Here is a 115,343-nt window from a genome sequence, read left to right as displayed (position 1 = left end):
GGCCAGGCCCTGCTCCTCGTCGGGGACGCCGGAGGTGACGGTCAGGCCGTAGGAGACGATCGCGCCCAGGTGGCACATGCTGGCCAGCGAGACGGCGGCCGTGGCGAGCCAGACCGACGCGCCGCCCTCGCCGAGCCCCAGCAGGGCGGCGCCCAGCAGACCCTGCCCGGCGAGCGCCCCCGCCAGGGTGCGGCGGGCGCCGAAGCGGCCGATGACGCGGGGGGCGTACGAACCGGCCACCACCGACAGGACGCCCTGCACGCCGAAGACCAGGCCGGTCTCGAAGGCGGTCAGGTGCAGGACCTCCTGGAGGTAGAGGGTCAGGACGAAGACCACCGTCGACATCATCGAGAAGGTGACGAGGCCGCCCAGGTTGCCCCAGGCCACCGTGCGGCGGCGGAGCATCGGCAGGGAGACCAGCGGGGCCGCGGTGCGGGACTCGACGACCGCGAAGGCGGCCAGGAGCAGCAGGCCCGCGACGAGGGTGACGAGGACGTCGGTGCGGGCGAAGCCGTGTTCGGCGGCCGTCGACAGGGCGTAGATCAGGGACAGCAGGCCGCCGGTGACGGTGACGGCGCCGGGGACGTCCAGGCGGGGACCCTCGGAGGTGCGGGACTCGGGGAGCAGGCCGGGGGCGAGCGGCAGCACGATCAGGGCGAACAGGGCGAGCAGGCCCATCGTCGAACGCCAGCCCAGCAGGTCGGTCAGCACCCCGCCGGCCACCATGCCCACGGTGAAGCCGAGCGAGAGCAGCGTGCCGGAGATGCCGAGGGCGCGGTCGCGGGCCGGCCCCTCCGGGAAGGTCGTCGTCAGCAGGGACATGCCGGTCGGGACGATGGCCGCCGCGCCGAGGCCCTGCAGGGCGCGTCCGGCGAGGAAGGAGGCCGGGTCCCAGGCGAAGGTCGCCAGCAGCGAGGCGGCGCCGAAGAGCGCGAGGCCGGTGAGGAACAGCCGGCGGCGCCCGTACAGGTCGCCGATGCGGCCGAAGAGCAGCAGGAACCCGCCGGACGGCAGCGCGAACGCGGTGACCGCCCACTGGAGGGCGGACGGGCTCATGCCGAGGTCCGCGCCGAGCACGGGCAGGGCCACGTTCAGGACGGAGAAGTCGAGCGAGACCATGAACTGGGCCGCGCACAGCACGAACAGGACGAGCCGGTCGCGGGGCGCGAGCCGGGGAGCGGCGGGCTTCGCCACGGAGGTCGGGGAGGTGTCGATCGCCATGGTCAAGAGCCTGCGGGCGCCGGAATAGCCTTGGGGAGCGGCAAGTTGTCCTGGTGGTGGCACCACCAGGAGTGGCTACGGGGGGAGTACGTACGTGCCGGACGTGATCGTGAGGGCCCGCGCGGCGGGCCGGGATCGGCGCCGTAGTGAGCTGCGGGAGTTTCTGATGAGCCGGCGGGCCCGGGTCTCCCCGGCCGAGGTCGGGCTGCCGGACGGCGGGGCGCGGCGCCGGACGCCGGGGCTGCGCCGCGAGGAGGTGGCCGTACTCGCCGGGGTGGGTGCCTCCTGGTACCAGTGGCTGGAGCAGGGCCGCGACATCTCCGTCTCCCCGCAGGTGCTGGACGCGGTGGCCCGGGTGCTGCGGCTGAGCAACGCCGAGCGCCGCCATCTGTACGTGCTGGCGGGTCTGAACCCGCCGGCGGCCGAGGTGGAGCCGGCCAAGCGGGACATGTGCGAGGGGCTGCGGCGGCTGATCGACACGTGGATGCCGTATCCGGCGCACATCATGGACCGGTACTACAACTGCGTGATGTACAACGACGCGGCGGCGACGGTGCTCGGCATGCGGCCCGGGACCACGTGGAACTGCATCGTCGACTTCTTCACCGACCCGCTGTACCGCTCGCGCAGCCGCAGCTGGGAGCAGAACGCCCGCACGGTCGTCGCCCAGTTCCGTGCCGCCTGCGCGGCCCACCCCGAGGACGAGGGATTCCAGCAGGTGCTGGCGGAACTGAAGGCGGTCGGCGGCGAATTCGCGACGCTGTGGGAGGAACGGGACATCGAGGACGCCGGGCAGATCCGCAAGGAGCTGGACCATCCGCTGGTCGGGCTGCTCAGCCTGGAGTCGACGGCGTTGCAGGTGCCCGCGCGGCCCGATCTGACGATCGTGCTGCACACACCGCTGGACGAGGCGAACAGCGCGGCGAAGCTGGAGTGGCTGGCGTCGCCGGAGGGCCGGCGCGGGGCGATGTACCCGGTGGCGGGGTGACCGGTCCGGCGCCCGGCGCGGCTACGTATGCTCGCCTCATGACCGAGACTCCCGCCCTCGACCCCGAGGACCGCAAGATCGTCACCCTGGCCCGCTCGGCCCGGGCCCGCAACGGCGTCCCCGAGGGCGCCGCCGTCCGCGACGAGACCGGCCGCACGTACGTCGCCGGCACGGTCGCCCTGGACTCCCTGCAGCTCAGCGCCCTGCGTACGGCGGTGGCGATGGCGGTGGCGTCCGGCGCGACGTCGCTGGAGGCGGCGGCCGTGGTGACCGCCGCGGAGTCGGTGGCGGACGAGGACCGGGCGGCGGTCCGGGACCTGGGCGGGGCCGGGACGCCCGTGCTGCTCGCCGGGCCGGACGGCACGGTCCGTGACACGGTGAGCGCGGGCTGACCGTGCCCGGCCCCGTGGACGGACGTGGTGCGTCGGGGCTCCGGGGATCAGGGACAATGGGCGCCATGAGCGTTCGTACCCAGTCATCCGAAGAGCCGGCCGAGGCTGTCCACCGGGCCGGCTTCGCCTGCTTCGTGGGCCGCCCCAACGCGGGCAAGTCCACCCTCACGAACGCTCTGGTCGGGCAGAAAGTGGCGATCACCTCGAACCGTCCGCAGACGACCCGGCACACCGTGCGGGGCATCGTGCACCGCGAGGAGGCCCAGCTGATCCTGGTGGACACCCCGGGTCTGCACAAGCCGCGCACGCTGCTGGGCGAGCGGCTGAACGACGTCGTGCGCACGACGTGGGCCGAGGTGGACGTCATCGGTTTCTGTCTGCCGGCCAACGAGAAGCTGGGCCCCGGTGACCGCTTCATCGCCAAGGAGCTGGCGGGGATCCGCAAGACGCCGAAGGTCGCGATCGTCACGAAGACCGACCTGGTGGACGGCAAGACCCTGGCCGAGCAGCTGATCGCGATCGACCGGCTCGGTGAGGAACTGGGCATCACCTGGGCGGAGATCGTCCCGGTGTCGGCCACGGCGAACAAGCAGGTGGACCTGCTCGCCGACCTGCTGACCCCGCTGCTGCCCGAGGGCCCCGCGCTCTATCCCGAGGGCGATCTGACCGACGAGCCCGAGCAGGTCATGGTCGCCGAGCTGATCCGCGAGGCCGCGCTGGAGGGCGTGCGGGACGAGCTGCCGCACTCCATCGCGGTGGTCGTGGAGGAGATGCTCCCGCGCGAGGACCGCCCCGCCGACAAGCCACTGCTGGACATCCACGCCAACGTTTTCATCGAGCGCCCGAGCCAGAAGGGCATCATCATCGGCCCCAAGGGCAAGCGCCTGAAGGACGTCGGCATCAAGTCGCGCAAGCAGATCGAGGCACTGCTCGGTACTCCGGTCTTCCTGGACCTGCACGTGAAGGTCGCCAAGGACTGGCAGCGCGACCCCAAGCAGCTGCGGCGCCTCGGCTTCTGAGCAGCTGACCGCCTCCGGCCACGGCACCACCGGCTCTACGCGGCCCGCCCAACACGCCGGCCACGCGGCGGTAGCCGCACATCGACACAGCCTGGACCTGCACGTGAAGGTCGCCAAGGACCGGCAGCGCGACCCCAAGCAGCTGCGGCGCCTCGGCTTCTGAGCAGCTGACCGCGTCCGGCCACGGCACCGCCGGCTCTACGCGGCCCCGCCCAGCACTTCTGAGGCTGACCCGCGGCGCGTCCGGTCAGGCCGGGGGGCGGAAGCCGATGGTCGGGACCGCGCGGCGGCGGGGCCATGGGGCGAGGGGGGCGTCGGGGACCAGGTCCGCCAGGAACGCGTACCGGCGCAGGGCCGTCGGGTCCTGGCCCTCGACCGACTGGACCTTGCGCCACCAGGTCGCGATCTCGGACCAGCCGGGCGCCGACAGGGAGCCGCCGAACTCCTGGACGGAGAGAGCGGCGGTGAGGCCGGCGAAGGCGAGGCGGTCCGCCAGGGGCCAGCCGGCCAGGGTGCCGGTGACGAAGCCGGCGACGAAGACGTCCCCCGCGCCGGTCGGGTCCAGGGCCTCCACCTCGATGGCCGGGACCTCGGCGCTCTCACCCGTGCGCCGGTCCACCGCGTACGCGCCGTCCGCGCCGAGGGTGACCACCGCGAGCGGCACGTGCTCGGTCAGGGCGTGCGCGGCGGCGCGGGGGCAGGTGGCGCCGGTGTAGCGCATGGCCTCCTCCGCGTTCGGCAGGAAGGCCTCGCAGTGCGCGAGGTCGGGCAGCCCCGCCAGGTCCCACGCCCCGGTGTCGTCCCAGCCGACGTCGGCGAAGACGCGGGTGCCGCGCGCGGCGGCCCGGGCGATCCAGGGGGCGCTGACGCCGGGCGTGAGGGAGGCGACGGCGGCACGCGCGCGGGGCGGGCAGTCGGGGGACATCTCCTCGGGCGGCGGCTCGTGGCCGTGGGAGACCATCGTGCGCTCCCCCTCGTACGCCATCGAGACCGTCACCGGCGAGTGCCAGCCGGGGACGGTGCGCGAGGGGGTCAGGTCGATGCCCTCGCCCTGCGCGAGCGCGTCCCAGCAGTAGTCGCCGTAGTGGTCGTCGCCGAAGGCCGCGGCCAGCGAGGTGCGCAGGCCGAGGCGGGCCAGCGCGGTCGCCATGTTCGCGACGCCGCCCGGGCTCGACCCCATCCCGCGTGCCCAGGACTCGGTCCCGCGCACCGGGGCGGAGTCGAGCCCGGTGAAGACGACGTCGAGGAAGACGGTGCCGGTCAGATACACGTCCCAGGGCGGGTCCTGCGGCCTGCGCAGGGCGGCGAGGGGATCGACCTGGTGGTGGCGGTGCGATCCCTCGTCCGGGACGTGGCGGTGCGTCCTCTCGTCGGCCGGCATGGCGGGCATGGCGGGCACGTCGGACGCGGTGGACACGGTGGACGCTGTCACGGTGCGCTCCCTGGCATGGTGCGGATCAGGCCAGTGTGCACCACGCCACTGACAACCCGGGGGCGTTCGCGCCGGTGGCGTCAGGCCGTGGCCGGTCCCGGCCGCGCGCTCCGGGCGGCGCCCGGTGCGGTCGTGGGCGAGGTCTCCGGCGCCGGGGCCGCCGACGCCCTGTCCGGCCGGGCGCGGACCCGGTCGTTGCGTCCGCCGCCGCGCACCAGCAGCACGCTCAGCGCGGCCAGGAAACCGACGCAGGTCAGCCCGACCAGGCCGCCCTTGGTCGAGCCCGTCGTGTCCTCGATGATACCGAAGGCGGTGGGGGCGACGAACCCGCCCAGATTGCCGATGGAGTTGATCAGGGCGATGCCGGGGGCCGCGGCGCGGGCGTCGAGATAGCTCTGCGGGATCGTCCAGAAGATCGGAGAGGCGGGCTTGAAGCCCATCGCGGCCAGGCACAGCGCGCCGAGCCCGACCCACGGCGAGACGAACACGGCCAGCAGGGTGCCGCAGCCGCCGAGCAGGAGCAGGACCACCAGCACGGGCCGGCGTTTGCCGATGCGGTCCGAGACCCGGCCGCTGACGAACAGGGCGACCAGCGCGCACAGCCAGGGCACGGCGGTCAGCAGCCCCACCTGGAAGTCGTTCACCCCGCCGATGTCGTCCACGATCGACGGCAGCCAGAAGGTCACCGCGTACAGGGCGACGTTGATGGCGAAGTAGATCCACAGGAAGAGGAGCATCTGCGGGTCGGCGAGCAGCTTCCAGCGGGAGACCTTGGCCGCCTTCTCCCCGCGCCGCACGTCCCGCGCGTCCTGTTCGGCGTCGATGGCCGCGACCAGGCCGGTCTTCTCCTCGTCGGTCAGCCAGGTCGCCTGCTCGATGCCGGAGTCGAGGAAGCGGTAGACGACGAAGCCGAGGACGACGGAGAAGATGCCCTCGATGAAGAACATCCACTGCCAGCCGGCGTGGCCCCAGATCCCGTGCATCTCCATCAGCGCGCCCGAGATCGGGCCGACGATGACGGTGGCGGTGCCGGAGCCCATCAGGAAGACGGAGGTGGCGCGGCCCCGGTGGGAGTCGGGGAGCCAGCGGCTGAAGTAGTAGATGACGGCCGGGAAGAAGCCGGCCTCGGCGACGCCGAGCAGGAAACGCAGGGCGTAGAACATCTCCACGCTGTTGACGAAGGCCATCGCGGTGGCGACGACGCCCCAGCTGATCATGATGCGGGTGAGCCACACCTTGGCCCCGAACCGCTCCATGAGGATGTTGGAGGGGACTTCGAAGATGGCGTACGCGATGAAGAAGACGCCCGCGCCGAGCCCGAACGCGGCGGCCGACATGCCCACGTCGGCACGGAGTTCGTCCTGGGCGAAGCCCAGATTGACGCGGTCCATGTAGTTCGCCACGAACATGACGAAGAAGAGGGGGACCACGCGGCGGAAGATCTTGCGGACGGCGGACTGTACTGCGGGGGAATACACCTCGGGAGTTGCTGCTGCGGACACGAGCGGCTCCGGTCGTGGCAGGGGTGGGGGAAGGGGGACCAGGGGGACGGTTCACCAACGGGGGACGGACGGGGTGACCCACTCCGGGTCGGCGACGCGCATCGCCGCCGCGTCGTCGCGGTCCTTGTACGTGCCGTCGTCGTCGAGCCAGCGCCGGTGGAGGAACGCCAACTGGTCGCGGTCGAGTTCGACGCCGAGGCCGGGGGCGTCGGAGACGGTGACCTTGCCGCCGTCGAAGGTGAGCCGTTCGGTGAGCACGTCCTCGGACTGCCAGGGGTAGTGGGAGTCGCAGGCGTGGTGGAGGTTCGGCACGGTGGCCGCCACGTGGGTCATGGCGGCGAGGCTGATGCCGAGGTGGGTGTTGGAGTGCATGGACACCCCGACGCCGAAGGTGCGGCACACGGCGGCCAGTTGCTGGGTGTTGCGCAGCCCGCCCCAGTAGTGGTGGTCGGAGAGCACGACCTGGACGGCGCCCTTGGTGAACGCCTCCTGGATCTCGGCGAACGTCGTCACGCACATGTTGGTGGCGAGGGGCACGCCGGTCTTCGCGGCGACCTCGGCCATGGCCGGGGTGCCGAGCGCGGGGTCCTCCAGGTACTCCAGGACGTCCCCGAGTTCCGCGGCGACCTTCAGCGAGGTCTCCACGGACCAGGCGCCGTTGGGGTCCAGGCGCAGGGGGTGTCCGGGGAAGGCCTCGGCGAGGGCCCTGATCGCGGCGATCTCCTCCTCGGGCGGGAAGACGCCGCCCTTGAGCTTGAAGGAGGTGAAGCCGTACCGCTCGGTGAAGGTGCGGGCCTGCTCGACGACGCCGGCCGGGTCGACGGCGGCGCCCCAGTCGTCCTTCTCGCTCGCCACGCCCGCCGGGTGGTCGGCCCACTTGTAGAAGAGGTACGCGCTGTACTCCACGGCGTCGCGCACCTTGCCGCCCAGCAGCGCGTGCACGGGCAGGCCGAGCGCCTTGCCGAGGGCGTCGAGGCAGGCGACCTCGAAGCCGGAGACGACGGACAGGCGCAGCTTGTCGGCGGTCTGGACGCCGCGCAGCCCGCCGACGTCGACCTGGCCGGAGACCCGGGAGGAGTCGACGGCGACCTCGTCGGCGGTGGTGAACAGACCGTTCAGGTCCGAGACCTGACGGCCGACCAGCTTGTCGGCGAAGGGGCGGGCCAGCTCCAGGTACTTGGCGTCGCCGTAGGTCTCGCCGACCCCCGTGATGCCGTCGGCGGTCTCGACCTCGACGATCAGGCGGGGGGTGTACGGCTGGTGGACGCCCTGCGTGTTGAGCAGGGGCGGGTCGGCGACCAGGATCGGCGTCAGGTGGACGGCCGTGATGGTGAGGTCGCGGGTCACAGGGCGGCTCCTACGAGGTCGAGTCCGGCGGTGAGCAGGGTCTTGAGGGCGGCGAGGTCGGCGGGCGACGGCTCGGTGAGGGGGGCGCGGACGGGGCCGACGGGGCAGCCGCGCAGCCGGGCCGCCGCCTTCACCAGGGACACGGCGTATCCGGGGACGCGGTCACGCAGTTCGACGAGGGGGACGTAGAAGTCGCGCAGCAGCTTGTCGGCGGTGCCGCTGTCGCCCTCCTGCAGTGCGGCGAGGAAGGCGTTCGCGATCTCGGGGGCGAAGGCGTGCACGGCGGAGGAGTAGGCGGGGACGCCGACGGCGGCGTAGGCGCGGGCCTGGACCTCGGCGGTGGCGGCGCCGTTGAAGAAGAGGAAGTCCTCGGGGGCGGCGAGGACGAGGCGCTGGAGACGGTCCAGGTCGCTGTGGCCGTCCTTGAGGCCGATCACGCCGGGGACGCGGGCGATGCGCCGGAGGGAATCGGCGGTGTAGGCGACCTGGCCGCGCTGGTAGGCGATCAGCGGCAGCCGGGTGCCGGCGGCGATCCGCTCCAGCTGGGCGACGAGGCCCTCCTGCGGGGCGGCGGTGAGGTAGTGCGGCATGACGAGGAGGGCGTCGGCGCCGGCGTCCTCGGCGATGCGCGCGAACCGCAGGGCCTGCGCCCAGCCGTAGCCGGTCCCGGCGACGACGGGCACGCGTCCGGCGGTCTCCTCGACGGCGATGGTGACGACCTGCCGGTACTCGTCCTCGTCCAGGGAGAAGAACTCGCCGGTGCCGCAGGCGGGGAAGAGGGCGCCGGGCCGGGCGGCGAGGCGGTCGGCGACGTAGGCGCGGTAGCCGTCGGGGTCGAGGGAGCCGTCGTCGTGGAAGCTGGTCAGAGGGAAGGACAGCACGCTCGTCGCCATCCCCTCCCGCAGCCGTCGGACCAGGTCCGTCCGGGCGGCGTCCGCGGGGGAACCCGTACTCATCATCCGTCCATCTCCGTATGTAGACGTCATCCACGTATGGAGATGGAGATTAGATAGGCGACCGGGTGGCGTCAATGGGTCGGCGGCATCCGCTTACGATCGGCACATGTCGGAGACAGGGGGCGCGGCCGGTGGCGTCCGTGAAGTGAAGTCGGCGGCGCGCACGGTGGAGCTGCTGGAGGTGCTGGCCGCCCGCGGGGACCGTCCGGCGCGGCTGCAGGAGCTGGCGGACGAGCTGGGCGTGCCGCGCAGCTCGATGTACGCGCTGCTCCAGACCCTGATCTCCCGCGGCTGGGTGCGCACCGACGTCACCGGCTCGCTGTACGGCATCGGCATCCACGCCCTGCTCACCGGCACCAGCTATCTCGACTCCGACCCGCGGGTGCGGGTGGCGCGGCCGTATCTCGACGAGGCGTCCGAGGCGCTGGGCGAGACGATCCACCTGGGGCGGCTGGACGGGCGCGACGTGGCCTATCTGGCGACGCGGGAGTCGCACGAGTACCTGCGCACGATCAGCAGGGTGGGGCGCCGGCTGCCCGCCCACGTGGGCGCGCTCGGCAAGGCGCTGCTGGCCGAGCGGCCGGACGCGGAGCTGCCCGAGGGGCCGTACGAGGCGCTGACCCCGAACACCCTCACCAGCAGGGAGTCCCTGGCGGCCGACCTCGCCCGGACCCGGACGCGCGGCTACTCCGTGGACCGCGAGGAGGGCGTGCCGGGAATCGTCGGCTTCGGCTTCGCACTGCGGTACGAGGTCCCGGCGCTGGACGCGATCAGCTGCTCGGTGCCGGTGGCCCGGCTGACGCCGGATCACGAGGCGCGGATCGTCGCGGTGATGAGGGAGATCAGGGCCAAGGTGGAGGCGTCGATTCCGGCCGGGGGCGGGTCGGTCCACTGGCGTTAGCGCCCACTGCTACCCGAGCCTGAAACCCCCAAACGCATATGTGACACACAACACACCCCCTCGCCTGTTTCGGGCCTCCCCGCGCTTGATACAAATTGCGCGCGCGTTCCTGTCCGTCGACGGTCGTCGCCCCCCTCCCTCCCACCGTCCCTTTCGCATGCCCTGGGAACGCCCGTGTTCGCCCCCCGCTCCACTCCCTGGCCCCTCGTCGCCCTTTTCACGGCCGGGTACCTGCCTCCCTACCTGCTGCCCACCACCGTCGGCAGGCTCGACACCGGCCTTGCGCTGACCGCCACTCAGGCGGGCGCCGTCGGCAGCGCGCTGCTGCTGAGTTCGGCGACCGCCGGCTTCCTGCTGGCCTCCCGGGTGCAGCGGGTCGGCGCCCGGACGCTGGCCCGGTTCGGGCTCGCCCTGGCCGTCCTCGGCTACGGCGCCGCCTCGCTCTCCACCACCGTCTGGGCCGTCGTCGCCGGCGCCGTCCTCGGCGGCTTCGGGTCGGGTACGGCCACCACGGTCGCCGCCACCCGCATCGCCGCCGAGAAGGACCCCCACCGCGCCTCCACCGCGGGCCTGCTGAGCGTGTCCGCGCTGGCCGGCGCGGTGTACCTGACGGTGCCGCACCTCGGCCGGTCGCACGCCCTGCCGCTGGCCGCGATCGCGCTGACCGCCCTCGCGGTGTGGCCGCTGACCGCCCGGCTGCCGGGCGGGACGGCCACGTCACCGGACGCGCCCGGCACGGACCTCACCACCCCGCTCCCCCGCCGCCGTTCGGGCCTGGTCCTGGCCGCCACCGTGCTGTGCTGGTCCCTCGCGCAGAACTCCCTGTGGGGCGTCAGCGGCCGGATCGGGCTCACGCAGGCCGGCCTGGGCGACGCCACCCTCGGGGTCGTCTTCGCCGTCGCGCTGGGCGCGGGTCTGGTGGGCGTGCTGGTGGCCGGCGCGCTCGGGCCCCGGCTGGGGCGGGCGATGCCCGTCGGGGCGGGCACGGTGCTGATCGCGGGCTGCATCGCGGTGAGCGCGTCCGCGACCACGCCCACGGTCTTCGCGGCCGGGGAGATCGCCTGGAACACGCTGTACCCGGTCGTGCTGTCGTACCTGATCGGCCTCGCCGCCTCGCTCGACCCGCGCGGCCGGTGGGCGGTGCTCGTCGGCTCGGCCTCCTCGCTGGGCACGGCGGCCGGGCCGCTGACCGGCAGTGTGCTGTCGGCGCAGGCCGGCTACGCGGGCATGGGCCTGATCCTCGGCGCCGGTCTGCTGCTGGTCGCCGTGCCGATGACCGCCGTCGCGCTGCACACCGGCGGGCGCCCGCTGCTGGCCGGCGCGATCCGCCGCCGCGGCGGTACCCCGGCCGCCCTGGTCGCCGCCGCGACGGGCGCGCCCAGCGGGGCCGTGCCGGAGGTCGGGGCCGCGGAGCAGCCGGTCGTGGAGATCGACGTCGACGCCCCGGCCGTGGCCGTCCAGGGTGCCTACGACACGGCGGGACCCCGGCAGGCGGCGGCCACACCGGGGTCCGGAACGCGCTGAGGCCTACGCCGTCGGGAACTCGTACGCCGCCACCTCGGCGAGGTACCGCGCCCGCAGCTCCTCGTCGTCCTCCAGGAAGGAGGCGAGGAAGGAGTTGCGGGCCAGCTCCCGCAACCGCTCCTCGGTAAGGCCGAGGGCCTGGCGTACGGCGTCGAAGTTGTCGCCCGCGTAGCCGCCGAAGTAGGCCGGGTCGTCGGAGTTGACGGTGCACATGAGGCCCGCGTCCAGCATGGCGGGCAGCGGGTGGTCGGCGAGGGTGTCGACCGTGCGCAGCCGGACGTTGGACAGCGGGCACAGGGTCAGCGGCACGCGGTCGCGCACCAGCCGCTCGACCAGCGCCGGGTCCTCCACGCAGCGCAGCCCGTGGTCGATCCGCTCGACGCCGAGGACGTCCAGGGCCTCGGTGACGTACTCCGGCGGCCCCTCCTCACCCGCGTGCGCGACCCGGCGCAGCCCGAGCGCGGCGGCGGCCTCGTACACCTCGCGGAACTTGACCGGCGGGTGCCCGACCTCGGCCGAGTCCAGGCCGACGCCGGTGATCCGGTCCAGGTACGGCTTCGCGGCGTCGAGGGTCGCGAGGGCCGACTCGGCGGACTCGTCGCGCAGGAAGCACATGATCAGGCGGGTGGACACGCCGTGCCGGTCCCGGCTGGTGCCCAGCGCCCGCCACAGGCCCTCGACCACCGTGCCCATCTCCACGCCCCGGGCCAGGTGGGCCTGCGGGTCGAAGAAGATCTCCGCGTGCCGCACGCCCTGCGCGGCGGCGCGGGCGAGGTAGGCGTTCGCGAGGTCCTCGAAGTCCCGCTCGGTGCGCAGGACGGCCATGAGCTCGTAGTACAGGTTCAGGAAGGACTGGAGGTCCTCGAACCGGTAGGCCTCGCGCAGGGCGTCCGTGTCCGGGTACGGCAGGGACACCCCATTGCGGGCGGCCAGCTCGAAGGCCAGCTCCGGCTCCAGGGTGCCTTCGATGTGGAGGTGCAGTTCAGCTTTGGGCAGGGGCATCAGAGCATCGTACGGCGGTTTCACCGACGTTTCGGAACCGGGACTCTCAGTAGGTCGTGGGCCACGGTCAGCTCCCCCTCGTAGCCGGCCGCGCGCGCCTGCCGCGCGAACTCCTCCGGGTCCGAGTAGCGCTGGCTGAAGTGGGTGAGGACCAGGTGGCGTACGCCCGCGTCCCGGGCGACCCGCGCGGCCTGACCGGCGGTGAGGTGGCCGTGGTCGGTGGCGAGCGCCTCGTCCTCGTCGAGGAACGTGGACTCGATGACCAGCAGGTCGCAGCCCTCGGCGAGCGCGTGCACGCCCTCGCACAGCCGGGTGTCCATGACGAACGCGAACCGCTGGCCGCGGCGGACCTCGCTGACCTCGTCGAGTGCGACGCCGTTCAGCGAGCCGTCGCGCTGGATGCGGCCCACGTCGGGGCCCTTGATGCCGTGCGCGGCCAGGCGGTCGGGCAGCATGCGGCGGCCGTCGGGCTCGGTGAGGCGGTAGCCGTAGGACTCGACGGGGTGGGAGAGCCTGCGGGCGTCGAGGGTGTAGGCGGGGGTGACGGCCAGGGGGCCGTCGGTGTCGACCGGGGCCTCGGTGAGGGCGACCGTCTCGCGGTAGGCGGTGGCGTACCGCAGGCGCTCGAAGAAACGCTGCCCGGAGCGCGGGTAGTGGGCGGTGACCTCGTGCGGCACCTGGTCGAGGTTGATGCGCTGGATGACGCCGGCGAGGCCGAGGCTGTGGTCGCCGTGGAAGTGCGTGACGCAGATCCGGTTCAGGTCGTGGGCGGCGGCCCCGGCGCGCAGCATCTGGCGCTGCGTGCCCTCGCCGGGGTCGAACAGGATGCCCTCGCCGTCCCAGCGGAGCAGGTAGCCGTTGTGGTTGCGGTGCCGGGTCGGGACCTGGCTGGCGGTGCCGAGGACGACGAGTTCGCGTACGGACATCGGGGTGGGGCCTGCTTATCCGGGGGGCCATTCGAGGCCGCGGCCGCCGAGGACGTGGGCGTGGGTGTGCCAGACGGTCTGACCGGCGCCGGTACCGGTGTTGAAGACGATGCGGTAGCTGTCCAGCTTCTCCTCGTCGGCGACCGCCTGGGTCTCGCGCAGGAGGTCCGCGGCGAGTTCCGGGGCGCCGGCGGCGAGGGCGGCGGCGTCCTTGTAGTGCGCCTTGGGGATCACCAGGACATGGGTGGGGGCCTGGGGGTTTATGTCGCGGAACGCGACGGTCGTCTCGGTCTCACGGACGATGGTCGCCGGGATCGTCCCCGCGACGATCTTGCAGAACAGGCAGTCGTCCTGCGGTTCCCCTGACATGGGGCCTCCTCACACCGGTGATCTTGTACAGGGGCATCGTATCGACCGGGCGCTCAGTCCGAGGCCGGCAGGCTGGGCGGGGTCTTCGCCGGGGTTTCCTCCAGGGCTGCCAGTGCCAGACGGATCGCCTCGTCCAACTGGGGGTCGCGGCCCGCTGCGTGGTCCTGGGGGCGTTGGGGGACCTCGACGTCGGGGTCGACGCCGTGGTTCTCCACGCCCCAGCCGTAACCCTCCAGCCAGAAGGCGTACTTGGGCTGGGTGATCAGCGTGCCGTCGACCAGCCGGTAGCGGCTGTCGATGCCGATGACGCCGCCCCAGGTGCGCACGCCCACGACCGGCCCGATGCCGAGCGCCTTGATCGCCGCGTTGACGATGTCGCCGTCGGAGCCGGAGAACTCGTTGGCGACGGCGACGACCGGGCCGCGGGGCGCGTCCAGCGGATAGCTGGCCGGCCGCATGCCGCGGGGCAGGTCCCAGCCGACGATGCGCCGGGCGAGCTTCTCCACGACCAGCTGGGAGGTGTGCCCGCCCCGGTTCTCGCGGACGTCGACGACCAGACCCTCCCGGGCCACCTCGACGCGCAGGTCGCGGTGGATCTGCGCCCAGCCGGGGGCCTGCATGTCGGGGACGTGGAGGTAGCCGAGCCGGCCGCCGGACTTCTCGTGGACGTAGGCGCGGCGGTCGGCGACCCAGGCGTGGTAGCGCAGCGGCTCCTCGTCGGCGAGGGGGACGACGACCGCGTGCCGCAGCTCTCCGCCGCCGGCCGGGGAGATGGTCAGCTCGACCGGCTTGCCCGCGGTGCCCACCAGCAGCGGACCGGGCCCGGTGACCGGGTCGACGGGCTGTCCGGCGACCGCGACGATCGCGTCCCCGGCGCGCACGGCGACGCCGGGTGCGGCGAGCGGGGAGCGGGCGTGCGGGTCGGAGGTCTCCGAGGGCAGGACGCGGTCGATGCGCCAGGCGCCGTCCTCGTGCCGGGAGAGGTCGGCGCCGAGCAGTCCCTGCCGGGCGCCGCCGCCGTGACCGCCGCTCGGGGTGACGTAGGCGTGCGAGGTGCCGAGTTCGCCGTGCACCTCCCAGAGGAGGTCGACCAGGTCGTCGTGGGTGGCGAGGCGGTCCAGGACGGGGCGGTAGCGGTCCAGGACGCCGTCCCAGTCGACGCCGTTCATGTCGGGACGCCAGAAGTGGTCCCGCATGATGCGGCCGGTCTCGTCGTACATCTGCCGCCACTCCGCGGCCGGGTCGACGGTCTGCCGTACCCGTCCCAGGTCGACGGTGATGTTGGTGTCGCTGTCCTCGTCGCCGGAGGCCCGCCGGTCGCTGGGCACGACCTTGAGCCGTCCGTCGGTCCACAGCAGCACCCGCTTGCCGTCGCCGCTGACCTCGTAGTGGTCGGCGTCGCCGGCGAGGTGCTCGACGCGCTGCTGGGCGAGGTCGTAGCGCTCCAGCTCGGTGTGCGGGTCCGGGTCGTCCGGGGTGGCGCGGGAGGCGCCGAGGACACCGGTGAGCGGGTGGCGCAGCCACAGGACGCCGTCCTTGGCGGCGCGCAGCCGGGAGTAGCGGGCGGCCTCGACCGGGAAGGGCACGATGCGGTCGGCGAGGCCCTCGATGTCGATCCGGGTGGTCGGGGTGCCCTCGCTGTCGGGGGTCTCGTCGCGGTCCGGGGTCTCGAAGGGGCGGCCGTGGCGCTGCGGACCGAAGGGCGAGGGGGTGGTCGCGGCCAGCGTGATCAGGTACGGGCGGGCGCCCTCGACGAAGGCGAGGTCGAAGACGTGCTCGTCGTAGACCGGGTCGAAGGAGCGGGTGGAGAGGAAGGCGAGGTGCTTGCCGTCCAGGGTGAAGGCCGGCGAGTAGTCCTTGAAGCGCAGCGGGGTCGCCTCGCTCACCGACAGGTCGGTGGTGTTGGCGAGCTTGAGCTGGCGCAGCGGGTCGGGGCCGGGGTGCGACCAGGCGAGCCAGGCCGAGTCGGGCGAGAAGACCAGCCCGGAGGCGTCACCGTTCTCGCTGCGGTCGACCTCGCGGACCTCACCGCTCTCGCGCTCGACGAGCAGGACCCGCCCGTCGTGGGAGGCGACGGCGGCGCGGCTGCCGTCGGGGGCCATGGCGAGGTTCAGCACCCGGCCGAGCCGGCCGGCGGCGATGCGCCGCGCGGTGGCGCCGGGCGCGAGGCCGGTGGCGGGCGCGAACTCCAGGGCGTCGTCGCCCTCGGCGTCCGTCACCCACACCACCCACTCCTCGCCGTCGGCGCGGAAGGTGCGCGGCAGCCGGGTGCGGACGCCGGGCGTCGCCGCGAGCGCGCGGGCCGGACCGGCGCGGTGGGTGACCCAGTGGACGCCGCCGCGGACGGCGACGGCGCTGCCGCGCGCGGTGTGGTCGGGGGAGGCCGAGCCGAACCAGCGCGCGGCGTTCACCGGGTACGCCTGGAGGTCGACGCGCGCGCCACCGAGCCGGATGTCGAGCCGACGCGGCTCGGCACCGTCCAGGTCGTCCAGCGTCCACAGTTCACCGGCGGAGGAGTACACGACGCGCGTGCCGTCGGTGGCGGCGTGCCGGGCGTAGAAGCCGTCGAGCGCGGTGTGCCGGCGCAGGTCGGCGCCGTCGGCGAGGGAGGAGTAGAGGGCGCCGGTGCCCTCGTGGTCGGAGAGGAAGGCGATGCGCTCGCCGACCCAGAAGGGGTACTCGATGTTGCCGTCGAGGTCGGCGTGCAGCCGGACGAACTCGCCGTCGTCGGCGGCGTCGATCCACAACTTGCCCGCGGTGCCGCCCCGGTAGCGCTTCCACCAGGCGGCCTCGCGGCCCATCGGCGCGGACAGCAGCACGGTGTGCGGGCCGTGGGCGACGTCGCCGACGGGCCCGTACGGCAGGGTGGTGGCCGGTCCGCCGTCGAGCGGGACGGCGCGGGCCCAGCTGCGGCGCAGGCTGGCCTGTCCGTAGGTGCTGAGGGCGAGGACCCGTCCGTCCGGGGTCCAGCCGCGGACCTGGGTCCTGATGCTGCCCCAGTGGGTGAGGCGCTTGGCGGGGCCGCCGTCGGCGGGCGCGATGTGCACCTCGGGGGCGCCGTCGCGGGTGGAGGTCCAGGCGACGGTGGTGCCGTCGGGCGAGATGCGCGGGTGGTTCACCGGCACGTTGTCGGCGCTGACCCGCCAGGCGCGGCCGCCGTCGAGCGGGGCGAGCCACACGTCGTCCTCGGCGGTGAAGGCGACCAACTCGCCGTGCGGGTGCGGAAAGCGGAGGTAGGCAGGCGCTGCGGGCTGTGTCACCCCCTCAGCCTATGCAGGGGCGCCGCCCGCCGACAGAGGTTTGGATCACTTACCGGCCACCGGCCGCCGGGCTACTTGCCCTCCACGGGGCGGCAGTGCGGGTCGTCCGGGCACCAGACGGTCCGGGTGACGGTCACGGTGGGTCCGGGCTGCTGCTGGGAGGGCCGGTTCGCGGGCGGGGCGCTCGTGGCGTCGCAGTTCCCCAGCCCCTTGACCCGGAACCACTCCTTGCCGTCCACCTTCGCGGTCAGGTTCCCGCGCACGCAGGCGCCGTTGACGACCCGGGTCACCTCGCCGTCGACGGTGATGTCCTGGCCGCCGTCGGTCTTGCCCTCGCAGTGGACGGAGGCGACGTTCTTCTCGGTGGCCGAGGCGCTCCGTCCAGTGTCCCCGAAGGACGACGTGCAGGTGAGCCACCGCACGTCCGCGTCCCGCCGGTCGAGTTCGCGCGTCACGGTCTGGTCGGTCGTGTACGCCACGGACGCGGAACTCAGCCCGTCCGGATCGCACGCGACGACACCGCCGACGGCGACGACCGCGCCGCCCGCCACCAGTGCGACACGCCGCCCGCGCGGCCGGCTCACCCGGTGCGAAATACGCCTCAATGCCCCCATGCACGGCAGCCTGCCACCGGCGTCGGCCCCGCGGTAGGGCGCATACGGCCACTCCTCACCACCGTGAACGGTTGTGCCGTGAACGCCGGTTCGGACCGGTCGGCCTCCGCCGGACCGCCCGTCGGGGCGGGTGGGCCGACGCCGTCAGGACCAGCGGCCGGTGCGGGCGAGGAGTACGGCGGTCGCCGCGGTGCCGGCGGTGGAGGTGCGCAGGACGCTGCGTCCCAGGCGGTAGGGGTGCGCACCGGCCTCGGCGAAGAGCGCCAATTCCTCGGGGGACACGCCCCCTTCGGGACCGACGACCAGCACGATGTCGCCGGAGGCGGGGAGTTCGGCGGCGGCCAGCGGCGCGTCGCCGCTCTCGTGGAGTACGGCGGCGAAGTCTGCGTCGGCCAGAAGTGAGGCAACCTGCTTGCTCGTCGCCGCGTCCGCGACGTCGGGGAAACGGACCCGGCGGGACTGCTTGCCGGCCTCCCGGGCCGTCGCCCGCCACTTGCCGAGCGCCTTCAGACCCCGGTCGCCCTTCCACTGGGTGATGCAGCGGGACGCCGCCCACGGCACGATCGCGTCGACGCCGACCTCGGTCATCGTCTCGACGGCCAGCTCCCCGCGGTCGCCCTTCGGCAGGGCCTGGACGACGGTGATGCGGGGCTGTTCGGCGGGCTCCTCGCGCACGCCGTCCGCAACGGTGACCACCAGGCGGTCCTTGCCCTCGGCGGCCTTCACGACGCCCTCGGCCCAGCGGCCGTGCCCGTCGGTGAGGACGACGTCCTCGCCCGCCCGCAGCCGCTTCACCGAGACGGCGTGCCGCCCCTCGGGGCCGTCCAGGACGTACTCCCCCGCGGCCGGGTCCCCCGGCTGGAGCGAGTCGACCACGAACACCGGTGCCGTCATCGGGCGTTGCCTCCCGTCGTGTACTGCGACAACGCTGTCCCGGCGGACGCGAGTTCGGCCGCCAGCACCTCCACCAGCCGGCCGGCGGGCAGGTCCCGGGCCATCCGGTGGCCCTGGCCCGCCCAGAGCGCCATGCCCTGCGCGTCACCCGCCTTCGCCGCCGCCTTGCGCAGCGGCGCGGTGAGGTGGTGCACCTCCGGGTAGGCGGCGGGGGCGTACGGGCCGTGCTCGCGCAGGAAGCGGTTGACCAGGCCGCGGGCGGGGCGGCCGGAGAAGGCACGGGTCAGCTCGGTGCGGACGAACAGGGGGTTGGTCAGCGCGTCCTTGTGCAGGGCGTGCGCGCCGGACTCGGGGGTGGCGAGAAAGGCGGTGCCGAGCTGGGCCGCGCTCGCGCCGGCCGCGAGCACCGCGGCGATCTGGCCGCCGCGCATGATGCCGCCGGCGGCGACGATCGGCAGGCTCACCGCCTCCCGGACCTGGGCGACCAGCGACAGCAGTCCGGTGCCGACGACGCCGCCGGTCTCCGGGTGGTCCCGGTGGGTGCCCTGGTGTCCGCCGGCCTCGGCGCCCTGCGCGATCACCGCGTCGGCGCCGGACCGCTCGACGGCCCGGGCCTCCTCCGCGGTGGTCGCCGCGACCAGGGCGAAGGTGCCGACGCGGTGCAGGGAGTCGACGACCTCACGGCTGGGGACACCGAAGTGGAACGACACCACCGGCACCGGGTCGTCCAGCAGCACCGCGAGCTTGGCCTCGTAGCCGTCGTCCCGGCCGCAGTCGGGGTCGCCGAGCTCCGTCTCGTACCAGGCGGCCTCGCCGGCCAGCTGATGGGCGTAGACACCGACGGCGGCGGGGTCGGCCGTCTCGGGCTGCGGCATGAAGAGGTTGACGCCGAAGGGGCGGCTCGTCAGTCCGCGCAACTGCTTGATCTCCTGGTACATCCCGTCCGCGGTCTTGTACCCGGCGGCCAGGAATCCCAGCCCTCCCGCTTCGCAGACCGCGGCGGCGAGCGCCGGCACGGAGACGCCGCCCGCCATGGGCGCCTGCACGATCGGGTAGGGGAAAAGATCGGTCAGTGCGGAGGACATGACCGCATGGTGTCACGTCCTCCGCACAAGTCCGAATCCGGGCTTCCGGCGGCATACGCCAGGAGCATCCGCATCGAAAAACCCCTGGCGGCACGCCACGAAGGCCGCCTCCCCGGGCCCCCGGCAGGGCCTGCGGGCGCCGCAGCGACAAGGCCGCGGACGCCCCCTCGGCTCAGCGCATCAGCGCCCGTTGAACGCGTCCTTCAGCCGGGAGAAGAGACCCTGCTGCCCAGGCTGACTGTGCCTGCCCGGGGGCAACCCCCGGACCCCCGGCCAGGACCTGCGGGCGCCGCAGCGACAAGGCCGCGGACCCCCCTCGGCTCAGCGCATCAGCGCCCGTTGAACGCGTCCTTCAGCCGGGAGAAGAGACCCTGCTGCCCAGGCTGACTGTGCCTGCCCGGGGGCAACCCCCGGACCCCCGGCCAGGACCTGCGGGCGCCGCAGCGACAAGACCGCGGACGCCCCTCGGCTCAGCGCATCAGCGCCCGTTGAACGCGTCCTTCAGCCGGGAGAAGAGACCCTGCTGCCCAGGCTGGAACTGCCCCTGCGGACGCTCCTCGCCGCGCATCTTGGCAAGCTCCCTCAGCACGCGTTCCTGCTCGGGGTCGAGCTTGGTCGGGGTGGTCACCTCGACGTGGACGATGAGGTCGCCCCGGCCGCCGCCGCGCAGGTGGGTGACACCCCGGCCGTGCAGCGGGATCGACTGGCCGGACTGGGTGCCCGGGCGGATGTCGACCTCCTCCATGCCGTCGAGCGTCTCCAGCGGCACCTTCGTGCCGAGGGCCGCCGCCGTCATCGGGATGGTGACCGTGCAGTGCAGGTCGTCGCCGCGGCGCTGGAAGGTCGAGTGCGGCAGCTCGTGGATCTCGACGTACAGGTCGCCGGCGGGACCGCCGCCGGGGCCGACCTCGCCCTCGCCCGCGAGCTGGATCCGCGTGCCGTTGTCGACACCGGCGGGGATCTTCACGGTCAGCGTGCGCCGGGAGCGGACCCGGCCGTCGCCCGCGCACTCCGGGCACGGGGTCGGGACCACGGTGCCGAAGCCCTGGCACTGGGGGCAGGGACGCGAGGTCATGACCTGGCCCAGGAAGGACCGGGTGACCTGCGACACCTCACCGCGACCGCGGCACATGTCACACGTCTGGGCCGCCGTGCCGGGCGCCGCACCCTCGCCGTTGCAGGTGTTGCAGACGACCGCCGTGTCGACCTGGATGTCCTTGGTCGTACCGAACGCGGCCTCGTCCAGCTCGACCTCGATACGGATCATCGCGTCCTGGCCCCGGCGCGTGCGCGAGCGCGGCCCGCGCTGCGACGCCGTACCGAAGAACGCGTCCATGATGTCCGAGAAGTTCCCGAAGCCACCCGCGCCGAAGCCGCCCGCGCCACCGCCGGCCGCCTGCGAGAGGGGGTCGCCGCCGAGGTCGTAGACCTGCTTCTTCTGCGGGTCCGACAACACCTCGTACGCGGCGTTGATCTCCTTGAACCGCTCCTGGGTCTTCGGATCGGGATTGACGTCCGGGTGCAGCTCGCGGGCGAGCCTCCGGAACGCCTTCTTGATCTCGTCCTGGGACGCGTCGCGGCGTACGCCGAGTACGGCGTAGTAGTCCGTGGCCACCTACGACTCCGCCAGGATCTGTCCGACGTACCGTGCCACTGCGCGTACCGCTCCCATCGTTCCCGGGTAGTCCATGCGGGTCGGTCCGACCACGCCGAGCTTGGCAACCGCCTCGCCGCCCGAACCGTAGCCCACCGACACGACGGACGTGGAGTTGAGTCCTTCGTGGGCGTTCTCGTGACCGATCCGTACGGTCACGCCCGGATCCTTCGCCTCGCCGAGCAGCTTGAGGAGCACGACCTGCTCCTCCAGCGCCTCGAGGACGGGTCGGATCACCAAGGGGAAGTCGTGCCCGAAGCGGGTCAGATTGGCGGTGCCGCCGATCATCAGCCGCTCCTCGTTCTCCTCGACCAGCGTCTCCAGGAGAGTGGAGAGCACGGTGGAGACCGTACCGCGGTCCTCGGCCTCGAAGGCGTCCGCCAGATCCTCCACCAGGCTCGGCACGTCCGTGAACCGCCTCCCCGCGACCCGGCTGTTGAGCCGCGCCCGCAGGTCCGCGAGGGACGCCTCACCGAACGGCGCCGGGCAGTCGACCATCCGCTGCTCGACCCGCCCGGTGTCCGTGATCAGCACGAGCATCAGGCGCGCGGGCGCGAGCGAGAGCAGCTCCACGTGCCGCACGGTCGAGCGGGTCAGCGACGGGTACTGCACGACGGCGACCTGCCGGGTCAGCTGCGCGAGCAGCCGCACCGTACGGGCCACCACGTCGTCGAGGTCGACGGCGCCCTCCAGGAAGTTCTGGATGGCACGCCGCTCGGGCGCGGTCATCGGCTTGACGCCGGCCAGCTTGTCGACGAAGAGCCGGTAGCCCTTGTCGGTCGGGATGCGCCCCGCGCTGGTGTGCGGCTGGGCGATGAACCCCTCGTCCTCCAGGGCCGCCATGTCATTGCGCACGGTGGCCGGCGAGACGCCGAGGTTGTGCCGCTCGGTGAGGGCCTTGGAGCCGACCGGCTCCTCGGTGCCGACGTAGTCCTGGACGATGGCGCGCAGCACCTGCAGCCTGCGTTCACTGAGCATCGGCGCACACACCTCCCGAAGTCGTCCGCCCGGCGTCCTCTCTGGCACTCACGGCGCGCGAGTGCCAGACTTCCCCGGCCCAGTGTACGGCCGTGGGGTACGCCCCCGGCAAGGCCGGTTCCCGGCCGGTACCGCGTCGCCGTGCCCGAGGGGGCGCCCACCGATAGCGTCGCCGTCATGAGCGTGACTTGGGAAGACCTGGGGTGGGAGAGGTTGGCCACCGGGGTCGGCCGACGCCGGCTGCCGGGATGGGACTGCACCGTGGGGCTCGTGGTCGGCGCGGGCGCGGCCCTGATGGTGGACGCCGGGTCGAGCCTCGGTGAGGGCGCCCGGGTGCGCGCGCAGGCGCAGGAGCTCGCCGGTCACCGTGTGACACATCTCGCGCTGAGCCACCCGCACTTCGACCACGTCTTCGGCGCCGCGGCGTTCGCGGGCGCGGAGGTGTACGGCGCGGTGGGCACGGACGCGGTGTTCGCGCGGGGCGGACACGGGCGGGAGGCGCTGCGGTCGGACGCGGTGGCCGAGGGCCTGGACACGCGGCCGGCGGAGGAGGCGGCCGACGCGCTCGTCCGGGTTCCCCACGAGGTCTGCGGCGAGTGGACGCTCGACCTGGGCGGCGGCCGGCAGGTCCTGCTCGCCAACGTGGGCCCCGGGCACACCGGCCACGACCTCGCGGTGCTGGTGCCGGGCGAGGTGGAGGTCGTCTTCTGCGGCGACCTGGTCGAGGAGTCCGGCGAGCCGCAGGCGGGCCCCGACGCCGTACCGTCGCACTGGCCCGCCGCCCTGGACCGGCTGCTCGACCTCGGCGGTGAGGACGCGCTGTACATTCCCGGTCACGGAGCGGTGGTGGACGCGGCGTTCGTCCGGGCCCAACGGGACGCGCTCGCCGCCCGGTTCGGCGTGTCGCGCTGATCACCGCTCACCCGCTCCTCGTATCGTCATCAGAATGCGCCAGTACTCCGCCGACCTGACCCCTTCGTGGAAGAAACCGCAGCCGGTACCGGAGGTCCCGGCCGATCCCGGCCTGGTGGTCGAGGAGCCCGGCACCGGGTTCTGCGGCGCGGTGGTCGGCTGCGAGGCGGGCACGGTGACCCTGGAGGACCGCTTCGGCAAGCACCGCGTGTTCCCGATGGAGCCGCGCGGCTTCCTGCTGGAGGGGCGGGTGGTGACGCTGGTACGGCCGTCGTCCGGTCCGGTACGGCCCACCCGTACGGCGTCCGGTTCGGTGGCGGTCCCGGGGGCACGCGCGCGTGTGGCCCGTGCCGGGCGCATCTACGTCGAGGGGCGGCACGACGCCGAGCTGGTCGAGAAGGTCTGGGGCGACGACCTGCGCATCGAGGGCGTGGTCGTGGAGTACCTGGAGGGCGTGGACGACCTCCCGTCGATCGTCGCCGACTTCGCCCCGGGGCCGGACGCGCGGCTGGGGGTCCTGGTGGACCATCTGGTGCCGGGTTCGAAGGAGTGGCGGATCGCGGAGTCGGTGACGAGCGAGCACGCGCTGGTCGTGGGCCATCCCTACATCGACATCTGGGAGGCCGTGAAGCCGTCGTCGCTGGGCATCGACGCCTGGCCCCGCGTCCCGCACGGCCAGGACTGGAAGACGGGCGTGTGCCGGGCCCTGGGCTGGCCGCCCGAGAACACGGGCGCGGTGTGGCAGGCGATCCTGGCGCGGGTGGGCTCCTACAAGGACTTGGAGCCGGAGCTGCTGGGGCGGGTCGAGGAATTGATCGACTTCGTGACGACCTGAGTTTTTCACCCCCGCCGCCCCTTCCCGTCCCGTCCCCGGACGGGCTGAATCCAGCCCGTCCGGCGTTTGCGGACGAGGCCGTTCAGGCGCCTTGTCAGTCCACCAGGTCCCGCACCACCGCGTCCGCCAGCAACCGCCCCTGCAGGGTCAGTACGGCCCGCCCCTCTTCGTACGGCCCCTCCTGGAGCAGCCCGTCCGACAGGGCACGGCGAGAGGCGGCGAGTCCCTCCTCGCGGAGGAGAGAGAGCGGGACACCCTCGCGGAGCCGCAGCTCCAGGAGAATGCGCTCGACCCGCCGGTCCTCGCCGGTCAGCACCTCGCGGCCCGCGCCGGGCGACTTCCCCGCCGCCAGCGCCCCCGCGTACGCCCCCGGATGCTTCACGTTCCACCACCGCACGCCCCCCACGTGGGAGTGCGCCCCCGGCCCCGCGCCCCACCAGTCGGCGCCCCGCCAGTACAGCTCGTTGTGCAGGCAGCGCCCCGCGTCGGACGTGGCCCAGTTCGACACCTCGTACCAGTCGAAGCCCGCCGCCGACAGCGTCTCCTCCGCGATCAGGTACCGGTCGGCATGGACGTCGTCGTCGGTCATGGGCACCTCCCCGCGCCGGATGCGCCGCGCGAGCTGGGTGCCCTCCTCGACGATCAGGGCATACGCCGAGACATGGTCGGGTCCGGCGCCGAGCGCCGCGTCCAGCGAGGCCCGCCAGTCGTCGTCGGACTCGCCGGGGGTGCCGTAGATCAGGTCGAGGTTGACGTGCTCGAAGCCGGCCGCACGGGCCTCCGCCACGCACGCCTCGGGACGTCCCGGCGTGTGGGTGCGGTCCAGCACCTTCAGCACGTGCTGCTTCGCACTCTGCATGCCGAAGGAGATCCGGTTGAAGCCGCCCTCGCGCAACGCCGCCAGATAGGCGGGGTCGACCGACTCCGGGTTGGCCTCCGTCGTCACCTCCGCGTCCGCGGCGAGGCCGAACTCGTCGCGGATCGCGCGCAGCATCCGTACCAGGTCACCGGCGGCCAGCAGGGTCGGCGTACCGCCGCCGACGAAGACCGTGCGGACCTCGCGGGGGTCGTCGCCGAGCACCTTGCGGGCCAGCCGGACCTCGTCGACGAGGGTCTCGGCGTAGTTGTCACGGGAGGCGAGGACGCCGCCGGTGCCGCGCAGCTCGGTGGCGGTGTAGGTGTTGAAGTCGCAGTAGCCGCAGCGGGTCGCGCAGTACGGGACGTGCAGGTAGAAGCCGAGGGGGCGGTCGGCGGCCCCGGCGAGCGCGGACGCGGGCAGGGCGCCGTCGGCGGGGACGGGTTCGCCGTCGGGGAGTGCGGAGGGCATGCGTTCCATTGTCCCGTACGGCCGCGGTTGCCCCGTACGGCGTGACTACTCGGCCTGCAGCACCAGCAGCGCCAGGTCGTCCTCCGGGGGCCGGGACCCGAACTCGTGCACCAGTCGCCGGATGCGCTCGGCGACCAGCCCGGCCTCCAGCCCCGCGCACCCGGCGAGCACCGCGGCGAGCCCGTCCCCGTCGTCGAACTGGCGGGAGCCGCTGCGCCGCTCGGTGATCCCGTCCGTGACGCACAGCAGGGTGTCGCCGGAGCGCAGCTCGAAGGTCTCGCTGGTGTACGTCGCGTCCTCGACGACGCCGAGGAGGGTCTGCGGCTGCGCGACGGTGCGGACGGTGCCGTCGGGCGAGAGGAGCAGGGGCAGCGGGTGCCCCGCGGAGGCGAGGGTGCAGCGGACGCCGCCGTCGAAGGGGGCCAGTTCGCCGTAGAGGAGGGACAGGAACCGGGTCTGCGGTCCGTCGCCCGGGGCAACCGGACGGCCGCCGACGGCGACCAGGGCGCGCGCGGCGGCGTCCGCGGCTTCCGTGGCGTCGTCGAGGAGGAGCTGGTTGAGGCGATCGAGGACGTCGGGGACGCCGTACTGCTCGCGGGCCAGCAGCCGCAGCCAGGGCCGGGCCAGCCCGATGACGACGGCGGCCTCGGGGCCCTTGCCCTGGACGTCGCCGACGGTGAAGCACCAGCGGCCGTCACCGGCCGGGAAGAGGTCGTAGAAGTCGCCGCTGGGTCCCCCCTTGTCGCACGGTTCGTAGACGAGGGCGCTGCGCACGCCCGGGATCTCCGCGACGGCGCCGGGCAGCAGGCCGCGCTGGAGGACCGCGCTGATGGTGGCCTGCCGGGCGTACTGGCGGGCGGCGCCGATGGCGAGGGCGACCCGGCGGCTGAGGTCCTCGACGAGGCCGCTGATCTCCTCGGGGAAGCGGAGGACGCCCGAGCGCCCGATGACCAGGGTGCCCAGCGGCCGGCCGCCCGCGACCAGGCGGTAGGCGAGCGCGGCGCCGTGCGTGCCGAGGGCCTCGTCGGGCCAGGGGTGGGCGACGGGGCCGGAGCGCCACGGGTCGTGGGGGCGGGGCGGGTCCTTCTCCAGGGCCCGGCGCAGTTCCTCGATGTGACTCTCGCTGCCGTGCCAGACGCGGGCGAGCCGCGCTCCCACGGCGGTCCCGGGATCGTCGCTCCAGGCTCCCCGGCCCAGGGACTCGTCCTCCAGCCAGACGCCGCACCAGTCGGCGAGGCGCGGCACGATCAGCTGTCCGGTGAGGGAGGCGATCAGGTCCTCGTCGAGCTGCCCGGCGAGGAGGTCGGAGGCCTCGGCGAGGAAGGACAGGGCACCGCGGCCCAGCCATTCCCGGTCCCGGACACCGCGCCGGGCGGCGCCGGTGCCGGTGGTGGCGGGCGTCGCGTCGTCCCGCCAGTCCTCCGGCCACTGCGGGAGGTCCCATTGACCGGGGTGGGTCGCCCGGTCGGGGTCGGTCACGCGGACGGGGCCTGCCGCCGGGTCAGGGCCTGCCAACGCGTCGGGAGCTGCCAACGCGTCGGGGCCTGCCGCCAAGTCGCCCCCGGTGTGCACCTCGACCTGCTCGGACTCGGCGACCCCGGCGGCCTCGGCTGCCTCCCGGCCCGCGACCGGAAGCCGCGCCCACACCGTCTTGGCGCCCGGGCGGTACGTGATGCCCCAGGACTCCGAGAGCGCGGCGACGAGCCGCAGACCGCGCCCGTACTCGGGGCTCTCGCGCGGCACCTCGTTCTCGCCGCCGCTCCCCGGGGCGCGGGAGGGATGGCGGTCCGTGACCTCGACGACGAGTGTGCCCGTCTCCCCCAGCCGGCAGGACATCTCGAGGTCGGTGCCCGCGTGCACGACGGCGTTGGTGACCAGCTCGCTGGCGACCACGAGGACGTCGGCGGCGAGCTGCTCGGTCAGCCGGGCCGTGCCGGGCAGCCCTAGCGCGACCCAGTCCGCGAGCGCCGCGCGCACCACCGCGCGCGCCGCGCCCGGCGCCAGTGGGCTTCCGAGCAGGACGGCGTGCGCCCGCGCGCACTCCTGGGCGGATGCCTCAGCAGTGTGCGCGTGCGCACCACTCGCACAGGAGACTGTCTCCCGTTGGGTCGGAATGGCCCCCATGGACGGCTCCCCGGGCAGTTCGTGCGAATACCTCGCAGTCGTTGCCTGACAGAGTGACAGACCGACCCCGTCCATAAGCGCGGAGTTACCGAAGTCGGCCGCCACGAGTGAGAACCGTGCTAAGCGGACGTTCGAAGCCCGCCGCTGCGCTACGCCTCCCGCGCGCCCTCGTACATCTCCTCGATCAGGTGCTTGTACTCCCGCTCCACGACCGGCCGCTTCAGCTTCAGGCTCGGGGTGATCTCGCCGTGCTCCACGTCGAGGTCCCGCGGCAGCAGGCGGTACTTCTTGATGGTCTGCCAGCGCTGGAGGCCCTCGTTGAGCTGCTTGACGTAGCCGTCGACCATCTCGACCGTCGCCGGTGCCGCGACGACCTCCGCGTACGACTTGCCCTCCAGGCCGTTCTCCTTCGCCCACTCCAGGATGGCGACCTCGTCGAGGGCGATGAGCGCCGTGCAGAAGTTCCGGTCGGCGCCGTGGACCAGGATGTTGGAGACGTAGGGGCAGACCGCCTTGAACTGGCCCTCGACCTCGGCGGGCGCGATGTACTTGCCGCCGGAGGTCTTGATGAGGTCCTTCTTGCGGTCGGTGATGCGCAGGTAGCCGTCGGGCGAGAGCTCGCCGATGTCGCCGGTGTGGAACCAGCCGTCCGACTCCAGGACCTCGGCGGTCTTCTCGGGCAGCTTGTGGTAGCCCTCCATGATGCCGGGGCCGCGCAGCAGGATCTCGCCGTCGTCCGCGACGCGCACCTCGGTGCCGGGCAGCGGCTTGCCGACGGTGCCGGTGCGGTAGGCCTCGCCGGGGTTCACGAAGGACGCGGCGGAGGACTCGGTGAGGCCGTAGCCCTCCAGGATGTGGATGCCGGCGCCCGCGAAGAAGTACCCGATCTCCGGCGCGAGGGCGGCCGAGCCGGACACGCACGCCCGCAGCTGCCCGCCGAACGCGTCGCGGATCTTCGCGTACACGAGGGCGTCGGCGACCTTGTGCTTGGTGGCGAGGCCGAAGGGGGCGGTGCGGGTGCCGGTGCGCTTGAAGTTGTCCTGGGTGACCTTGGCGTACTCGCGGGCGACCTCCGCCGCCCACTGGAAGATCTTGTACTTGGCCCCGCCGCCCGCGCGGGCCTTGGCGGCGACGCCGTTGTAGACCTTCTCGAAGATGCGCGGGACGGCCGCCATGTAGGTCGGCTGCACGACCGGCAGATTCTCGATGATCTTGTCGACGCGGCCGTCGACGGCGGTGACGTGACCGGCCTCGATCTGACCGGAGGTCAGCACCTTGCCGAAGACGTGCGCCAGCGGCAGCCACAGGTACTGCACGTCGTCCTTGGTGACCAGGCCCGTCGCGGCGATCGCCTTCGCCATGTACGACCAGTTGTCGTGCGGCAGGCGGACGCCCTTGGGGCGGCCGGTGGTGCCGGAGGTGTAGATGAGGGTGGCGAGCTGGTCCTTGGTGAGGGCGCCGACCCGCTTCTTGACCACCTCGGGGTCCGTCTCGAGGCGGGCCGCGCCCCGGCGCTCCAGCTCGTCGAGGGTGAGGATCCAGTCCTCGCCGGTGTCGGCGCCGGTCGCGTCGATCACCACGACATGGGTGAGGTCCGGCAACTCCGCGCGCTTCTCCCTGGCCTTGGCCAGCTGGGCGGCGTCCTCCGCGATCAGCACCCGGCTCTCGGAGTCGGCGAGGATGTACGCCGACTCGTCGGCGTTGGTCTGCGGATAGACCGTGGTCGTCGCCGCGCCGGCGCACATGATGCCGAGGTCGGCCAGGATCCACTCGAGCCGGGTGGAGGAGGCCAGGGCCACGCGCTGCTCGGGCTGCAGACCGAGTTCGACCAGACCGGCCGCGATCGCGTAGACCCGCTCGGCGGCCTGGGCCCAGGTGAGGGACTTCCAGTCGTCGGGGCCCTCACCCGAGGCCGGCGGCACCGGGTAGCGGTACGCCTCGGCGTCCGGCGTGGCCGCCACCCGCTCCAGGAAGAGTCCGGCCACGGAGGGCGGACGGTTCTCGATCAGTGTCTGTGTGTCGCTCACGACATCCTCCGGGCCCGCGACGGTGCGGCTGGCTCGTTGCGGCTGGCTCAGGTGCGGCTGGTTTCACTCTCGGGCGGTTGTTCAGGGCGCTGCTTCGGGTGCTTCTTCGGGTGCTTCTTCAGGCGCTGCTTCAGACGTTGTTTAACTCGCGAGTAACTATCGGGCAGGCATCAGAGTAAGGGGCGACCGGCCTGCGCGTAAGTCTCCGCGCCCTGTCATTTCGTACGAGAGCCACCCGTGACATGCGAAGGGGCCCGCCGCGCTTTTGCACGACGGGCCCCTTCGTGTCCGTTTTGCCGGGGTGGACGGAGTGGATCGGACGGACCGGCCCGGTTACTTCTTGGCCTTGCCCGGCCCCGCGCTGTCATCGCTGGACAGGACCGCGATGAAGGCCTCCTGCGGAACCTCCACGGAACCCACCATCTTCATCCGCTTCTTGCCTTCCTTCTGCTTCTCCAGCAGCTTCCGCTTACGGGAGATGTCACCGCCGTAGCACTTGGCGAGGACGTCCTTGCGGATGGCGCGGATGGTCTCGCGGGCGATCACCCGGGAGCCGATGGCGGCCTGGACCGGCACCTCGAAGGCCTGCCGCGGGATGAGCTCCTTGAGCTTGGCGACGAGCCGTACGCCGTACGCGTACGCCTGGTCCTTGTGGGTGATCGCCGAGAAGGCGTCCACCTTGTCGCCGTGCAGCAGGATGTCGACCTTGACCAGGCTGGAGGTCTGCTCGCCGGTGGGCTCGTAGTCCAGGGAGGCGTAGCCGCGGGTCTTGGACTTCAGCTGGTCGAAGAAGTCGAAGACGATCTCCGCGAGCGGGAGGGTGTAGCGGATCTCCACCCGGTCCTCGGAGAGGTAGTCCATGCCGAGCAGGGTGCCGCGCCGGGTCTGGCACAGCTCCATGATCGCGCCGATGAACTCGGTCGGGGCCAGGATCGTGGCGCGCACGACCGGCTCGTAGACCTCGTTGATCTTGCCCTCGGGGAACTCGCTCGGGTTGGTGACGGTGTACTCGGTACCGTCCTCCATGACCACGCGGTAGACCACGTTGGGCGCGGTGGCGATCAGGTCGAGGTTGAACTCGCGCTCCAGCCGCTCGCGGATCACGTCGAGGTGGAGCAGGCCGAGGAAGCCGACGCGGAAGCCGAAGCCGAGGGCGGCGGACGTCTCCGGCTCGTAGACCAGCGCGGCGTCGTTGAGCTGGAGCTTGTCCAGGGCCTCGCGCAGCAGCGGGTAGTCGGAGCCGTCCAGCGGGTACAGGCCGGAGAACACCATGGGCCTGGGGTCCTTGTAGCCGCCGAGCGGCTCCTCGGCGCCCTTGTGCTGGCTGGTGACGGTGTCACCGACCTTGGACTGGCGGACGTCCTTCACACCGGTGATCAGGTAGCCCACCTCGCCGACGCCGAGACCGTCGGCGGCGAGCATCTCCGGCGAGTTGGTGCCGATCTCCAGCAGCTCGTGCGTGGCGCCGGTGGACATCATCCGGATCCGCTCGCGCTTGTTGAGCTGGCCGTCGATGACACGGACGTACGTCACGACACCGCGGTACGAGTCGTAGACGGAGTCGAAGATCATCGCGCGGGCCGGGGCGTCCTTGACGCCGACCGGGGCCGGGACCTCGGCGACGACCTTGTCCAGCAGCACGTCGACGCCGAGCCCGGTCTTCGCGGAGACCTTGAGCACGTCGTCGGGGTCGCAGCCGACCAGGTTGGCGAGCTCCTCGGCGAACTTCTCGGGCTGCGCGGCCGGCAGGTCGATCTTGTTCAGCACGGGGATGATCGTGAGGTCGTTCTCCATCGCCAGGTAGAGGTTGGCGAGGGTCTGGGCCTCGATGCCCTGGGCGGCGTCGACGAGGAGGATGGTGCCCTCGCACGCGGCCAGCGACCGCGAGACCTCGTAGGTGAAGTCGACGTGCCCGGGGGTGTCGATCATGTTGAGGATGTGCGTGTTGCCCTTGTCGTGGGTGGGGGCCCACGGCAACCGCACCGCCTGGGACTTGATCGTGATGCCGCGCTCGCGCTCGATGTCCATGCGGTCGAGGTACTGGGCGCGCATCTGCCGCTGCTCGACCACACCGGTCAGCTGGAGCATCCGGTCGGCGAGCGTGGACTTGCCGTGGTCGATGTGCGCGATGATGCAGAAATTGCGGATCAGAGCCGGGTCGGTACGGCTCGGCTCGGGCACATGGCTAGGGATCGCGGGCACGCAGGGTCCTGATTCTTGAGGCGTCCGCAGTGTCTGCGGTCTCGGGTCGGATCGATACGTAGCTTCCATGGTCCCACGGGTGGGGCGCTGGGATGGGTTTGGGAGGGGTTGAGGCCGGGTTTGGGTGGGCTGAGCAGCCGCTGGTAGTGTGGGGGGCTGTGTCTCATGCCCTCTCAGCGCGAGGCACTCCTTCAAGAAATCATCGGCACGGGACCTTCGCGGCCTCGTGCCTGAACCTGCAAAGGCTCATTCGTGGCGAACATCAAGTCCCAGATCAAGCGGAACAAGACCAACGAGAAGGCCCGGCTGCGCAACAAGGCCGTCAAGTCCTCTCTGAAGACCGCGATCCGCAAGGCCCGTGAGGCCGCTGCCGCGGGTGACGTCGAGAAGGCCACCGAGTACCAGCGCGTCGCTTCGCGCCAGCTCGACAAGGCCGTCTCCAAGGGCGTCATCCACAAGAACCAGGCCGCCAACAAGAAGTCGGCGCTGGCGCAGAAGGTCGGCGCTCTCAAGGGCTGAACCCCTTATCTGGTCTGATCGCCGGAGGGACCCAGAGCGGGCCCTCTCTCATCCGCTCCCGTCCGGCACCCAGGATCCATGCGCGGCCTGCGTTCGCCACGCGGGCATGGATCCGCGAGCTTGATCCGAAGGCCCCGGTGGCCGTCCTTCCCCAGGACGGCGCCGGGGCCTTCGGTGTGAGGTGAGCGGGGCGTCTGCCCCCGGGTCAGGTCGGTCCCGCGACCCGGTTCAGGTCCGTCCCCGCGAACGCGCCGCCTGTGCGATGGTCACCACGCACTTCTCCAGGGCGTACTCGGGATCGTCCCCGTTGCCCTTCACCCCGGCGTCCGCCTCGGCCACCGCGCGCAGGGCCACGGAGACGCCGTCCGGGGTCCAGCCGCGCATCTGCTGCCGGACGCGGTCGATCTTCCACGGCGGCATGCCGAGCTCACGGGCGAGGTCGGCGGGGCGTCCGCCGCGGGCGGAGGACAGCTTGCCGATCGCCCGCACGCCCTGGGCCAGCGCGCTGGTGATCAGCACCGGTGCCACGCCGGTCGCCAGCGACCAGCGCAGCGCCTCCAGGGCCTCGGCCGCACGTCCCTCGACCGCCCGGTCGGCGACCGTGAAGCTGGAGGCCTCGGCGCGTCCGGTGTAGTACCGCCCGACGACCGCCTCGTCGATCGTCCCCTCGACGTCGGCGGTCAGCTGGGACACCGCGGAGGCCAGCTCCCGCAGATCGCTGCCGATCGCGTCGACCAGCGCCTGGCACGCCTCGGGGGTGGCCGACCGCCCGGCGGTGCGGAACTCCGCCCGGACGAAGGCCAGCCGGTCGGCGGGCTTCGTCATCTTCGGGCACGCCACCTCGCGCGCGCCCGCCTTGCGCCCCGCGTCCAGCAGGCCCTTGCCCTTGGCGCCGCCCGCGTGCAGCAGGACCAGAGTGATCTCCTCGGCGGGTGCGCCGAGGTAGGCCTTCACGTCCTTGACCGTGTCGGCGGACAGGTCCTGCGCATTGCGTACGACCACGACCTTGCGCTCGGCGAAGAGCGACGGGCTGGTGAGCTCGGCGAGTGTGCCGGGCTGCAGCTGGTCGGGGGTCAGGTCGCGCACGTCCGTGTCGGCGTCGGCGGCCTTCGCGGCGGCCACCACCTCCTGCACGGCACGGTCGAGCAGGAGGTCCTCCTGGCCCACGGCAAGGGTCACCGGGGCGAGAGGGTCGTCATTCGCAGTCTTCCTGGCCATCGCGACAAGCATCGCACGCACCGGTGACAACGGACCCCGTCCGCCGCCACACCTGCGCTACGGCTCCTCGCGCCAGCCGTCCCACTCCCCCGCGAACTCGTCCAGCTCACCGGGGTCCAGCCGGTCCCGCTCGTCGCGCAGGACGACGAGCCACTGGGCGTCCTCGGCATCGTCCTCGCCGGCCAGGGCGTCCCTGACGAGCTGCGGTTCCTCGTCGAGTCCGAACCGCTCCCCGAGCGCCTCGGCCACCTCCTCCGCGGCGTCGCGGTCGGGCAGCACCAGCACATGTCTCACGTCACTCACGGGTGCCATTGTCGGGCAGCGGGCGGCGGCCGGATCGCCGGGTCACCCCTTGGGCACGATCTGCACGTCGAGGTCGATCGTGATGCTGGGCCCGACCACGGCGATGCCGCGCGCCAGCATCGTCTGCCAGCTCACCGTGAAGTCGTCCCGGTGCAGCTCGGTGGTGGCGCGGCAGGCCGCCCGCGTCTCGCCCTCCATCCCGTTGCCGAGGCCGAGGTACTCGGCGTCCAGCGTGACCGTGCGCGTCACACCGTGCAGGGAGAGCGCTCCCGTGACGGCCCACCGGTTGCCGCCGCGGTGCGTGAACCGGTCGCTGTAGAACTCCAGGGTCGGAAAGCGCTCCACGTCCAGGAAGTCGGCCGAGCGCAGGTGGTCGTCGCGCATCTTCACGTTGGTGTCGATGGACGCCGCGTCCATCACCACGTGCATCGCCGAGTGCTCCATCTCGTCCGCGATCCGCACCGCGCCCGCGAAGGAGTTGAACCGGCCGTGGATCCGGGCCAGCCCGATGTGCCGGGCGGTGAACGCGATCGAGGAGTGCGCCGGCTCGATCTCCCAGTCGCCCGCCGCCGGCAGCTCCGGCGGCTGGGCCACCTGCAACGTCACGTCGCCGAGCGAGGCCAGCGAGTCCTCGGTGACCGTCATGGAGGCCCGGTAGGGCGTGTACCCCTCGGCGGACACCGCCAGCCGGTAGTCCCCCGCGGGCACCGTCGCCACGAACGACCCGAACGGGTCCGTCCCGCCGCCGACCACCTTGCGCCCCATGGCGTCGCTGACCGCGAACTCCGCGTTCGGCACCGGTTCGTTGACGGGGTCGAGGACCCGGCAGCTGAGCACCCCCGCGTTCGACGGCGTCTGCACCGCCGCCAGGGGACCCGTCCGTTGCATCCGCTTCGTTCGGCTTCCCAGCCAACGGCCGATCATCTGCGACACCCTCTGCGCGACGTGAGAAATCTAGTTGACGGTGAAACATTCGATCACCGATGAGGCTTTCGAGGCAACACGGGACCACATCGCGGGAAACCAACGTATGTGCTGGTAGTACGCACGAGTAGCCCCGTGTGGCCTGAATTGATCACTCAAGGCGGGATTTCTCACAGCGGGAACCGAGGGTCGTCACAGCCAGGACCAAGGGCCCTCCCTGTCACTGCCACGCCTCCTCACGGTCGGGCCACGACGGGCACACGGTCGAGGCCGATGCCGAAGTGGTCCCGGTACGCCGCGAGCACCTCCTCGTCCGTCGCCAGTTCGCGCTCCTCCCGCGTGCCGTCGGCGGCCGTCGACGTGAGCCTGTGTCCGCTGAGCGTGATCCTCCCTCCGTCCTCCGTGACCCGGGAGCAGACCGGCGCCGTGAGGAAGTGCGACCTGGGCGAGGTGCTGTGCCACCACGCCCCGGACACGAAGTCGCCGAGCACCCGCGGGCGCAGCTCCACCCGGTACACGGGCTTCCCGTCGCGCAGCACGTCCAGGTCGGCGGCCCGGGCCGTGTCGTGCCCGCCGCGCACCCCGGCCGCGTCCGGCCCCGCCTCGACGACGTGGAAGGTGCCCCCGGGGTCCTCCTGCTCACCCCGCTCCGCGAACGCCAGCGGGCCGTGGCTGTGCGCCCCGAACCCGACGTCGGCCAGCCAGTCGCCCCCGTCCACCGTCCGCACCCGCAGCGCCAGATGGTCGTACGGGATACCGAGCCCGGCCCCGTCGTCCTTGTACACCCGGGCCGCGAGCAGCGTGACCCCGTACCCGAGCGCCGCGAGCAACGCCCCGAAGAGGCCGTTGAGTTCGTAGCAGAACCCGCCCCTGCGCGCGCCCACCACCTTGTCCAGCAGCCGCTTCTCCTCCAGCACGATCTCCTCGCCCAGATGGACGGACAGGTTCTCGAACGGCACCGTCCGCAGATGGCGCAGATGCAGGTCGCGCAGGGCGTCGACGGTGGGCCTCGCCGGATACTCGGCTCCCAGCCGGCGGAGGTAGGCATCTGTCTGTGTGGAATCCATGGCCTCAGTCTCCCGCCACCCGCAGCGCCTCACCCGTGCCGGTGACCGCCAGTGCCCCGTCCCGGTCCGTGCGCAGCACCATCGCGCCCTGGGCACGCAGTGCCGCGACCGTGCTGGGCGCCGGGTGCCCGTACGTGTTGTCGTCGCCGCAGCTGATGAGCGCGAGCCGTGGGGCCACCTTCCGTATGAGGTCGGGGTCCTGGTGGGCGGAGCCGTGGTGGGCCACCTTGAGGACGTCGACGTCTTCCAGCGCCGCTGCCGCCGGTGATCGGGCCAGCTCCTGCTGCGCCGGGGGCTCCAGGTCTCCGAGCAGCAGCAGACGCAGCCCCGCCGTCCGCACCAGGAGGGTGACACTGGCGTCATTGGGCCCTTCGGTGCGCGTCGGCGGGCCCGGCGCCGCGGTCGGCAGTGAAGTCGCCGGTGAGGTCGCCGATGGGCTCGCCGGTGGAGTCGGCGGGCTCGGCGGTGGCCACACCACCTGCCAGGACAGCGGACCGGCCCGACGTCCCTCTCCGGCGGCTGCGTGCCGCAGGGGGATCCGCCGGGCCGCCGCCTGCCTGCGAACGGACTCGGCCTGGTCCGCGGGTTCCTCGAGGGCCGTCGTCTCGATCGCGCCCACCGAACGCCCCCGCAGCACCCCCGGCAGCCCCGCCACGTGATCGGCGTGGAAGTGGGTCAGCACCACGAGCGGGACGCGCGTGATGCCGAGCGAACGCAGACAGTGGTCGACCAGTGCGGGGTCGGGCCCGGCGTCCACGACCACCCCCGTACCCTCGCCCGCCGCGAGCACCAGGGCGTCGCCCTGCCCCACGTCGCACATCACCATCCGCCAGCCCGGCGGTGGCCACCCCGTGATCACCCGGGCCAGCGGTGCCGGCCGTACCACCGCCAGAGCCAGCAGCACCGCACAGGCCCCGCACCACCAGGGGTGCCTCAGCAACCGCCGCCCGGCGAGCACGACGCCGACCGTGACGAGGGCGAGCAGCGCCGCCCCGGCCCAGCTGCCCGGCCAGTCCACTCCCGCGCCGGGCAGCGCGGCGCCGCTGCGGGCGATCCCCGCGATCCATCCGGCGGGCCACCCCCCGCACCAGGCCAGCGCCTTGGCCACCGGCATCGCCACCGGTGCCGTCGCCAGCGCGGCGAAGCCCAGCACCGTGGCCGGCGCGACCGCGAACTCCACCAGCAGATTGCACGGCACCGCCACCAGGCTCACCCGCGCCGACAACACGGCGACGACCGGTGCACACAGGGCCTGCGCCGCCCCCGCGGCGGCCAACGCCTCGGCGAGGCGCGGTGGAACCCGGTGCCTGCGCAGCACCGTGCTCCACCGTGGGGCGAGCGTGAGCAGCGCGCCGGTCGCCAGTACGGAGAGCAGGAAGCCGTAACTGCGGGCCAGCCACGGGTCGTAGAGCACCAGCAGCAGCACGGCCGTCGCCAGCGCCGGAAGCAGCGATCTGCGCCGCCCCGTGGCCAGGGCGAGCAGGGCGACGGCCCCGCAGGCCGCGGCCCGCAGCACGCTCGGGTCGGGCCGGCACACGACGACGAGGCCGAGCGAGAGCGCCCCGCCGAGCAGCGCGGTCGTCCGCAGGGAGATACCGAGGCGGGGGGCCAGACCCCGACGCTCGCTGCGCTGAGCCAGCCCCGGCGGTCCGAGCAGCAGGGCGAGCACGATCGTGAAGTTGGCTCCGGAGACGGCCAGTGTGTGCGCGAGGTCGGTCTCCTTGAACGCCTCCTCCAGCTCCGGCGTGATGCGCGAGGTGTCCCCGACGACCAGCCCGGGCAGCAGCGCCCGCGCGTCCGCCGGCAGCCCGTCGGTGGCCTCCCGCAGTCCGGCGCGCAGCCGCCCCGCCAGTCGTTGCGCTCCCGACGGGCCGGCCACCACCTCCGGTGCCTGCCGGTCGCCCCGTACCCGCAGCACGGCCGCGACGCGGTCCCCGCTCGTTCTCGGGAGCGCCGTCCGGGCGGTGACCCTGACCCGGGTGGTCGGCAGCAGGCCCAGCCAGCGTGAGGCAGCCGGCCCCGCCCGGGAGAGCGGCGGCCCTCCGGCGGTGTCCGCAGGCCGCGCATCCGGGTCCGCAGGCCGCACGTCGACCAGCACCGGCGTCCGTGTCCTCGTCGTGGTGCCGCCCGCCTCCGTCACCCGTCGCACCTCGGCTTCGATCAGCACGGTGGGCGGCATCGCACGGTTTCCCCGGACGCGGGGGCGGGTGAGGCGGGGGTCGGCGGTGACCTCCACCTCGGCGGTGACGGTGGCGTACTGCCGCGCCAGCGTCGGCACCGGCCCCCGACGCAGGTCCGCGCCGTGCAGCGCGGCCGAGGCGGCGGCCGCGGCGACGCAGAGGAGCAGGGCGGCAACCGACACAGGGAGGCGCCTGCGCGTCGGTCGCCGCCGCCGCGTCCACAGCAGCAGAGCACCGGCCGCCGTCAGAGCTCCGGCCACGCCGCTCACGGCCCATACGGTCGGCACGTCGAGCGTCAGCGCCGCCGTACCCCAGGCGGCGAGCGCGGGCGGTACCAGCCGCAGGTCGGCGGGTGCCTCCTGCCGGGGGTGGGCGGCGCCGAGCCGATGGCCGGAAGCGACGTGCACCGCCGCACGCGCGGGCGACGCCCCCGCCGCTCCGGCGGTACCCGCCACTCCGGACGCCCTCGCTGCTCCTGACGCTCCCGCCGTCCCTTGCGACCCCGGCGACCGGTGGCCGCCGGCGTGCCGCCTCGGCTGCCCCATGTCCGTACCGGGGCGCGGGGGCGTCCTCATGGCCGCACCAGATCCCGAAGATCGGCGAAGCGGCGCTCGCCGATGCCGTTGACCTCGCGCAACTCGTCCACCGAGCGGAAGCCGCCGTGCTGTGCGCGGTAGTCGATGATGTGCTGGGCCAGCACGGGGCCGACGCCCGGCAGCGTGTCGAGCTGGTCGGCGGTGGCCGTGTTGAGGGACACCGGCGCCGCGGGAGCCGCGGGACCGGCCGGGCCGCTCGCCGCGCCCGGTCCACCCGGGGCGGCCCCCGGGACCGGCGCGGACGCCCCGACGATCACCTGCTCTCCGTCCACGAGGAACCGGGCCCTGTTCAGCCCCTCGGTCTTCGTGCCGGGTCGTACGCCGCCGGCGGCGCGCAGGGCGTCCGCGACCCGTGAACCGGCCGGGAGACGGTGGACCCCGGGCTTGCGTACCTTGCCCCCGACGTCCACCACGATCTCGGCCCCGGCCGTGGCCCCCGCACCGGCCTTGGCACCGGTCGAGGCCTCGGGCGTGCCGGTCTCGGACCCCTTTCCCGCCGCCGCGCTTTCGCCGGCCGGGCCGAACGCCGCTCCCTCCCGCACCATCTCCGGTGCCGCCACAGGCTGGGTGCGGCCGGTCCAGAAGTGCTGCACGGCGAAGACCGCCGCGACGACGAGCAGCACCGTGAGCGCGGCCACGCTGCGCCGCTCCAGTCCGCACCGCGTCTGCAGCCACACCGGCATCCGCTCCCGCAGCGCCGAACCGGCCCGCCTCCTCCAGACCGCCGCGGCATCATCGACCGCGTCCGGCGCGTGGTGCTCCTCCTCCCTCCGAGCCGTGGCCGTGGCCGTGCCCTCGTCCTCGGCGACGCCGGACCGCCCGCCGGCCCCGGCCGGCGGTGGCGCCAGCCCCGACTCGCCCCACTGACCGGCGCGTTCGTCGAACAACGCCTCCGCACGTCGGCGCAGCTCCTCCGCCGACGCATGCCGGTGCCCGTGCCGCGCCCGGCCGCGAACGCGGGGAGAGCGGCGGTGGCGGAGGCGGCCGTCGGAGGCGGGAGCGCGACCCGGGCCGCTGGTCGCGGATGCGGTGCGTGAACGTGATCGAAGAGCCATGCGACGAGGATCGGACACCTCGGCACATCCGCGATGATCATGCTCGATTCCCGGGGACTACCACCGGGTTGTGGACAACTCCAACCCCCACACGGGTGACACACGGCACCCCGGAAGCCACACAAGGAAACACAAGACGCCCACCGGGCCGCCCCTCACCGCGGCGAGACCACAACCCCCAGCAACCCGGGCCCCGTATGCGCCCCGATCACCGCGCCGACCTCGCTCACATGCAGGTCGGCCAGCCCGGGCACCCGCTCTCCCAGCCGCTCCGCCAGGGCCGACGCCCGCTCGTGGGCGGCGAGATGGTGGACGGCGATGTCCACGGGTGCGCTGCCCGCACGCTCGGCGACGATCTCCTCCAGCCGGGCGATGGCCTTGGACGCCGTGCGGACCTTCTCCAGGGGCTCGATGCGACCGCCGCCCAGTTGCAGCAGCGGCTTCACCGCGAGGGCGGAGCCGAGCAGGGCCTGGGCCGCCCCGATCCGACCGCCGCGCCGCAGATAGTCGAGGGTGTCGACGTAGAAGAAGGCAGAGGTGCCCGCGGCTCGTTTCTCCGCGGCCGTGACCGCCTCGTCCACCGTGCCGCCGGCCTCCGCCGCCTCCGCCGCGGCGAGTGCGCAGAAGCCGAGGGCCATCGCGATCATGCCGGTGTCCACGACGCGCACCGGGACGGGTGCCTCGCGCGCGGCGACGACGGCCGCGTCGTGCGTACCGGAGAGTTCCGCGGAGAGGTGGAGGGAGACGATGCCGTCGACGCCGGACTCGGCGATCCTGCGGTAGGTCTCGGCGAAGAGTTCCGGGCTGGGGCGGGAGGTGGTGACCGGGCGCCGTTTCTGCAGGGCCTGCGCCAGCGACCGGGTCGAGATCTCGGTGCCCTCCTGCAGGGCGCGGTCGCCCAGGACCACGGTCAGGGGTACCGCGGTGATGCCGTGCCGCTCCATCGTCCGGGCCGGGAGATAGGCCGTTGAATCCGTGACGATCGCGACATGGCGGGACATGAGCTGGAGGTTACCTGCCGTAGCGCGCGTACGGCAGCCCGGCCCCGGGGAGCGGGCGTCCGCGGGCCCCGGTCAGGTCGTGCTCTCCGGACGGGGTTTCTTCTGCCAGGGGTACACGGTGCCGGGGCCGGGCGGGGTGATGGCGGGCCGCGCGGGCTCCTCCACCGGACCCTGCTGCTCCTGACGTCCCTGCTGCGGGTTCTGCGGCCAGGTCTGGCCGGCGGCCGGGGTCTCGGCGGCCGGGGCCTCGGGCCAGGGCGCGGCGGCGGGCTCCGTCCCGGTCTCCGTCCAGTGCCGCAGGGCGCCGGCCTCGACGTCGATCTGTGCGCTCAGCGAGTCCAGGTCGTCGTCGGCGAAGCGGCGGGCCCGGTCCCGGGCCGCCCAGCGCAGCGCCTCCGCGGACCGCGTGATGCGCTCGGTGCGCTCGCGCAGCGCGGGGAGGCGCTCGCCGAGCGTGGCGCGGTCGGGCTCGGACTCCAGCCGCCTGAGCTCGCCGTCCAGTTCGACCCCGTGCGCGCTGAGCCGCTCGAACAGGGCGAGGGACTCCTTCAGGGACTCGTCCTCGGCCACGCCCGCGTGCAGCGCGTCCTGCGTGGCGCGCATCGACGTGCGCAGCGTCAGCCGCAGCTGGGCGAGCTCGCTCGCGGGGCCCACCTGCACGAGGGACTTGGCCCGCAGCGTGTGGTCCTCGACGGTGCGGCGGGCCTGGGTGATGTGACGGTCGGCGCTGCGCTTGGCCGCGCCGACGGCCTTCACCGTGGCGTAGGCGCCCAGCACGAGGGCGAGCACGAAAAGCAGGGCGAAGACGGTGATCACTGCTTCCACGAAGCTCCTCCTCCGAGCGTCCGAGCATCCGGCCCGGGGACCGAAGGCCGTGGCACGGCACCCGCCGCGCTGCTCTTCCACGGTAAACGCAGCGGGCAGGCCCAGGGTTCCAACAGAACCCCGAACCTGCCCGCACCGGACCCTGAACCGGCCCGTAAGGGACTACCCCGACCCACCCGGAGAGCGAGCGGATCCTCCCGGCCGCCTAGGCCGGGACGATGTTCACCAGCTTGGGCGCCCGCACGATCACCTTGCGGATCCCCGCCCCGTCCAGCGCGGCCACGACCTTGTCGTCGGCCAGTGCCGCCTTCTCCAGGTCGTCGTCGGAGATGGAGGGGGAGACCTCCAGCCGCGCCTTGACCTTGCCCTTGATCTGGACGACGCAGGTCACGGTCTCGTCGACGACGTAGGCCGGGTCGGCGACCGGGAAGTCCTGGTGGACCACCGAATCCGTGTGCCCCAGCTTGCGCCACAGCTCCTCGGCGACGTGCGGGGCCAGCGGCGCGACCATCAGCACCAGGCGCTCGGCGACCGAGCGCGGAACCACACCGCCCACCTTCGTCAGGTGGTTGTTCAGCTCGGTGACCTTGGCGATGGCGGTGTTGAACCGCATGCCCTCCAGGTCCTGGCGCACACCGTCGATGGCCTTGTGCAGGGCACGCAGCGTGTCCCCGTCGATGTCGGCTTCCGCGACGTCCGCCACCGTCACCTCGCCGGTGTTCTCGTCGACGACGTTGCGCCACAGCCGCTGCAGCAGCCGGAACTGGCCCACCACCGCGCGCGTGTCCCACGGCCGGGAGACGTCCAGCGGACCCATCGCCATCTCGTACAGGCGCAGGGTGTCGGCGCCGTACTCGGCGCAGATCTCGTCCGGGGTGACCGCGTTCTTCAGGGACTTGCCCATCTTGCCCAGCAGCCTGGAGACCTGCTCGCCCTGGTAGTAGTAGGAGCCGTCGCGCTCCTCCACCTCGGCGGCCGGCACCGCGATGCCGCGGCTGTCCCGGTAGACGTAGGCCTGGATCATGCCCTGGTTGAACAGCTTGTGGAACGGCTCGGCCGAGGAGACGTGCCCCAGGTCGAACAGGACCTTGGACCAGAAGCGCGCGTACAGCAGGTGCAGTACGGCGTGCTCGGAACCGCCGACGTACAGGTCGACGCCGCCGTGCGGCAGACCCTCGCGCGGGCCCATCCAGTACTGCTCGATCTCCGGGGCGACCAGCTGCTCGCTGTTGTTCGGGTCCAGGTAGCGCAGCTCGTACCAGCAGGAGCCGGCCCAGTTGGGCATGGTGTTGGTCTCGCGCCGGTACGTGCGCGGACCCCGGCCGTCCCCCAGGTCCAGGGTGACGTTCACCCAGTCCTCGTTGCGCGACAGCGGCGTCTCGGGCTGTGTGTCCGCGTCGTCCGGGTCGAAGGTGCGCGGGGAGTAGTCCTCGACCTCGGGCAGCTCCAGGGGCAGCATCGACTCGGGCAGGGAGTGGGCGATGCCGTCCTCGTCGTAGACGATCGGGAAGGGCTCGCCCCAGTAGCGCTGGCGGCTGAACAGCCAGTCGCGCAGGCGGAAGTTGACGGTGCCCTGGCCGGTGCCGGAGCGCTCCAGCCACTCGGTGATGCGCGCCTTGGCCTCGACCACGCCCAGGCCGTCCAGGGAGACGTCCGCACCGGAGGAGTTCACGATCCTGGCGTCGTACGAGGCGAACGCCTCGTCCCACGTCGACGTGTCCGTGCCCCGGCCGTCGGTCGGCTCGACCACGCAGCGGATCGGCAGCTCGAAGGCGCGCGCGAACTCGAAGTCGCGCGTGTCGTGCGCCGGGACGGCCATGATCGCGCCGGTGCCGTAGCCCATCAGCACGTAGTCGGCGATGAAGACCGGGACCTGCTCGCCGTTGACCGGGTTGGTCGCGTAGGTTCCGATGAAGACGCCGGTCTTGTCCTTGGCCTCGGCCTGCCGCTCGACGTCGGACTTGGCGGCGGCCTGCGCGCGGTACGCGGCGACCGCCTCGGTCGGGGTCGCGTGGCCGCCGGTCCACACCTGGTGCGTGCCCTCGGGCCACGCGGCCGGGGTGAACTTCTCGACCAGCGGGTGCTCGGGCGCCAGCACCATGTAGGTCGCGCCGAACAGGGTGTCCGGGCGGGTGGTGAAGACGGTGATGTGCTCGCCGTCGACGGGGAAGTCGACGCGGGCGCCCTCGGAGCGGCCGATCCAGTTGCGCTGCTGCAGCTTGATGGCCTCGGGCCAGTCCAGCTCGTCCAGGTCGTCCAGCAGCCGGTCGGCGTAGGCCGTGATCCGCATGTTCCACTGGCGCAGCTTGGACTTGAAGACGGGGAAGTTGCCGCGCTCGGAACGGCCGTCGGCGGTGACCTCCTCGTTGGCCAGCACGGTGCCCAGGCCGGGGCACCAGTTGACGGGCGCGTCGGAGGCGTAGGCCAGGCGGTACTCACCCAGGACGTCGGCGCGCTCGGCCTCGGTCAGCCGGTCCCAGGAGCCGCCGCCGGGCAGCGCGCGCTCACCGGACTCGAACTGGGCGACCAGCTCGGCGATCGGCCGGGCCTTGCGCGCCTCCTCGTCGTACCAGGAGTTGAAGATCTGCAGGAAGATCCACTGGGTCCACTTGTAGTACTCCGGGTCGATCGTGGCGAACGACCGGCGCTTGTCGTGGCCCAGGCCCAGCCGGCGCAGCTGGCTCTGCATGTTCTTCATGTTGGCCTCGGTCGACACGCGCGGGTGCGTGCCGGTCTGCACGGCGTACTGCTCGGCGGGCAGGCCGAAGGCGTCGAAGCCCAGGGTGTGCAGGACGTTGTGGCCGGTCATCCGCTGGAAGCGGGCGAAGACGTCGGTGGCGATGTAGCCCAGGGGGTGACCGACGTGCAGGCCCGCACCCGAGGGGTACGGGAACATGTCCATGATGAACTTCTTGGGCTTGGCGACCAGCTCCGGGTCGCCCGCCAGGTCACCATCGGGGTTCGGCGCGGCGTACGTCCCCTCGGCGTCCCAGAAGTCCTGCCAGCGTGCCTCGATCTCGGCGGCCATGGCAGCCGTGTAGCGGTGCGGCGCGGCGTCCGCCGACACAGGGGCGGTCGCCGCGGGGTTCGTCTCGCTCATGATCCTCAAAGCTCCATCGATCGTCTCTGCCAGCGGCTGCGACATTCAAGACCGGCTGTGACTGCCGGGAAATGAAAAATCCCCTCGCACAGGAGGGGACGCCGCGCCGATTCCGGCCACCGGACTACGACCGGGGTCGGGACTGATCAGCGCGGCTCGCTAAGCAGAAGGCGTACGGCACGCATGGCGTCAGGGTACCGCAGTCGCCGAGCGGCCCGCGACGGGCTTCCGAGCCGCGGGCACCGCCGCAAACCTGAACCAAGGTCAAAGGTTACTTCGCGTAACGACTGCTAAGGGACATCACAACGGACGCATTGTCGTTTGATAACAACGCAATAACTCAAACCCCGTACTCGCGGGTATGGCGCCACTTAGAGTGCGGCAGCGGGACCGCTTTCCCGAACCGCTCGGAGTTGCCCCCATGAACCCTCCCCTGATCCATCCCCGCAGTAACAGCTCGCCCGCTGCCCGCGCGTCCCTGACGCGGGGAGGCCTGCCGTGGTGACGAACGACAGCACGGCGGACGACACCTTCGCGGCGTTCCTCGACTTCGGCGCCGGCGTCCTCTCCCTCGTCCTCCTCAGTTGCTCGGTGATCTGGGGGCTCGTCGCCCAGGACCGGATCGTCCTCGACACCCGCCAACGCATCCTGGCCCAGGCGGTGCACCGGACCACCGCGGTCGCCTCGGTCGTGTTCCTCCTGGTGCACATCGGGGTCAAGCTCGCGCTGGACCACACCACCTGGGTCGCCGCGGTGGTCCCCTTCGGGCTCCTGGCCACGGAGGACGAGCAGTTCGGGGGCAGGGCCGTCCTCATCGGCTTCGGCACCCTGGCCAGCATGCTCATGGTCTTCGTGTCCGTGACCGGCGCCCTGCGCAACCGTTTCGCGTCCCCGGCTCCCGTGGCAGCCCGCTGGCGGGCCATGCACATGCTGGCCTACCCGGCCTGGTGCTTCGCCCTGCTGCACGGGCTCTACGCGGGTCGCGCGGCGAAGCCGCTCTTCACGGTCCTGTACGGCCTGTCCCTGCTCGGCGTCATGGCGGCCCTGGCGCTGCGCGCGGCGCCCCGCCCGGTCAAGCGCAGGGTCGCCGACCGGATCGCCGGCTTCTTCGGGACCTCGGAGCGGGTGGCCCGCGAGGAACTGGAGGAGAGCCGGGCCCGGGCGACGGCGGGTGCCGTGCTGCCGGGCTACGAGGGCCGCAAGGCACCCCGGCCGGGCACCCCCTCCGCACCGCTGTACGAGCCCGCGGAACGCCTCACTCCCCCGGAGCCCTCCAACGGCTTCGCGGCGGCCTACCGTGCCGTGTCCGGCTCCTCGCGCGCGCGGCGGCAGCCGTTGACGGCCGAGGCGACCGCTGCCACCCGGCTGCCGCCGGACCTGCGGCCCACCACGGCGATGCCGTTCGCCGACACCGCTTCCAGCACCTCGGGCAGCTGGCCGATCCCGTCCCCGCCCCCGGTCGGCGAGGCACCCCCGTCGGCCTACGACCCGCTCAACGACACCGGACACACCATCCCCGTCTACGGCAATCCGGGCGCGTCGGGCTACGGCTCGAGTGACGTGTACGACACCGGTGAGACGAACACCGTCCACGACACGTACTACCCGAATGACACGTACAACAGCGGTCCCGCCACTGAACCAGCCCCCGGTGCGTCCCCCGGCTCGTCGCCCTACGACGCGGCCCACGACTTCGGCGCACCGGGTTCCGGCGAACCTTGGAACACGCCTTCCGGAGGCATGAAGTGAACGAGGCCCTGCCCGACGTCCCAGAGGTCCGCGTCGTCGGGCTTCCCCAGCTCACGTCGGGCTTCGACCTTGTCGAGCGCCTGGATCTGCCCATGCACCTGAAGGTGCACGGGCCGCTCGAACCGCTGGGCGGCGAACAGCTCGCCCAGCTCTCCGAACGCATCAACCTGAAGGGCCGCGGCGGCGCGGGCTTCCCCTTCCACAAGAAGCTGCGCTCGGTCGCCGAGGCGGCGATCAAACGCGGCGTACGGCCGGTCGTGGTCGTCAACGGCAGCGAGGACGAGCCGGCCTGCCGCAAGGACACGGTGCTCATCAACCGTGCCCCGCACCTGATCCTGGACGGCGCGCTGCTGTGCGCCGAGGCCATGGGCGCCCGCACGCTGGTCATCGGGGTCACCCGCGAGTCCACCCAGCGCTCCATGGAGGCCGCCCTCGCCGAACGCGGCCTGAACAACGGACGCCGCTCCGCCCTCCGCGCGCGCGTGCAGCGCAATCCGGTGCGCATGGTCACCGGCGCGGCGGCCTCGCTGATCCGCTCCATCGACGGCGGCCCGGCGATCCCGCCCGGCCGCAAGGTCAGCGCGTCCCGCAGCGGCGTCGGCGGCGCCCCGACCCTGCTGTCCAACGCCGAGACGTTCGCCCAGCTGGCGATCGCCGCCCGCATCGGCCCCGAGCGCTACGGCAACACCGGCCTGTACGACGAGCCGGGCACCGTCATGCTCACGGTCTCCGGCGCGGTGGCCCGCCCCATGGTGATCGAGGTGCCCACGGGCGTGCCGCTGCGCTACGTCCTCCAGCTCGCCGGCGCCCCGCCGGTGCCGCAGGGCGTGCTGACCGGCGGCTACCACGGCAAGTGGATCGACGCGGCGACGGTCGACGAGGCGATCGTCTCGCGCAACTCGCTCCAGCAGGTGGGCGGCTCCCTCGGCGCGGGCGCGATCCTGCCGATCAGCCAGGACACCTGCCCGCTGGGCGAGTCGCTGCGGGTGGCGCAGTGGCTGGCCCAGGAGAGCGCGGGCCAGTGCGGCCCCTGCTACCTCGGTCTGCCGGCCGCCGCGCGCGGCCTGGAGGACATCCTGAACGGCGGCGGCCCGGCCGCCCTGGAGGCGGTCAAGCAGGTCGCGAGGAACGTGAAGCGGCGCGGCGCCTGCTCGCACCCGGACGGTTCGGCGATGTTCCTGGAGTCGACCGTCAAGGCGTTCACGGACGATCTCGCCGCCCATGTCCTCGGCAACGGCTGCGGACGGCCCGTGGAGGGCGTCCTGCCGCTCTTCGAGGGCGGCGGGGCCCCGACCGGCATCCCGGGCGGCGGGGAGGAGAACGGCCCCAGTCGGCAGAAGATCTACGTCGACTGGACCCTGTGCCGGGGCCACGGTCTGTGCGCGGACATCCTCCCGGAGGTCTTCCAGCTCGGCGCCGACGGCTTCCCGACCGTCGCGCAGGCAGACGTACCGCGGTTCGCGGAGGCCAAGGCGGTCCGCGCGGTGCGCCGCTGTCCGGCGCTCGCCCTGCGCATCGAGGAGGACACCCGCGGGCAGGTCGGTTCCTCGCGCACCAACCTGCCGGTCCTGTCCCAGGGCCGCGGCCGCCGGGCCCTCGGCCGCTGACATACGAACGAACCCCCCGGATCGGTGATCCGGGGGGTTCGTGCTTCCTGTGGAGCTAAGGAGAATTGAACTCCTGACCTCCTGCATGCCATGCAGGCGCTCTACCAACTGAGCTATAGCCCCTTGTTTCCTGCGTTCCGCCCGGTTTCCCCGGCGGCGACGCCAACATTACACGGTCCACCGGGCACAACACCAAATCGTTTCCGGTTTGCCCGTTTCGCCCTCTTGTGACGGTCGTTACGTCGTCACGAGGACGTTCATTACGCCGTCACGAACGAGTAGAACCGCTTGAGCGTGCAGTGCTCCTCGAGCAGCCGGCCGTAGATCGGCTCGCCCTCCAGTTCGCGGTACGTCTCGATGGGGTCGCCTTTTATGATCAGCGCCCGCGCGCACTCCTCGCACCAGTACTGGTAGTCCGGGTTGACCGGCTCCATGTCCCGCACGATCGGGGTGCCGCTGCCGCACCAGTCGCACTTCCGCCTGTGTGCACCCATCGCTCAGCTCCAGCTGTGGCCGCAGGCCGTGCACACGTACGAGATTCCGCCGTTGTCGCCGAGCACTTGGGCCACGTGTGCGGAACCGCAGGAAGGGCAGCTGAGACGGGTGATGGTGTTCCGTGCCACCGCTCCGCCGAGGAGGTGACCGACCTCCTCGAGGATGCTCGCAGGCATCGCCACTCCCTCCCGTCGGGCCGCGGTCCCCTTCCGGCCGTTTGATTCTGCCACGACCGGGCCAATACGGTCAGCGACGCCTCAGTACCAGTCCGGACACGGAGTCCCACAGGCTTCCCACAGGGGTATACGCCTGTGGGAAGCCTGTTGCTCAAGCGGGCGCAAACGAAAATCCCGCCCCCCGAGGGGGACGGGATTCGTCCGTGGGCTGTGGAGCTAAGGAGAATTGAACTCCTGACCTCCTGCATGCCATGCAGGCGCTCTACCAACTGAGCTATAGCCCCTTGCTGCCACCCGGCCGGAGCCGTGTGGTGTTTCGCCCCGCTCGGCGGGGCGAACAAGAAGAACTTTAGCCTGCGACCTGCCGGAAAGTGAAATCCGGGTCCCGGGGCCCGCCACCCACGGCTAGTCGTCGTCGCCGAGCACCGGTTCCGGCAGCGTGCCGGCGTTGTGCTCCAGCAGACGCCAGCCGCGGGCGCCCTGGCCCAGGACGGACCAGCAGCAGTTGGTCAGGCCGCCGAGGCTCTCCCAGCTGTGCGGCTCCAGCCCGAGGAGCCGGCCGATGGTGGTGCGGATGGTGCCGCCGTGGCTGACCACGACGAGCGTGCCGTTCTCGGGGAGCTTCTCGGTGTGCCGGAGCACCACGGGGGCGGCGCGGTCGGCCACCTCGGTCTCCAGTTCACCGCCGCCGCGGCGCACCGGCTCGCCGCGCTTCCACGCCGCGTACTCCTCGCCGTGCCGGGCGATGATCTCGTCGTGCGTCAGCCCCTGCCACACACCCGCGTAGGTCTCCCGCAGGCCTTCCTCCAGGGTCACCTCCAGGCCGGTGAGCGCGGCAAGCTCGGCGGCCGTGCCCGCGGCACGCATGAGGTCGGAGGCGACGATCGCGTCGGGCCGCAGATGGACGAGCAGCTGGGCGGCGCGGCGGGCCTGGGCGACGCCGGTCTCGGTGAGCGCGACGTCCGTGGAGCCCTGGAAGCGGCGCTCCACGTTCCACGAGGTCTGGCCGTGCCGCCACAGGATGACGCGCCGGCCGCGGCCCGGCTTCCCGGCCGTCACCTCACCGGTGGCGCTCATCGCCAGTCCCCGTCGGTCTCCGTCGCCTCCTCGGCGGCCTGGAGCCGGGCGTGCTCCTCCGCCTTGCCGCGGGTCTCCTTGGCGTCGGCGGGCAGCTCCAGCTCGGGGCAGTCCTTCCACAGCCGCTCCAGGGCGTAGAAGACGCGCTCCTCGCTGTGCTGGACGTGGACGACGATGTCGACGTAGTCGAGCAGGACCCAGCGGGCCTCGCGGTCGCCCTCGCGGCGCACCGGCTTGGCGCCGAGCTCCTTGCTGAGCCGCTCCTCGATCTCGTCGACGATCGACTTGACCTGGCGGTCGTTGGGCGCGGAGGCCAGCAGGAAGGCGTCCGTGATCGACAGGACGTCGCTGACGTCGTAGGCGATGATGTCGTGCGCGAGCTTGTCGGCCGCCGCCTGCGCGGCGGCGTTGATGAGTTCGATGGAGCGGTCGGTCGCGGTCACTGCCTGGCTTTCGGGTCGGCGGTCGGTTGACCTCAAGGGTCTCACGACCGCCGACGGCACCCCACGTGACAACGACGCGGCCGACTACGACGCCGGTTCGTAGTCCTGGCCGAGGACCACCGAGACCTTGGCGTTCGCCGGGACCTCGCCCTGGGTGACGGAGTCGGTGGGCAGGCCCAGGGTCTTGGCGACCTGGACGGCGTCCTCCTTGTCGGCGGCCTCGGCGTAGACGACCTTCGACGTCGCCTCGGTGCCGGAGGCGGCGGAGCCCTCCAGGAAGGTGAAGCCGCCGTTGAGGAGGACGACGCGGGCCTTGCCGCCGCGGTCCTCGACGCCGGTGGCGTTCTGGACGGAGACGCTGACGGCCGCGTCCTTGTCCGGGCTCTTCGCGGTACCGCCGAGGACCTCCTTGACGACGCCCTCACTGGCCTCGGCACTGAGCCTGCCGTCGCCCTCCACGGGCAGCAGCGTGGTCGTGAAGTCGCCGCCCTTGGCGAGGTCGGAGAGACCGGCGAGGAAGGAGCCGAGGTCCTGCTCGGTCAGCGGCGGGTCGAGGATCAGCCCCAGGGTCTGGATGGTGGTCGTCGCGGCCTGCGGGTCCGAGGACAGCTTGCGCAGCACCCCCTGCATGACCTGCCCGAACCGCTGCAACTGGGCGTCGGCCTTCTCGCCGGAGCCGCGGTGGGTGGCGTAGGCGACGGCCATCTTGCCGCTGAGGGTCTGGCCCTCGCCCTTGTGCACGAGGGGGGCGGCGCCCTTGTCCTTGGCCTCCGGGTCGGGGACGTCGGTGTCGGTGTCGACCTCGATGTTGCCGACCAGGTCGACGAGGATCTGGAGGTAGGGGGTGTCCAGGCGCCAGGTGCCCTCGATGTCGGTGCCGAGGACCGAGTCGAGCGCGGTGCGGGTCGCGTCGGGGCCGGCGTCGTCGACGGACTTGGCGAGCGTGGTCGTGCTGCCGTCGTCGCTGGTCAGCGAGAGGGAGTTGGGCACCAGTACGGCGGTGCCCCGCTTGGTGGTGGTGTTGTCCACGAGCAGCGCGGTGGAGGTGGCGCCGCCGTTGGTGTCGTGCAGGTGGACGGCGATCACGTCACGCTTCTGCGCACCCGCCGCCGTCGTCGTACCCGGCTCGGAGTCGGACGAGGACAGGCCGGGCAGCTTCCCGGCGTACCAGAGGTAGCCGACGCCGCCGACCGCGACCAGCGCCAGGACGACGGCCAGGGCGACGACACGCGTGCGTGCCCGGCGCCGGGCCTCCTCCCGGCGCTCGGTGCGGTTCTCCGTGAACTTCATCCAGTCGATGACGTCCTCGGAGTCGTCGGTCGGCTCCTCGACGAAGGCGAACTGCTCGGTGTGGTACTCGCGGCCGGTTTCGGCGGGGTCGGCCGCCGGCGCTCCCGCCTCCGGCTCGTCGGGCGGGCCCGCCTGCTGCGGGATGTGGGCGGTCTGCTCGGCGACCCGGGGCTGCGGACCACTCGTGGCGGCCCGGCCGTAGGGGTCGTACGACGGCTGCGCGGGCGGGCCGCCCTGGGGGGTGCCGAAGGCGTGGTCGTCGCCGTACGCCGGGTACTGCCGGCCGGTGTCGTAGCCGGTCCCGGAGCCGTAGGCGTCGTAGGGGTCGTACGGCTGCTGGCCCTGGGGCTGCTGGGCGCCCGTGGCGTACGGGTCGTAGCCGTAGCCCTGCTGCCCGTACTGCTGTCCCTGCTGCTGCGTGTACGGGTCGTACGGCTGCTGCTGGCCCTGGCCCTGGGGCTGCGTCTGGGCCGGGCGGTACACCGGCCGGCCGTACTCGTCGTAGCCGACGAGTTCGTACGGGGTGTCGCCCCCGTACCCCGCGTCGTATCCGTCGTTCACCGGTGCCCCTCTCGGCTCACTCGCCGCGGTACAGCTGGCGCTTGTCGATGTAGCGCACTACTCCGTCCGGCACCAGGTACCAGACGGGATCGCCCTTGGCGACTCTCGCACGGCAGTCCGTGGAGGAGATGGCGAGGGCGGGGACCTCGACGAGCGAGACGCCGCCCTTGGGGAGTCCGGCGTCGGTCAGCGTGTGGCCGGGCCGGGTGACGCCGATGAAGTGGGCGAGGGAGAACAGTTCCTCGCTGTCGCGCCAGGTGAGGATCTGCGCGAGGGCGTCGGCGCCGGTGATGAAGAACAGGTCCGAGTCCGGGTTGAGCGCCCGCAGGTCGCGCAGGGTGTCCACGGTGTAGGTGGGGCCGCCGCGGTCGATGTCGATGCGGCTCACCGAGAACTGCGGGTTCTCCACGGTCGCGACGACCGTCATCAGGTAGCGGTCCTCGGCCGCGGAGACCGTGCGGTGGCTCTTCTGCCACGGCTGCCCGGTGGGCACGAACACCACCTCGTCGAGGTGGAACTGCGCGGCGACCTCGCTGGCCGCCACCAGGTGCCCGTGGTGGATCGGGTCGAAGGTGCCGCCCATGACGCCGAGGCGTCGTTTGCCCGAGCGCGCCGGGCCGTTGCCCGGTCCGGTGGCGCGGGCGGGCACCGCGCGGCTGTGCGTGTCACGCGCCGGCGTGTGCGCCGTGTCGTGCGCCGGGCCGGTAGGCATGTCCTGCTCTCCCATGCGTGCAGACCCTACCGGCCCGGCCTGAGGGCTCCTGCCGGGCCCACGGCCCCCGCGCTCAGCGGTCGCGGTTGAAGCGAGTGGTGATCCACAGCAGGAGCATCAGGATGACGAACGCGCCGATGCCGGTGACGTAGGGGCTGAGGCTCTCGTGGTTGCCGCTGTGCTCCTCGCCGCCCTCGGCGGCAAGGGTGACAAACTGGGCAGCGGTGCTGTGGAAGCTCATCTTCGGCAGGACCTATCCGGTGTGGGCGGGATAAAGACGTCGCCTCATCGTATGCGGGCGCCTCTCCGGCGATCACGCCGACTCCGCCGTTGGGGACGGGTCAGCGGCGGTCCACGACGGTCCCGGAGGGCCCGGGGAACCTTTGGATCTCCTCAGTCGTCCTTCCGCTTGTACCCCCGCAGCAGGAACCACGCGGACAGCACACAGCCCAGCACCATCACGATCAGAACGATCCGGAGCAGATTTCCCGGCCCTTGCTGCTCGGCCGCGGTCGCCGCCGCGGTGAGCCAGTCGGTGTGGGGGGTGTGCGCCATGACAGGGACTCCTTCGCTGTACTGCCCGTCCACGGTAACTCCGCCTAGGCTGGGCTCGGCCTCGGGGGCCGCAGAACACATGCACAGGCCAGACGCCGCACACAGGCCATACAGACGCACCTGGGGGATGACATGTCCGAAGGCCACCAGCACAACGGGCACGAGAACGTGCCGAGCAGGCAGCGCAGGCGCTTCCCGGGCATCTCCTCGCGTGCGTACGAGCACCCGGCCGACCGCAGCGCGCTGGTGGCGCTGCGCAAGCTGAGCGGCTTCGACACGGTCTTCAAGGCGCTCAGCGGCCTGCTGCCCGAGCGGAGTCTGAGGCTGCTGTTCCTGTCCGACTCGGTGCGCGTCTCGGACCGGCAGTTCGCCCATCTGAACGTGATGCTGCGCGACGCCTGCTACATCCTGGATCTGGAGAAGGTCCCCCCGATGTACGTCAACCAGGACCCGACGCCGAACGCGATGTGCATCGGCCTGGACGAGCCGATCATCGTCGTCACCACGGGCCTCGTCGAGCTGCTGGACGAGGAGGAGATGCGGGCGGTGATCGGGCACGAGGTCGGGCACGCGCTGTCCGGGCACTCGGTCTACCGGACCATCCTGCTGTTCCTGACGTCCCTCGCGGTCCGGGTGGCCTGGATCCCGCTGGGCAACCTCGCGATCATGGCGATCGTGACCGCGCTGCGCGAGTGGTTCCGCAAGTCGGAGCTGTCGGCCGACCGCGCGGGTCTGCTGGTCGGCCAGGACCTCCAGGCCTCCATGCGGGGCCTGATGAAGATCGCGGGCGGCAACCACCTGCACGAGATGAACGTGGACGCGTTCCTGGAGCAGGCCGACGAGTACGAGGCCGGGGGCGACCTGCGCGACTCCGTGCTGAAGATCCTGAACGTGCTGCCCCGCACCCACCCCTTCACCACGGTGCGGGCCGCCGAGCTGAAGAAGTGGGCCGCCTCCCGCGACTACCAGCGGATCATGGACGGCCACTACCCGCGGCGCGACGAGGACAAGGACACCTCGGTCCGGGACTCCTTCCGCGAGTCGGCGTCCAGCTACGCCACGCACGTCCGCGGCTCCAAGGACCCGCTGATGAAGCTGGTGAACGACATCGCCGGCGGCGCCGGTGACCTCGGCGACCGGATGCGGCGGGGCTTCGGCGGCTTCACGTCCTCCCCGCCGAGGCCGCCCAGGGACGCGGACGGGCCCGAAGGCTCCGGGGACACCGGCAGCGGCCCGAAGTCCCCGGACGACCGCCCGCCGCACGACGGCGCCTGAGCGTCCGCCTCACACCGCCGGCTGGGCGCTCTTCGCAAGGGTGCCGCACAGGCCCCCGGCGTCGTCCGTGGTGTACGGGTCGGTGTCGGCGGGGCCGCCCGTCCTGGCCGTCTGGCCCGCGAGCAGCGGGCGGAGGTGGTTGGCCGAGTCCTCGGCACAGGAGAGCGGTCCGGCCTGCACGTACGAGGCGACGAGCTGGGTCTGGTGCAGGCGCAGGTCGTCCCGGTCGAAGCGGAAGTGCAGCTCGCGCCGGACGGTGAACAGCGACGCCCGGGCCTTTTCGTCGCCGGGGGGCCGCAGCGGGTAGACCATGGTGTGGTCGGCGGTGACCTCCAGGGTGGACGCGTCGCTCTCCACGGCCCGCAGGCTGCCCCGTACCCGGATCTCGTCGTCGGTCGGCTCCGCCCGTGCCGGGTCGAAGCGCACCAGCCATCCGGTGGGTGCGTGCCGGCCGTCCGCGGCGGGCCGCTCGAAGCTCGCGTCGAACTGGGCGAGCTGGTCCGGATCCAGCAGCACCCGCACCGAGCGGACCTCCTCGCCGCGGAGCACGCCCGGGTCGAGCGCCGAGCGGACGATGTAGTCCTTGGCGGTGGTCAGCGCGCTCATGACCTGGTCGTCCGAGAAGTGCGCGGTGCGCCGGGCGCCCGGCAGCGGGACGCCCTCGGCGGCGGTCCGGAAGTGCGCGGCGGGGCTGCGCTCGTACAGCAGGGCGACGTCGGCGGCGCCGGGCACCCTGCCCTGCGGGGCCAGCGGGACGACGGTCATCCGCACCGGCTCGGCGGCCCGCACGGAGGGGCTCTGGGCCGGGTGCCGTACGCCCATGTAGATCGCGGTGCCGAAGGCGACGGCGATCAGCACGACGAGGATCAGGGCCTGGCGGGACAGCCCCCGGCGCAGTGGCGCGCGGCGGCGGACGGCCGGGGCATGGTCGGCGATACGTTCCTGGGCGGAGAACTCCTGGAGGCGGGCAGCTCGTATGAACGACTCGTCGAAGACGACGGATCGGTACTCGTCCTCTCCGCCTCCGGGCCCGCCCTCGGGCGGCCCTCCAGGCGGGTCGCCAAGCCCTGCCATACCTTCAGGGTAGGTCTGGGGAAGGGCCCGTAAACGCGTCGGTGCAGGACAAGTTGGGCCGGCTTCGCGCCGCCGCACGGCAGGTCAGGGGCTGCGCGGAATCACCGGTACGGCCGGCTGGGAGTAGTCGGCGGAGGCCGAGGGTGCCACCGGGCCGCCCTGCTCGGAGCCGGTCGAGGCGGGCGGCGGCACCTGCTCGGTGCTGCTGCCCGCGGAGGCGCCCCGGTAGACGGCCGCAAAGGCCAGCGCGACCATGCCGACACCCATGACGAGGGCCAGCATCCAGGCGACGGGCCGGTGCCAGCGGACCTGCTTGCCGGTGGCCGGGGGTGCGCCGTACGGACGGTCGAGGAGGTCGCGGTCGTCGTCCGGGTCGTCGAAGTCGGGATCATGGCCGAAATCGCCGTACCCGTCGTCGAAGCGCTCGGCTCTGCTGCGGCCGCGGCGGGCCGCTTCCGCCTCGGTGGCCTCGGCTCTGGCCTGCGCGGCGGCCAGGAGGCGTTCGACGGCGGACGGCTCGTGCACCTCCGCCGCACGTACGAAGGCCTCGTCGAAGACCACGGAGGCGAACTCTTCGTCCGACACCCCGTGGTCGTGGTCGTCGTCGGGCTCCCAGCCGTCGGGAAACGGCCTACCCCCCACGTCCTCCGGCACGGGTCCAGAGTAGACCTGGTGGGTCATTTTGGGCAGACGGTGGGGAAATTCATCCGGTGGGTGAGATGCCCCGTTCGGGTCACGGGCGCGCCCCGCGGCGCGTGCCCGTCGCCTCGGCCCCGGCGTGCGCGTCAGCGCCGTACGTGACCGTCCCCGGTGACGATGTACTTGGTGCTGGTCAGCTCCGGCAGCCCCATCGGGCCCCGGGCGTGCAGCTTCTGCGTGGAGATGCCGATCTCGGCGCCGAAGCCGAACTGGCCGCCGTCGGTGAAGCGGGTGGAGGTGTTGACCGCGACGGTGGTGGAGTCGACCAGCTGGGTGAAGCGGCGGGCGGCCTGCTGCGAGGTGGTCACGATGGCCTCGGTGTGGCCGGAGGTCCACAGCCGGATGTGCTCGACGGCCTTGTCGAGGGAGTCGACGACGGCCGCGGCGATGTCGTAGGACAGGTACTCCGTCTCCCAGTCCTCCGGTGTGGCCTCGACGGCCGTCACCTTGGAGTCCGCGGCGTACGCCATCACCCGCTCGTCGGCGTGCACGGTCACCCCGGCCTCGGCGAGAGCGTCCAGGGCGCGGGGCAGGAAGGCGGCGGCGATGTCCTGGTGGACCAGGAGGGTCTCGGCGGCGTTGCAGACGCTGACGCGCTGGGCCTTGGAGTTGATCAGGATGTCGACGGCCGTGTCGAGGTCGGCCTGCGCGTCGACGTAGACGTGGCAGTTGCCGGTGCCGGTCTCGATGACCGGGACGGTGGACTCCTGGACGACGGTGTTGATCAAGGAGGCGCCGCCGCGCGGGATGAGCACGTCGACCAGACCGCGGGCCCGCATCAGCTCGCGCACGCTCTCGCGGCTCTCGCCGGGCACCAGCTGCACGGCGTCGGCGGGCAGCCCGGCCCCGCCCACGGCGTCGCGGACCACCCGGACGAGGGCGGTGTTCGACTGGTACGCGGAGGAGGAGCCGCGCAGGAGTACCGCGTTGCCGGACTTCAGGCAGAGGGCGGCGGCGTCGACGGTGACGTTGGGCCGGCCCTCGTAGATGATGCCGACCACGCCGAGGGGGACGCGGACCTGGCGCAGGTCGATGCCGTTGGGGAGGGTGGAGCCGCGCACGACCTCGCCGACCGGGTCGGGCAGCGCGACGACGTCGCGCACGTCGGAGGCGATGGCGCGGACCCGCTCCGGGGTCAGGGTGAGCCGGTCGATGATGGCCTCGCTGGTCCCGGCGGCGCGGGCCTTGGCCACGTCCTGGGCGTTGGCCTCGACGATCTCGCTCGTACGGACCTCCAGCGCGTCCGCGACGGCGAGCAGCGCGTCGTCCTTCGCGGCCCGCGGCAGCGGCGCGAGGTCGGCCGCGGCGGCCTTGGCCCGGTAGGCGGCCCGGGTGACCGGGGACATCGAGTCGTACGGCGAGAGCGTGGTCATGGGGAAAGCGTAGTGCGCCGGGCGGGGCCGCCCACCGCCCGTCCCGAACACCGAGACGGGCCGAAGAGCGGGGCCGGGAGGGGTCAGAAGGGGTGGACTCCGACCGGTGTCGCGGGTGCCGGTCCGTATCCCGCGGCGATGCGCTGGTGGTAGGTCGCCCGGTCGATGACCTCCAGGCCGACGATCTCCCAGGGCGGCAGTCCCGCGGTCTGCCGGTGCTCGCCCCACAGACGCAGGGCGACGGCGGCGGCGTCGTGCAGGTCGCGGGCCTCCTCCCAGTACCGGATCTCCGCGTGGTCGTCGGCGTATCGGCTGGTCAGCAGGAAGGGGTGGTCGTGGGCGAGCTGCTCCAGGGCGCGCCGGACCTCGGTGAGCGGGGCCCGGGCGCCGGAGACGCTGAGGGTGACGTGCCACAGGCGTGGGGTGTGCTCGGGCTCCTCGGCCCGGAACCGGTCACCGGCCGCGACGCTGGTCAGGGCGCGCTCCTCCCCGGGGACACGGGGCCCGCCGCGGGAGCCCGTGCCACCGCGGGAACCGGCGCCGCCGCGGGAGCCCGTACCACCGCGGGACGACGCCGCCCCAGGGCGCACTCCGCTCACGACGGGCCTCCTTCACGCACACCGCTCGGCCCGGTGGTCGACCGGGCCTGTCCCTGAGGAAAGTTGAGCAGGCGACACAAGATCGCGGGGTGGTTTCACGGAACGTCCATCGCCGATTCGGGGACGTTTCGGCCCATTACGGGTACAGGATCACCAGATCGTCCCTGTGTACGATCTCGCGTTCGTACGCGGGTCCGAGTTCGCGGGCCAGTTCCCGGGTGGAGCGGCCGAGCAGCCGGGGGATCTCCTTGGCGTCGAAGCTGACGAGCCCCCGGGCCACCGTGCGCCCCGCGCCGTCCCGCAGCTCCACGGGGTCGCCCGCGGCGAACTCGCCCTCGACAGCGGCGATCCCGGCCGGCAGCAGCGACTTGCGGCCCTCGACGACCGCGCGCACCGCCCCGTCGTCGAGGACGAGCGCCCCCTGCGGGGTGGAGGCGTGCTGGAGCCACAGCAGCCGGTCGGCGGAGCGTTTGCCGGTGGCGTGGAAGTAGGTGCCGGTGTCGCCGCCGGCCAGGGCGTCGGCCGCGTGCACGGCACTGGTCAGCACCACGGGGATGCCGGCGGCGGCGGCGATCCGGGCCGCCTCGACCTTGGTGACCATGCCGCCGGTTCCGACGCCCGCCTTGCCCGCGCTGCCGATCTCGATCTCCGCGAGGTCGGCCGGCTCGCGCACCTCGGCGATCCGGGAGGTGCCGGGCCTGCTCGGGTCCCCGTCGTACACGCCGTCCACGTCGGACAGCAGCACCAGCAGGTCGGCCCGGACCAGGTGGGCGACGAGGGCGGCGAGCCGGTCGTTGTCGCCGAAGCGGATCTCGTCGGTGGCGACGGTGTCGTTCTCGTTGACGATGGGGAAGGCGCCCATCGCCAGCAGTTTGTCGAGGGTGCGGGAGGCGTTGCGGTGGTGGGCGCGGCGGCTCATGTCGTCGCTGGTCAGCAGCACCTGGCCGACGCGGACGCCGTAGCGGGCGAAGGAGGCGGTGTAGCGGGCGACCAGCAGGCCCTGACCGACGCTGGCGGCGGCCTGCTGGCGGGCCAGGTCCCGCGGGCGGCGGCGCAGGCCCAGCGGGGCGAGGCCGGCGGCGATGGCGCCGGAGGAGACGAGGACGATCTCCCGCTCCCCTCCGCTGCGCACCTTCGCGAGGACGTCGACGAGCGCGTCGACCCGGTCGGCGTCCAGGCCGCCCGCCGCGGTGGTCAGCGACGAGGAACCGACCTTGACGACGATCCTGCGGGCCTCGCCCACGGCCTGCCTTGCCCCTGCCACGGCCCCGTCCGCCTCTCCCGTCGACGCGCGCGATCCCTGCGCTCGCCAGGCAATCTACGCGAAGGACGCCGCGTCCCGCGCCGCGGTCCAGGCTGCGGACGCAAGCACGGCGGCCGCGCGCCACGAGGACGGTCACCACCGGCGTGCCGGGGATGATCACCACCCGCCTCACGGGGACGGTCACCACCCGCGTCAAGGGGACGGTCAACACGCGCGTGTCGTCGGGAGGTCGCCGGGCGTTAACCCGGATGTCCGATGCGCGACGAGCCTGGAGCGACCGCAGTGCCCCTATCCCTGCCCCGCCGCCGTCTTCCCCGCGGCCGTCTCCCCCGCGGCCCCCTGTCCCGTCTCGGTCTGCCGACCGGGCGGACCGCCGCACGGCTGCTCGTACTCGGGGTCCTCGCCACCACCTCCGCCGCGCAGGTCGTCGGCGCGCTGCTGCCCAGCGTGCCGCTGCTGCTGGCCGCGACCGCCGGTTCGCTGGCCGCCGAGGGCGTGCTGTACCGGTGGCAGCGGGGCATGGTGTCGCTCTTCGCCAAGTCGCACGCGGACGTCACGGTGCGGCACGTGCTGCGGGACCTGCTGCTCGTGGTGGGCCTGCTGCGCCTCGGCGAGCAGCACCGGGAGACGGTGTACGCCCCGCTCGTCGCCGGACTGCTCGTCTTCTACGGGCTGCACTGGGCGATCCAGGCGGCCTCCGTCCTGGTCCGGCGCACCCGGACGCTGCCCGTGGTGACCCGGAACATCGACGTCTCGGCGCTGCGCCTGTCCCCGGCCCCGCCCTCGCTGCTGCGCCGCCCCGGTCCCCGCCTGGCGGTCTTCGGGCTGCCGGCGACGGCCGGACTGCTGGCCACGGCGGCCACCGACGCGCCGGTGTACGGAGCGGCCGGCCTGGCGCTCTCCCTGACGGTGGGGCTGGCCGGCCTCGGCGCACTGCTGCTGCGGCTGCTGCCGGGGCGCCGGCCCGCGGGCGAGCAGGAGGTGCTCGACTGGTTCGAGCGGTGGCTGGCGGAGTACCGGCCCACCGTCGGCCTGTACTTCTCGGGTGGGGCGTCCTCCGCGTACCAGGCCAACATGTGGCTGGAGCCGCTCGCGCGGCTGGACGGGCGGCCGGTGATCGTGCTGCGGGAGCGGCTCATGGTGCAGCGGATCGCGGCGACCGACATCCCGGTGGTGTGCCTGCCGAAGGTGTCCACGCTGATGCGCCTGGAGCACTCCACGCTCCGGGTCCTGCTGCACCCCTCGAACTCCGGGAAGACCTCGCAGGTCCTGCGCATCCCCACGATCAAGCACGCCTTCGTCAACCACGGGGAGAGCGACAAGCTGTCCTCGTGCAACCCGTACGCGAAGGCGTACGACGAGGTGTGGGTGGCCGGTCCTGCGGCGCGCGAGCGGTACGCGCTGGCCGAGGTGGGCGTCGAGGACCAGGACGTGGTGGAGATCGGCCGTCCGCAGCTGGGCGCGGTACGGCCGTACGCGGGGCCGCCCGCCCCCGGCGCGTACACGACCGTCCTGTACGCGCCGACCTGGGAGGGCTGGGACGGCAACCCCGGGAACACCTCGGTGATCGAGGCCGGCGAGAACCTCGTCCGGGCGCTGCTCGCGGACCCCGGCGTACGACTGCTGTACAAGCCGCATCCGCTGACGGGGTCGGTGGACGCGCGGGCGCGGGCCGCCGATCTGCGCATCCGGGAGCTGGTCCGGGCGGCGAACCGGGAGCGGAGCGGGCCCCGGCCGGACGCGTCGGCCGCGGCCGCGCTGGGCCGGCGGACGGCGGAGCTGGACCGGCTCACGACGGCCGGTTTCCGCTCCGCCGCGGACCAGGCGGAGCGGATGCTGCGCCAGCCGGCGCCGGAGCCGGGGCGGGCCGATGCGGTGGCGCGGGCGACGGCCGCCTGGGAGGAGGCGTACTGGGCCTCGCTGCCCGCCTGGGAGCACCGGGTCGTCACGGACGCCCGGCCGCCGCTCTACGCCTGTTTCAACCGGGCCGACCTGCTGATCAGCGACGTGTCCAGCGTGGTCAGCGACTTCCTGGCGAGCGGCAAGCCCTACGCGGTGGCCAACACCAGCGGACTGCCCGAGGACGTGTTCCGCGCGTCGTTCCCGACGGTGGCGGCGGCGACGGTGCTGACACCGGACGGGGCCGGGGTGCCCGCGCTGCTGGACGCGGTCCGGCATCCGGAGCGGGACGAACTGACCGGGGCGCGCACCGCGTTGGCGCTGCGCCTGCTGGGCCCGGCCGAACCGCAGCCCCAGGAGCGCTTCGCGGCGGCCGTCCGGGACCTGTGCGCGGCGGCCGGGGAGCACCGGGCGCGCCGGGCGGAACGACTGATGTCGCAGACCCCGCTGCCCGTTCCCCGGCAGCACCCGCCCGTACCCCTGCCCACGCCCACCACCGGGGAGTTGCCGGGCCGGTCCCGGGTGCGCTGAGCCCGGGCCGGAGTCCTCAGTCCGCCGTCCGGTTCAGCGGTGCCGGTGGCACCAGCCCTGCCAGGCCGACTCGATCATGTCGTCCAGGCTGTGCCGCGCCGACCAGCCGAGTTCCTCGCGGGCGCGGTCGGCGGAGGCGACGACGCGGGCCGGGTCGCCGGGCCGGCGCTCGGTCACCTCGGGCGCGACGTCCTCCTTGCCGGCGACCTTGAGGATGCGCTCCACCATCTCGCGGACCGAACTGCCCTCACCGCGTCCGATGTTGAGGGTGAGCGCGGTGCCCTCCGGGGCGTCCGTCAGACGCCGGGCCGCCGCGAGGTGGGCGGAGGCGATGTCCTGCACGTGGATGTAGTCCCGTACGCAGGTGCCGTCGGGGGTGGCGTAGTCGGCGCCGAAGACGCGCGGGGCCTCGCCCTGCTCCAGGCGCTCGAAGACCATGGGGATGAGGTTGAAGACACCGGAGTCGGACAGCTCCGGCGCGGCCGCGCCCGCGACGTTGAAGTAGCGCAGCGAGGCGGCGCGGATGCCGTGGGCCCGGGCGGCGGCGTTGATCAGCCACTCGCCGACCAGCTTGGTCTCGCCGTAGGGGCTCATCGGCAGGCAGGGGGTGTCCTCCGTGACGAGGTCCACATCGGGCATGCCGTAGACGGCGGCGGAGGAGGAGAAGACGAGGCGGCCGACGCCGGTCGCCGTCATGGCCTCCAGGAGGGTCTGCAGGCCCGTGACGTTCTCCCGGTAGTAGTGGAGCGGCTGCTCCACCGACTCCCCCACCTGCTTCTTGGCCGCGATGTGCACCACACCTGTCACGGCATGGTCACGAATCGCGCCCTCCAGAAGGCTCTTGTCCAGCACGCTGGCGACCACCAGCGGCACGCCCTCGGGCACGCGGTCGGTGCTGCCGGTGGACAGGTCGTCGTACACGACCACGCGCTCACCGCCGTCGACCAGGGCGCGCACCACATGCGCACCGATGTACCCGGCTCCGCCCGTGACCAGCCAGCTCATCCTCATGCCTCCCAGGTCTTCATCTCTGGGTGCAGACTCGTCCGTGCGCCCGAAAAAATCGAGTCGGACATGTGGGGTGAACGGCGAAAAGCGAATCAGAGGTGGTGAAAACACTCACGGTCCGGGCTCCGTCGGCCCCGCCACCTTGCCCACGGAAACTTCACGTGAATCCTTTACGCTGATCCGGCAGCGCACTTCGAGCCCACCGACACCCGGGCCGCGTGGCAGGCCCCAGCGCTCAGTCCCTGGTCAGTTCTCGGAACAGGTTGTAAGGATGCCCAAGCTCTCTCTCGTCGTTCCCGTGTACAGGGTGCAGGGCTACCTGCACGAGTGTCTGGACTCCATACTCGGACAGGGGTACACGGACTTCGAGGTGATCGCGGTCGACGACTGTTCACCGGACGGGTCAGGGGCCATTCTCGATGAGTATGCGGAACACGACGCCCGAATTCGAGTGATTCACCTCACGGAAAACGTGGGACTGGGCCGCGCGCGAAACGCCGGACTCGAAAAGGCGCAGGGCGACTACGTATTGTTCCTGGACAGTGACGACACGTTGTCCGAGGGTGCGCTGAAGGCGGTGGCCGACCGTCTCGAGGCCACGGGGAATCCGGAGATCCTCGTCTACGACTACGCACGCACCTACTGGAACGAGACGTCCAAGCGCAACCAACGCGCCGACCTCCTCGCTCAGGACGCCGGTCCGGACGTCTTCACCCTCGCCGAGCGCCCCGCCCTGCTCAACCTGCTGCAGATCGTCTGGAACAAGGCCTACCGGCGCGACTTCATCGACCGGGCCGAGCTCACCTTCCCGCCCGGGTACTACGAGGACGCCCCCTGGACGTTCTGCTCCATGATCAGCGCCGAGAGCATCGCCGTGCTGGACCGCGTCTGCGTGCACTACCGCCAGCGCCGCGAGGGCGGCAACATCCTCAAGACGGTCAGCCGCAAGCACTTCGACGTCTTCGACCAGTACGAGCGCGTCTTCGACTATCTCGACGCGCACGACGAACTCGCCCAGTGGCGCGGCCCGGTGTTCCGAAAGATGGTCGACCACTACCTGACCGTCCTGGAGCGTCCGGGCCGGCTGCCGCAGAACGCCCGCGCGGAGTTCTTCCACCGTGCCTCCGCCGACTACCGCGCGCGTCTGCCCCAGGGTTTCCAGCGGCCGTCCGGCGGTCAGGGCCACAAGTACGCGATGCTGGAGCGTGACGCGTACGCGACCCTGACGAGCGCCACGCAGGTGATGCGGCTCCGTCAGAAGGCCAAGAAGGGCGCCCGCCGGACCCTCAACCAGTCCAAGCGCCGCGCGATGGGCGTGTTCTACCAGTCGCAACTGAGGCTGCCGCTCGACGAGAACCTGGCCGTGTTCTCGGCCTACTGGAGCCGCAGCGTCTCCTGCAACCCCGCCGCCATCGACGCCGCCCTGGCCTCGCTCGCGCCGCAGATCCGCCGCGTGTGGGCGATCCGGCCGGAGGCGGTGGACCAGGTACCCGCCGGCGTGGACTACGTCCGCGTGGGCTCGCGGGAGTACTGGGCCGCCGTGGCCCGCGCCAAGTACCTCGTCAACAACGTGAACTTCGGGGACGGCGTGGTGAAGCGGGAGGGTCAGATCCATGTGCAGACCCACCACGGCACCCCGCTGAAGACCATGGGGCTGGATCAGCAGAAGTACCCGGCCTCCACCAACATGGACTTCGGCGCGCTCCTCAAGCGGTGCGACCGCTGGGACTACAGCATCAGCTCCAACCGGTTCTCCACCACGGTGTGGGAGCGCGTGTACCCCGCTTCGTACACGTCCTTGGAGACCGGCTACCCGCGCAACGACGTTCTGGTCAACGCCACCTCCGACGACGTGCGCGCGGCCCGCGAGGCTCTCGGGCTGGCCGAGGGCACGACGGCGCTTCTCTACATGCCGACGCATCGCGAGTACCAGCGCGGGTTCGTGCCGCGCCTCAACCTCGAGCGGCTCGCCGAGCAGCTGGGCCCCGACGTCACCCTGCTGGTGCGCGGCCACTACTTCTACGGGACCTCGTCCCGACTGGCCGAACTGCGGTCCGCCGGACGCATCATGGACGTGTCCGACTACCCTGTGGTCGAACGCCTGTACCTCGCCTCGGACGGCCTGATCACGGACTATTCGTCGGCGATGTTCGACTACGCCAACCTGGACCGCCCCATCGTGATCTTCGCCGACGACTGGGAGACGTACTCCGTCGTACGCGGTACGTACTTCGACGTCCTGCAGGAGCCGCCCGGTGCCGTCGCCACGACGCAGGAGGAACTGACCGAGCTCCTCCGCTCCGGTGAGTGGCGCGCGGAACCGGCGGCCAAGGCGCGGCAACGCTTCCGTCGGCGTTTCTGTGATTTTGACGACGGTCGCGCAGCCGAACGGGTGGTCCGAAGCGTCTTCCTGGGTGAGGACGTCGCGGACCTCCCCTTCGTGCCGTTGGAGGAGAGGGCACCTGCCCCGTCCGCCGGACCGCGCACCGCCGTGTCCGACTCCATTCCCGTCAACTGACCCGAGGTAGCTGCCCCAGTGTCCCAGGACCAGGACATTTCTCCTGACATCAGCGTCGTCGTCATCGTCTACAACGACGCTGACCGTCTTCCGACGGCTGTGCAGTCGGTACTCGATCAGACGTTGAAGAGCGTCGAGGTCGTCATCGCCGACGACCACTCGACCGACAGGTCGTACGAGGTCGCGCAGCGGTTGGCGGAGAGTTCCGACCGAGTGCGGGCCATCCGGCTGGCCGAGAACAGCGGTGGCTGCGGCGAACCGCGCAACCAGGGAGTGGCCGTCGCCCGCGGCCGCTACGTCATGTTCCTCGACAGTGACGACACCCTGGAGCCCAACGCCTGCCGCAACATGCTGGACGCCGCGGAGCGCACCGGAGCCGATCTGGTGTCCGGCCTCTGCCTGCGCGTCCACACGGACAACAGGGCGGGCAAGACCGCCAAGTGGTACCACTGGCTCTACCGGGAGACCCGCACCTTCGACTCGATCGCGGAGATCCCCGACCTGCTGGTCTTCGACACCCTGTCGACGAACAAGTGCTACCGGCGTGAGTTCCTCATCAGCAACAACCTGGTCTTCCCCCGGGGCATCCACTACGAGGACCTGCTGTTCTCGGCCCAGGCGTACCTGGCCGCGTCCCGGATCACGCTCATCCCCAACACGGTCTACCACTGGAACGTGGTCGAGAAGGCCGCCGAGAAGTCGATCAGCAACCGGCGGCACGAGATCAACAACTTCGCCGACCGGCTGGAGATCCACCGCCGGATCGACAGGATCCTGGCCACCGAGAACCACGACGAACTCAAGCTCCACAAGGACCGGAAGTTCCTCAAGCACGACCTCGTCCTCTACCTGCGGGACCTCCCGTTCCTGGACGACGACTACCGGCACCGCTTCGCGGAGATGGCCCGGGGCTACGTCCAGGACTTCCCCGAGGAGGCCTACGAGGGCCTGTCCCCGATCCACCGGCTGTGTGCCTTCCTGCTCCTGCGGGAGGACTGGGACCACCTCATGCCCGCCATCGACACGCTCATCAACAAGACCAAGGTGTCCAGCCCCCTGGTCGAGCGCGACGGCCGGGTCTACTGGTGCGCCGAGCACCTCGACGACCCGCTCGGGCGGCAGGTCCTCGACGTCACCGGGCTCGGCTACCACGACAAGCCCCTCCAGCGGATGTTCCTGCGCAACGCCGTGACCCGGTACGCGGAGGACGCCTCGGGCGTGACGCTCGGAGGAGCCCTGGTCAACCCGCTCGGGTCGATCCCGCCGACGGCGCGGCTGGCCGCCCGGCTGGAGTTCCGCGCCCGCCGCAAGAGCCTGCAGTCGTTCGAGTTCCCCGTGCCCGAGCTCCGGCACGAGGGCGCATCCATCAGCTGGCAGGCCACCGTTCCGCTGGCCGACAAGCTGCGTCCCGTGGGCATCATCGACGACGTCTGGGACGTGCGGATGCATCTCTCGGTCGACGGCGAGCGCACCACCAGCCGGCTCACCGTCGGGCAGGCCGACCTGGAGGGCGCGGGCGAGGTCCGCATACGGCCGCGGCTCGGCCGGATCATGGCCGACCGGCTCCTGCCCCACGCCTCGGCCAACGGGCACCTGGCCTTCCGGCTCGCCCAGCACGGACGGGTCGCCCAGCGCACCTCGGGGCTGGTCCAGCGCAACATGCAGAGCCCTCCCGCCCGGATGGCCAAGAAGATGGTGCGCAAGGTCGTCGCGGTCCGCAAGGACCTCAACTCCGGTCAGCGCAAGCTCGACGCGTACCACCGGATGATCCGGCTGCTTCCCGTCCGCAAGGGAACCGTGGTGTTCGAGAGCCACATGGGCAAGCAGTACAGCGACAGCCCGCGCGCCATCTACGAGGAGCTGCGCAGGCGCGGCACACCCGTCAAGGCGATCTGGTCCTACGCCGGGAAACGGCCCACCGGCTTCCCGGAGGACGTGGAGCTGGTGCAGCGCTGGTCCTGGCAGTACATGAGGGCCCTGGCCCAGGCGGAGTTCTGGATCGACAACCAGGGCTTCCCGCTGAAGCTCGGCAAGCGCCCCGAGACCACCTACATCCAGACGTGGCACGGTTCCGCCCTCAAGCGCATGGGCTTCGACGAGCCGCAGTCCCGGGTCATGTCCGAGCAGGAGCAGCGCTCCTACCAGCAGGCCCTGGACCGCTTCGACCACTTCGTGGTGCGCGGCGAGCACGACGAGCGGACCCTGGCGCGGGCCTACCGGATACCGGAGGAGAAGCTGCTCCGCACGGGCTACCCGCGCAACGACGCCCTGGTGCGGGCCCGGGACGCGGCCACCGCCGACACGGCGGCCGAGGAGCTCGCCGCCCGGCTCGGTATCCGCCGGGACCGGCCGGTGATCCTCTACGCCCCCACGTTCCGCGCCCAGGACAACGGACGGGTACGCAAGTTCGAGTTCCCGTTCGACGTGGAGGAGTTCGCGGACCGTTTCGGGGACAGGTTCACCCTTCTGGTCCGCACGCACTACCTCAACAGCGTCACGCTGCCCCCGTCCGTGGCCGGCCGGGTCGTCAACGTCAGCGCCGAGCCCGACATCACACCGGTGCTCCTCCTCTCCGACGCGCTGGTCACCGACTACTCGTCCGTGATGTTCGACTACTCCCTCCTCCAGCGCCCCATGGTGTTCTACACCTACGACTGGGAGGAGTACGTGGAGAACAGCCGCGGCACGTACTTCGACCTGGCCGAGCAGGCCCCCGGCCCGGTCGTCCGGACGACGGAGGACCTCTTCGACGTGTTGTCGGACCTCGACGCCGTCTCGGCCGGCTACGAGAGCCGCCTCAAGGAATTCATGACGCAGTTCGGCGAGTACGACCGCGGTGACGCCGCAGCCCGGATCGTCGACCGCTTCTTCGGCGCCCAGGGAGAAGCCCGATGACACCACGCGACATCATCTTCGTGGGCAACGAGGTCAACGAGCTCGGCGGCGTGGGCCGCTGGCAGACCCACATGGCCCAGTCACTGGCGGAGCGCGGCCACCGGGTGACCGTCGTGGGCATCGCACCCCCCGACACCCCGATGCCCCTGGGAGACAACCCGCCCTTCAGGACGGTGACGCTGCACGACGTGCGCCCGCCCGGGCGCTGGCAGGCCCGCACCCTGCGGGACCGCGCCAACCTCGCGGCGCGGCGGCGCGAGTCCGCGCGGGAGGCGGACATGCAGGCCGCGGCGGGGCGGCTGTCGCAGATCTTCCGCGCCGCCGCTCCGGGCGCCATGATCATCGTGACGCAGGTCTGGGCCATGGAGTGGGTGTACCTGGCGGACACCGCGGGGCATCCCGTCATCGGCATGAGCCACGAGTCCTACGAGACCTCGCGGAAGTCCTCCCGCTTCCAGCGTGTGCAGAAGTACTACAAGGACGTGGACCGGCTCCTCGTGCTGACCCGGGAAGACGCTGATCTGTGGGTCGGCCGCGGGCTGAACCACGTGGGCTTCATGCCCAACCCGCTGCCCGTCATGCCCGAGGTGCCCTCTCCGCGAACGGAGAAGGTCGTCACGAGCATCGGCCGGCTGGGGCACGCCAAGGGCGTCGACATGCTGCTGGACACCTGGGCCGACACAGCGCCGAAGCACCCCGGGTGGACGCTGCGCATCTACGGTTCCGGTCCGGACGAGGCCATGTTCCGCCGCCAGTGCACGGACCTGGGGCTGGACGGTTCCGTCGAGTGGGCCGGCCAGACCGACGACGTCGTGGGCGCACTGCACGGATCCTCCGTGTTCGTCCAGTCGTCCCGCGGCGAGGGCTTCCCGCTCGCCCTGCTGGAGGCGATGGCCTGTGGCGTTCCCTGTGTGGCCTTCGACTGCGCCCCCGGCGTCCGCGAGATCGTCCGGAACGAGGAGGACGGCCTGCTGGCCCGGCCCGGCAACACCACGGAGCTCGGGCGCCAGCTGGACCGGCTGATGGAGGACTCCGCGTTGCGGGACGCGATGGGCGAGAAGGCGCGCGCCAACGTGCAGCGTTACTCGCCCACCGCCATCACCGACCAGTGGGAGGAACTGTTCGCCTTCCTGGAGCGCTGACGTTCCGGACAGGTGGACGAAGGCGCGGACCGGATGTCGCTCATCCGGTCCGCGCCTTCGCCGTTCACGGTGGTCCCTGCCCACAGGTGGCACCCAGTCAACTGAAAGGAACATACAACCGTTAGCGTTGCTTGCCGGTCATGAAGTAGCGGGCCCTCAACAGCGGTCCCGAACAGCAGGGCTGGAAGGCAGACGCATGAGCCAGACCGAACACCGGGCACCGGCCTCCCCCTCCACGGGGCGGTGGGACAAGGACGCGGACGGCGGAGCACCTCGGGCCTCACCGCCCCGGGCCGCGGCCGAGGCCCCGGTGGCCGAGGCCGGTCCGGTCTCCCGCCGGAACCGGCTCGCCGCGCTGGACGGACTGCGGTTCCTGGCGGCCCTGTCGGTGGTCCTCTTCCACTTCGTCGGCCAGACGCCGGGGTCGATGCAGTTCATCTGGGGCCGCCCGTACCAGGAGCTCTTCCCCGAGGCGCACGCCTACTTCGCCTTCGGCCGGCTCGGTGTCGAACTGTTCTTCCTCATCAGCGGCTTCGTCATCTGCATGAGCGCCTGGGGACGGACTCCGCGGGACTTCTTCATCTCGCGTGTCACGCGGCTGTACCCGATGTACTGGGCGGCCATCGTGTTGTCGGCCTGCGTCATCTACTTCGTCGACACCCCGTTCGGGCACCCCAACCCGCGGATACTCTTCGCGAACTTCACGATGCTGCAGATCCCCCTCGGGGTCGACAGCCTCGACTCCGTGTACTGGACGCTCTGGCCCGAGCTCTGCTTCTACCTCACCTTCTCGGTCGTGGTGTGGAAGGGCCTGACCTACCAGCGCGTGGTCATCTTCTGCGGAGTCTGGACGGTCGCCGCGGTACTGGCGCCCAGCGCGGGCATCCCGTTGCTCACGCTGCTGGTCAATCCGACGTCCGCACCGTTCTTCATCGCGGGCATCGCCTTCTACCTGATGTACCGGTACCGGCCGACGCCGCTGCTGTGGGGCATCGTCGCGATGTCGTGGCTGCTGGCGCTGCACTTCGTGCTGGCCCCGCACGGCGGGCGCAACAACTGGGACACCTGGTCGCCGTGGCGTGGCTGGCTGATCCTGGTGGTCACGGTGTTCTTCCTGCTGATCGCCGCCATCGCCCTCGGCTGGACCAGCCGGATCCGCGGGCGCTGGCTGACCGTCGCGGGCACGCTGACCTTCCCGCTGTACCTGCTGCACGACATCATCGGCGTCACCGTCCTGCACCACTTCGGCGACCGCGCCCACCCCTGGGTGGTGGTCGGGGTGACCACCTGCGGCGTCATCGCGCTGTCGTACGTCGTGCAGCGCTTCGTCGAGCGCCCGGTGGCCCAGGCCGCTCGACGCTGGCTGAGCAGCGCCGCGTTCAGCCTGAAGCCGCCGCCGCGCCGCCCGACCTCGGACCGGTCCTAGAACGGCTCGAAGCCGTCGAACTCCTGCTGTGCCTCGTCCCGTTCGGCGTCCCGGTCCCGGCGGCGCTGGGCGGCCGGGCGGGGGGCCTCGAAGCGGTGGTCCTCGCCGCGGCGGCCGAGCATCTCGGCGCCGGACGTCATGGAAGGCTCCCAGTCGAAGACGACCGCGTTCTCCTCGGGGCCGATGGCCACACCGTCGCCGCCGCGGGCCCCGGCCTTGACCAACTGCTCCTCGACACCGAGTCGGCCCAGCCGGTCGGCCAGGTAGCCGACGGCCTCGTCGTTGTTGAAGTCGGTCTGACGCACCCAGCGCTCGGGCTTCTCGCCGCGCACCCGGAACAGGCCGTCCTCCTCGCGGGTGACGGTGAAGCCGGCGTCGTCCACGGCCTTGGGCCGGATGACGATCCGCGTGGCCTCCTCCTTCGGCCGGGCGGCGCGTGCCCTGGCCACCAGGTCGGCCAGGGCGAACGACAGCTCCTTCAGGCCCGTGTGGGCCACCGCCGACACCTCGAAGACCCGGTAACCGCGCTCTTCCAGGTCCGGGCGGACCATCTCGGCGAGGTCCTTGCCGTCGGGCACGTCGATCTTGTTGAGGACGACGATGCGGGGCCGGTTGCCCAGGCCGCCGTACTCGCGCAGCTCGGCCTCGATGATGTCGAGGTCGGAGACCGGGTCGCGGTCGGACTCCAGCGTCGCCGTGTCCAGGACGTGCACCAGCACGCTGCACCGCTCCACGTGCCGCAGGAACTCCAGGCCGAGGCCCTTGCCCTGGCTGGCGCCGGGGATGAGGCCGGGGACGTCCGCGATGGTGTAGACGTTCGAACCGGCCGTCACCACGCCGAGGTTCGGCACGAGCGTCGTGAAGGGGTAGTCGGCGATCTTCGGCTTGGCCGCGCTCAGCACGGAGATCAGCGAGGACTTGCCGGCGCTCGGGTAGCCGACCAGCGCCACGTCGGCGACGGTCTTCAGCTCCAGGACGATGTCCCCGAGGTCGCCCGGCTCGCCGAGCAGCGCGAAGCCCGGGGCCTTGCGGCGCGCGGACGCGAGGGCCGCGTTGCCGAGGCCGCCCCGGCCGCCCTGCGCGGCGACGTAGGAGGTGCCGTGGCCGACCAGGTCGGCCAGCACGTTGCCCGCCTTGTCGAGGACCACGGTGCCGTCGGGCACGGGCAGGACCAGGTCCTGGCCGTCCTTGCCGGAGCGGTTGCCGCCCTCGCCGGGCTTGCCGTTGGTGGCCTTGCGGTGCGGGGAGTGGTGGTACTCGAGGAGCGTGGTCACCGACTGGTCCACGGTGAGGATCACGTCGCCGCCCCGGCCGCCGTTGCCGCCGTCCGGGCCGCCGAGCGGCTTGAACTTCTCACGGTGGACGGAGGCACAGCCGTGGCCTCCGTTACCCGCGGCGACGTGCAGCTCGACGCGGTCCACGAAGGTGGTCATGGGATGTGCCTCCAGTTACTACTTACTGCGGGAATGTCTCTTGGGTAACACGCGAAAGGCGGACCCGCTTCCCCTGGGGGAAGTGAGGCCCGCCTCGCGAAAGTTTCCGATCAGGCGACCGGAACGATGTTCACGACCTTGCGGCCACGGTGGGTGCCGAACTGCACCGCACCGGCCTGCAGCGCGAACAGCGTGTCGTCGCCACCACGGCCGACGCCGGCGCCCGGGTGGAAGTGGGTGCCACGCTGGCGGACCAGGATCTCACCCGCGTTGACGGCCTGACCGCCGAAGCGCTTCACGCCGAGCCGCTGGGCATTCGAGTCGCGACCGTTCCGGGTGGACGATGCGCCCTTCTTGTGTGCCATGTCTCCTCAGTCCCTTACTTCGCAGCCGCGGGGATCTCAGTGACCTTGATCGCCGTGTACTGCTGGCGGTGGCCCTGACGGCGGCGGTAGCCGGTCTTGTTCTTGTAGCGCAGAATGTCGATCTTCTGGCCCTTGTGGTGGTCCACGACCTCCGCCTGGACCTTGATGCCGGCCAGCACCCACGGGTCGCTGGTCACAGCGTCGCCGTCGACAACGAGCAGGGTCGAGAGCTCGACCGTGTCGCCGACCTTGGCGGTGGAAATCTTGTCAACCTCAACGATGTCGCCGACAGCAACCTTGTGCTGGCGACCACCGCTGCGCACGATGGCGTACACGCGGATCTCACTCTCTCGCTCGGGAACGGCACCCCCGCAGTCCAGCCACCCGGTGACACACGCGAACGGCCTCTCCCGGTCCTGGCCGACACGGCCCGTCCCGGAAGGAAAGAGGTTTACGGGGATGTGACGCGTCAGTCGACACGCCGACGGTCAAGATTACGGGGCCGCACGACAGGGGTCAAACCGGGCCCCGGGCGCCCCGCCGCGGCCTCAGTCGGCGACCTCCGCGACGTACTCGGCGTACGCCTCCTTGACCCGCACCGGCGACAGGTCGAGGTGCTCCAGGATCGTGTACCGGCCCGGCCGGGTCTGCGGAGCGAACTCCACGGCCCGTACGAACTCGTCGTCGTCGAACCCGATCTCCCGCGCCACCACCGGCAGCCCGTGCCGCCGCAGCGTCCCTGCCATCAGCAGCGCGCCGTCGTGGTCGCCGCGCAGATACGTCGCGAAGGCCGCGCCGATGCCGACCTGCTCGCCGTGGCTGGCGGCGCGCCCGGGGTACAGCAGGTCCAGCGCGTGGCTGATCTCGTGGCAGGCACCGGACGACGGCCGCGTGTGCCCGGCGATCGTCATCGCGATGCCGGACATCACCAGGCCCTCGGACAGCACGGTCAGGAACCCGTCGTCACCGCAGCCGCCCGGGTGGCGCAGCACCGCCTCACCGGCCTGCCGGGCCATGGCGGCGGCCAGACCGTCGACCTTCTCCCCCAGGACCCGGTGGGCCAGCTCCCAGTCGGCGACGGCCGAGATGTTGGAGACCGCGTCACCGATCCCGGAGCGCACGAAACGGATCGGCGCCTCACGGATCACCGCGAGGTCGACGACGAGCGCGATGGGCGTCGGCACCCCGTACGAACCACGGCCCGCGTCGTTGTCCAGGATCGACACCGGCGAGCAGATGCCGTCGTGGGAGAGGTTGGTGGCCACCGCGACCATGGGCAGGCCCACGCGCGCCGCGGCGAACTTGGCACAGTCGATGATCTTGCCGCCGCCGAGCCCGACGACCGCGTCGTAGCGGCCCGACTTCATCCCGTCGGCGAGCCGCACCGCGTCGTCGAGGGTGCCGCCGCCGACCTCGAACCAGTCGGCGCCGGGCAGGGACGGCGACAGCCGCCGGCGCAGCCGCGCCCCCGAGCCGTCGCTGATCGCCACGGCGAGCCTTCCGGACTGGGCGATCCGCTGGTCCGCGAGGACGCTCGCCAGGTCGTCGAGTGCCCCCGGCCTGATGTCCACGACGAGCGGTGACGGGATGAGCCTCGTCAGTACCGGCACGTGATCATCTCTCCTCGCGGGGACGGCTGGCGACGACACGACTGTCGAGGATGATGCGCCCGGGGGCGGCCCGGGAAACGTGTGGCCCTGCCCGAACCGAAACCGGTCGGACAGGACCACACGCTGTGCGACATGTTGTGCGACAGGGGCCGGGTCAGCCCTCGTCGGTGGCGGCCGTGACCGAGGACGGTGCCTGCTGGGCGGCCGCCGCGGTCTTCTTCGTCGCCGTCTTCTTGGCCGTGGCCTTCTTGGCGGTCGTCGTCTTGGCCGCCTTCTTGGCCGTGGCCTTCTTCGCGGTCGTCGTCTTCTTGGCCGCGGTCTTCTTGGTGGCGGCCTTCTTCGCCGTCGCCTTCTTGGCCGTCTTGCGGGCCGCCGCCTTCTTGGCCGGGGCCGCTTCCTCGACGGCCTCCGCCTCGGGCGCCGCCTGCTCCCCCGTGTCCTGGGCCGGGGCCGACGGGACGACCGTGACGGCCGCCTCCTCGGACGCGGTGGACGTGGTGGGCTTGCGCACGGCCCGGCGCCGCGGACGGGCCGGGGCGGCGCTCTCGGCGGCCGTACCGGACGGCTCCGGGGTCGCCTCGGCGACGACCGGGGCCGCCTCCTGCGCCGGCTCGGCCTGCGGGGCCGGCTCGGACGGCGCGGCCTCGGGGACCGTCAGCACGGTGGCCTCGCCGCCCGCGGGCGAACCGGCCGGTGCGGACACCTTCCGGGTGGCCCGACGACGGGTACGACCCTTCGGCGCGGCCTCCTCGGCAGCGGCCGGGGCCTCGGCAGCGACCGGCGCCTCCGGGGCGGCCGGGGCCTGCGTGACGACCGGGGCCGGGGCGCCGGAGAGCGCGTCCTCGGCGGCCGCGGGCTCGGCCAGGACCTCGGAGGCCGGCTGCTGCACGATCGGACGCTCGACCTCTTCCGCGACCGTGACGTCCTGCGCGGTCGGCGCCTGAGCAGGAGCCGGGGCCTCGCTCCGGGCGGCCTTCGGGGCGCCCGCCGGGGACGACGCCCGCCGGCTCGTACGACGCCGGCCACGACCGCGCGTGGCGGCGGCCTCGGCCTCGGCGGCGCTGCTGTACAGCTCCTCGTCCGGGGTGAACTCGGGTGCCGGGAGGGCGACCGGCTCGGCCACCTCGGCGGCGACCTCGGCCTCGGACTCGGTGTCCGCCTCCTGCTCCGCCGTCACACCGGTCTCGACGCCGGCCACGGCCTCCAGCTCGTGCTCGTGCGGCTGCTCGGCACCGCCGGCCCGCGCCCGCTTGCGGCGCTTTCCGCCACCGGCGGCGGACGGCTGGTCCAGGTGCACGATGACACCGCGCCCGTTGCAGTGGACGCAGGTCTCCGAGAACGACTCCAGCAGCCCCTGGCCGACCCGCTTGCGGGTCATCTGCACGAGCCCCAGCGAGGTCACCTCGGCGACCTGGTGCTTCGTACGGTCCCGGCCCAGGCACTCCAGCAGGCGCCGCAGCACCAGGTCCCGGTTGGACTCCAGCACCATGTCGATGAAGTCGATGACGATGATGCCGCCGAGGTCGCGCAGCCGCAGCTGGCGCACGATCTCCTCGGCCGCCTCCAGGTTGTTCCTGGTGACCGTCTCCTCGAGGTTGCCGCCCTGGCCGGTGAACTTGCCGGTGTTGACGTCGACGACGACCATCGCCTCGGTCCGGTCGATCACCAGCGAACCGCCGCTGGGCAGCCAGACCTTGCGGTCCAGCGCCTTGGCGAGCTGCTCGTCGATCCGGTAGGTGGCGAAGACGTCGACCTCGGAGGTCCACTTGGACAGCCGGCCGGCGAGGTCCGGGGCCACGTGCGACACGTAGCCGTGGATGGTCTCCCAGGCGTCGCCGCCACTGACGACGACCTTGGAGAAGTCCTCGTTGAAGATGTCGCGCACGACCCGGACGGTCATGTCCGGCTCGCCGTACAGCAGCGAGGGCGCGCTCGAACTGCCGCCGTTCTTCGCCTTCTTCTGGATCTCCTCCCACTGCCCCTGGAGCCGCTCGACGTCGCGGCGCAGCTCGTCCTCGCTCGCGCCCTCGGCGGCGGTGCGCACGATGACGCCCGCGTCCTCGGGGACGATCTTCTTGAGGATGGTCTTCAGGCGGGACCGCTCGGTGTCGGGCAGCTTGCGGCTGATGCCGGTCATCGAGCCCTCGGGCACGTAGACCAGGTAGCGGCCGGGCAGCGAGACCTGGCTGGTCAGGCGGGCGCCCTTGTGGCCGATCGGGTCCTTGGTGACCTGCACGAGGACCGACTGGCCGGACTTCAGGGCGGACTCGATGCGGCGCGGGCCGTTGGCCATGCCCAGCGCCTCGAAGTTGACCTCGCCCGCGTACAGGACGGCGTTGCGGCCCTTGCCGATGTCGATGAAGGCGGCCTCCATCGACGGCAGCACGTTCTGCACCTTGCCGAGGTAGACGTTGCCGACGTACGAGGTGGCCTGCTCCTTGTTGACGTAGTGCTCGACGAGCACCCCGTCCTCCAGCACGCCGATCTGCGTGCGCTCGCCGTGCTGGCGCACGACCATGACGCGCTCGACGGCCTCGCGGCGCGCCAGGAACTCGGCCTCGGTGATGATCGGCACACGTCGGCGGCCCTGCTCCCGGCCTTCCCGGCGGCGCTGCTTCTTCGCCTCGAGACGGGTCGAGCCCTTGATGGACTGCACCTCGTCGGACGGCTCGGCGGCCTTGCGGGGCTCGCGGACCTTGACGACGGTGCGCTCGGGGTCGTCGGCGGACGACTCGGCCTCACCGGAGCTGTCCCCGGCACGACGCCGACGGCGACGGCGACGACGGCTGCTGCTGGAGCCACCGCTCTCGCCCGCGGCCTCCTCGCCCTCCTCGGCGTCCTCCTCGACCTGCTCGGCGGTGTCCTCGGCGTCCTGGGCGGCCTGCTCGGCGGCGACGTGCTCGGTGTCACCGGCCTCGCCCTCACCGGCCTCGCCCGCCTCGCCCTCGGCGGCATCGCCCCGGCGACGGCGACGGCCGCCCCGGCGACGACGACGGCGCGAACCGGAATCCTCGGCGCCCTCGGCGTCCTCCTGGTCCTCGCCCGTCTCGTCGGTGTCGACGTCGGCGTCGGCGTCGGCGTCGGTCTCGGCCTCCGGCTCCTCCTGCACGACGGCGGCGGCTCGCTCCTCGGCGGCCTCCTCGGCGGCGGCACCCCGGCGCTTGCGGCGCCGACGCGACGCGGCGGGCTGCTCCTCCGGGAGCTCCTCGGTCTCCTCGGGCTCCTGCGCCGCCCCGGCGCCGGCCGCCTCGGCGGCTGCCTCGGCCGCGGCCCGCTCCGGCGTCTGGAACTTGGGCTCGGCGAACACGGGCGCCTGGAACACGGCGACCGCGGGACGCGACGGACGCTTGGGGGCGTCCGCCTCGTCGGACGCCGCGGCGGCGGTCTCGGCCGGCGCGGCGAAACCGGTGGCGGCCTTACGGGCGGACCGGCGCCGCGCACGCCGCGGAGCCGCCTCCTCGACGGGCTCCGCGGCCGCCGGCGCGGCCTCGGCCTCGGCGGGCTCGACGTCCGCCGGCGCGGCGGGAGGCGCGACCGTCTCGGCGGCGGCCGGCTCCGCGGGCGAGGTCACACTGCGCGTGGCACGGCGACGGGTACGCCGCGGAGCGGCCTCCTCCGTGACCTTGCCGGCCTCGGCGGGCTCGGCCTCGGCGGGCGCTTCGGCGGCAGGGGCCACCGGGACGACGGTCTCGGCCGCCTCCACCGACGCCGGAGCCCCGGCGGGCGCGGAGGCGCGACGCACCGCGCGGCGCCGCGGCCGGCCCGCGGTCACGGGCTCCGGAGCGGGCGCGGGGGCCTCGGCCGCCTCGACGACGGCCTCACTCGTCTCTTCGGTCTCTTCCGCCTCGTCGGTCGCGGCGGTCGCCTCGGCAGGCGCGACGGTCTCCGCCGGCGTGTCGGAGGCGCCGGAGGGCGGACCCGCCGGGCGGGACGCGGCCCTGCGCCGACGACGCGGCGGCAGGGTGTCGCTGGGGGTGCTCAGCTCGGAGTCCGTCGAAGCCTTGGCGGACGTCGAGGAAGTCGACGACGTCGAAGAATTCGAGGACTCTGTGGGTTCAATCGATTCGGGCATGCGGGGGTTTCTCCCGTCAGGCTCCCGGGCGCCGCGCCTGGTCCGGCATCGATCATGCCGACCGCCGGTGACGTCCGCGGCTCGCGCGATGCGCGGTCGCCGCCGTCCGGGGCGCGGGCGCCGCTCGGGAGCTCTCCGTGTCTTGTCTCGCCGGTTCCGCACCCCTTGTCGGGTACGGCCTGGCGAAAGTCTTGTGGTCGGTGCGCTGCCCGACCCAGGTGGCTCCCGAGTTCGAGGGCGGCGCTACGACGTCCGTCCCTACGCGGAACCTTCCTTACGCCGGCGCCTTCGCGGCGGCAGCAGCACCGGCCGGTTGCGGCTCGGGCGCTTCTGCCTCGCGGTCGGGCGCGAGCGGGTCGGTCACCGCACCGGTCTCTTCATCGAACAGCCCCTGCGCCAGCCTGGTCACCGCTGCGGGGACCGGCGGCGCCAGGTCGGCCACGGCGCTGAGACCGGACAGGACGTCGTCGGGTCGAACGGCAGGCGTCACGTGCCGAACAACCAGCCGCAGTATCGCACAGGGCTGGTCGGTCGGCCTATCAGCCGGTGAACCGGGCACACCGGCACTCTCGAGGCTCGCCACGGCGGAGCGGGCGTCGAAGGTACGCACGCCGTTCTTCGTCCGGCGCTGGACCTCCACGGCCTCGGCCGAGTTGAAGGCCGCCACGGCGCGCTCGGCGTCCGCGGCCTCCACGCCGTCCAGCCGCAGCTCCCACACGGAAGCCGTCAGCCGGTCGGCGAGCCCGGACGTCCGGGCCTCGACCGCCTCGACGATGTCGAGCCCGGCGGGCAGCGACTCGTCGAGGAGCAGCCTGAGCCGCTCCGGGTCACGCGTCTCGGTGAGCGCGATCTCCAGATACTCCGCCTCACTGCCCGTGCCGGTGGGTGCGGCATTGGCATACGACACCTTCGGGTGGGGCGTGAACCCCGCCGAGTACGCCATGGGCACCTCGGCGCGGCGCAGCGCACGCTCGAAGGCGCGCTGGAAGTCACGGTGGCTGGTGAACCGGAGGCGGCCGCGCTTGGTGTAGCGCAGGCGGATGCGCTGCACCGCGGGTACGGGCGGCGGGCCTTCGGGCTGTCGCTTGCCCAGTGTCGTTCAGTCCTTCGTGAGAGCGGTCGTACTGCTACCAAGAGTACGTGCCTCGGCCGCGGATGGTTCCCGCCGGTCCACCGGCCGCCCTCGGACCGGCTCCCCGAACAGCATCCGCCGCACGTCGGCACGGGCCTGCCGGACGGACAGCCGGGCGGAGGCGAGCGCCTGCCGGACGGACAGCCGGGCGGAGGCGAGCGCCTGCCGGGTCGCCCGCCCGACGCTGCGCGCGGCCTCGGCGACGGGCCGCAGGACGGTGTCCCGCACGGCATGCCCCACCGGTGTCAGAACGCTCCGGTACACCCAGCGCGCCGGTTCGGCGACGGTCCACCTCAAGAGCGTGCCGAGGAACCGCCCCACGGCGCGCGAGACATGCCCCGCGACCCGCCAGGCGTGCCCGAGCGCATCCAGCACCTCCCGCCCGACGACGGCGAGCGCCCGGCCGACCGGCGTGAGCACCCACCGCCACAGCGCCTGGGCGGGCAGCACCAGCAGCACCCGGACGATCCAGTACAGAGTCGTGCCGATCCCGGTGACGACCATGCGCAGACACCAGGCCACCCCCTTCCCGCACCAGGCGAGCGCGTGCCCGACCGGAGTGAGCACCCAGGCGTAGAGCCACCCCGCCGGTACGACGACGAGATACCGCGCAAGCCACGCAAGACCGGCGTACAGCCCCCGCCCGACGGCGGCGAGCACCGCGCCCACACCCCTGAAGAACCAGGCGAGCGCCTGCCCGACCGGCGTCAGCACCCACCGGTACAGCCACACCGCCGGTACGACGAGCAGCACGTTGCCGAGCCACGCGACCCCCTTGGCCACCGGCACGACGACATACCGCCACACCTGGACCGGCGGCCACACGAACACGGCCCACCCGAGCCGGGCCAACGCCCGCCCGACGGGGCGCAGCACCGTGTCCCGCAGCACCCGCCCGCAGACGACCAGCGCGTCCCACACCATCCGCACCGGCACGACCAGCACCAGGACGACGATCCGCACCGGAATCCGGACCGCCACGACCAGACATCCCTCGGCGTCCGACCGCTGCGGCGCCTCCGTCTGCGGTTCCCCGGCGGGGGACGCCTTCTCCAGATCCACCATGCCCATAGGGACGCCGCGGCACCCGATTCGGATCCCGCGGCGTCGCCCTGCCGGCCCCTACTTGACCACGGTCAGCGGCAGCAGCTTCTTGCCGGTCGGGCCGATCTGGATCTCCGTGTCCATCGCGGGACACACGCCGCAGTCGAAGCAGGGCGTCCAGCGGCAGTCCTCGACCTCGGTCTCGTCGAGGGCGTCCTGCCAGTCCTCCCAGAGCCAGTCCTTGTCGAGGCCGGAGTCGAGGTGGTCCCAGGGCAGGACCTCCTCGTAGGAGCGCTCGCGGGTGGTGTACCAGTCGACGTCGACGCCGAAGGGCTCGAGGGCCTTGTCGGCGCAGGACATCCAGCGGTCGTAGGAGAAGTGCTCGCGCCAGCCGTCGAAGCGGCCGCCGTCGTCGTAGACGGCGCGGATGACGGCGCCGATGCGGCGGTCGCCGCGGGAGAGCAGGCCCTCGACGATGCCGGGCTTGCCGTCGTGGTAGCGGAAGCCGATGGAACGGCCGTACTTCTTGTCGCCGCGGATCTTGTCGCGCAGCTTCTGCAGCCGGGCGTCCGTCTCCTCGGCGGAGAGCTGCGGCGCCCACTGGAAGGGGGTGTGGGGCTTGGGGACGAAGCCGCCGATGGAGACCGTGCAGCGGATGTCGCCCGAGCCGGAGACCTCGCGGCCCTTCTGGATGACGTGCGTGGCCATGTCGGCGATCTGGAGGACGTCGTCGTCCGTCTCGGTGGGCAGGCCGCACATGAAGTACAGCTTCACCTGGCGCCAGCCGTTGCCGTAGGCGGTCGCGACGGTCCGGATGAGGTCGTCCTCCGAGACCATCTTGTTGATGACCTTGCGGATGCGCTCGGAGCCGCCTTCGGGGGCGAAGGTCAGGCCGGAGCGGCGGCCGTTGCGGGTCAGCTCGTTGGCCAGGTCGATGTTGAAGGCGTCGACGCGGGTGGACGGGAGGGACAGGCCGATCTTGTCCTCCTCGTAGCGGTCCGCGAGGCCCTTGGCGACGTCCGCGATCTCCGAGTGGTCGGCGGAGGAGAGGGAGAGGAGGCCGACCTCTTCGAAGCCGGTGGCCTTCAGGCCCTTGTCGACCATGTCGCCGATGCCGGTGATGGAGCGCTCGCGCACCGGGCGGGTGATCATGCCGGCCTGGCAGAAGCGGCAGCCGCGGGTGCAGCCGCGGAAGATCTCGACCGACATGCGCTCGTGGACGGTCTCGGCGAGCGGGACGAGGGGCTGCTTGGGGTAGGGCCACTCGTCGAGGTCCATGACGGTGTGCTTGGAGACCCGCCACGGGACGCCCGAGCGGTTGGGGACGACGCGGGCGATACGGCCGTCGGGGAGGTACTCGACGTCGTAGAAGCCGGGGACGTAGACCCCGCCGGTCCTGGCCAGGCGCAGGAGCAGTTCCTCGCGGCCGCCGGGGCGGCCCTCGGCCTTCCAGGCGCGGATGATCGCGGTGATCTCCAGGACGGCCTGCTCGCCGTCGCCGATGACCGCGCAGTCGATGAAGTCGGCGATCGGCTCGGGGTTGAAGGCCGCGTGTCCGCCGGCCAGGACGATCGGGTCGTCGATGCCGCGGTCCTTGGACTCCAGGGGGATGCCGGCCAGGTCCAGGGCGGCCAGCATGTTGGTGTAGCCCAGCTCCGTGGAGAAGGAGAGGCCGAAGACGTCGAAGGCCTTGACCGGGCGGTGGCTGTCGACGGTGAACTGCGGGACGGAGTGCTCCCGCATCAGCGCCTCCAGGTCCGGCCAGACGCTGTAGGTGCGCTCGGCGAGGACGCCCTCCTGCTCGTTGAGTACCTCGTAGAGGATCATGACGCCCTGGTTGGGCAGGCCGACCTCGTAGGCGTCCGGGTACATCAGGGCCCAGCGGACGTCGCAGGACTCCCAGTCCTTGACCGTGGAGTTGAGCTCTCCGCCGACGTACTGGATCGGCTTCTGCACATGCGGGAGCAGAGCTTCGAGCTGCGGAAACACAGACTTCACAGACTCGGCGGCTTCGGCAGGCATCTCACGGAACCTTCGTGTGCTGACAAGGGGGACCATCCAGCCTAACCCGGCCCCGATGGTCCCCCGTACCGCTCGTCCCGTCCGCCTCCCGGCCGCGGGACCGCCCTACGCCGACATGGGTCGTTGCACCGTGATCGACTGGAGCAGTCCCACCGCCATCCACACGGCGAACATCGACGAGCCGCCGTACGACACGAAGGGCAGGGGCAGGCCGGTCACGGGCATGATGCCGAGCGTCATGCCGATGTTCTCGAACGTCTGGAAGGCGAACCAGGCGACGATCCCGGCGGCGACGATCGTGCCGTACAGGTCGGTCGTGTCACGGGCGATCCGGCACGCGCGCCAGAGGATGACGCCGAGCAGGGCGATGATGAGGCCCGCGCCGAGGAAGCCCAGTTCCTCGCCGGCGACGGTGAAGACGAAGTCGGTCTGCTGTTCCGGCACGAAGCGGCCCGTGGTCTGGGAGCCCTCGAAGAGGCCGGAGCCGGTCAGACCGCCGGAGCCGATGGCGATGCGGGCCTGGTTGGTGTTGTAGCCGACGCCGGCGGGGTCGAGTGCCGGGTTGGCGAAGGCGGCGAAGCGGGCGATCTGGTAGTCGTCGAGGACGCCGAGCTGCCACACCGCGAGCGCCCCGGCCGTGCCCGCGCCGAGGAGTCCGAAGACCCAGCGGTTGCTGGCGCCGGAGGCGAGCAGCACGCCGAGCACGATGATGACCATGACCATGACCGAGCCGAGGTCGGGCATGAGCATCACGATCAGCATGGGCACGGTGGCCAGGCCGAGGGCCTGGAGCACGGTCCGGTGGTCCGGGTAGGGCCGGTCGCCCGCGTCCACGCGTGCGGCGAGCAGCATGGCCATGCCCAGGATGATCGTGATCTTCACGAACTCCGAGGGCTGGAGGGAGAAGCCGCCGGGGAGTTTGATCCAGGAGTGGGCGCCGTTGATGGTCGAGCCGAGCGGCGTGAGCACCAGCAGGATCAGGAACACGGAGGCGCCGTAGAGGATCGGCACGACCGTGCGCAGGGCGCGGTGGCCGAGCCAGACCGTGGCGACCATGAGAGCGAGCCCGATGCCGGTGTTCAGCAGGTGCCGGGTCAGGAAGTAGTACGGGTCGCCCTGGTTGAGTTCGGTGCGGTTGCGGGTCGCGGAGTAGACGAGCAGGGAGCCCATCAGGGACAGGGCGACGGCGGCCAGCAGTATGGGCCAGTCGAGCCGGCGGGCCATCGAGTCCCGGGCGAACAGCCGGGTCCATCCGGCCTTCTCGGGTCCGTACCCGGAGACCTGGAAACTGTTGGCCCCGGTCATGCGCGCGCCCTCCGGCTTCCGCTTCTGCCGCCGCCGCGTCGGCCCCCGCCGCCGCGTCGTCGGTGACGGCGCGTCTCGCGGTTGTCGGCGTTGTTCTGCGCCGGTGCCGTCGCGCCCTGCTCCTGGGCGTCGTCGAGGGGTGCGTACTCCTCCTCCGGGGAGGCTTTCTCGTCCGGCAGCAGGTCCTTGACGATGTCCTTGGAGATCTTCGGCGCGGGGATGGTCCCGTCGGTCTTGATCGTCGGCAGCTTCGCCTGCGGCTGGGGCAGCAACGCCTTCTTCTTGTCGATCGCCCCGTCGTCGGAGACGCCGTACAGCGCGTCGTAGATGTTGCGGACCGCGGGACCGGAGGCGCCGGAGCCCGTACCGCCCTGGGAGATCGTCATGACGATCGCGTAGTCGTCGGTGTACGTCGCGAACCACGAGGTGGTCTGCTTGCCGTAGACCTCGGCGGTACCGGTCTTGGCGTGCATCGGGATCTCGTCCTGCGGCCAGCCGCCGAACCGCCAGGCGGCGGTGCCGCGGGTGGCGACGCCGGCGAGGGCGTCGTCCATCTTGGCCAGCGTGGTCTTGCTTATCGGCAGCTTGCCGTGGGACGTGGGCTCGATCTCGTCGACCTGCTTGCCGTCGGGGCTGACGATCGCCTTGCCGATGGTGGGGTCGTACAGCGTGCCGCCGTTGGAGATGGCCGCGTAGATGGTGGCCATCTGGATGGGGGTGACGAGGGTGTCGCCCTGGCCGATGGAGTAGTTGATGGAGTCACCGGCGCGCATCTTGTTGCCCTCGAGGCAGTTCTCGTACGCGATCTTCTCGACGTACGAGCCGTCCTTCTTCCCGGTCTTGCACCAGGCGTCCTTGTTGGCCTCCCAGTACTCCTGCTTCCACTCGCGGTCGGGGACGCGACCGGAGACCTCGTTGGGGAGGTCGATGCCGGTCTGCTCGCCGAGGCCGAACTGGTGGGCGGCCTTGTAGAAGTAGTCGTTGGGGTCCTTGGGCTTCATCCCGCCGTCCTTCAACCACTCCTGGTGGGCCAGGCGGTAGTAGACGGTGTCGCAGGAGAGCTCCAGGGCGCGGCCGATGCTGATCGGGCCGTAGCTGGCGGACTCGAAGTTCTTGAAGACCTGGCCGCCGACGGAGTAGGAGCTGGAGCAGTCGTAGTTGCCGTCGAACTCGTAGCCGGCCTCCACCGCCGCGGACGAGGAGACCACCTTGAAGATGGAGCCGGGGGCGGCCTGGCCCTGGGTGGCCCGGTTGAGCAGCGGGTAGTTGGAGTCCTTGCCGGTGAGCTTCTTGTAGTCGGCGCCGGAGATGCCGCCGACCCAGGCGTTCGGGTCGTACGTCGGGTTGGAAGCCATGGCGACGACGCGGCCCGTCTTGGCCTCCATCACCACGACGGCACCGGCGTCGGCCTCGTAGAGGCGGTTGGTGTTGCGGTCCATCTGCTTGCGGGCGACCTTCATCGCCTCGTTCAGCTCGTACTCGGCGACCCGCTGGACGCGGGCATCGATGCTGGTGACGAGGTTGGAGCCGGAGACGCCCGGGTCGGACTCGGCCTCGCCGATGACGCGGCCGAGGTTGTCGACCTCGTAGCGGGTGACGCCGGCCTTGCCGCGCAGGGCCTTGTCGTACTGGCGTTCAAGGCCGGAGCGGCCGACCTGGTCCGAGCGCAGGAAGGGCGAGTCGGTGTCCTGGGCCTTCTGGATCTCCTCGTCGGTGACCGGCGAGAGGTACCCGAGGACCTGGGCGGTGTTCGACTTGCCGGGGGCCGCGTAGCGGCGCATGGCCTGGGGTTCGGCGGTGATGCCGGGGAAGTCCTCGGCGCGTTCGCGGATCTGGAGGGCCTGCTTGACGGTGGCCTCGTCGGTGACGGGGATCGGCTGGTAGGGCGAGCCGTTCCAACAGGGCTGCGGGGTCTCGGCGTCGCACAGCCGGACCTTGTCCATGACGTCCTTGGGCTTCATGCCGAGGACCCCGGCGAGCTTGGTGAGGACGGCCTCGCCGTCGTCCTTCATCTTCAGCAGCTCGGTGCGGGAGGCGGAGACGACGAGCCGGGTCTCGTTGTCGGCGAGCGCCACGCCGCGCGCGTCCAGGATGGAGCCGCGGGGGGCGGGTTGGACGACCTGCTGGACGTGGTTGCCGGACGCTTCCTTGGCGTATTCGTCACCCTGGCGGATCTGGAGGTACCAGAGCCGGCCGCCAAGGGTGCCGAGGAGGGAGAGGACGAGGATCTGGATGACGACGAGCCGGGTCTGGACGCGGGTACTGCGGCCGGTCTCGGGGATGTTGGTCATGGGCGCAGCCCATTCGTTGGAAGGGTGGTGGCGGGCGACGGGTGGGCGGTCACTGCTGCCTCCCCCTGTGTGTGTACGTGTCGGTGTGGTCGTCCGGGTGGTGTGTCGCCGTCACAGCCGCTTGACCCCCTTGATGCGGCCGGCCCGGGCCACCCGTGCCCGCGCCGCCTTCACCCGGAGTCCGCTGCGCTGCCTGCCGATGCGCAGGCCGGTGCCTCCGGAGAGCCAGCCGGAGGAGATGTCGGCGTTCTGGCCGGCGGAGTTGGTCTCGGCCAGCGGGTCGTTCTCGGCGCGTCTGGCCAGCGCCATGATGCCGGGGACGACGAAGGGCGCGAGCAGCAGGTCGTAGAGGGCGGCCGTGAACAGCAGGCCGGGCAGGCCGACATGGCGGGCGGCGGTGTCGCCGACGAGGGCGCCGACGCCGGCGTAGAGCAGGGTGGTGCCGAGGGCGGCGACGACCACGACGGCCATGGGGCCGGTGGCGGACCTGAGCCTGCCGTTCTCCGGTTTGGCGAGGCCGGCGAGGTAGCCGATGACGCAGAGCACCAGGGCGTAGCGGCCGGCGGCGTGGTCGGCGGGCGGGGCGAGGTCGGCGAGGAGTCCGGCGCCGAAGCCGACGAGGGCGCCGCCGACGTGGCCGTAGACCAGGGCGAGGCCGAGGACGGTGAGCAGCAGCAGGTCCGGGACGGCGCCCGGCAGATGGAGGCGGGCGAGGACGCTCACCTGGATGACCAGGGCGACGACGACCAGGGCGACGGACAGCAGGATCCGGTTGACGCGCATGGGGTGAAAGCTCCTACTGCTCGGTCTGCTCGTTCAGCTCGGTCTGCTCATTCTGCTCGGTCTGCCCGTCCTGCCCGGTCCCCGACCGGCCGTCGGCGGGTGCCTCGGCGGAGGGGGTCACGGTCACCGTCACGGTCGGCGTGGGCTTCGGCTTCGGCTTGTCCGGAAGCACCGTGTCGCGCGGGTCCTTCTGCGGGGCCTGGACGACGACGCCGACGATGTCGAGCTTGGTGAAGCCGACGAACGGCGTGACCTCGAGGATGCGGGTCAGGTCGCCGCCGTTGGGGTCGACGCGGGTGACGGTGCCGACGGGCACGCCGGGCACGAACGGCTTGTCGGCCTGGGAGCCGAAGGTGACGAGGCGGTCGCCCTTCTTGACGTCGGCCTTGCCGTTGAGGAGTTCGACGCGCAGGGGGCGGCCGCCCTGGCCCGAGGCGAAGCCCAGTTCGTCGCCGGCCTCCATGCGGGTGCCGACGGTGAAGTCGGGGTCGTTGGCGAGGAGCACGGTGGCGGTGTTCGGACCGACGGTGGTCACGCGTCCCACGAGGCCGTCGCCGTTGAGGACGGTCATGTCGCGCTGGATGCCGTCGTTTGCGCCGACGTCGATGGTGATGGTCCAGGAGAAGCCCTGCGCGGCTCCTATGGCGATGACCTGGGCGCCCTTGATGCCGTACTGGCCGGCGCCGGCCAGCCCGAGCATCTTGTCGAACTGCTTCAGCCGGCTGCGTCCGCGCTCGTCGCTGCCGAGCTTCGCCTTCAAGGCCGCGTTCTGCGTCTCCAGTTCGGAGAGCCGGTCGTGCCGGTCGCCGGATTCGCGGATCGCGGAGACCGCGTTGCCGACCGGGTCGACCGCGGCGGAGACCCCGTTCTCGATCGGACCGAAGACGGTGGCCGCGGCCTGCCGGGCGCCGTCGACCGGTGAGTCCTCCCCGCCGCGGATGTCCACCGTGATCAGTGCGAACGCGATGGCGATCAGCAGCACCAGGAGCAGCCGGCTCTCTTTCGTGTCCCTCACGTGCGGCGGCCGTGCCTTCCTCGTCGAATTCGGGAATTACGTGGCGGTGTTCAGGAATTCAGGAGATTCAGTGCGTCAGGCACAAGCGCGGTACTCGCGGCACTCACGGCACTGAAGCCTCTATATCAACGATCCGCCGCACGAGAGGAGATCGTCTCGTACGGCGGAACCGAAGTGTTGCGTCATCTGCGGGGCTGGGCGTCCAGCACCTGCTGGAGCGCCTCGAACTCCTCGACGCACTTGCCGGACCCGAGCGCGACGCTGTCCAGCGGATCCTCGGCGATGTGGATCGGCATTCCGGTCTCCCGGCGCAGCCGCTCGTCGAGCCCGCGCAGCAGCGCGCCGCCGCCGGTCAGGACGATGCCCCGGTCCATGATGTCGCCGGACAGCTCCGGCGGACACTTGTCGAGGGTCGTCTTGACGGCGTCGACGATCGCGTTGACCGGCTCCTCGATCGCCTTGCGGACCTCGGCCGCGGAGATGACGACGGTCTTGGGCAGTCCGGAGACGAGGTCCCGGCCACGGATTTCGGTGTGCTCGTCGGAGTCGAGGTCGTACGCCGAACCGATCGTGATCTTGATCTGTTCGGCCGTGCGCTCACCCAGCAGAAGGCTGTACTCCTTCTTCACGTGCTGGATGATCGCGTTGTCCAGCTCGTCGCCCGCGACGCGGATGGACTGGGCGGTGACGATGCCGCCGAGCGAGATGACCGCGACCTCCGTGGTGCCGCCGCCGATGTCGACCACCATGTTGCCCGTGGCCTCGTGGACCGGCAGGCCGGAGCCGATGGCCGCGGCCATGGGCTCCTCGATGATGTGCACCTGGCGGGCGCCGGCCTGGGACGACGCCTCGATGACGGCGCGGCGCTCGACACCGGTGATGCCCGAGGGCACACAGACGACGACCCGCGGACGAGCCAGATACCGCCGCTTGTGGATCTTCAGGATGAAGTAGCGGAGCATCCGCTCGGTGATCTCGAAGTCGGCGATGACGCCGTCCTTCAGCGGGCGCACGGCCACGATGTTGCCGGGCGTGCGTCCGATCATCTTCTTCGCTTCGGCGCCGACCGCGAGGATGCCACCGGTGTTGGTGTTGATCGCGACGACGGACGGCTCGTTGAGTACGATCCCGCGACCCCTGACGTACACCAGCGTGTTGGCGGTCCCGAGGTCGACAGCCATGTCACGGCCGATGAACGACATTGAGTTCCCCATCAGGATTCGACTGGCCTTCCCAGGAGCTTTTGAGGGCTTTTCAGGTAGGCGAGGTGGGTGCAGTGACGCGTGGAGGCTTCCATCGTAGACGCGCTTTCGCGAACACTGCGCGAGGGTCTTCGCCATTGTCAGCAGATGGCGCATCGCCTCGCTTGTGGAGACGGGCCAACGGTGGCATCCGTTCCCCCGATCAGGCGCGCATATGCCACAGGGCGGTCGCTTTTACGCGACCGCCCCGGTCGGCGGCGGGCCATTCGACTGACGAAGCGTCAGAAAAAAGTATCCCCGATGTGTCCCGGACGGGGATCAGACACGCCCCGGGAAGAAGATCTTCAGCTCGCGCTCGGCGGACTCCTCGGAGTCGGAGGCGTGGATCAGGTTCTCGCGGACGATCACACCGAAGTCCCCGCGGATGGAGCCGGGGGCGGCGGCGATCGGGTCGGTCGGACCGGCCAGCGCGCGCACACCCTCGATGACCCGCTCACCCTCGACGACCATGGCCACGACCGGGCCGGACGCCATGAACTCGACCAGCGGCTCGTAGAAGGGCTTGCCCTTGTGCTCGCCGTAGTGCTGCTCCAGCGTCTCGGCGTCCAGGGTGCGCAGTTCCAGCGCGGTGATCTGCCAGCCGGCCTTGCGCTCGATACGGCTGATGATCTCGCCGGTCAGGCCACGACGGACGGCGTCGGGCTTGAGGAGGACGAGGCTGCGCTGGGTCACGACGGGCTCCCTTGAAGGTGTGCGGTTGTACAAGGTGATGACTGAGGTTACCGGGCGTGTCGCGGCGCCCGTCACGCAGCGTCAGGCAGCGTCGGGCGCGGCGGCCTCGGCCTGCGCCGCGAATCTCGCCTTCGCCTCGTCGATCTTCCGTCCGTAGTGCACCGAGGCCCACCACAGCGCCGCGAAGATCGCACCCAGGAAGAACATGGTCGGCACGACGAAGCCGGACGCGATCAGGGCGATCTGCAGGGCCCAGCCGAGGGCGACGCCGCCCGGCCGGGTCACCACACCGCACAGCGCCACACACAGGAACATGGCGATGCCGCTGACCGTCCACACCGTCCCCATGGACAGGTCGGGGTCCTTCATGGCGACCAGTCCGGCGAAGCCGATGACGAAGAACTCGCCGATCAAGGTCGAAGCACAGAGCGTACGCACGTGAATCCTCAGCCCTTCCCCAGCAGCAGCCGGGCCTCGCCGACGGTGATGACGGAACCGGTGACGAGCACACCGCCGCCCGCGAACTCGCCCTCCTCCTCGGCCAGCGTGATCGCGGCCTCCAGCGCGTCCGGCAGCCGCGGCTCGACCTGGACGCGGTCCTCGCCGAACACCTCGACGGCGATCCCGGCCAGCTCGTCCGCGTCCATCGCACGGTGGCTGGAGTTCTGGGTGACGACGACCTCGGCGAAGACCGGCTCGAACGCCTCCAGCAGCCCCCGCACGTTCTTGTCGCCGCTCGCGCCGACCACACCGATGAGCCGGCTGAACTGGAACGCCTCCCCCACCGCCTCGGCGGTGACCCGGGCCCCGGCCGGATTGTGCGCGGCGTCCAGCACCACGGTCGGCGAGCGCCGCACCACCTCCATCCGCCCCGGAGAAGCGACGGCGGCGAACGCCTTGCGTACCGTGTCGACGTCCAGCGGCTCCGGACGCTGCGCGCCGACGCCGAAGAACGCCTCGACGGCGGCCAGCGCCACGGCCGCGTTGTGCGCCTGGTGGGCACCGTGCAACGGCAGGTAGACCTCGGGGTACTCGCCACCGAGCCCGCGCAGCGTCACCAGCTGCCCGCCGACGGCGACCTGCCGGGCGACGACCCCGAACTCCAGCCCCTCACGCGCCACCGTGGCGTTGACGTCCACCGCCTTCTTCAGCAGCACCTGCGCCGCGTCCACCGGCTGCTGGGCCAGGATCACGGTGGCGTCCTGCTTGACGATCCCGGCCTTCTCGGTCGCGATCGCGCCGGGCGTCTCGCCGAGCCGGTCGGTGTGGTCCAGGTCGATGGGGGTGACGACGGCGACGTCCCCGTCGATGACATTGGTGGCGTCCCAGGAGCCGCCCATCCCGACCTCGACGACGGCCACGTCCACGGGCGCGTCGGCGAAGGCGGCGTACGCCATGCCGGTCAGCACCTCGAAGAACGACAGCCGGTACTCCTGCTGCGCGTCCACCATCTCGACGTACGGCCTGATGTCCTGGTACGTCTCGACGAACCGCTCGGCGGAGATCGGCGCCCCGTCCAGACTGATCCGCTCGGTGATCGACTGCACGTGCGGCGAGGTGTACCGCCCGGTGCGCAGCTCGAAGGCGCCGAGCAGGGCCTCGATCATGCGGGCGGTGGAGGTCTTGCCGTTGGTCCCCGTGATGTGGATGGACGGGTACGACCGCTGCGGATCGCCCAGTACGTCCATCAGCGCGGCGATCCGGGTGACGGACGGCTCCAGCTTGGTCTCGCCCCAGCGGGTCGCGAGCTCCGCCTCGACCTCGCGCAGCGCCTTGTCCACCTCGGGGTCCTCGGGGCGCCCGGGGACGTCGGCCTGCGGCGGGCCGCCCTGGGTGCGCAGGGTACGGCTGCCGGCCTCGATGACGGCGAGGTCGGGGTCGCGGGTGGTCTCCGCGTCGATGATCTCGTCGAAGGAGTCGAGGGGGTCGGAGGGGTCGTTCTGGCCGGGGTTGTCGCTCACGGGGACCAGTCTACGTACCCCGTCCCCCGTAACCGCGGGCAGTCGTGCCGCCTGGGGCGGCACGGGTGGGCGCGGGCGGCACCCCGCCAGCGCCGGGCCGCGCGACCCACCCGACGGCAAGCGAAGACCCCCGGAACCGATCGGCTCCGGGGGCCCGCACCTACGTATCGGCAATTACGCGGGCGGCAGCTTCTCCAGCTGCGCCTGGATGCGGGCGATGTCCTCGTCCGCCTTGGCCAGCCGCCCCCGGATCTTGTCCACGACGTGATCCGGCGCCTTCGCCAGGAACGCCTCGTTGCCCAGCTTGGCGTTGGCCTGCGCCTTCTCCTTCTCCGCGGCGGCGAGGTCCTTCGCCAGCCGCTTGCGCTCGGCGGCGAAGTCGATGACACCGGACAGGTCCAGCGCGACCTCGACCCCCGCCACCGGCAGCGTCGCCGTCGCCGAGAAGCCCTCGCCCTCCGGCTGGAGCCGCAGCAGCTGCCGAACGGCCGCCTCGTGCGCCGCGAGCGCGCTGCCCGTGAGGGTCAGCCGGGCCGGAACCCGCTGGCCCGGCTGCAGGCCCTGGTCGGCGCGGAAGCGTCGGACCTCGGTGACGACGGACTGGACGGTCTCGATCTCCCGCTCCGCGTCCGCGTCCCGGAAGCCCGAGTCCGACGGCCACTCGGCGATGACGACCGACTCGCCACCGGTGAGCGTCGTCCACAGCGTCTCGGTGACGAAGGGGACGACCGGGTGCAGCAGCCGCAGCGTGACGTCGAGGACCTCACCGAGGACGCGCTTGCTGACCTCGGCGGCCTCACCGCCCGCCTGGAAGGTGGTCTTGGACAGCTCGACGTACCAGTCGAAGACCTCGTCCCAGGCGAAGTGGAACAGCGCGTCGGACAGCTTCGCGAACTGGTAGTCCTCGTAGTACGCGTCGACCTCGGCGACGACCGAGTTGAGCCGCGACAGGATCCACCGGTCCGTGGACGACATCTTCGACGCGTCCGGCAGCGGGCCCTCGACGGTCGCGCCGTTCATCAGCGCGAAGCGCGTCGCGTTCCAGATCTTGTTGGCGAAGTTCCGGGAGCCCTGGACCCAGTCCTCGCCGATCGGGACGTCGGTGCCGGGGTTGGCACCGCGGGCGAGCGTGAAGCGCAGCGCGTCGGAGCCGTACTTGTCCATCCAGTCCAGCGGATTGACGGCGTTGCCGAACGACTTCGACATCTTCTTGCCGTGCTCGTCACGGACCATGCCGTGGAAGGCGATGGTGCGGAACGGAACCTCGCCGTCCATCGCGTACAGACCGAACATCATCATCCGGGCGACCCAGAAGAAGATCAGGTCGTAGCCGGTGACCAGGACCGAGTTCGGATAGAACTTCGCCAGGTCGTCGGTCCGCTCCGGCCAGCCCATCGTCGAGAACGGCCACAGGCCGGACGAGAACCAGGTGTCCAGGACGTCGGTGTCCTGGCTCCAGCCCTCACCGGTCGGCGGCTGCTCGTCCGGGCCGACGCACACGGTCTCGCCGTTCGGGCCGTGCCAGACCGGGATGCGGTGGCCCCACCACAACTGCCGAGAGATGCACCAGTCGTTGAGGTTGTCGACCCAGTCGAAGTAGCGCTGCGTCAGATCGGCGGGGTGGATGTTCACCCGGCCGTCGCGGACCGCGTCACCCGCCGCCTTGGCGAGCGGCTCGACCTTGACCCACCACTGCAGGGACAGCCGCGGCTCCAGCGTCGTCTTGCAGCGCGAGCAGTGTCCGACGGAGTGGACGTACGGCCGCTTCTCGGCGACGATCCGGCCCTCGGCGCGCAGCGCGGCGACGATCGCCGAGCGCGCCTCGAAGCGGTCCAGGCCCTGGAACGGGCCGTGCGCGGTGATGATGCCGCGCTCGTCCAGAACCTCGATCGACTCGAGGTCGTGACGCTCGCCGATCGCGAAGTCGTTGGGGTCGTGCGCCGGCGTCACCTTGACGGCGCCGGTGCCGAACTCCGGGTCGACGTGCGTGTCCGCGACCACCGGGATCGAGCGGTCGGTCAGCGGCAGCTTGATCCGCTTGCCGATGAGGTGCGCGTACCGCTCGTCGTCCGGGTGGACGGCGACCGCGGTGTCACCGAGCATCGTCTCGGCACGCGTGGTCGCGACGACGATGGTCTCCTCACCGTCGCCGTACTTCATCGAGACGAGCTCGCCGTCGTCGTCCTGGTAGTCGACCTCGATGTCCGAGATGGCCGTCAGACAGCGCGGGCACCAGTTGATGATGCGCTCGGCCCGGTAGATCAGGCCGTCGTCGTACATCTTCTTGAAGACGGTCTGGACGGCGCGGGAGAGTCCCTCGTCCATGGTGAAGCGGTCGCGGTCCCAGGCGACACCGTCGCCGAGGCGGCGCATCTGGCCGGCGATCTGACCGCCGGACTCGTCCTTCCACTGCCAGACGCGCTCGACGAACGCCTCCCGGCCGAGGTCGTGCCGGGACTTGCCCTCCTTGGCCAGCTCCCGCTCGACGACGTTCTGCGTGGCGATGCCGGCGTGGTCCATGCCGGGCTGCCACAGCGTCTCGAAGCCCTGCATGCGCTTGCGTCGGGTCAGGGCGTCGATGAGCGTGTGCTCGAAGGCGTGCCCGAGGTGCAGGCTGCCCGTGACGTTCGGCGGCGGGATGACGACGGTGAACGGCGGCTTGTCGCTCTTGGCGTCGGCCTCGAAGTAACCCCGTTCCACCCAGCGCTCGTACAGCTCCCCCTCTACCTCGGCCGGCGTGTACTGGGTCGGCAGTTCGGTCGTGGGCGCTGATTGCGGCTGCTGAGAGTTCTCGGTCACGGGGGTCAGTTTAAGGGCGTCACGACCCTGTCCCGAAACACGTTTCCTTTGTAACGGTGCGGCCCCCCGGTGACCTGCGCACGCCAGGTCTGAGTCAGGATGTCAGCACCACGTAAAGCATCTGAGGGGGAACCCAGGAATGAGTCACAACCAGCCGGGCCCGTACGGCGGGCAGCCCCAGCAGCCCGGACCGTACGGCCAGCCGGGTCCGTACGGCCAGCAGCCGCCGCAGGCTCCCCAGCCCGGCTACGGCTACCCCCAGCAGACGCCGCCCGCCCAGCCGGGCTACGGCTACCCGCAGCAGCCCCAGCAGGGCGGCGTCCCGCCGCAGCAGCCGCCGTACGGCCAGCAGGCCCCGTACGGCCAGCAGCCCCCCTACGGCCAGCAGCCGTACGGCATGCCCCAGCCCCCGGCTCCGGGTGGCGGCAAGAAGAAGACGGGCCTGATCATCGGCGCGGTCGCCGTCGTGGCGGCGATCGGCGTGGGGGCGTACTTCGTGCTGGGCGGGAGCGGAGGCGGCAGCGGCTCGGACATCGCCGACGACGGCCCGCACAAGCTGACGACTCCGGCGACGGTGCTGGGTGAGTACAAGAAGAGCGAGAGCGACAGCGGCACCATGGACGCCGGTGACATGAAGGACGCCGAGCAGTGGGGGGTGAAGAACCCCCAGGACGTGAGCGCCTCGTACGCGACGGAGAACAAGGAGAATCCGCTGGCCTCCAAGCAGCTCATGTTCGGTGGCGTCTACGGCACGATCGACGACCCTGAGAAGACCGTCGACGCGATGTTCGCCCACATGAAGAAGGAGAGCGAGGAGGGCGGCAGCGACGAGGACGTCACGTTCCAGGGCGACCCGAAGGAGTACAAGCCCGAGTCCCTCGACGGCGCCATCCTCAAGTGCCAGGACGCCAAGGTCGACAACTCCGACGGCGGGCCGAACGAGCCCAAGTCGATGACCATGACGTACTGCGTCTGGGGGGATCACAGCACGCTCGGCTTCGCCATGCCGATGAGCATCCTGGACATCGCGGCCGGTAAGAAGACCAATCCGGCCGAGGCGGCCGACATCACGGCCAAGCTCCGCAAGGAAGTCCGCGTCAAGGCGTGACGACGGCGTGACAAAGCGAAAGGGGCCCGGTCGGTCGACCGGGCCCCTTCCGCATTGCGGCTTCGTACGGCGACGGCTACGCCGTCTTCTGCTCCCCCGAGCCCCGTCCCCGCGAATCCCGCGGGATCAGCGTCGGGTTGACGTTGGAGAGGACCACGTCCGCCGTGATGACGACGCGGGCGACGTCCTTGCGGGACGGGACCTCGTACATCACGCCCTGGAGGACTTCCTCCATGATGGCCCGGAGGCCACGCGCGCCGGTCTGGCGGAGGATGGCCTGGTCGGCGATGGCCTCGAGGGCCTCGCGCTCGAAGTCCAGTTCCACGCCGTCGAGTTCGAAGAGGCGCTCGTACTGCTTGACGAGGGCGTTGCGCGGCTCGACCAGGATCTGGAGGAGCGCCTCGCGGTCGAGGTTGTGAACCGAGGTGATGACCGGGAGCCGGCCGATGAACTCGGGGATCATGCCGAACTTGACCAGGTCCTCCGGCATGACCTGCTCGAACTGGTCCTTGGACTCGATCTCCCGCTTGGAGCGGATCTGCGCGCCGAAGCCGATGCCCTTGGCGCCGGCCCGGCCCTCGATGATCTTCTCCAGGCCCGCGAAGGCGCCGCCCACGATGAACAGCACGTTCGTCGTGTCGATCTGGATGAATTCCTGGTGGGGGTGCTTGCGGCCGCCCTGGGGCGGGACCGAGGCCGTGGTGCCCTCGAGGATCTTCAGCAGGGCCTGCTGGACGCCCTCGCCCGACACGTCCCGCGTGATCGAGGGGTTTTCACTCTTCCGCGCGACCTTGTCGATCTCGTCGATGTAGATGATCCCGGTCTCGGCCTTCTTGACGTCGTAGTCGGCGGCCTGGATCAGCTTGAGCAGGATGTTCTCGACGTCCTCGCCGACGTATCCCGCCTCGGTGAGCGCCGTGGCGTCGGCGATCGCGAACGGGACGTTCAGCATGCGGGCGAGGGTCTGGGCGAGGAGGGTCTTGCCGGAGCCCGTGGGGCCCAGCAGCAGGATGTTGGACTTCGCCAACTCGATGGCGTCCTCGCGGCCTTGGGCGCCGCCGTTCTCGCCGGCCTGGACCCGCTTGTAGTGGTTGTACACCGCGACGGAGAGGGCTTTCTTGGCCGCCTCCTGGCCGACCACGTAGCCCTCGAGGAACTCGTAGATCTCGCGGGGCTTCGGGAGCTCCTCCCAGCGCACCTCGCTGGTCTCGGCGAGCTCTTCCTCGATGATCTCGTTGCAGAGATCGATGCACTCGTCGCAGATGTACACACCGGGCCCTGCGATGAGCTTCTTGACCTGCTTCTGGCTCTTTCCGCAGAACGAGCACTTGAGCAGATCGCCGCCGTCACCGATGCGTGCCACGGTGTGCTTCCCCTTCGCCTGGGAGACTCCTGGACGTCGACGTCACGTCAACCGTCCAGCGGACTCCTGGTGCTGCCTTATGTCGACGGTACCTTGCCGGGCCCCCCGTCCGGGCCCCCCTTGGCACGGTTCGCTTTGACGTGAACCGCGTCAAACCGTGCCAAGGAGCGGCAGACGATACAGCCTCCCGCCTAGCGGAGAGAGGTGTTGTCCATCTTCCGGGTGGTGATGATCTGGTCGATCAGGCCGTAGCTCAGCGCGTCCTCGGCCGTGAGGATCTTGTCGCGCTCGATGTCCTCGCGGATCTTCTCGACCGGCGTGGTGGAGTGCTTGGCCAGCATCTCCTCCAGCTGCGAGCGCATCCGCAGGATCTCGTTGGCGGCGATCTCGAGGTCGGAGACCTGACCGCGGCCGGTCTCGCTGTACGGCTGGTGGATCAGGACGCGGGCGTTCGGCAGCGCCATGCGCTTGCCCGGCGTACCGGCGGCCAGCAGGACGGCCGCGGCCGAGGCGGCCTGGCCCATGCAGACCGTCTGGATGTCCGGCTTCACGTACTGCATCGTGTCGTAGATGGCCGTGAGCGCCGTGAAGGAGCCGCCGGGGCTGTTGATGTAGACCGAGATGTCCCGGTCCGGGTCCATCGACTCCAGGCACAGCAGCTGCGCCATGACGTCGTTCGCCGAGGCGTCGTCGATCTGCACGCCGAGGAAGATCACGCGCTCCTCGAAGAGCTTCGCGTACGGGTCGTACTCCCGCACGCCCTGCGAGGTGCGCTCGACGAAGCGCGGGATGACGTAGCGGGACTCGGCGGTGGGGCCGGTGTACTCGGCACGCGAGCGGTCGTACAGGCCGCTGCCGGGGAAGTCGTTCACAGTGTCTCCTGGGAGGGGGCTGAGGCGGTCGGCTGAGGGTGGCTGGGGGCGCGCTGGGGCCCCGGCCGGGGCCCGCAGAGGGCTCTCAGGCCCCGGTGCCGCCGCCGCCCGGCATGCCGGCGGCCGTGGCGATGACGTCGTCGATGAGGCCGTACTCCTTGGCCTCGAAGGCGTCGAACCAGCGGTCGCGGTCCGAGTCGCGGGTGATCTGCTCGACCGTCTGGCCGGTGTGCTGAGAGGTGAGCTCGGCCATGCGCTTCTTGGTGTGCAGCAGCCGCTCGGCGTGGATCTTGATGTCCGAGGCCGAGCCGGCCAGGCCGGCGGAGGGCTGGTGGATCAGGATCTCGGCGTTCGGCAGCGCGAAGCGCTTGCCCGGGGTGCCCGCGCTGAGCAGGAACTGACCCATCGAGGCCGCGAGGCCCATGGCGATGGTCACCACGTCGTTCTTGATGTACTGCATGGTGTCGTAGATCGCCATGCCCGCCGTGATCGAACCGCCCGGGCTGTTGATGTACAGGAAGATGTCCTTGTCCGGGTCGGAGGCAAGGAGCAGCAGCTGTGCGGTGATCTTGTTGGCAATGTCGTCGTCGACCGGCTGGCCGAGGAAGATGATCCGCTCGCCGAGCAGCCGGTTGTAGACCTGGTCGCCGAGGCCACCACCGATGGAGGGCTCGCCGGCGGCGGAGGGCATCAGATTCGTCACGTATCCACCTGCTCGTCTTACGACGGCGCCGGGCCGTCTCACGTTTCCCTGCGGGGCTGGAGCCGCTTTCGGGGACTCCCCTGCCCTCGTATTCATGGACCCTAACGCGCAGGGCCTGCGGCGCCATCCCGGTTCTGCGGGTGTTCGCCGGGGGCGTAGCGCGGAGGGCTCCGCCGGGTGAGCGGGACGCGGCTCGCCGTCCAGATTCCCGTGCACGGGCGGCTGCGGGTGGTCCGTGGCTCGTCGCGCAGTTCCCCGCGCCCCTTGGCCGGCTGCCCGGCCGTATGACGAACGGGCCCCGGCACTGGTGTCCGGGGCCCGTTCTGCGTCCGTCCAGGAGACGCGAGGGGATCAGCCCTCGGTCTTCTCCTCGGCCTTGTCGGCGTCGGTCTCGGTGGGCTCGGCGGTGGCCTCGGCGGCCTCCGTCTCGTCCTCCTCGTCCTCCAGGTCGACGATCTCGCCGTTGGTGTCCTTGACCGTGGCCTTCTCGACCACGGCGGCCAGGGCCTTGCCGCGGGCGACCTCGCCGACGAGGAGCGGGACCTGGCCCTGCTCGACGACGGCCTGGGCGAACTGGTCGGGGGACATGCCGGAGGAGGCGGCGCGGCGCATGAGGTGCTCGGTGAGCTCCTCCTGGCTGACGTTGAGCTTCTCCTGCTTGACCAGCTCGTCGAGGACGAACTGGGTCTTGATGCCCTTGACCGCGGCCTCGCGGGTCTCGGTGTCGAACTCCTCGGCGGTCTTGCCCTGGATCTCGAGGTACTTCTCGAGGTCGAGACCCATCTGGCCGAGCTGGTGGTGCTCGAGGTTGTGCTTACGGGTGTTGATCTCGTCCTCGAGGAGCTTCTCGGGGACCGGGACCTCGACCAGCTCGAGCAGCTTGTCCAGGACGCGCTCCTGGGCCTGCGTGGCCTGGTCGTACTGCTTCATGTTGGCGAGGCGCTTGCGGCTGTCGGCGCGCAGCTCCTCCAGGGTGTCGAACTCCGACGCGAGCTGCGCGAAGTCGTCGTCCAGCTCGGGCAGCTCACGCTTGGCGACCTGGGTGACCTTGACGGTGACCTCGGCCTCCTGGCCGGCCGCCGAGCCGCCCTTGAGCTCGGAGGTGAAGGTGGCCTCGCCACCGGCCTCCAGGCCCTTCACGGCGTCGTCGATGCCGTCCAGCAGCTCGCCGGAGCCGATGGTGTAGGAGACGCCGTCGGCGACGCCGTCCTCGAGGACCTCGCCGTCGACCTTGGCCTGCAGGTCGATGGTGACGACGTCGCCGTCCTCGGCGGCGCGCTCCACCGGGGAGGTGGAGGCGAAGCGCTCACGCAGCTGCTCCACCGACTTCTCGACGTCCTCGTCGCTGACCTCGACGGCGTCGACCTCGACCTCGATGCCGGAGTAGTCCGGGATCTCGATGGTCGGGCGGATGTCGACCTCGGCGGTGAAGTTCAGCGTCTCGCCGTCCTTCAGCTCCGTGATGTCGACCTCGGGCTGGCCGAGCGGGTTCAGCTCGGCCTCGTTGACCGCGTCGGTGTAGAACTTGGGAAGCGCGTCGTTGACCGCCTCCTCCAGAACCGCACCGCGGCCGAACCGCTGGTCGATGACCCGGGCCGGGATCTTGCCCTTGCGGAAGCCCTTCACCGTGACCTGCTGGTTGATCTTCTTGTACGCCGCGTCGAGGCTGTCCTTGAGCTCCTCGAAGGGCACCTCGACAGTGAGCCGAACCCGGGTCGGGTTCAGGGTCTCCACGGCGCTCTTCACGGTTCGGTCTCCTTGGTGGCTGACTTCTTGGGTTCTGCCGGGGCCAGCGAGGCGTCCGGCGGATTTCGCCGCCCGGAGACTTCAGACTCTGAGACACACGGGCGTGCAGCTTGCATAGTAACGGCAGCGACTACACGGCCCAAAAGGCGATCTTGCGAATCGCCGGTGGCCGGCCGTGACGGCGGCACGGCGGCGTCCCGTGGATGGTCGGGGTGGCGGGATTTGAACCCACGGCCTTCCGCTCCCAAAGCGGACGCGCTACCAAGCTGCGCCACACCCCGTCTGGTGCGACACGTAGGGTACATGCAGCCAGGCACCAAGGACCGCCCGGTTTCCCGAGCGCCGCGCGGTCGGGGCACGGAGGGGAAGGGGTGTGCGGTGAGGGCGCACGACCCGCTACGATGCCTGCAGTGCCGCGGTCACCGACCTGCGGTGCGCGCTGTGCGGGCGTAGCTCAATGGTAGAGCCCTAGTCTTCCAAACTAGCTACGCGGGTTCGATTCCCGTCGCCCGCTCCGAGAGGCCTCCGGCCCGGTTCCGTCAAGGGATCGGGCCGGAGGCCTTTGTGCGCCTCCCGGGGCGGGCGGCGCCCCTAGAACTGGATCGAGTTGATCGTCCTAGCTATCGAGTCCAGGAAGCGCTGGATGTCGTCGGCCATGCCGGTCGAGGCCAGGAAGAAGCCGAAGAGGACCGCGACGATCGCCGGGCCCGCCTTGATGGAGCCCCCTCGCAGCAGCACCACCAGGATGATCGCCAACAGCAGCACCACTGACAGTGAAATGGCCACAACTGATCACACCCCAGATCGGTCCGCTCTCCCGGCCCGGGGGTGCGGCCCGGCACACCCCCGCCAGAACCATCGTGCCACCAACCGGGCCCCGTCATGCGGCAGGTGACACATCGTCCGGCCGGCTTCAGGGGTGACGCACTTCCCCGCGCGCGCGGACATATCCCCTTTTCGCGCCCCGCACATAAATTCGAGAGGGCACCCCTGCGGGGAATTCCAGCCGTTTCGTTTCCATGTCCACACAACGCGTTCGCAGGTATTTCGAATTGTCGTGGCAGACACATCCGCAGACACGCAGCAGGTGCATCACAGGGAGATCACAGAGTCGGCAACGGAGCCCCTAAGGCCATTGAAGGGGACATAGCAGTGGAGTCGCCCGCCGCGCTTATGCATGGTTTAGTCATGATGAGTCAGGACAAGTCGGGCGGTAGGGGTGGCGGCCGTCACGCAGGTGGAGAAGGCATGCTTTTCGAAAAGCCGGGCATGGGCATGGCCCAGGACAAGCGTCCAGGACAGCAAATGCAGGAATGACTTCGAGGGTTTTACGGATTCACACGGAGAACGCTAGGGTGCCTCAGATGTTCTACGCTGCCCCGTCCCCCACCAGAGCAGTGAACGGCGCCCGGAAGGCGTCGCCGCCGCCGGATCAGCAGACACAGCCGCCCCGCCGGCGTGACGCGTTCTTCGACAACGCCAAGTACCTGGCGATCGTGCTGGTCGGCCTGGGACACGCCTGGGGTCAGATCCTGGACGGCAATCCGACCGTGGAGACCCTGTACCGGGTCCTGTACACCTTCCACATGCCGGCGTTCATCATCATCTCCGGCTACTTCTCGCGCAGCTTCGACCTCAGTCCGCAGCGCGTCAAGCGGCTGATCACCGGTGTCGCCGTCCCCTACCTCGTCTTCGAGGTCGCCTACGCGCTGCACCGCCGCTTCAGCGAGGACCCGGGCAACGACCTCAGCCTGCTGGACCCCACGTACCTCCTGTGGTTCCTGTGCGCGCTGTTCGTCTGGCGGTTGACCACCCCGATCTGGAAGACGGTCCGTTGGCCGCTGCCGATCGCCCTGGGCATCGCGGCGCTGGCCTCCATGACGCCCACGATCGGGGACGATCTGAACATGCAGCGGGTGCTGCAGTTCCTGCCGTGCTTCGTGCTGGGTCTGCTGCTGCGGCCCGAACACTTCCGGCTGGTGCGGCGCCGCTCGGTGCGGATCCTGTCCGTGCCGGTCGTCGCGGCCGCGGTGGCCGCCGCCTGGTGGTCACTGCCGCGCATGGAGACCGCCTGGTTCTACCGCAACGCCGCGGCGCAGGACGGGGGCGCCCCCTGGTGGTCCGGGCCGGTCCTGACGCTCGCGCTCTTCGGCTGCTCGGTGGTGCTGACGGCGTGCTTCTTCGCCTGGGTGCCGGGCCGGCGCATGTGGTTCACGGCGCTCGGCGCGGGCACGATCTACGGCTACCTGCTGCACGGCTTCCTGGTGAAGGAGGGCACGTACGCGGGCTGGTTCGACGAGCCGGTGCTGCAACAGCCGCTCGGTGAGATCGGGTTGACCGTGCTCGGGGCCGTCGTCATCACGCTGCTGTGCACCAGGCCCGTCCAGCGGGTCCTGCGGTGCGTGGTGGAGCCGCGGATGGACTGGGCCTTCAAGCGGGACGCGGGCGAGGCGGCCCGGGACCGCGAGCGGCAGGAGAAGGCCGAGGCTCAGCCGGCCGGGGGACGCGCGACGCGTGCGTCGAGCGAGTCCGGCGAGAAGGTCTCCGTCTAGCCGGACACGGCCGGATCGTCCCTGCCGGCCGGGCACTGGCCGTCCGGGCACTGGCCGTCCGGGCCGGGCTGATCGTCCAGACCGAGAAGTGCGCGCATCCGTGCGTACTTCTCGGTCAGTCGTGTGCGGGTGGCCGCGTCGAGGACCGCGAGCCGCGCCGGGTCCGCGTTGTGCGCCAGGTCCGCCTCCTTGACCAGGCGCGCGCCGGGCGTGGCGAGGATGCGTGCGGCGTACGCCTCGGGCGGCTCCCCGGTCCGCTTGGTGAGGGCGTCGACGATGTCCTTGGTACGGCGGCTCAGCGCGGCCTCGCGCAGCCAGTCCTCGGAGAGCGCGTCGTCCTCGACGGCGTCGTGCAGCCAGGCCGCCGCGATCTGCTCGTCGTCCCCGCCGCGTCGGCGCACGCCCTCGGCGACGGCCCGCAGGTGTTCGGCGTACGGCCGTCCCGCCTTGTCGGTCTGGCCCGCGTGGGCGGCACGGGCGGTGGCCTCGACCTCGGCCGGGGAGAGCCGGGGGGCGGGCGGCGGTGTGGGCCGCGGGGAAGCGGGTGCTGTGGTGTCGGACACGCCGTCCAGTGTGTCAGTGCGCGGCCGTGCGGGACTCGGGCGCCGCGCCCTGGGCCGGCAGGCTCTGGGCCGTCGGGCCCTCCCGGCAGATCAGCAGGAGCGCCCGGTCGTCGTTGACGTCCTTGGCGACCGCCTCGATCAGGTGCCAGGCGGCGCCGTGGAAGCCACCGGCGACATAGCGGTCGGCCTCGCCGGTGAGGCGGTCGATGCCCTCGGCGATGTCGCGGTCCGAGGTCTCCACCAGACCGTCCGTGAAGAGCATCAACACGTCTCCGGGGCGCAGCGAGCCCTTCACGGGGTCGAACTGCGCGCCGTCGTAGACGCCCAGCAGCGGGCCCTCGGCCGACTTCTCCTCCCAGCGGCCGGTGCCCGCGCTGAGCTGGAGGCCCGGCGGGTGGCCGGCGGAGTAGAGCTCGTAGTCGCCGGAGTCGAGCTCCAGGACGAGGTGGATGGAGGTGGCGAAGCCCTCGTCCCAGTCCTGGCGGAGCAGGTAGCCGTTGGCGGCCGGCAGGAAGGCGTGCGGGGGCAGGCTGCCCAGCAGTCCGCCGAACGCGCCCGACAGCAGCAGGGCGCGCGAGCCCGCGTCCATGCCCTTGCCGGAGACGTCGGTGAGGACCACCTCCAGGGTCCGGCCGCCGTTCGTGCGGGCCGCGACCACGAAGTCGCCGGAGAAGGACTGGCCGCCGGCCGGGCGCAGGGCCATCTCCCGGTGCCAGCCCGGCGGCAGGCCCGGCAGCTTGCTCTGGACCCGGATGCGTTCGCGCAGGTCGAAGAGCATCGTGCCGCCGCGCCGCCAGGGCACGCCGACCCGGCTGCGGAACTGGGCGACCAGCAGCCCGAAGAAGCCGCAGGCCGCGACGACCAGGACCACGCCGGGGGTGACCCGGGAGGGGCCCTCGGTGTAGGGGCCCAGCTGCACCGACTCCACGATCAGCGCGGTGGCCGCCGCCGCGTACAGGCCGAGCAGGCTCGCCGGGCGCAGCAGCAGGCCGCCGGCGACGATCGGCAGGACCAGCGCGGCCGGTGAGCACCACACGGAATTCGCCATGGTGGTGGCCGCGATGACGGGGATCATCAGCAGCAGTCCGGCCAGGGCGATCCAGTCGGAGCCGTCGCCGCGGAAGTAGTCGACGGCGGATCTGCGCACGCCGACGCGGGCCCGGTGCCACTGCTTCTTCCACCGGGCCGGGAACGTCTCGGCTTCCGCGCGCCGCTGTCGTTCTGCTGCCATTAGTCCGGGACCCTATCCATCGGACCGGCCGCTTGGCACGGGAGGTCCCACTTGTCCCCCGTCCGAGGCCGGCCCTGACAGTGAACTTCACGAGCGGACGCGGCGCCGCAACCTGGCGGAAATTCCCTCGCCTGTTCCGGCACGGCCCTGGTACGCATGCAGCATGGGCAACAACGGCGACCAGGTGACCGAGCTGCGGGTACTGCGGCGGGACGAGTGGAAGACGTGGTACGGGACGTTGATCCGTGCCTTCAGCGGGGTGCCGGAGTCGGCCGAGGAGATGGAGCTGTACGACGCCCTGACCGAGGTCGACCGCTCGATCGGCGTCTGGGAGGGCGGTGAGTGCGTCGGGACGGCGGGGGCGTTCAGCTTCCGCGTGACCGTGCCCGGCGGCGCCGAGGTGCCCGCGGCGGGGGTGACGATGGTGTCCGTCGCGGCCACGCACCGGCGGCGGGGTGTGCTGACGTCGATGATGCGACGGCAGTTGGACGACGTACGGTCCTGGGGTGAGCCGCTGGCCCTGCTGACGGCGTCGGAACCGGCGATCTACGGCCGGTTCGGGTACGGCGCCGCGACCTTCCAGCTGAACGCCGAGATCGACACGTCCCGGGTCCGGCTGTCCGTGCCGGACGGCACGGATGACGTACGGCTGCGGTACGCGGCGCCCGCGGACGTCCTCGACGCGTGCGAGGCGGTGTACGCGCGGCTGGTGCCCGGGCGGCCCGGGATGCTGGCCCGGCGGCCCGGCTGGGAGCGGCTGGGGCTGCTGGACCCGGAGAGCGGACGGGAGGGGGCGTCGCCGCTGCAGTGCGTGGTCGCCCGGCGGGACGGCGCGGTGACGGGGTTCGCGCGGTTCCGGGTGCGGCCGTCCTGGGGGCCCGGGGGGCCGGACGGCACGGTGGTGCTGGACGAGCTGGCCGGGCTGGACGCGGCGACGGAGGCGGCGCTGTGGCGCTTCCTGTTCGACGTCGACCTGACGACGACGGTGACCGCGAACGGGCGGCCGGTCGACGAGGCGTGGCAGTACCAGGTCTCCGACATCCGGCGGTGCCGGCCGACGCTGCGGGACGCGCTGTACGTACGGCTGGTGGATCTGGAGGCCGCGCTGACGGCGCGGACCTACCAGTCGCCGGTGAACGTCGTGTTCGAGGTCGAGGACGCGTTCTGCCCCTGGAACGCGGGGCGTTGGCGGCTGACCGGGGACGCGAAGGGGGCGTCCTGCGAGCGTACGACCGATGCGGCGGATCTCGCCCTGTCCGTACGGGAGTTGGGGGCGGCGTATCTCGGCGGCGTGAGCCTGGCTTCGCTGGGCGCGGCCGGGCGGGTGCGGGAGGTGCGGCCGGGGGCGCTGGCGGAGGCGTCGGCGGGGTTCGGGTCGGACGTCGCGCCGTGGTTGCCGCACGGGTTCTGACGGGTTCTGCTGTTTCCCTGTCGCGTTCCCGTCGCTTTCCTGCCGCTGCCGGTGCCCTCTACCGCTTCTGGCAGGCCGGGCACCAGAAGAGGTTGCGGGCGGCGAGGTCCGCGGTGCGGACGGGCTCGCCGCACAGGTGGCAGGGCTGGTTGGCCCGGCGGTAGACGTAGACCTCGCCGCCGTGGTCGTCGACGCGGGGCGGGCGGCCCATGGCCTCGGGGGTGTGCTCCGGGCGGACGGTGTCGATGCGGTTGTTGCGCACGCCCTCGCGCATGAGGCCGGTGAGGTCCTGCCAGATCGCGTCCCACTCGGCGCGGGTGATGTCCTTGCCGGGGCGGTACGGGTCGATGCCGTGGCGGAAGAGGACCTCGGCGCGGTAGACGTTGCCGACGCCGGCGATGACCTTCTGGTCCATGAGCAGGGCGGCGACGGTGGTGCGGCTGCGGGAGACGCGGCGGTACGCGGCCTCCGGGTCGGCGTCCGGGCGCAGGGGGTCGGGCCCGAGGCGGTCGTGTATCGCCTGCTTCTCGGGGTCCGTGATCAGGGCGCAGGTGGTGGGGCCGCGGAGGTCGACGTACGCGCTCTCGTTCACGAGGCGGAGGCGGACGGTGTCCGTGGGTGGGGGCGCGGGGGCCGGTCCGAAGGTGACCTTGCCGAAGAGGCCGAGGTGGATGTGGACCCAGCCGGTGCCGCGGAAGCCGAGGAAGAGGTGCTTGCCGTGGGCGTCGGCGCTGTCCAGGACGGTGCCGTCGAGGAGCGCCGCCGCGTCGGCGAACTTGCCCTGGGGGCTGCTGACCCGGACGGCCGAGCGGGCGAAGGCCGCGGTGTGGTCCTGGGCCAGCCTGTGGATCGTGTGCCCCTCTGGCACGGACGTCCTTCCTTCCTCACCGGTCCGGGCACCGGCAGGGGCCGGCCCCCGGCGCGCGTGGCGCGCGGGGAGCGGCCCCGGGTGTCGTGACTACTGCTGGTGACTACTGCTGCGGATGGTGCGGGGGGATGGGCGGGAGGTCGCCGGTCGTCTCGTAGGACGTGAGCATGTCGATGCGGCGGATGTGGCGCTCGTCGCCGGAGAACGGGGTGGCGAGGAAGGTCTCGACGAACTTCGTCGCCTCGTCCTGCGTGTGCATGCGGGCGCCGACCGCGACGACGTTGGCGTTGTTGTGCTGGCGGCCCAGCGCCGCCGTCTCCTCGCTCCAGGCCAGGGCCGCCCGGACGCCCTTCACCTTGTTCGCCGCGATCTGCTCGCCGTTGCCGGAGCCGCCGATCACGATGCCGAGGGCGCCCTCGTCCGCGGCCGTCCGCTCGGCGGCGCGGAGGCAGAAGGGCGGGTAGTCGTCCTGGGCGTCGTAGATGTGCGGGCCGCAGTCGACGGGCTCGTGGCCCGCCGCCTCGAGCCACTCGACGAGGTGGTTCTTGAGTTCGTAGCCCGCATGGTCGGAGCCGAGATACACGCGCATGGGTCGAGTGTGACACGCGCGGCGCGGGGCAGCAGTGCCGGGTGTCACGTCGGAATAAGCGTGATCCATCTAACAGAACCTCAGGGAAACCTCAAGTAACGATCCGGAATCAAAGGTTCCTGATTCGGCCCACCTCCGTTTCACTGGTCCGGCTCGTACACCGCTCGTACGGGACACGGCTCAACCGGCACAAAGGAAGACCTCCCCATGACCTCGCAGCCGACCATGACCAAGGCCGAAAGCGGTCCCGCACGTCCCGGAGAACCCGGGTCCGGGCTGCAGGCCGGACTCAAGAACCGCCATCTCTCCATGATCGCCATCGGCGGTGTCATCGGAGCCGGCCTCTTCGTGGGCTCCAGCTCCGGGATCGCGACCGCCGGCCCCGGGATCCTCCTGTCGTACGCCCTCGTCGGCACCCTCGTGGTGCTCGTGATGCGGATGCTCGGCGAGATGTCCGCCGCCAATCCGACGTCCGGTTCGTTCTCCGCGCACGCCGACCGCGCGCTCGGGCCCTGGGCCGGGTTCTCCATCGGCTGGCTCTACTGGTTCTTCTGGGTCGTCGTCCTCGCCGTGGAGGCGACCGCCGGCGCCGCCATCCTCGAAGGGTGGATACCGGCCGTGCCCCAGTGGGGCTGGGCCCTCATCGTGATGGTGGTGCTGACCGCCACCAACCTCGCCTCGGTCGGCTCCTACGGCGAGTTCGAGTTCTGGTTCGCCGGGATCAAGGTCGTCGCCATCGCCGCGTTCATCGTCGTCGGCGGGCTGGCCGTCTTCGGGCTGCTGCCCGGCGTCGACAGCGACCAGGCGGGCCTCGCCAACCTGACGGAGCACGGCGGGTTCCTGCCGAACGGGGCCGGGGCGATCCTCACCGGCGTGCTGCTCGTCGTCTTCTCCTTCATGGGCAGCGAGATCCCCACACTGGCCGCCGGCGAGTCCGAGGACCCGCAGCGGGCCGTCACCAAGGCGACCAACAGCATCATCTGGCGTATCGCCGTCTTCTACCTGGGTTCGATCTTCGTCGTGATCGCGCTGCTGCCGTGGGACTCGCAGTCGATCATCGACAAGGGCTCCTACGTGGCCGCCCTCGACTCCCTCGGGATCGCGAACGCCGGTCAGATCATGAACTTCATCGTGCTGACGTCGGTGCTGTCCTGCCTCAACTCCGGGCTGTACACGGCCTCCCGCATGGCCTTCTCCCTCGGTCAGCGCGGTGACGCGCCCAAGGCGTTCGCCCGCACCACCGGCCGCGGTGTGCCCCGGACGGCGATCCTCGTGTCCGTGGTGTTCGGCTTCGTCGCCGTCTTCTTCAACTACAAGTTCCCCGACTCCGTCTTCCTCTTCCTGGTCAACTCCTCGGGCGCCGTGGCCCTCTTCGTCTGGCTGGTGATCTGCTTCTCGCAGCTGCGCATGCGGAAGATCATCCAGGCCGAGGCTCCGGACAAGCTGGTCGTGCGGATGTGGCTGTACCCGTACCTGACCTGGGCGGCCGCCGCCGTGATCGTCTTCGTGCTGGGCTACATGCTGACCGACACCGAGCACAACGGACGCACGACCGTGCTGCTGTCGCTGCTCGTCGCGGCGATCGTCGTCGCCGTCGCCGTCGTCAAGCAGAAGGTCGCGGGCGGGCGTCCGGCGGTCGCCGAGGCCGCCGCGGCCGACCGGGCGGACTCAGCGCCCAAGCGCTGACGGCGACTGCCACGCAAAAGGCTCGCCGGGTCGTACCACGACCCGGCGAGCCTTTTCGCGTGAACCTTCGGCGCGCGTCAGCGCTTGTCGATCAGCTTCCAGGCGGTGGGCAGCACGCCCATCGCCAGGGCGGCCTTCAGCGCGTCGCCGATCAGGAACGGAGTGAGGCCGGCCGCGATCGCGGCGGTGAGGGACATGTCGGCGGCGACGGCCAGGTACGGGACGCCGACGGCGTAGATGATCGCCTCGCCCAGCAGCATCGTGCCGGCCGTGCGCAGCGTCGAGCGGTCGCCGCCGCGGCGGGCGAGGGCGCCCACGACGGTGGCGGCGAGCAGCATGCCGAGGACGTAGCCGAAGGACGGGGCGCCGGTGCCGGAGCCGCCCTCCGCGAACCACGGCACGCCGGCCATGCCGACCAGCGCGTACAGCGCGAGCGAGAGCAGGCCGCGACGCGCGCCGAGGGTGGTGCCGACGAGCAGCGCCGCGAAGGTCTGGCCCGTCACCGGCACCGGGGAGCCCGGCACGGGCACCGCGATCTGGGCGGCGACGCCGGTGAGCACGGCACCGCCGGCCACGAGTGCGACGTCCCGGACCCGGGACGAGGGGATGAGGTCGGCGAGGACCTGCCCGGAGCGGCGGGCGGGGACGGCAGCGGTGCTCATGGGGACTCCGCGGTGGTGTGGACATGTCGGGACTCCGCGACGCTATCCCAGCGGGCCGGAGCCGATCACCAGCAGCGCTCGACAAAGGCTGGAACGGGGGCTTGGTGGGCTCCCGACAAAGGCGCGGGATACACGCGCTTCCACGTGAGACCGGTCACTGAGGCGGGGAGGCGAGCGTCACCCGGCAGTACAGTGGGCTAATCGGATGATCACCTTCCGTATCTGATGATCACCTTCCGTGTCTGGGGCGTCCGGATCGTGGGCAACCGCTGTCGCCGGCCGGCGCGACCCCGGAAACTGTGGGCGTTTTTGCCCTGCCCCCGTCCCCCACGCATTGGACGAGCCGCCCCATGTCCAACAGCACCACCGACAGCACCCCCACCAAGGCTCCGCCGCAGACGGACGACGCCTCCCTCTCCCACGGCCTCAAGCAGCGCCACCTGTCGATGATCGCCCTCGGCGGCGTGATCGGCGCCGGGCTGTTCGTCGGCTCCGGGGCCGGCATCGCCGCCGCGGGACCCTCGATCGTCGTCGCCTACACCCTCTCCGGTCTCCTCGTGATGCTGGTGATGCGGATGCTGGGCGAGATGTCGGCCGCCTATCCCTCCTCGGGGTCCTTCTCCGCGCACGCCGAGCGGGCGATCGGCCCCTGGGCCGGCTTCACCGCGGGCTGGGCGTTCTGGGTGCTGCTGTGCACGGCCGTCGGCCTGGAGGGCATCGGCGCCGCGGCGATCGTCCACGGCTGGCTGCCGGGCACGCCCGAGTGGGTGTGGGTGGCGCTGTTCATGGTGGTGTTCTGCGGGACGAACCTGGCCGCCGTGAAGAACTTCGGCGAGTTCGAGTTCTGGTTCGCCGCACTCAAGGTCGGCGCGATCACCCTGTTCCTGGTGCTGGGCGTGCTGGCGATCGCCGGCGTCCTCCCGGGCACCGACTCCCCCGGCACCTCGCACCTGAGCGACTTCCTGCCCAACGGCGGCAACGGTCTGATCATCGGCCTGCTCGCCTCGGTGTTCGCCTACGGCGGCCTGGAGACGGTGACCATCGCGGCGGCCGAGTCGGAGAACCCGGTCAAGGGCGTCGCGAGCGCCGTCCGCACGGCGATGTGGCGGATCGCGCTGTTCTACATCGGCTCGATGGCGGTCATCGTCACCCTGGTCCCCTGGGACTCCAAGGAGGTCGTCGAGAAAGGCCCGTACGTCGCCGCCCTCGACGAGCTCGGCATCCCGGGCGCCGGTCAGCTCATGAACGTCGTCGTGCTGGTCGCCCTGCTGAGCGCGATGAACGCCAACATCTACGGCGCCTCCCGCATCGGCTACTCGCTGGTGGAGCGCGGCCAGGGCCCGAAGGTGCTGGGCCGGGTGTCGGGCGGGGTGCCGCGGATCGCCGTACTGGTCTCCTCCCTCTTCGGCTTCGGCTGCGTGCTGCTCAGCTACTGGCGGCCGGACGACGTGTTCGCCTGGCTGCTGAACATGATCGGCGCGGTCATCCTGGTCGTCTGGATCTTCATCGCCGTCTCCCAGCTGCGGCTGCGCCGCCGTCTGGAGCGGGAGGCGCCCGAGAAGCTGGTCGTGCGCATGTGGGGCTTCCCGTGGCTGACGTGGGTGGCGCTGGCCGGCATGGCCGCGGTCTTCGTCCTGATGGCCCGCGAGCCGGACACACGGGTGCAGCTGTACTCGACGGGCGCGATGACGCTGGCCCTGGCGGCCGTCGGCTACGCCTGGCAGCGGCGGCGGGCGCGCGGCTGACGCCCGCCCGGACACGCAGAGGGGCCCCCGCACGGATTCGTCTCCGTGCGGGGGCCCCTTCGCGTGCGGGGCGTGGCCGGGCCCGCCCCAGCCACGTCGCGGCACTCGGCCCCGCCGGGCCGAAGCCCGACGGGGCCGAGAGGAGCCTGCCCCCGAATCGACCGACAGGGTCACCGGCCGGTTCCCGGGGGAGCTCAGGGCGTACGGCGGCAGTGGTTACCGCGCCGAGTACCCGAAGTAGTCGCCGACGGCCGGAAGTCCGCCCTGGCCCGGCTGGTACGTGGTCGCGGGCCTGCTCGTACCGCCCGGTACGGCGTTCGGGAAGGGCAGGACGTGCAGGGCTCCGGTGGCGGTGGGCCCGTAGGGCATGCCGGCGTAGAGGTTCCGCGGCGTGAAGTGGATGCTGGTGCCCAGCTTGTCGCCCTCGCCCGGGGCTCCGGGGATGCCGTCGCCGTCGCCGGCCTCGATCCACAGGTCGTTGGCGCCCGCCGCGCCCATCAGCGAGAAGGTGTGGATGGCGCCGGCGTCGGTGACGCCCGCGAGATCCTCACCGGGGGTGCCCACGGCAACCTTCAGAGTGGCGGCCGAACCGACCTCGCGGGGCGCGGTGTTGACCGCGCTGAGGGACGCGCCCGTGCTGTCACCGGCCTCGATCGTGCCGGAGCGGTCGTCGGTCGCGGAACCCTGGTTGAGCGCGTGCAGGTAGTCCCAGGTGCCGTCGGCCGCGATGTGCACGAGCATGACGTTGCCCGCGCCGGCCTGCTGCGCGGCGCCGGTCTCGGCGGCAAGGGCCTCGCCGGGCGAGCCGATCGCGAGGATCGAGTCGGTGGCCGTGGCCGCACCGGACGGGCGGTAGGCGACCAGCGCGAGGGCCTGGCCGAACTTGTCACCGGCCTCGGCGCCACCGCTGATCTTCTCGTTGTCCTGGTCCATGCCCGTGACCACGGTGGGCCGTCCGTCGGCGCCCAGCTTGTGGCTGAACACGGCCAGGTTGCCGGCGTTCGCGTTGCCGCCGATGGCGTCACCGGGAGCGCCGATGGCGATGAAGTTGGAGTCGCCCGTGACGGAGGTGCCGAAGGCGTCGTTGGCCTCGGCCGCGCCGGGGACGTTGCCCGTGTCCTGGTTGACGCTGACGTTGGTGTCGCCGTGCACGTAGAAGGCACCGCCCGCCTTGGCGAGCGAGCCGAGCGCCTCGCCCGGCGTGCCGATCAGGACCCAGGGCTTGCCCTCGGCGGTGGTGCCCGCCTCGAGGGCGGCGCCCATCCGGTCGCCGTCCTCGGGCGCGGAGGCGGCGATGGAGCCGTTGCCGGCGCCCTGTTCGAAGTGGCGGGCGGCCGGGCCGCTGCCGAGGCCGTTCTTGCCCCCGAACAGGATGTCGACGAAGCCGGCGTCGACCGCGCTGCCGACGTTCTCCTCGGACGCGGAGACGACGAGGTCGGTGTAGCCGTCCTCGTTGTAGTCGACGGTCGCGAGGTGGTTGCCGAAGTGGTCCCCGGCCTCGGCGCCGCCGGGCACCCAGTCGAGGTCCTGGGTGATCTCGGCGGTGCCCTTGCCGCCGCCGTGGACGACACGGACGAGACCCGCGGTGGTGTGGCCGCCGACCGTGGCCATCGGGTCGCCGATGGCGATGTCCTCGACGGCGTCGCCGTTGAAGTCGACGATGCGGGTGGCACCGGCCTTCTCGCCGATCCAGGAGGCGAGGTCGTCGACGCGCGCGATGACACCGCCGGTGGAGGTCTGGGTCTCGTCGACGCCGAGACAGCCGCCCTGGAAGGACTGGCTGTTGAGGCCGACGAGCTTGCCGCCGGAGACGACCGGGCCACCGGTGTCGCCCATGCAGGCGGCCGCGCCGTCCTTGCCGGTGACACCCGCGGAGGTGGCCGCGGTGGAGTCGACCGTGTAGGTGCCGGTGTGCAGCTGGAGCGGTGCCCATACGGTCTTCGTGCGGCCGTATCCGGCGAAGGTCAGCTCCGCACCGGCCGCGGGCGCGGTGGTGGCGAGCTGGGCCGGGGTCACGTTGGTGACCGGCCGGTTGAGGCGGGCCAGGACCACATCGCGATCCGTGCGCGGCACGATCTCGACGACGCGGCGCTCGGCGCCCTGCGTGCCGGACGGGTCGGAGCGGCCGATGAGGGCGGTGGTCGCCTTGGCGGGGGCACCGGCCGGGACGGCGAGCGAGGCGGCCGGGTCCTCGGCGAAGCAGCTGGCCGCGGTGAGCAGCCATTCGGCGTCGACGAGTACGGCGGAGCAGCCGCGGTCGTGGGCGCCGATGGTGATCTTCGCGGTGTAGGCGTGGGTGGTGTCCGAGTCCGCGACCGGTGTGCCGCCGGTGACGGCGACGGCGGGTGCCGCGCTCAGCGCGAGCGACCCGGCGGCCAGGACCGCGCCGAGCGCGGCCAGACGGGGACGTCTGATGGAAGACATACGAGTGGTTTCCTCAATCACGGTGCAGCACCGGCTAGTTGGTGACGCGGATCTCGACCAGGACGTGCTCGCGGCCGTCGACGGACTCGCCGACGCCCTTCCACGTGTCCGCGGGGATGTCGTACTCGACCTGGTCCCCCTCGGCGGTCATCTCCAGGTGGGTGTTGGTGGAGTCGTCCGTCTTCACCCCGTGCACCGCGGGCAGTTCGAGGGTCAGGAAGCCCTCGTCGGCGGTGACCTCGAAGCAGACGTCCTCGTGGTCGCGCGCGAGGAACTGCAGGAGGTTGTCCCCGCCGGCGCAGTCGGCGAGCACGATGTGGCCGTCGCCGCGCTTGAGGACGACGTTCTGCTCGGCCAGGACCTTGTCGGCGTCCGGGTAGTTGTAGTCCTCGACGGCGTAGCCGGGCGCGGCCCCGGCCACGGCCTCGGTGGAGGACTCGGCGGCACCCGCGCCGCCCTGGGCGAGCACGGCCCATGCCAGGGCGCCGGCGGTGGCCGCGGCGCCCAGAATGCGCACGAATGCGCTGCGTGACTTCATCACATTCCTAGAATCTCGACAGTTCTTCGGGTTCAAGTTCGCTATCGAAGCGGGCAATTGGCGAGCGCGTCCAATTCCTAAAACGGATAGAAATCGGGCAACCGGTGAGTATGGATCGTGATCCGTGTCACGCCCGAAAATGGTTGTAGCGATCTTCATAACGACTTCGCAATGGCTCGCAATGCGGCCCGCCGGGAGGCGTCCGGGAAGAAAAGGCAAGGGCGCGGAGGAAAACTCCGCGTCCTTGCCCGCCCTGCGCCGTCAGGCCGCTCAGCTCGTCTTGTCGAGCTCCTGCGTGACCGGGCCGTCCGGATCGGACTGGAAGTACAGCGTGTCCTGATCGTCTACATAGAGCTGGATCCCGCCGGTCTCGCCGAGCCCGCCGTCCTCCACCACCAGGTACACGAAATCGCTCGAAGTGCCCGGATCCTCATAGTCCCAGCTTCCGCTGAAATCGACCGGATCCGCGCCCTCGCTCGTCCTCACACCGGTGGCCGAGAACGTGCCGTCCGCCGAGAGCTCGACCCGCCCGCCGTCGTCGTCGCGGTAGACACCGGGCAGGTCCTCCGGGTCGACCGCCCCCGAGCACCCCGAGACGAGCACCGCGGAGGCGGCAAGCACGGCGAAGAGCCACCGTCCACCTGTCCTCCTGCGGATCAAGGGCCCAGCGTAACGTTGAACTCGATCACCTGGGTCTTGGGCGACATCGGCCCCTCGTCACCGACGACCTTGTCGATGAACGCACCCACGGTGTCGCTCCACAAGTCCGTGTACCCGATGACCGGCGGGTGCGTCGCCGACTCGATGTCCGATTCGTTGTACGCGGTGTAGCGCCAGGTGACCGATCCGTCCGCGTTCTCCCGGATGGG

93 protein-coding genes and 4 tRNA genes (2 of these 97 only partly in view) are annotated in these 115,343 nt (G+C 71.7%); 22 read left to right on the top strand and 75 right to left on the bottom strand.

Annotated elements, in window-relative coordinates:
• A protein-coding gene (locus ACIGO6_RS02420) for an MFS transporter (protein WP_399870137.1) crosses the window boundary here: on the bottom strand, positions 1 to 1,221 show its 5' portion. It extends 225 nt beyond the left edge of the window; 1,221 of the gene's 1,446 nt are visible here — the first part of the coding sequence; the start codon lies at positions 1,219 to 1,221; its stop codon lies beyond the left edge, outside the window.
• Positions 1,222 to 1,315: 94 nt separating this feature from the next.
• On the opposite strand from ACIGO6_RS02420, the gene ACIGO6_RS02415 reads away from it, so the two are divergent.
• The 3 genes from ACIGO6_RS02415 to era all read left to right on the top strand — a co-directional run bounded on the left by ACIGO6_RS02415 (position 1,316) and on the right by era (position 3,620).
• A complete protein-coding gene (locus tag ACIGO6_RS02415) occupies positions 1,316 to 2,209 on the top strand; it encodes a helix-turn-helix transcriptional regulator (RefSeq protein WP_399870136.1) in 894 nt (297 codons plus the stop codon).
• Between the two features lie 38 nt (positions 2,210 to 2,247).
• Entirely contained in the window at positions 2,248 to 2,601 is a 354-nt protein-coding gene (locus ACIGO6_RS02410; protein WP_399870135.1) for a cytidine deaminase, read from the top strand.
• A 65-nt stretch (positions 2,602 to 2,666) separates the two neighbouring features.
• Positions 2,667 to 3,620 (top strand): GTPase Era, encoded by a 954-nt coding sequence (gene era / locus ACIGO6_RS02405; protein WP_399870133.1) that lies wholly within the window; start codon positions 2,667 to 2,669, stop codon positions 3,618 to 3,620.
• 247 nt (positions 3,621 to 3,867) lie between these two features.
• Here era and ACIGO6_RS02400 read toward each other — a convergent pair whose 3' ends face one another.
• The 4 genes from ACIGO6_RS02400 to ACIGO6_RS02385 all read right to left on the bottom strand — a co-directional run bounded on the left by ACIGO6_RS02400 (position 3,868) and on the right by ACIGO6_RS02385 (position 8,857).
• The gene (locus tag ACIGO6_RS02400; RefSeq protein WP_399871574.1) at positions 3,868 to 5,001 is read right to left on the bottom strand and encodes a carbohydrate kinase family protein; all 1,134 of its coding nucleotides are present in this window, start codon (positions 4,999 to 5,001) and stop codon (positions 3,868 to 3,870) included.
• Between the two features lie 131 nt (positions 5,002 to 5,132).
• Positions 5,133 to 6,530 carry an MFS transporter gene (locus ACIGO6_RS02395; protein WP_399871572.1) on the bottom strand — a complete coding sequence of 466 codons (1,398 nt, stop codon included), beginning with the start codon at positions 6,528 to 6,530 and terminating at the stop codon, positions 5,133 to 5,135.
• 75 nt (positions 6,531 to 6,605) lie between these two features.
• A complete protein-coding gene (locus ACIGO6_RS02390; RefSeq protein WP_399870131.1) occupies positions 6,606 to 7,901 on the bottom strand; it encodes a glucarate dehydratase family protein in 1,296 nt (431 codons plus the stop codon).
• Positions 7,898 to 8,857 (bottom strand): 5-dehydro-4-deoxyglucarate dehydratase, encoded by a 960-nt coding sequence (locus ACIGO6_RS02385; RefSeq protein WP_399870129.1) that lies wholly within the window; start codon positions 8,855 to 8,857, stop codon positions 7,898 to 7,900. Before ACIGO6_RS02385 ends, ACIGO6_RS02390 begins: the two co-directional genes overlap by 4 nt.
• Before the next feature lie 106 nt (positions 8,858 to 8,963).
• Here ACIGO6_RS02385 and ACIGO6_RS02380 point away from each other — a divergent pair, with 106 nt between their 5' ends.
• Both ACIGO6_RS02380 and ACIGO6_RS02375 read left to right on the top strand, forming a co-directional pair.
• Positions 8,964 to 9,758 carry an IclR family transcriptional regulator gene (locus tag ACIGO6_RS02380; protein WP_399870128.1) on the top strand — a complete coding sequence of 265 codons (795 nt, stop codon included), beginning with the start codon at positions 8,964 to 8,966 and terminating at the stop codon, positions 9,756 to 9,758.
• Between the two features lie 174 nt (positions 9,759 to 9,932).
• The gene (locus ACIGO6_RS02375; RefSeq protein ID WP_399870127.1) at positions 9,933 to 11,282 is read left to right on the top strand and encodes an MFS transporter; all 1,350 of its coding nucleotides are present in this window, start codon (positions 9,933 to 9,935) and stop codon (positions 11,280 to 11,282) included.
• A gap of 3 nt (positions 11,283 to 11,285) precedes the next feature.
• Here ACIGO6_RS02375 and ACIGO6_RS02370 read toward each other — a convergent pair whose 3' ends face one another.
• The 9 genes from ACIGO6_RS02370 to hrcA form a co-directional block, all read right to left on the bottom strand.
• The gene (locus tag ACIGO6_RS02370) at positions 11,286 to 12,284 is read right to left on the bottom strand and encodes an adenosine deaminase (protein ID WP_399870125.1); all 999 of its coding nucleotides are present in this window, start codon (positions 12,282 to 12,284) and stop codon (positions 11,286 to 11,288) included.
• Between the two features lie 20 nt (positions 12,285 to 12,304).
• Positions 12,305 to 13,210, bottom strand: a complete 906-nt coding sequence (locus ACIGO6_RS02365; protein ID WP_399870123.1) for a ribonuclease Z — start codon at positions 13,208 to 13,210, stop codon at positions 12,305 to 12,307.
• A gap of 15 nt (positions 13,211 to 13,225) precedes the next feature.
• Entirely contained in the window at positions 13,226 to 13,579 is a 354-nt protein-coding gene (locus tag ACIGO6_RS02360; protein WP_399870122.1) for a histidine triad nucleotide-binding protein, read from the bottom strand.
• A gap of 53 nt (positions 13,580 to 13,632) precedes the next feature.
• On the bottom strand, positions 13,633 to 16,839 hold the full coding sequence (locus ACIGO6_RS02355; protein ID WP_399870121.1) for a S41 family peptidase: 3,207 nt from the start codon (positions 16,837 to 16,839) through the stop codon (positions 13,633 to 13,635).
• Positions 16,840 to 16,910: 71 nt separating this feature from the next.
• Complete coding sequence (locus ACIGO6_RS02350) at positions 16,911 to 17,453, bottom strand: hypothetical protein (RefSeq protein WP_399870119.1); 543 nt, start codon at positions 17,451 to 17,453, stop codon at positions 16,911 to 16,913.
• Between the two features lie 144 nt (positions 17,454 to 17,597).
• Positions 17,598 to 18,347: a 16S rRNA (uracil(1498)-N(3))-methyltransferase gene (locus ACIGO6_RS02345; RefSeq protein WP_399870118.1), complete on the bottom strand. Its 750-nt coding sequence runs from the start codon at positions 18,345 to 18,347 to the stop codon at positions 17,598 to 17,600.
• A complete protein-coding gene (locus ACIGO6_RS02340; protein WP_399870116.1) occupies positions 18,344 to 19,432 on the bottom strand; it encodes a nitronate monooxygenase in 1,089 nt (362 codons plus the stop codon). Before ACIGO6_RS02340 ends, ACIGO6_RS02345 begins: the two co-directional genes overlap by 4 nt.
• A 478-nt stretch (positions 19,433 to 19,910) precedes the next feature.
• Positions 19,911 to 21,047, bottom strand: coding sequence for a molecular chaperone DnaJ (gene dnaJ / locus ACIGO6_RS02335; protein WP_399870114.1), 1,137 nt, complete (start codon positions 21,045 to 21,047; stop codon positions 19,911 to 19,913).
• On the bottom strand, positions 21,048 to 22,064 hold the full coding sequence (hrcA, locus tag ACIGO6_RS02330; RefSeq protein ID WP_399870113.1) for a heat-inducible transcriptional repressor HrcA: 1,017 nt from the start codon (positions 22,062 to 22,064) through the stop codon (positions 21,048 to 21,050).
• A 177-nt stretch (positions 22,065 to 22,241) separates the two neighbouring features.
• On the opposite strand from hrcA, the gene ACIGO6_RS02325 reads away from it, so the two are divergent.
• Both ACIGO6_RS02325 and ACIGO6_RS02320 read left to right on the top strand, forming a co-directional pair.
• Complete coding sequence (locus tag ACIGO6_RS02325; RefSeq protein WP_399870111.1) at positions 22,242 to 22,976, top strand: MBL fold metallo-hydrolase; 735 nt, start codon at positions 22,242 to 22,244, stop codon at positions 22,974 to 22,976.
• 34 nt (positions 22,977 to 23,010) lie between these two features.
• Positions 23,011 to 23,811, top strand: coding sequence for a DUF3097 domain-containing protein (locus ACIGO6_RS02320; protein ID WP_399870109.1), 801 nt, complete (start codon positions 23,011 to 23,013; stop codon positions 23,809 to 23,811).
• A gap of 94 nt (positions 23,812 to 23,905) precedes the next feature.
• On the opposite strand, the gene hemW is transcribed toward ACIGO6_RS02320, so the two are convergent.
• The 4 genes from hemW to lepA form a co-directional block, all read right to left on the bottom strand.
• Positions 23,906 to 25,138, bottom strand: coding sequence for a radical SAM family heme chaperone HemW (gene hemW, locus ACIGO6_RS02315; protein ID WP_399870107.1), 1,233 nt, complete (start codon positions 25,136 to 25,138; stop codon positions 23,906 to 23,908).
• A gap of 45 nt (positions 25,139 to 25,183) precedes the next feature.
• Positions 25,184 to 27,262, bottom strand: a complete 2,079-nt coding sequence (locus ACIGO6_RS02310) for a SpoIIE family protein phosphatase (RefSeq protein ID WP_399870105.1) — start codon at positions 27,260 to 27,262, stop codon at positions 25,184 to 25,186.
• A 149-nt stretch (positions 27,263 to 27,411) separates the two neighbouring features.
• On the bottom strand, positions 27,412 to 29,289 hold the full coding sequence (locus ACIGO6_RS02305) for an AMP-dependent synthetase/ligase (RefSeq protein ID WP_399870103.1): 1,878 nt from the start codon (positions 29,287 to 29,289) through the stop codon (positions 27,412 to 27,414).
• Between the two features lie 333 nt (positions 29,290 to 29,622).
• Positions 29,623 to 31,491: a translation elongation factor 4 gene (gene lepA, locus ACIGO6_RS02300; protein WP_399870101.1), complete on the bottom strand. Its 1,869-nt coding sequence runs from the start codon at positions 31,489 to 31,491 to the stop codon at positions 29,623 to 29,625.
• A 252-nt stretch (positions 31,492 to 31,743) separates the two neighbouring features.
• Here lepA and rpsT point away from each other — a divergent pair, with 252 nt between their 5' ends.
• Entirely contained in the window at positions 31,744 to 32,010 is a 267-nt protein-coding gene (gene rpsT, locus ACIGO6_RS02295; protein WP_030180898.1) for a 30S ribosomal protein S20, read from the top strand.
• 228 nt (positions 32,011 to 32,238) lie between these two features.
• On the opposite strand, the gene holA is transcribed toward rpsT, so the two are convergent.
• From holA to leuS, 9 genes are all read right to left on the bottom strand, one after another.
• Positions 32,239 to 33,228 carry a DNA polymerase III subunit delta gene (gene holA / locus ACIGO6_RS02290; RefSeq protein WP_399870099.1) on the bottom strand — a complete coding sequence of 330 codons (990 nt, stop codon included), beginning with the start codon at positions 33,226 to 33,228 and terminating at the stop codon, positions 32,239 to 32,241.
• Between the two features lie 57 nt (positions 33,229 to 33,285).
• Positions 33,286 to 33,540: a hypothetical protein gene (locus tag ACIGO6_RS02285; RefSeq protein WP_399870098.1), complete on the bottom strand. Its 255-nt coding sequence runs from the start codon at positions 33,538 to 33,540 to the stop codon at positions 33,286 to 33,288.
• 33 nt (positions 33,541 to 33,573) lie between these two features.
• Positions 33,574 to 34,455: a YceI family protein gene (locus ACIGO6_RS02280; RefSeq protein ID WP_399870096.1), complete on the bottom strand. Its 882-nt coding sequence runs from the start codon at positions 34,453 to 34,455 to the stop codon at positions 33,574 to 33,576.
• A 236-nt stretch (positions 34,456 to 34,691) separates the two neighbouring features.
• Entirely contained in the window at positions 34,692 to 35,522 is an 831-nt protein-coding gene (locus ACIGO6_RS02275) for an arylamine N-acetyltransferase (RefSeq protein WP_399870095.1), read from the bottom strand.
• A gap of 4 nt (positions 35,523 to 35,526) precedes the next feature.
• Positions 35,527 to 38,109, bottom strand: a complete 2,583-nt coding sequence (locus ACIGO6_RS02270; protein WP_399870093.1) for a ComEC/Rec2 family competence protein — start codon at positions 38,107 to 38,109, stop codon at positions 35,527 to 35,529.
• Between the two features lie 164 nt (positions 38,110 to 38,273).
• A complete protein-coding gene (locus tag ACIGO6_RS02265; RefSeq protein WP_399870091.1) occupies positions 38,274 to 39,353 on the bottom strand; it encodes a helix-hairpin-helix domain-containing protein in 1,080 nt (359 codons plus the stop codon).
• 155 nt (positions 39,354 to 39,508) lie between these two features.
• Positions 39,509 to 40,354 carry a DegV family protein gene (locus ACIGO6_RS02260; protein ID WP_399870089.1) on the bottom strand — a complete coding sequence of 282 codons (846 nt, stop codon included), beginning with the start codon at positions 40,352 to 40,354 and terminating at the stop codon, positions 39,509 to 39,511.
• A 72-nt stretch (positions 40,355 to 40,426) separates the two neighbouring features.
• The gene (locus tag ACIGO6_RS02255) at positions 40,427 to 41,179 is read right to left on the bottom strand and encodes a hypothetical protein (RefSeq protein ID WP_399870087.1); all 753 of its coding nucleotides are present in this window, start codon (positions 41,177 to 41,179) and stop codon (positions 40,427 to 40,429) included.
• A gap of 205 nt (positions 41,180 to 41,384) precedes the next feature.
• The gene (leuS, locus tag ACIGO6_RS02250; RefSeq protein WP_399870085.1) at positions 41,385 to 44,279 is read right to left on the bottom strand and encodes a leucine--tRNA ligase; all 2,895 of its coding nucleotides are present in this window, start codon (positions 44,277 to 44,279) and stop codon (positions 41,385 to 41,387) included.
• Between the two features lie 498 nt (positions 44,280 to 44,777).
• Between leuS and ACIGO6_RS02245 the strand changes: the two genes are divergently transcribed.
• Both ACIGO6_RS02245 and ACIGO6_RS02240 read left to right on the top strand, forming a co-directional pair.
• The gene (locus ACIGO6_RS02245; RefSeq protein WP_399870083.1) at positions 44,778 to 46,028 is read left to right on the top strand and encodes a cytochrome b/b6 domain-containing protein; all 1,251 of its coding nucleotides are present in this window, start codon (positions 44,778 to 44,780) and stop codon (positions 46,026 to 46,028) included.
• On the top strand, positions 46,025 to 47,635 hold the full coding sequence (locus ACIGO6_RS02240) for an NADH-ubiquinone oxidoreductase-F iron-sulfur binding region domain-containing protein (protein WP_399870081.1): 1,611 nt from the start codon (positions 46,025 to 46,027) through the stop codon (positions 47,633 to 47,635). The genes ACIGO6_RS02245 and ACIGO6_RS02240 overlap by 4 nt, the downstream gene beginning before the upstream one ends.
• A gap of 50 nt (positions 47,636 to 47,685) precedes the next feature.
• On the opposite strand, the gene ACIGO6_RS02235 is transcribed toward ACIGO6_RS02240, so the two are convergent.
• From ACIGO6_RS02235 to ACIGO6_RS02190, 10 genes are all read right to left on the bottom strand, one after another.
• Positions 47,686 to 47,758: transfer RNA gene (locus ACIGO6_RS02235), tRNA-Ala, on the bottom strand.
• A 137-nt stretch (positions 47,759 to 47,895) separates the two neighbouring features.
• Positions 47,896 to 48,129: a hypothetical protein gene (locus ACIGO6_RS02230; protein ID WP_003976229.1), complete on the bottom strand. Its 234-nt coding sequence runs from the start codon at positions 48,127 to 48,129 to the stop codon at positions 47,896 to 47,898.
• Between the two features lie 3 nt (positions 48,130 to 48,132).
• Positions 48,133 to 48,306 carry a hypothetical protein gene (locus ACIGO6_RS02225; protein WP_399870079.1) on the bottom strand — a complete coding sequence of 58 codons (174 nt, stop codon included), beginning with the start codon at positions 48,304 to 48,306 and terminating at the stop codon, positions 48,133 to 48,135.
• Between the two features lie 211 nt (positions 48,307 to 48,517).
• A tRNA-Ala gene (locus ACIGO6_RS02220) sits at positions 48,518 to 48,590 on the bottom strand.
• A 121-nt stretch (positions 48,591 to 48,711) separates the two neighbouring features.
• On the bottom strand, positions 48,712 to 49,383 hold the full coding sequence (locus tag ACIGO6_RS02215; RefSeq protein ID WP_399870078.1) for a histidine phosphatase family protein: 672 nt from the start codon (positions 49,381 to 49,383) through the stop codon (positions 48,712 to 48,714).
• On the bottom strand, positions 49,380 to 49,826 hold the full coding sequence (gene rsfS, locus ACIGO6_RS02210; RefSeq protein WP_399870076.1) for a ribosome silencing factor: 447 nt from the start codon (positions 49,824 to 49,826) through the stop codon (positions 49,380 to 49,382). Before rsfS ends, ACIGO6_RS02215 begins: the two co-directional genes overlap by 4 nt.
• An 84-nt stretch (positions 49,827 to 49,910) precedes the next feature.
• The gene (locus tag ACIGO6_RS02205) at positions 49,911 to 51,677 is read right to left on the bottom strand and encodes a LytR C-terminal domain-containing protein (protein WP_399870074.1); all 1,767 of its coding nucleotides are present in this window, start codon (positions 51,675 to 51,677) and stop codon (positions 49,911 to 49,913) included.
• 16 nt (positions 51,678 to 51,693) lie between these two features.
• Positions 51,694 to 52,404 (bottom strand): nicotinate-nucleotide adenylyltransferase, encoded by a 711-nt coding sequence (gene nadD, locus ACIGO6_RS02200; protein WP_399870073.1) that lies wholly within the window; start codon positions 52,402 to 52,404, stop codon positions 51,694 to 51,696.
• A gap of 58 nt (positions 52,405 to 52,462) precedes the next feature.
• Entirely contained in the window at positions 52,463 to 52,630 is a 168-nt protein-coding gene (locus ACIGO6_RS02195) for a hypothetical protein (RefSeq protein WP_399870071.1), read from the bottom strand.
• 152 nt (positions 52,631 to 52,782) lie between these two features.
• Positions 52,783 to 52,944 carry a hypothetical protein gene (locus ACIGO6_RS02190; protein ID WP_399870069.1) on the bottom strand — a complete coding sequence of 54 codons (162 nt, stop codon included), beginning with the start codon at positions 52,942 to 52,944 and terminating at the stop codon, positions 52,783 to 52,785.
• A gap of 132 nt (positions 52,945 to 53,076) precedes the next feature.
• Here ACIGO6_RS02190 and ACIGO6_RS02185 point away from each other — a divergent pair, with 132 nt between their 5' ends.
• A complete protein-coding gene (locus ACIGO6_RS02185; protein WP_399870068.1) occupies positions 53,077 to 54,219 on the top strand; it encodes a M48 family metallopeptidase in 1,143 nt (380 codons plus the stop codon).
• 9 nt (positions 54,220 to 54,228) lie between these two features.
• Here ACIGO6_RS02185 and ACIGO6_RS02180 read toward each other — a convergent pair whose 3' ends face one another.
• The 5 genes from ACIGO6_RS02180 to proB form a co-directional block, all read right to left on the bottom strand.
• Positions 54,229 to 55,293, bottom strand: coding sequence for a hypothetical protein (locus ACIGO6_RS02180; protein ID WP_399870066.1), 1,065 nt, complete (start codon positions 55,291 to 55,293; stop codon positions 54,229 to 54,231).
• An 84-nt stretch (positions 55,294 to 55,377) separates the two neighbouring features.
• A complete protein-coding gene (locus tag ACIGO6_RS02175; RefSeq protein WP_399870065.1) occupies positions 55,378 to 55,974 on the bottom strand; it encodes a hypothetical protein in 597 nt (198 codons plus the stop codon).
• 104 nt (positions 55,975 to 56,078) lie between these two features.
• A complete protein-coding gene (locus ACIGO6_RS02170; protein ID WP_399870064.1) occupies positions 56,079 to 57,365 on the bottom strand; it encodes a glutamate-5-semialdehyde dehydrogenase in 1,287 nt (428 codons plus the stop codon).
• Positions 57,366 to 57,448: 83 nt separating this feature from the next.
• Positions 57,449 to 57,955, bottom strand: coding sequence for a hypothetical protein (locus tag ACIGO6_RS02165; RefSeq protein WP_399871569.1), 507 nt, complete (start codon positions 57,953 to 57,955; stop codon positions 57,449 to 57,451).
• Between the two features lie 145 nt (positions 57,956 to 58,100).
• The gene (gene proB, locus ACIGO6_RS02160) at positions 58,101 to 59,228 is read right to left on the bottom strand and encodes a glutamate 5-kinase (RefSeq protein ID WP_399870062.1); all 1,128 of its coding nucleotides are present in this window, start codon (positions 59,226 to 59,228) and stop codon (positions 58,101 to 58,103) included.
• 255 nt (positions 59,229 to 59,483) lie between these two features.
• On the opposite strand from proB, the gene ACIGO6_RS02155 reads away from it, so the two are divergent.
• A complete protein-coding gene (locus ACIGO6_RS02155; RefSeq protein ID WP_399870060.1) occupies positions 59,484 to 61,658 on the top strand; it encodes a hypothetical protein in 2,175 nt (724 codons plus the stop codon).
• Positions 61,659 to 61,691: 33 nt separating this feature from the next.
• On the opposite strand, the gene galE is transcribed toward ACIGO6_RS02155, so the two are convergent.
• A complete protein-coding gene (gene galE / locus ACIGO6_RS02150) occupies positions 61,692 to 62,663 on the bottom strand; it encodes a UDP-glucose 4-epimerase GalE (protein WP_399870058.1) in 972 nt (323 codons plus the stop codon).
• Positions 62,664 to 62,937: 274 nt separating this feature from the next.
• Here galE and ACIGO6_RS02145 point away from each other — a divergent pair, with 274 nt between their 5' ends.
• From ACIGO6_RS02145 to ACIGO6_RS02130, 4 genes are all read left to right on the top strand, one after another.
• Positions 62,938 to 65,184 (top strand): CDP-glycerol glycerophosphotransferase family protein, encoded by a 2,247-nt coding sequence (locus tag ACIGO6_RS02145; protein WP_399870057.1) that lies wholly within the window; start codon positions 62,938 to 62,940, stop codon positions 65,182 to 65,184.
• Between the two features lie 18 nt (positions 65,185 to 65,202).
• Entirely contained in the window at positions 65,203 to 68,079 is a 2,877-nt protein-coding gene (locus ACIGO6_RS02140) for a CDP-glycerol glycerophosphotransferase family protein (RefSeq protein WP_399870055.1), read from the top strand.
• On the top strand, positions 68,076 to 69,221 hold the full coding sequence (locus tag ACIGO6_RS02135) for a glycosyltransferase (RefSeq protein WP_399870053.1): 1,146 nt from the start codon (positions 68,076 to 68,078) through the stop codon (positions 69,219 to 69,221). Before ACIGO6_RS02140 ends, ACIGO6_RS02135 begins: the two co-directional genes overlap by 4 nt.
• Positions 69,222 to 69,417: 196 nt before the next feature.
• Positions 69,418 to 70,647: an acyltransferase family protein gene (locus ACIGO6_RS02130; protein ID WP_399870051.1), complete on the top strand. Its 1,230-nt coding sequence runs from the start codon at positions 69,418 to 69,420 to the stop codon at positions 70,645 to 70,647.
• On the opposite strand, the gene obgE is transcribed toward ACIGO6_RS02130, so the two are convergent.
• From obgE to ACIGO6_RS02045, 17 genes are all read right to left on the bottom strand, one after another.
• A complete protein-coding gene (gene obgE, locus ACIGO6_RS02125) occupies positions 70,644 to 72,080 on the bottom strand; it encodes a GTPase ObgE (RefSeq protein ID WP_399870050.1) in 1,437 nt (478 codons plus the stop codon). The genes ACIGO6_RS02130 and obgE overlap by 4 nt on opposite strands.
• A gap of 110 nt (positions 72,081 to 72,190) precedes the next feature.
• The gene (gene rpmA / locus ACIGO6_RS02120; RefSeq protein ID WP_003976205.1) at positions 72,191 to 72,445 is read right to left on the bottom strand and encodes a 50S ribosomal protein L27; all 255 of its coding nucleotides are present in this window, start codon (positions 72,443 to 72,445) and stop codon (positions 72,191 to 72,193) included.
• Positions 72,446 to 72,459: 14 nt separating this feature from the next.
• Positions 72,460 to 72,780, bottom strand: a complete 321-nt coding sequence (gene rplU / locus ACIGO6_RS02115; protein WP_004931419.1) for a 50S ribosomal protein L21 — start codon at positions 72,778 to 72,780, stop codon at positions 72,460 to 72,462.
• Positions 72,781 to 72,993: 213 nt separating this feature from the next.
• Entirely contained in the window at positions 72,994 to 74,055 is a 1,062-nt protein-coding gene (locus ACIGO6_RS02110; protein ID WP_399870047.1) for an iron-containing alcohol dehydrogenase family protein, read from the bottom strand.
• Between the two features lie 154 nt (positions 74,056 to 74,209).
• Positions 74,210 to 78,127: an Rne/Rng family ribonuclease gene (locus ACIGO6_RS02105; protein ID WP_399870045.1), complete on the bottom strand. Its 3,918-nt coding sequence runs from the start codon at positions 78,125 to 78,127 to the stop codon at positions 74,210 to 74,212.
• 274 nt (positions 78,128 to 78,401) lie between these two features.
• Positions 78,402 to 79,178: a TIGR03936 family radical SAM-associated protein gene (locus tag ACIGO6_RS02100; protein WP_399870044.1), complete on the bottom strand. Its 777-nt coding sequence runs from the start codon at positions 79,176 to 79,178 to the stop codon at positions 78,402 to 78,404.
• A gap of 48 nt (positions 79,179 to 79,226) precedes the next feature.
• On the bottom strand, positions 79,227 to 80,330 hold the full coding sequence (locus ACIGO6_RS02095; RefSeq protein ID WP_399870042.1) for a hypothetical protein: 1,104 nt from the start codon (positions 80,328 to 80,330) through the stop codon (positions 79,227 to 79,229).
• A 51-nt stretch (positions 80,331 to 80,381) separates the two neighbouring features.
• The gene (locus ACIGO6_RS02090) at positions 80,382 to 82,325 is read right to left on the bottom strand and encodes a TIGR03960 family B12-binding radical SAM protein (protein WP_399870041.1); all 1,944 of its coding nucleotides are present in this window, start codon (positions 82,323 to 82,325) and stop codon (positions 80,382 to 80,384) included.
• Between the two features lie 105 nt (positions 82,326 to 82,430).
• A complete protein-coding gene (gene rodA, locus ACIGO6_RS02085; RefSeq protein ID WP_399870039.1) occupies positions 82,431 to 83,630 on the bottom strand; it encodes a rod shape-determining protein RodA in 1,200 nt (399 codons plus the stop codon).
• A complete protein-coding gene (gene mrdA / locus ACIGO6_RS02080) occupies positions 83,627 to 85,921 on the bottom strand; it encodes a penicillin-binding protein 2 (protein WP_399870037.1) in 2,295 nt (764 codons plus the stop codon). The genes rodA and mrdA overlap by 4 nt, the downstream gene beginning before the upstream one ends.
• Positions 85,922 to 86,032: 111 nt before the next feature.
• Positions 86,033 to 86,704: a rod shape-determining protein MreD gene (gene mreD, locus ACIGO6_RS02075; RefSeq protein WP_399870036.1), complete on the bottom strand. Its 672-nt coding sequence runs from the start codon at positions 86,702 to 86,704 to the stop codon at positions 86,033 to 86,035.
• Between the two features lie 13 nt (positions 86,705 to 86,717).
• Entirely contained in the window at positions 86,718 to 87,719 is a 1,002-nt protein-coding gene (mreC, locus tag ACIGO6_RS02070) for a rod shape-determining protein MreC (RefSeq protein WP_399870034.1), read from the bottom strand.
• Positions 87,720 to 87,901: 182 nt separating this feature from the next.
• Positions 87,902 to 88,921: a rod shape-determining protein gene (locus ACIGO6_RS02065; protein WP_030381728.1), complete on the bottom strand. Its 1,020-nt coding sequence runs from the start codon at positions 88,919 to 88,921 to the stop codon at positions 87,902 to 87,904.
• A 318-nt stretch (positions 88,922 to 89,239) separates the two neighbouring features.
• A complete protein-coding gene (ndk, locus tag ACIGO6_RS02060; RefSeq protein WP_007449819.1) occupies positions 89,240 to 89,653 on the bottom strand; it encodes a nucleoside-diphosphate kinase in 414 nt (137 codons plus the stop codon).
• A gap of 81 nt (positions 89,654 to 89,734) precedes the next feature.
• The gene (locus tag ACIGO6_RS02055; RefSeq protein ID WP_399870031.1) at positions 89,735 to 90,091 is read right to left on the bottom strand and encodes a DUF4233 domain-containing protein; all 357 of its coding nucleotides are present in this window, start codon (positions 90,089 to 90,091) and stop codon (positions 89,735 to 89,737) included.
• Positions 90,092 to 90,099: 8 nt separating this feature from the next.
• On the bottom strand, positions 90,100 to 91,614 hold the full coding sequence (locus ACIGO6_RS02050; protein WP_399870030.1) for a bifunctional folylpolyglutamate synthase/dihydrofolate synthase: 1,515 nt from the start codon (positions 91,612 to 91,614) through the stop codon (positions 90,100 to 90,102).
• Positions 91,615 to 91,788: 174 nt separating this feature from the next.
• A complete protein-coding gene (locus ACIGO6_RS02045; protein ID WP_399870028.1) occupies positions 91,789 to 94,413 on the bottom strand; it encodes a valine--tRNA ligase in 2,625 nt (874 codons plus the stop codon).
• Positions 94,414 to 94,552: 139 nt separating this feature from the next.
• Between ACIGO6_RS02045 and ACIGO6_RS02040 the strand changes: the two genes are divergently transcribed.
• Entirely contained in the window at positions 94,553 to 95,521 is a 969-nt protein-coding gene (locus ACIGO6_RS02040) for a hypothetical protein (RefSeq protein ID WP_399870026.1), read from the top strand.
• A 76-nt stretch (positions 95,522 to 95,597) separates the two neighbouring features.
• Here ACIGO6_RS02040 and clpX read toward each other — a convergent pair whose 3' ends face one another.
• The 5 genes from clpX to ACIGO6_RS02015 all read right to left on the bottom strand — a co-directional run bounded on the left by clpX (position 95,598) and on the right by ACIGO6_RS02015 (position 100,486).
• Positions 95,598 to 96,884, bottom strand: a complete 1,287-nt coding sequence (gene clpX / locus ACIGO6_RS02035) for an ATP-dependent Clp protease ATP-binding subunit ClpX (protein ID WP_122620118.1) — start codon at positions 96,882 to 96,884, stop codon at positions 95,598 to 95,600.
• 191 nt (positions 96,885 to 97,075) lie between these two features.
• Positions 97,076 to 97,756, bottom strand: a complete 681-nt coding sequence (locus ACIGO6_RS02030) for an ATP-dependent Clp protease proteolytic subunit (RefSeq protein ID WP_399870024.1) — start codon at positions 97,754 to 97,756, stop codon at positions 97,076 to 97,078.
• 85 nt (positions 97,757 to 97,841) lie between these two features.
• Entirely contained in the window at positions 97,842 to 98,447 is a 606-nt protein-coding gene (locus ACIGO6_RS02025) for an ATP-dependent Clp protease proteolytic subunit (RefSeq protein ID WP_030399935.1), read from the bottom strand.
• Positions 98,448 to 98,810: 363 nt separating this feature from the next.
• The gene (gene tig / locus ACIGO6_RS02020; protein WP_399870022.1) at positions 98,811 to 100,205 is read right to left on the bottom strand and encodes a trigger factor; all 1,395 of its coding nucleotides are present in this window, start codon (positions 100,203 to 100,205) and stop codon (positions 98,811 to 98,813) included.
• Between the two features lie 204 nt (positions 100,206 to 100,409).
• A tRNA-Pro gene (locus ACIGO6_RS02015) sits at positions 100,410 to 100,486 on the bottom strand.
• 162 nt (positions 100,487 to 100,648) lie between these two features.
• Here ACIGO6_RS02015 and ACIGO6_RS02010 point away from each other — a divergent pair.
• A tRNA-Gly gene (locus tag ACIGO6_RS02010) sits at positions 100,649 to 100,719 on the top strand.
• A 77-nt stretch (positions 100,720 to 100,796) separates the two neighbouring features.
• Here ACIGO6_RS02010 and ACIGO6_RS02005 read toward each other — a convergent pair.
• Complete coding sequence (locus ACIGO6_RS02005) at positions 100,797 to 100,991, bottom strand: hypothetical protein (RefSeq protein WP_399870020.1); 195 nt, start codon at positions 100,989 to 100,991, stop codon at positions 100,797 to 100,799.
• 578 nt (positions 100,992 to 101,569) lie between these two features.
• Here ACIGO6_RS02005 and ACIGO6_RS02000 point away from each other — a divergent pair.
• A complete protein-coding gene (locus ACIGO6_RS02000) occupies positions 101,570 to 102,757 on the top strand; it encodes an acyltransferase family protein (protein ID WP_399870018.1) in 1,188 nt (395 codons plus the stop codon).
• Here ACIGO6_RS02000 and ACIGO6_RS01995 read toward each other — a convergent pair.
• Both ACIGO6_RS01995 and ACIGO6_RS01990 read right to left on the bottom strand, forming a co-directional pair.
• Positions 102,754 to 103,320, bottom strand: a complete 567-nt coding sequence (locus ACIGO6_RS01995; RefSeq protein ID WP_399870017.1) for an HD domain-containing protein — start codon at positions 103,318 to 103,320, stop codon at positions 102,754 to 102,756. The two genes, ACIGO6_RS02000 and ACIGO6_RS01995, sit on opposite strands and share 4 nt — an antisense overlap.
• 13 nt (positions 103,321 to 103,333) lie before the next feature.
• Positions 103,334 to 104,551, bottom strand: a complete 1,218-nt coding sequence (locus ACIGO6_RS01990; RefSeq protein WP_399870015.1) for a PP2C family protein-serine/threonine phosphatase — start codon at positions 104,549 to 104,551, stop codon at positions 103,334 to 103,336.
• Between the two features lie 163 nt (positions 104,552 to 104,714).
• Between ACIGO6_RS01990 and ACIGO6_RS01985 the strand changes: the two genes are divergently transcribed.
• Positions 104,715 to 105,962 carry a GNAT family N-acetyltransferase gene (locus ACIGO6_RS01985; protein ID WP_399870013.1) on the top strand — a complete coding sequence of 416 codons (1,248 nt, stop codon included), beginning with the start codon at positions 104,715 to 104,717 and terminating at the stop codon, positions 105,960 to 105,962.
• Between the two features lie 58 nt (positions 105,963 to 106,020).
• Here the strand turns inward: ACIGO6_RS01985 and ACIGO6_RS01980 are convergent, their stop codons facing one another.
• Positions 106,021 to 106,830: an Fpg/Nei family DNA glycosylase gene (locus tag ACIGO6_RS01980; RefSeq protein WP_399870012.1), complete on the bottom strand. Its 810-nt coding sequence runs from the start codon at positions 106,828 to 106,830 to the stop codon at positions 106,021 to 106,023.
• 103 nt (positions 106,831 to 106,933) lie between these two features.
• The gene (locus tag ACIGO6_RS01975) at positions 106,934 to 107,419 is read right to left on the bottom strand and encodes a ribose-5-phosphate isomerase (protein WP_399870010.1); all 486 of its coding nucleotides are present in this window, start codon (positions 107,417 to 107,419) and stop codon (positions 106,934 to 106,936) included.
• Positions 107,420 to 107,626: 207 nt separating this feature from the next.
• Here ACIGO6_RS01975 and ACIGO6_RS01970 point away from each other — a divergent pair, with 207 nt between their 5' ends.
• Complete coding sequence (locus ACIGO6_RS01970) at positions 107,627 to 109,105, top strand: amino acid permease (RefSeq protein ID WP_399870008.1); 1,479 nt, start codon at positions 107,627 to 107,629, stop codon at positions 109,103 to 109,105.
• Between the two features lie 77 nt (positions 109,106 to 109,182).
• Here ACIGO6_RS01970 and ACIGO6_RS01965 read toward each other — a convergent pair whose 3' ends face one another.
• Positions 109,183 to 109,767 (bottom strand): biotin transporter BioY, encoded by a 585-nt coding sequence (locus ACIGO6_RS01965; protein ID WP_399870006.1) that lies wholly within the window; start codon positions 109,765 to 109,767, stop codon positions 109,183 to 109,185.
• A 350-nt stretch (positions 109,768 to 110,117) separates the two neighbouring features.
• Here ACIGO6_RS01965 and ACIGO6_RS01960 point away from each other — a divergent pair, with 350 nt between their 5' ends.
• Entirely contained in the window at positions 110,118 to 111,512 is a 1,395-nt protein-coding gene (locus ACIGO6_RS01960) for an amino acid permease (protein ID WP_399870004.1), read from the top strand.
• Positions 111,513 to 111,728: 216 nt separating this feature from the next.
• Here the strand turns inward: ACIGO6_RS01960 and ACIGO6_RS01955 are convergent, their stop codons facing one another.
• The 4 genes from ACIGO6_RS01955 to ACIGO6_RS01940 all read right to left on the bottom strand — a co-directional run.
• Positions 111,729 to 113,936 (bottom strand): S1 family peptidase, encoded by a 2,208-nt coding sequence (locus ACIGO6_RS01955; RefSeq protein WP_399870002.1) that lies wholly within the window; start codon positions 113,934 to 113,936, stop codon positions 111,729 to 111,731.
• Positions 113,937 to 113,970: 34 nt separating this feature from the next.
• Complete coding sequence (locus ACIGO6_RS01950) at positions 113,971 to 114,474, bottom strand: hypothetical protein (RefSeq protein ID WP_399870000.1); 504 nt, start codon at positions 114,472 to 114,474, stop codon at positions 113,971 to 113,973.
• 270 nt (positions 114,475 to 114,744) lie between these two features.
• Positions 114,745 to 115,134 (bottom strand): hypothetical protein, encoded by a 390-nt coding sequence (locus ACIGO6_RS01945; RefSeq protein WP_399869998.1) that lies wholly within the window; start codon positions 115,132 to 115,134, stop codon positions 114,745 to 114,747.
• Positions 115,131 to 115,343: the end of a hypothetical protein gene (locus tag ACIGO6_RS01940; protein ID WP_399869997.1), read on the bottom strand. The gene runs 3,306 nt beyond the window's last position; only the last 213 of its 3,519 coding nucleotides appear in the window; its start codon lies beyond the right edge, outside the window; it ends in the stop codon at positions 115,131 to 115,133. Before ACIGO6_RS01940 ends, ACIGO6_RS01945 begins: the two co-directional genes overlap by 4 nt.

The sequence above is a fragment of the Streptomyces sp. NPDC053750 genome (genome assembly GCF_044544295.1).
Lineage (GTDB): Bacteria > Actinomycetota > Actinomycetes > Streptomycetales > Streptomycetaceae > Streptomyces.
Note: the sequence above shows the minus strand (reverse complement) of the source record. Positions and strands in the feature narration are given on the sequence as shown.

Bases quoted from the DNA above. Each gene is read 5' to 3' on its own strand.
- ACIGO6_RS01970 (WP_399870008.1), top strand. From the start codon at position 107,627: ATGACCTCGCAGCCGACCATGACCAAGGCCGAAAGCGGTCCCGCACGT.
- holA (WP_399870099.1), bottom strand. From the start codon at position 33,228: ATGGCCAGGAAGACTGCGAATGACGACCCTCTCGCCCCGGTGACCCTT.
- ACIGO6_RS02135 (WP_399870053.1), top strand. From the start codon at position 68,076: ATGACACCACGCGACATCATCTTCGTGGGCAACGAGGTCAACGAGCTC.
- era (WP_399870133.1), top strand. From the start codon at position 2,667: ATGAGCGTTCGTACCCAGTCATCCGAAGAGCCGGCCGAGGCTGTCCAC.
- ACIGO6_RS02230 (WP_003976229.1), bottom strand. From the start codon at position 48,129: ATGGGTGCACACAGGCGGAAGTGCGACTGGTGCGGCAGCGGCACCCCG.
- ACIGO6_RS02265 (WP_399870091.1), bottom strand. From the start codon at position 39,353: ATGGCTCTTCGATCACGTTCACGCACCGCATCCGCGACCAGCGGCCCG.
- ACIGO6_RS02410 (WP_399870135.1), top strand. From the start codon at position 2,248: ATGACCGAGACTCCCGCCCTCGACCCCGAGGACCGCAAGATCGTCACC.
- ACIGO6_RS02000 (WP_399870018.1), top strand. From the start codon at position 101,570: ATGTTCTACGCTGCCCCGTCCCCCACCAGAGCAGTGAACGGCGCCCGG.
- ACIGO6_RS01955 (WP_399870002.1), bottom strand. From the start codon at position 113,936: ATGTCTTCCATCAGACGTCCCCGTCTGGCCGCGCTCGGCGCGGTCCTG.
- ACIGO6_RS01990 (WP_399870015.1), bottom strand. From the start codon at position 104,551: ATGGCAGCAGAACGACAGCGGCGCGCGGAAGCCGAGACGTTCCCGGCC.
- ACIGO6_RS02370 (WP_399870125.1), bottom strand. From the start codon at position 12,284: ATGCCCCTGCCCAAAGCTGAACTGCACCTCCACATCGAAGGCACCCTG.
- nadD (WP_399870073.1), bottom strand. From the start codon at position 52,404: ATGGGAGAGCAGGACATGCCTACCGGCCCGGCGCACGACACGGCGCAC.
- ACIGO6_RS02350 (WP_399870119.1), bottom strand. From the start codon at position 17,453: ATGGGGGCATTGAGGCGTATTTCGCACCGGGTGAGCCGGCCGCGCGGG.
- ACIGO6_RS01985 (WP_399870013.1), top strand. From the start codon at position 104,715: ATGGGCAACAACGGCGACCAGGTGACCGAGCTGCGGGTACTGCGGCGG.
- ACIGO6_RS02195 (WP_399870071.1), bottom strand. From the start codon at position 52,630: ATGAGCTTCCACAGCACCGCTGCCCAGTTTGTCACCCTTGCCGCCGAG.
- obgE (WP_399870050.1), bottom strand. From the start codon at position 72,080: ATGACCACCTTCGTGGACCGCGTCGAGCTGCACGTCGCCGCGGGTAAC.
- hrcA (WP_399870113.1), bottom strand. From the start codon at position 22,064: ATGCTCAGTGAACGCAGGCTGCAGGTGCTGCGCGCCATCGTCCAGGAC.
- ACIGO6_RS02090 (WP_399870041.1), bottom strand. From the start codon at position 82,325: ATGCCTGCCGAAGCCGCCGAGTCTGTGAAGTCTGTGTTTCCGCAGCTC.
- ACIGO6_RS02260 (WP_399870089.1), bottom strand. From the start codon at position 40,354: ATGTCCCGCCATGTCGCGATCGTCACGGATTCAACGGCCTATCTCCCG.
- ACIGO6_RS02190 (WP_399870069.1), bottom strand. From the start codon at position 52,944: ATGGCGCACACCCCCCACACCGACTGGCTCACCGCGGCGGCGACCGCG.
- ACIGO6_RS02400 (WP_399871574.1), bottom strand. From the start codon at position 5,001: ATGCCGGCCGACGAGAGGACGCACCGCCACGTCCCGGACGAGGGATCG.
- ACIGO6_RS02360 (WP_399870122.1), bottom strand. From the start codon at position 13,579: ATGTCAGGGGAACCGCAGGACGACTGCCTGTTCTGCAAGATCGTCGCG.
- ACIGO6_RS02280 (WP_399870096.1), bottom strand. From the start codon at position 34,455: ATGATCGGCCGTTGGCTGGGAAGCCGAACGAAGCGGATGCAACGGACG.
- ACIGO6_RS02025 (WP_030399935.1), bottom strand. From the start codon at position 98,447: ATGCCCTCCGCCGCCGGCGAGCCCTCCATCGGTGGTGGCCTCGGCGAC.
- ACIGO6_RS02130 (WP_399870051.1), top strand. From the start codon at position 69,418: ATGAGCCAGACCGAACACCGGGCACCGGCCTCCCCCTCCACGGGGCGG.
- hemW (WP_399870107.1), bottom strand. From the start codon at position 25,138: ATGCCCTCCGCACTCCCCGACGGCGAACCCGTCCCCGCCGACGGCGCC.
- ACIGO6_RS02215 (WP_399870078.1), bottom strand. From the start codon at position 49,383: ATGAGCGCCACCGGTGAGGTGACGGCCGGGAAGCCGGGCCGCGGCCGG.
- ACIGO6_RS02065 (WP_030381728.1), bottom strand. From the start codon at position 88,921: ATGTCGTTCATCGGCCGTGACATGGCTGTCGACCTCGGGACCGCCAAC.
- ACIGO6_RS02345 (WP_399870118.1), bottom strand. From the start codon at position 18,347: ATGACGGCACCGGTGTTCGTGGTCGACTCGCTCCAGCCGGGGGACCCG.
- ACIGO6_RS02285 (WP_399870098.1), bottom strand. From the start codon at position 33,540: ATGGCACCCGTGAGTGACGTGAGACATGTGCTGGTGCTGCCCGACCGC.
- ACIGO6_RS02380 (WP_399870128.1), top strand. From the start codon at position 8,964: ATGTCGGAGACAGGGGGCGCGGCCGGTGGCGTCCGTGAAGTGAAGTCG.
- ACIGO6_RS02040 (WP_399870026.1), top strand. From the start codon at position 94,553: ATGAGTCACAACCAGCCGGGCCCGTACGGCGGGCAGCCCCAGCAGCCC.
- ACIGO6_RS02320 (WP_399870109.1), top strand. From the start codon at position 23,011: ATGCGCCAGTACTCCGCCGACCTGACCCCTTCGTGGAAGAAACCGCAG.
- ACIGO6_RS02225 (WP_399870079.1), bottom strand. From the start codon at position 48,306: ATGCCTGCGAGCATCCTCGAGGAGGTCGGTCACCTCCTCGGCGGAGCG.
- ACIGO6_RS02275 (WP_399870095.1), bottom strand. From the start codon at position 35,522: ATGGATTCCACACAGACAGATGCCTACCTCCGCCGGCTGGGAGCCGAG.
- ACIGO6_RS02155 (WP_399870060.1), top strand. From the start codon at position 59,484: ATGCGCGACGAGCCTGGAGCGACCGCAGTGCCCCTATCCCTGCCCCGC.
- ACIGO6_RS02310 (WP_399870105.1), bottom strand. From the start codon at position 27,262: ATGGGGGCCATTCCGACCCAACGGGAGACAGTCTCCTGTGCGAGTGGT.
- ACIGO6_RS02385 (WP_399870129.1), bottom strand. From the start codon at position 8,857: ATGAGTACGGGTTCCCCCGCGGACGCCGCCCGGACGGACCTGGTCCGA.
- rodA (WP_399870039.1), bottom strand. From the start codon at position 83,630: ATGACCGGGGCCAACAGTTTCCAGGTCTCCGGGTACGGACCCGAGAAG.
- galE (WP_399870058.1), bottom strand. From the start codon at position 62,663: ATGAGCTGGCTGGTCACGGGCGGAGCCGGGTACATCGGTGCGCATGTG.
- rpmA (WP_003976205.1), bottom strand. From the start codon at position 72,445: ATGGCACACAAGAAGGGCGCATCGTCCACCCGGAACGGTCGCGACTCG.
- ACIGO6_RS01975 (WP_399870010.1), bottom strand. From the start codon at position 107,419: ATGCGCGTGTATCTCGGCTCCGACCATGCGGGCTACGAACTCAAGAAC.
- ACIGO6_RS02365 (WP_399870123.1), bottom strand. From the start codon at position 13,210: ATGTCCGTACGCGAACTCGTCGTCCTCGGCACCGCCAGCCAGGTCCCG.
- ACIGO6_RS02180 (WP_399870066.1), bottom strand. From the start codon at position 55,293: ATGGCAGGGCTTGGCGACCCGCCTGGAGGGCCGCCCGAGGGCGGGCCC.
- ACIGO6_RS01950 (WP_399870000.1), bottom strand. From the start codon at position 114,474: ATGAAGTCACGCAGCGCATTCGTGCGCATTCTGGGCGCCGCGGCCACC.
- ACIGO6_RS02340 (WP_399870116.1), bottom strand. From the start codon at position 19,432: ATGTCCTCCGCACTGACCGATCTTTTCCCCTACCCGATCGTGCAGGCG.
- mrdA (WP_399870037.1), bottom strand. From the start codon at position 85,921: ATGACCAACATCCCCGAGACCGGCCGCAGTACCCGCGTCCAGACCCGG.
- leuS (WP_399870085.1), bottom strand. From the start codon at position 44,279: ATGAGCGAGACGAACCCCGCGGCGACCGCCCCTGTGTCGGCGGACGCC.
- ACIGO6_RS02170 (WP_399870064.1), bottom strand. From the start codon at position 57,365: ATGACCACGCTCTCGCCGTACGACTCGATGTCCCCGGTCACCCGGGCC.
- mreD (WP_399870036.1), bottom strand. From the start codon at position 86,704: ATGCGCGTCAACCGGATCCTGCTGTCCGTCGCCCTGGTCGTCGTCGCC.
- ACIGO6_RS02325 (WP_399870111.1), top strand. From the start codon at position 22,242: ATGAGCGTGACTTGGGAAGACCTGGGGTGGGAGAGGTTGGCCACCGGG.
- ACIGO6_RS02095 (WP_399870042.1), bottom strand. From the start codon at position 80,330: ATGGGCATGGTGGATCTGGAGAAGGCGTCCCCCGCCGGGGAACCGCAG.
- ACIGO6_RS01965 (WP_399870006.1), bottom strand. From the start codon at position 109,767: ATGAGCACCGCTGCCGTCCCCGCCCGCCGCTCCGGGCAGGTCCTCGCC.
- ACIGO6_RS01960 (WP_399870004.1), top strand. From the start codon at position 110,118: ATGTCCAACAGCACCACCGACAGCACCCCCACCAAGGCTCCGCCGCAG.
- ACIGO6_RS02175 (WP_399870065.1), bottom strand. From the start codon at position 55,974: ATGACCCACCAGGTCTACTCTGGACCCGTGCCGGAGGACGTGGGGGGT.
- ACIGO6_RS02105 (WP_399870045.1), bottom strand. From the start codon at position 78,127: ATGCCCGAATCGATTGAACCCACAGAGTCCTCGAATTCTTCGACGTCG.
- ACIGO6_RS02145 (WP_399870057.1), top strand. From the start codon at position 62,938: ATGCCCAAGCTCTCTCTCGTCGTTCCCGTGTACAGGGTGCAGGGCTAC.
- ACIGO6_RS02185 (WP_399870068.1), top strand. From the start codon at position 53,077: ATGTCCGAAGGCCACCAGCACAACGGGCACGAGAACGTGCCGAGCAGG.